Below are 115,343 nucleotides of genomic sequence, written 5' to 3'. Positions count from 1 at the left end.
GGCAATCGGTTAGAAGTGAGCTTTAACCAGTCAGAGTTCTCGATAGTTTACCAGTTCGATGCAACCTTCCCCAACTCAACAGACTCCCCGAATCGAGTATGAACGGCGGCTTGAAGACCGATCGGGCAAGGTACAGGCATTCGTCAGACAAAGTGACCGCTTTTCCACCTTCAGAGGCCTGGTATTTATTGCTGGCATCGCTGTTCTGCTGGCAGCGACGGTCTGGGGTGTACTCAGCCTGAAATGGATCGCCGCCCCGATTCTGGCATTTGTACTACTGATCATTTTACATGCCCGCTGTATCCGTCACCTGAAACGGGCACGACAGGCGGAAGCCTACTATCGAACTGCCCTGGATCGCCTGAATCACCAATGGATTGATGTCCGACCTGCGGGGGAAGAATATTACGACCCGCAGCATATGTACGCCGGCGACCTGGATCTGCTGGGACGGGGCTCCCTGTTTCAACTGATCTGCTCTGCCCGCACGAAGCTGGGTGAAGAGACACTGGCCCGCTGGTTACTGACTCCCGCAACGGCCGAGGAAATCAGGGCGCGGCAGCAGTCGGTTGAGGAGCTGCGAAACGAACTGGATTTCCGCGAAACACTCGAACTGCTGGAGGCAGAACAACACGGCGACATCGAACAGACTCATCTGTCAGACTGGGTCCGACAGCCCCTGATTCAGATTCCAGCCGGCCTGAAATGGGCCTCGATGATTACCGGCGTGTTTGCCGCACTGGCTGTCATCAGCTGGCTGCTGTCGTACTCGGGCATTGCTCCGATCTGCATTGCGATCATCATTCAGGTCTGCCTGTTATTCTGCATTGGCTCACGCATTCGCGAACTGTTGAACCAGACCGACGAAGTTCGTGACGGGCTGTCGGTGCTTGCGGATGTCCTCTCGTTGATTGAACAGCGGGAGTTTCATTCACCGCATTTGACAACGATTGTCACGGCCCTCCGGACCGATGGCGTCCCGCCTTCACGCAGTATTGCCCAGCTCAGGCGGAATATTCAGGGTTTGAATAACTGTTTTCGCAATCAGTTTTCAGCGCCGCTGAGCATTCTACTGGGAATTCCCTTCCATTACATGTTTGCCATCGAACGCTGGCTGCAACGCGTGGGTCCGCACTGCCCTGAATGGCTGGCGGCGGTCGGCGAGTTTGAAGCACTCTGCTCACTGGCCGGTTATGCCTACGAACATCCCGAAGATCCCTTTCCGGAAATCGCTGATACCGCCGATGGGCCGCGACTCGAAGGCGTTGATCTGGGGCATCCACTGATTCCCCTCGACCAGGTCGTACGCAATGATGTGACGCTCAATGCAGAACACCGCCTGCTGATGATCAGCGGCTCCAACATGTCCGGCAAAAGTACTTTGATGCGAACTGTGGGGACCAATTTCGTCCTCGCGCTGGCGGGTGCCCCCGTCCGGGCAACCCGGTTGACGGTGACTCCCATGCAGGCAGGAACAGCCATGCGGGTTCAAGATTCGCTGCAGCAGGGCGCTTCGCTGTTCTACCAGTCGGTGGCGCGACTTTCGGCGGTCGTGCACCTGGCAGACGCACCAGAGCCGGTCCTGTTTCTGCTGGATGAGATCCTGCAGGGAACCAATTCGCATGATCGTCGCATCGGTGCCCAGAGCGTGATTGAAACGCTGATCGAACGCGGGGGCATCGGCATTGTCACCACGCATGACCTGGCGCTCACCGAAATCACGAGCCTATTTGGTTCTCAGGCGAAAAACGTGCATTTTGAAGATCAGCTGATCGACGGAAAAATGACGTTTGATTATCGCATGCGTCCCGGCATTGTAGAACACAGTAACGCGTTGGAACTGATGAAGATGATGGGCATTGAACTGAAAGCACTGGATGCTGAACCGGATCCGGAATCGGCGGATCTGAAACAGTAAGCCACGCTCTCAGCCAACCATGTAGAGCGCCACCTGGAAGTAGATAATCAATCCCAGAATGTCGACCAGCGCGGTAATAAAAGGATTCGACATCAGAGCCGGGTCCATGCCCAGTTTTCGAAAGCCCATCGGCAGCATTCCCCCTGCAGAAATCCCCATCAAGACCACCAGGAACACTGCCAATCCGACGACGGATGCCTGTATCAACTGAGAAGTAAAAGCCCACGAAACCAGAAAACTGATCACTGACAGCATGCTTCCCAACAGCAGCCCGAGCTGTAATTCCTTACGCAGCAGTGCGCGGAGTTCATCGCGCTGGATATCTGATTCCAGGGCCATCGCCCGGATGATCAGCGTGGCAGATTGTGAGCCGGCATTTCCGCCGCTGGCCAGGATCAGGGGGATAAACAGAACCAGCCATTCAAACTTGTCGGAAACCCCTTCAAAATGCTCCAGCACTTTCGCCGCCAGAAAAGAGGGAACCAGCAGAAAAATCAGCCAGCCCACCCGTTTCTGAATGACCGTCTTTAAGGGTGTGGAAAGGTAGCTGTCTTCCAGAGGCTCCACCGCTGCCAGACGATAGGTGTCTTCTGTCGCTTCTTCCTGCATAATATCGATGGCATCATCGTGGGTCACAATCCCGACCAGCTGATTCTGATGATCGACGACTGGAATGGCAATAAAGTCGAAGCGGGCCATCTGCTGGGCGACGAATTCCTGGTCGTCATCGACGCGCACCGAAATCACATCGCGATTGGTAATTTCTGACAGGGGACGTGCCGGGCGGGCAAAGATCAACTCGCGCAAAGAGACAATGCCCTGCAGACGACGTCCTTCGTCGACCACGTAGATATAGGAAATAATTTCACTGTCGGGTGCCTGTTGCCGCAATCGTTCGAGCGCCTGTGAGACCGTGATATTTTCGGGCAACGACGCGTATTCGGTCGTCATAATCGCGCCGGCACTATCTTCCGGATAAGAGAGCAGTTTACGGATGTCGCTGCGTTCCGCCTGTGCCATCAGGGGCAACAGTTCTTCCACGTGCTCATCATCCATCCGCGACAGCAGGTCAACCCGGTCGTCCGGTGCCATCTCTTCAATCAATTTAGAAAGCGGGCCCCGCTCGATCACGCCGACAATTTCGATCTGTTGAGGGAGTGGCAGGAACTGAAAGATCTCGGCCTGCTTCTGGGCTTCACAACAACTGAGCACGCGCCAGACATTCTGGCTGTCGATTTCCGCCAGGATCTCCGCTGTCACTGCAGGATAGAGTGCCTCACAGAACTCCTTGATTCCTGCACTATCATTTTCATCCAACAGCACCTGAAGCTCAGGTAGCAACAATCGCCCATACATGCGGAATGCCTCGTTTGCCTGAGATAATGACCCGTTCTACAAACCGGTTTCTGGTCACACCAGGGAGAAAGCAGGAGCAACGCGCCTCTCCCGCCAATCCTGACCGGTTTCTCTGTAAAAAAACACCCTGACCGGAATCAGCGCCAGCCAGGGTGTTGATGACTTCATACAAACAACAGAACCAGATGTTGCTTGATGTTGATCACACGCAGTTTACCGTTTTGAGAACTGGAAACTCTTGCGTGCTTTCTTGAATCCGAATTTCTTGCGTTCCACCATACGGCTGTCACGAGTCAGGAAGCGACCTGCACTCAGTGTTTCGTGGAACTGGTTGTTGTAAGCTTCGAGAGCACGGGCAATACCGAGCACAATCGCACCGGTCTGACCTGTCGTTCCACCACCGGTGACCCGCACCCAGACATCGACTTTACCGAAGGTCTCGGTTGCTTTCAGTGGGGCTTCCACCATCTGACGGTCCCGTTCGACTCTCAGATAGTCATTCAGAGACTGGCCATTGATGGTCAGGCTTCCGGAACCGGCTTTGATGCGAACTCGAGCGACGGCAGTCTTACGACGACCGGTTCCCATAGCGACGCCATGTTTATCCAGTTTTCCCCGGATCACAGGCTCAGGCTTGACAACTTCGTCTTCTTCGGCTTCCGCAGGCACGCCGGAACCAAGAGTCAGTTCAGGAACCCCTGATGTAGTTGTCATCGAGTCAGCAGTGGCTTCTTCTGAAGTTGCTGTTTCAGCTTCAACCGGAGTCTGCTGTTCTGTCGTTTCGACGGTTACTTCTTCTTCTGGAGTCTCATTATCCATGACGGTTAACTACTCTTATCTTATTATTCTGAAAAGGGATAAATAGAAGTTTGTCTGCTTCTGCTCAGATTAAGGCAGCAGGTGAGCTGGCATATCCTGAGGTTGTTGTGATTGATTCTCGTGAGTCGGACCGGCATACAGTTTCAGCTTTTTCAGCATCTGGCGGCCCAGCTTGTTTTTGGGAAGCATACGACGGACGGCTTCAGAAAGAACCTGAGTCGACTGACCCCGTTCCAGTTTCTTTTCCGCAGTCACGACTTTCAGACCACTGGGGTAACCCGAATAAGTCGCGTAGCCCTTTCGCAGCATCTTCTGTGAGAAATAGGGGTGTGAGTCGTGGGCAAGTTCTTTACCGGAAAACTTTACCTTGTCACAGTTTACGACAATCACATAATCCCCGGTATCCACATGAGGCGTATAGGTTGGCTTGTGCTTTCCCATCAGAACGGTTGCAATTTTGGCGGCCAGCCGTCCCACAATCAGATTGTCTGCATCAACAACAAACCACTCAGGGTTAATAGTTTTTGCATTTGCCATAAAGGTTTTTGTAGTAGACACCGGTTATTCCTCAAACGTAAACGATATAATATTCAATACTTATGTCAATATGCACTTCAAAAGTGCATGTCATTTCATAGAGGGAATTCAGCCACACAGTCGGAAATACGCCGGTAAGATGAGCGCATACGAACCGCAAGGGAGCGGATAACAGTAACCTTTTTGATCTGTCTCTTCAACTTTGGCAGGGCGGAAAATCTGTGCTGGAACACAAAAAAGCAGAGAAAAGTGACTTTCCAGCGTACTGTGTCCCTGACAGCAGAGGTTCGCCAACCAGATTTACGGAGCGCTGGAGACGTTCGGCTTACAGGTCCCTATGCTTTCGAGGCAGGCGCCGGTTTACAGATAGGAAAGCAGCGTCAGTTGCAGGGCGGAAGAAGTCACCTGCAGATTTGCTTCAAATGCGGTCTGTCTTTGTGTGATTTCGACAAGAATCTGGGTCAGATCGGTATCAAAATCCTGAGAAATGGATTCCTGGATTTTCACTTCCTGGTCTTTGAGCCGGTTATCCGCTTCTTCCAGAACGCTCATGCGGCTGCCGATATCTCCCCGGACCCGGTTCAAACGGGCGATTTCGGTATCCAGCAAGCCACCAATACGACCAATTTCCTGATCATCACTGTTCCTCAACGCGTTCTCCAGACGGGAAAGCAGACTGATCACGCCCGTCGACTCTTTGGGATTTGGTTCATCTCCCACCAGGCCCACGAGTGGATCATTACCGGACTCGATGCCATCTATTCCCAGAGAATAGGCAATTTCGTTCGCAGGAATTTCCAGAGGGCCCGTACCGGAAGCGTCATAGACTGTCAGGCCGTTACCGGTAGTATTCAGTGTGACCTGCAGTTTAATGGGAACAAAATTTCCCTGGAGTGGCACACTGTTATCGGTTCCCGCTTCTGTGACAGCCAGTCCCAGTGCATCTGAAACAGCATTACTGGCAATACTCAAAGGCCCTGTGCCTGAGTTATCTGTAATCAGGAAGGCATTGGTATTTGGATCAATACTGGCGACCAGGTTACCCGGATCGACGGCATTGATCGAATCCAGCACATCCTGCACGGTCGCATCACCGGCCAGACTCACATTGACCACCGAACCATCACGGCGGGTAATATCCAGGGTCGTGGCTCCGACGGGAACCCCCTGCCCCAGATTGAGATCTGCCAGCGGTGTTGTTCCGTCGAAGTCTTCAAAATCATTAATACGGTCAATTACGTCCTGTACGTTTTTTGTGCCACTCAAATCCAGATTGATTGTGGTCCCGTCCCGACGAATTATCTGTAACTGTTTTCCGGTATCCACGTCGACGCCCCGCCCGTAATTCAATTCAGAAAGCGACGTACTCGCGGAAAAAGTGGCAATGCCCAGCCCGGCGGCATTCGTCCCACCATTGTTTTCACCGATGGAGAAATCAGCCCCACTGACACGACTGGAAATTGCCAGCCCGTTTCCGGCGTCATTGAAACCGAGATTCAGATTCGGATCAGCAGTTCGAATCAGATTAAAAACATCTTCGACCGTAGTGGCGGTAGAGAGATCAACGGTAAAGGTCTGCCCTCCATTATTAATGACCAGCCCTTTACCTGCTGTAGTGCCGATTCCAGTGCCCCCATTGAGCGAAGCCAGTGTGGTCTGCAACGTGATCCCGGGATCAATATCCCCCCCGTTCACCTGAGCCGCAGCAGTACTGGCAATTCCCAGATCGGTCGCCAGTGTGGAACCGGTTACATTGGAGACCGCAACAGTACCGGCGGAAGGGGTCAGCCTCAAACCATTTTCGCTGGCGGGGTCAATATCAACGGTCAGCGTGAGCGGACCGCCGGCAAAAGCATTTTCCAGAACAGTTTTGAGATCCTGGATTGTTTCGACACCGGAAAGAGACACGGTCTGAGTTTGTGGGGTTCCGTTATCCAGAGTCACCGAGATCGAACCCAGCTTTACACCACGTCCGCCATTCAAATCGGAAATGCGGGTCTGCAGAGTTAAGGCAGGATCGATGTCACTCCCAAATTCCGGCGAGCTGGCAGCAAAGGCTGAGATGCCGTCAAAGTTATTGGGGAGTAATGTCTGGGTATTAATGTAAGTCTGGATCTGGTGATCATCACCATGGTAGACCACCAGACCATTGGCACCTTCTTCAAAGGGAGCAACATTGGTCTGACTACCGGAAAAGAGGTACTGCCCGCGAAAAGTGGTATTGCCGGCGTTAATCACCTGCGTTCTGAGGGAGGCAATCTGGTCAGCCAGCGCGACACGTTCGGCGTCGGATGAAGTCGATCCCACCCCTGACAGCGAAATGGCTTTCGCCGAATTCAGTGCATCGCCGACACTGCTCAACGAAGTTTCACTCATCGCGAGTATGCTCATACTGGTGTTGATATTGGACTGATACTGCTGCTGCCGTTCAAAAGTCGACTGCAGAATAATGGTCCGCAAAGCAGCTCCTGGAGATTCACTGGCCAGCGAATACTTCTGTCCGGTAGAGACCTGTTGTTGAAGTTTAGCCAGTTCCAGCGCATTGTCATTCAGGGACACTTTCAAGCGATTCGACAACATTGTCGAAGGCAGGCGACCTGGCAGAATAGGACCAATTGTCATTTTGTATCACACCGAAAAACAGGAAACAGAAACGGAAACGCTGCGAAAAGAAACTTTCAGATGTTAAGTAGAATCGTGAATAATTCGTCAATCGTACTGACCAGCCGGGCTGCTGACTGAAAGGCTCTCTGGTAAGTCAGCACGTTGATTGTTTCTTCATCAATACTGACGCCGGAAAACTGTTCACGCTGACTCATCAGTGAATCGCGGAAAGTCTGTGCTCCTTCCGCGAGCGCGCCTTCAGACGCAGAAGACTGTGCCAGGTTAGAGACGATTTTTTCGTAGAAATTATCGAGACTGATGCCTCCCAGTGAATCGATGGGTTTTTCAGAGAAAGCCGCCAGTAACACGGCATTGCTGCCATCTGATGGACCTGCCCCCTGACCGGTTGCCAGAAACTGCTGATTCTGACTGACGACGGAATTGACATCGATATCGCTGGAATCGCCGCCGGTAAATAAGGTATTGATGCCAATCGCAGCCAGGGCGCCACTGGTATCATTTGAGAATTTGAATTCGTAATCGGCGTCGGCGCTGATGGACAGTCGGCCGTCTGTAGAAACGCTGGAATTGAGGTTCGCCAAACCATTAATAGTGGAAGCCAGGCTGTCGAGAGTGGTGTCAGAACCAATGCCATCCAGGTCCACATTAACAGTGACGGTATTGGTAATCCCCGTCGATTTATTAGTCACTTTGATCTGAAAACTGCCGTGATTTGCCTGAAACGGTAAGCCGGACAGTTCCGAATTCAGCGTTGCTGTCGAATCCAGAGCGCGGGAAGCGGATGTCACCTGTTGAAAGCCCGCGGTCCCTTCCCCGGAAGCATGGATCTTGTTGAATTCAAAAATGAGATTCGATGCATACGTATCGAGTTGATCAACGAAGCCCCCCAGGATGTCATCACGGCCTTCGATGATCCCTTTGAGTTCGCCCCCGGTTCGTGAAATATTACTCTGCGTCTGGGTAAGCAGGACTTCGTGTACGACGACGCCGCGGTCTGTATCTGTATCTAACTGCAGTTTCTGAGATGTTCCCGCCAGAACCAGGTAGTCGGAACCGGTAAACACATCGATGGCCCCGTCTGAGCGTTCGCGATAGCGGATCGGTATCAGTTCCGACAGTCGATTCAGTGCTTCATAACGTTGAGAACGCAATGCACCGGCATCACTTTGCAGTAACCCCGATGCTTCCAGTTTGGAAATCTTGGGATTCAAATCGACGATTTTATCAATCAGGTCATTGGCCTCTGACACCAGATTTTCCACATTCACCGACTGAACTTCACGCAGTTCGTTGAGGCGTAAACGGAGCGAACTGATATCGGCTGCAAATTTTTCTGCTTCATTGATTACGAATTCCCGATCGGGAATCGAACTGGGCTGATTGACGACATTATTTATCGTCGACAGAAAATTATTCAGCCCGGTGGAGAGATCTCCGTCAGTTAATTCCCGTAATTCGTTTTCCAGCTGTTTAAAGATCGTGTTGCGTTCGTCGATGGAAGAAAAGTCGGTATTCGCGGAATGGATTCGTGTCTCAAGGAACTGATCGATCTGCTGTTGAATTCCGGAGATTTCCACTCCGGTACCGGTAATCAGCGCGCCTTGTCGATAGGGGGCTGACGGATTGAGCACCAACTCTTCGCGAATATAACCCGGCGTACCCGCATTGGAAATATTCTGACCGGCGACCTGGATCCCGGTCCCGAATATTTCCAGCGACTGCTTGGCCATTGATAGGGTAGCGTTTAGTCCCATGACGGTTTTTCCGTAGCAAATGACGTGTTTTCAACACAACGGACCACTGGTATTTCTTCCAGAGAAGAATTAAGCCGATGCGTCAAAAATCACCCCCCCTGTGCTGCTTTCATTTTGACCACGTGAGTAGGTAGGCACTTTCTGGCCGGCATGGGCAATCAGTTCCAGTACCTGTGAGTAATGCTGGTAAGAACGGGTGGACACAATCCACTGGACCCAGGTTTCATGCCGCAGTTTCCTGGAGCGCTGCTGGGCTGCTTCAATTTTCGGGAAGAAGGACTCCGCTTCCGGGACATCCAGTTTCAGCAGCAGATCATGCAGTGAGTCGGCAGGTAGACCCTGCTGACCGGCGGCCTGCAGCAACTGCTGTCGCCTGAGTAGAACAAACTGCAGATTGCGTGTGAGTTCTTCTTCAATGGCACCGCATTCATCAATGAGTTTGACATCGATCTGCCTGAGCGCCTGAGATTTCTTCTGATACAGTTCCAGCAACTGGTTTTGTATGGGTTCCAGATCACGCAGGACCCCTGACAACTGGCTGAGTAACTGCCGATGCTGAGTCGGTGCAGACGCACTTTGTGCTTCATGCATAGGAGCCCCCTTTCTCCCGGTTTACATAATCCGCCCTGTGAGCGGAGATAATCGCCTATCGTTATAATCGGCATAATCGATCCAGGTCTCGCGTCTGTTTTAACGAGAATCTGTATCGCCGACTTAACGTGTTAATTTTTAAGGCGTTATACTTGCAGCTGCATCAATCGAATCCAGCGAATTCGCATTTAACTGTCGCGAAAACGAGGAAAACAGCGCGTCAGAGAAGCTGCCGCCATCCTTTTTCGCCAGGTCTTGTGAGATCTGCTGATCCAGCTGCGACTGAAACATTTCTTCCGCCTGGCCTCCATGAAAATAAGCGGGCTTCCCCTGTGCCGACCGCATTGCCTTAAACATCTGCTGGTAAAATGTTCCCGCGACGAACTCCTGGAACTTTTCTTTCAGTTCCGATGAGTTCTGGCCTGGTTGATTTAATTCAGCAGGTGCGCCGCTCGCATTGGAGAGCAGTGAGGTCTGGTTCAATGACGGTTGAATGGCGGAGAGAGAGGTCATCACTGGTAATCCCTGAAAAGTGATTTTGAAATGGAACCGGCTTCAGCTTTGATCAATGCTCATCATACTCGGCGTGCAGTTTTCCGGAGCGATGCAACTCACGAATGATGCTGATGACATCTTCCGTCGGTACACGCAGCTGGTTTAATGCTTCCACCAGTTGCTGCAGTCGTTGCGTGCTCTGTTGTCCCTGTTCACCCGTAATCGGCACAAAGCCTCCCGGTAGCCCCCCCTCTGCAGGATTTCCGACACCTACAGTTAAATTCTTATGTGAAATCACCACCGGACTGATTTCCACTTCGCCGGTGACAACAACCGTTTGTGATTTTGGATTGACAACCACCCGTGCCTGCTGATGCGGGCGATCAATGCCGACTTCCATCACGGCAGCCACAAATTCGACCGGTGATTCCATATACTGTTTGGGAATCCGGATAAACACCCGCCCCGGCCCCTGGGCAATCGCCAGTTGCCGATTCCCGGCTTCAAAACTGAATTCCGAGTTGATCACGCGTGCCACTTCGCTGGCGGTATGAAAACCGGCATGATGCCGATCGACCAGCAGTGTGATGGAACGTGTTCTGCGATCGATAAACGGCAGATCAAAGTCCCGCTCCATAACCAGGCCGTTGATAATTTTTCCCGTTGCCTGTGAAAGCTCATCTTCGAGGATGATGCCTCCTGAACAGAGACCGGCACCGATCCCGTTTCCGATTTCCGGTGTTGCCACCGGCGCGACCAGCAATCGCCCGCCTCGCAGACTTTTGGCTCCCAGCATGGAACTGACATAGCAATCCAGTTTCTGCCCTTTACGGATTCCGCTGGCAGGAATGGTTGCTTCAATCATGACCAGCGCTACATTGTTGGCAGCAGACAGATCGGCCAGATCGACCACCGGGTTATTCAAATGTTTGAGAGCCGCAGCCAGGCTGCGAATCGTGGGCAGATTTTTTCCGCCATCACCCGTGCCATCCAGGCCGACTACCAGCCCCATGCCGGTCAGTTTGATTTCTTTCATTCCATAGACGCTGCAGATATTTTCCACGCGTGTCCGCGCCTGCAGTTCGGAAACCGAACACGGCAGACAGACGAAGAACATCATCAGGCATACGACCGTTTTGAATCGTCGGGGTGGCATAGGAATATCCCGTCACAGTTCAGCAAAAAGAAAAGGTATTAAAAAGGAAAGAACCAGTCGTACAACACCACCCCCCATGGTCGTTTGGTACTCTGATACACTTTACCTCTCTGGTGTTTGACGATATCCAGATTGGCAATATTTTCACTTAACGCCGTATTATCACGGTTGACATCTTTACTGCGAATTTCACCCGTCAGGCGATATTCCCAGACATCATGATTGGTGCGGATACTTTTACGGGCTTCCAGAATCAGGTTTCCATTAGGACGGATATCGACCACGATGGCAGCGATCCGATACTGGATGCCTTCCCGGTCGGCTAACTGACCGGTACTCTGCAGACGTCCCTGCAGCTGCGTATCAATTTTCGGGCTGTTCAAAGCCGCCGGTGCCAGGTTCCCTGCAGAATCGATCCGCATGAACTCCTTAAGTTCCGCCTTGAGTGTTTCAGTTCGATTCCGGTTGAACCGGGAATCAACGGTCACGCTTGATTTTTCATCAACCATGATCGTAATAATGTCGTGGACCTTCACAACAATCGGTTCCGGTGCGGGCACATAGATCAGCGAATAATCTCTGATCAACGGTGGCTTGGGAGAATTGGTATACAGGTCTCCCTGACCAAAGGTGTTTGCCAGGGAGGATGTCAGCTCGAGTGCTTCGGTCTGAAACCCAAACTCGTTGATCTGTGCTGACGCCAGCCGGGGGACGCGTCGCTCTTTTTTTTCCGCAGGCTCCTGCGCCTGTGTTGCTCCTGCTTGTGTGGAAGTACCCTGGGAGGATCGTATTGCAGTGCTCGAATTAGCCTGCGCGGTTCCCTGCACTGTGGGTTCCTGCGCCGACACAACAGACGAACAAAACAATACGATACTTCCCAGGGAAATCGCCTCCCGTAACACTGCCAGCAGCTTCGTGCGCTGACAGATTCGCTCACTGTTTCGTGTTATATTTTTCATTTTCGAATTCCCCCTCTTCGAATCGCATACCCGCCCGCATTTTGAATGGTTCCGGACTGAGTATTACCGGCTGACGCATCAGAGGATCCCGAAATAAACTGAATCCCGGCGGTCTGCTGGACTTCATTCGCGGGTCGGTAATTCACTTCAGCCTGGTTATAGCCGGTCACGGTTGCCATCAGCCGGTCGCGGCCTTCCAGCGCGATCAAGGTGATCGGATCGCCCATACCACCGGTGCCCTGAGCCCGCATTTCACGACGAACCGAAATACCGCCGCGTCGGGCATAAACCGTCACTATCGCTCCGTCGCGGATGAGGGGCACTTCGATCAGATCCTGACTTCGCATGACATGAGACTGATACACGGTCCGCGTCAGTTCTCTGCCAATCACCAGGCGGGGATCGGTAATGCCGGTCTGATCTTTTTCCGGTCGCATCCAGACCAGATCGTCGGCGCGAACAACGGTTCCTTTGTTTAAAGTGTATTTGGCAGCCAGAATCTCGGGGATTCGTTTCAGCTGGCAGATGATGCGCAATTCGTGAGACTGGCCCTGGGCATCCAGCAGCTTCATACCGATGGCCTGCTCTGTTTCCAGAAGTTGATCCAGTCCAGCGAAGCGAAACAGGTCTGCCCGGTTGTCGAGCACCTGCTGCACGTGATCTCGAGGCAGGCGGACTTTGAGAGAAAACTGTTTTGAATTGGGATAACTGCTTCTGATCCAGTCAGTCAGTGCCTGTTGCACTTTCTGTTCTGCCTGCTGCTGATCCTGCTGCGTGGTGACCGCCTGTTGCTGTGGTTCCTGATGAACTTCCTGCGAACTGACCTGCACCTGACTGCGTCCGGTCAGTTCCAGCTGGCTTAAATCCACACCCAGAGCCTGTAACCGTCCCCGGATCTGTGAGATGGTGATGACCTGTGTCCGCCCCTGGGGAGGCGCCGGCTGCAGGATCATGCCCTGCATACGTGTGACCTGTTCCGGATCGGCGTGCAGCACATCAGCGATATCGCCCAGGCGAACAACAGACGTATTCACCCTGGCGGTTGCTTTCAGGCGCAGAATTTCTGCCTGCAGACTGTCTAAACTGCAGACACAGCAGCAGACCAGCATGGAGAAACTCAAGAACGATTTGATCCAGAAACGAAACATAAAATATCGACTTTGTAAAATTAAAGATCAGCTTTAGAAACGACGCAGGTTGGCAACGGTCTGTAAGGTCTGGTCGGCGGCCTGGACCACCTGACTGTTGAGTTCAAAGTTACGCTGGGTCTTGATCAATTCAACCAGTTCGCGAACGGGTTCCACGTTGGACTGTTCCAGAAATCCCTGTCGCAGCTGGCCGCGGCCTTCTGTACCGGGATCACCAAACTGGGAAGGACCGGAACCGGTTGTTTCCGTATACAGATTGTCTCCCTGACGCACCAGGCCCTGATTATTAATGAAGCGGGCGATCTGAATATTGCCGGCGGTCTGGATCTGGGTTGACCCCTGCTGCTGATAACTGACGACGCCGTCACCGGAGATCGTAATGTTGATCGCATCCTGGGGAATCGAAATCGTGGGCTGAAGCTGGTAACCTTTATCGGCAGACGCCATCACCAGGTTTCCATTGGCATTCAATGAAAAGTTACCGGCGCGGGTGTAAAGGTCCTGGGTCCCGTCATTGACGCGAAAAAAACCATCGCCAACGATTGCCAGATCATAGGTTCCATTGGAAGGCAGAATCGAACCCTGTTCAAAATCCCCTTCGGTACTCTGAACCCGGGTACCAATACCCAATGCAATTCCGGTCGGTGTAATATTTCCCTGATTATCCTGCACGCCTGGCAGCTTGAAATTTTCATAGAAAATATCTTCAAAGTTGGCGCGACTCTGCTTGTACGCAGTGGTGCTGGAGTTCGCCAGGTTGTTGGCAATGATATCGAGATTAAAGCTGTTTGCAGCCATTCCCGTTGCACTCGAATACAGGGCTCTTACTGCCATGGATTGTCTCCTTACTCCCTTAACCTGTCTTCTGAAAACAGGTCACCTTTCAAAAATTGTCTGCTTAACGTCGCGGCATACTTTGCAGTAAACGCCCGAGCGATTCATCCTGTAACTTAATCATATTGATATTGGATTCGAACATCCGGGACGAGGTCACCAGTTCCATCATTTCTTCTACGGAATTCGTACCGGAAGCTTCCAGAAAGCCCTGTGCAATATTCGCCGGTCCTTCCAGCGGATTCACACGTCCCTCTGTTGTGTACAAGTTCTTCCCGATCTTGACGAGTTCATCCAGAGCCCCTGGCATCACGACAGCCAGTTGTCCCAGTTTCCCCATCGGTTGATCATCGGCATCTAAGGGAGTGACCACGCCATCAGGGGTAATCGCGACATGGGATGCTTCAATCGGGACTTTGATTTCTCTACCATCGGTCGTGAGAATCGGCATGCCATGATCGGCCGTGACCAGGCGACGATCTCCGTCAATAGAAAGGGAGCCGTTGCGTGTCAGAAATGATTCTTGCGCGTTGCCAACCTGAAAGAAGCCCTGTCCTTTTAAAGCCAGATCGAACTCACTGTTGGTAGTGATCAGCGAACCGGGTTCAAAGTCAGTGGTAATCGATTCCAGTGAAATGCCACCAGAGTGATTTTCCAGATCGCCGGGCAATGGATTGAGCGCCCCCTCATGCTGATCATGGGGAGGATTCACGCGAAAGATGGGCACATCACGTTTAAATGATGTGGTATTCGCGTTCGCCATATTGTTTGAAAGCACATCAAGCCGCACCGAATTTGCTTCGGCACCTTGCGCTGAGAGGTACATGCCGTAAATCATCTGGATACCTGACTTGAACCGCTGTGGTTCCGGTAATGAAAACCGTTCCACAGCGAGAACAAAGAGTTTCGATAGACACTTCCCCCCAAATATCTATCGGATCCCTACAACAGGTATCTTTAATGTAATCGGAAAATATATTCCAATTTATCCAGCCTCCCAGGCAAAACCAGTAAAAGTCCCTGTCGCACGCCGGACGCCTGCCAGATCCTCCGACCTGGTGTAGACATCGATCCAGCAATTGAATGGCTTTTCTTCTGGAAACAGCACAAGAAACGTGAAACAGGAATACTCCTGTTTAGTGGCGGGGTAGCAGAATAGTCTTTTGAAGCGTTCAGACATGACCTGAACAGAAATCTGATCACAGATCAGCCTGCCTGACAGCCCATTAACCAGTCTGGTCGTTTACAGACCACAACCTTGCGCGGGAATACATTCAACCTCAAACTGTTGTACCAGCTTTCGAATCTCAGCTCTATTCACTGAAACATCATCAGGTGCCTCAACACCCAGTCGAACTCGATTACCCTTAACTGACAGTACTTTAATGGAGATATTATTGTTAATAATGATCTCTTCATCCTTGCGTCTTGTGAGCACTAACATCAGTGGACTCCTTTCTTATGGGATACATTCCTTTGATTAATCCAACAGGCCCTACAAACTCACGATAGTGTCAAGTACATCCTCACTTCTTGAATATTATACGCAGCAAACCTGGTTCCGGTTTGAAATAAAATCGAAATAATTAAAAAATTTATCATAACCCCTAAAGTTTTCGGTAAGAACCTGCCTTACCTCCCAAACAACATATTTTACCAGGGTTAACATTTATGTTTCACACAGGCAGGATTAGACACTTTTGAAGCAAAAAAGTGATGCACTTTGCAACAGTGTGGTAAAGTTGATATAGCAGTCTTGTCCATCCAGCTTTTATTTTGCGTTTGACGAAATCCCGTGAGTCTGGTCGATAAGGTAAACATTCATTGATTTATCAGGTCGTTTTTCTGGTCTATCATCAATCAGGAAGGAAGATTTTAACCCATGTCTGCCATTCGAAAACTGTTTCTTAGCGTCACAGTCCTGACCTGCCTGATTCCAGTGAGCAGAGGGAATGCGCAGAACGCTGGAGTTCCTGCTGCCAATCCACTGCCGGAAATCATTCCTGAATCGGCTGAAAAGAAAAAAGTTCCTCCTCTGGATGAAGTCATGCAGATCATTGAGGAATATTTTACGGATCGCAAAGGCTACAAATCAGGAGATCTGTTGACGCGCGGTCAGATCAAACCCCTGTTCCGGGAACTGCAACAGGCTGGCTGGACCGTTAAAGCGGAGAAGGAGATCCTCAAACGGCTGCACGCCGACACCGATTTTCTGGCCGCCCAACTCAGCACGCCTAAAGGGATTATTTTCATGCGGCGTATTTCCCAGATGCCGGGGGGTTATGATCGTCTCGACCACATACTGGTCATGCCTTATGGGAAGCGACGTATCCGGGAATTTATCAATTCACCCGGCGGATACACGATGATCGAATATATGACGACAACCAAGGGGGGCAAGAATCTGGGGAATTACCTTTCCAAAACCAGAACCGGAAAGGGATTCAACCAGCCTACTCCCTATATTTATACCCAGACGGAATTAACGACTGTCCTTAAACAGGCTTATGAAAAAGAAAACGCGAAATCAAAGCGGCGCCGTTAGACCAGATCACGAGTTCCAGGCTCGGTGCTTTTGAAGTCGCGTTCGATTCGATTTACTGCCCGGCAGTTCAGCCTTCCAGGCTCACACCAAAAAATGCAGCGCTCTCGGTAATATCCTGTTTGCATGATTCAATCATGGCCTCTACCTGATCTTCATCCAGATCGAAGTACGTTTGCAGAATTTCTTCTGCTTCCAGATACTCATCGGAACTGCGATTCCACACAGAACCCGCCAGCAGACTGCCCGTGCGGATTGCCATTCCCAGCGGATCACCATGCTGTCCGTCCCCATGATGCTGTTCGATCGCGGTCACCATTTCGGTAGGCAGTGCCCAGTGATCCAGCAGTCGGGACCCAAGCAAAGCGTGATCAAATCCGAAATACCGCTGTTCCCCTTTCACAAGTTGTTCTCCATGGGGATAGCTTTCATAAATCAGACTGTATTGTTCTCGTTCCACCTGTGAGAAGACCAGAATCCCGACATCCGCCAGGAGACCGGCTGTATAGGCTTCATCATTCTTCAGGCATTTATGATGATTTGCCAGATGAGACGAAATGGAAGCAATTGTCAGGGCCCGCTGCCAGTAATCGACAAAAATCCGTCCTTTGCTGCGTTTGGTCAGTGATTCCACCATGGAAAAACTGACCGTCAACATGCGGATCGCATCTTTTCCCAGGTAGGAAACCGCGTGTTTGATACTGGTGATCTGTCGGGAAACGCCATACTTGGATGAGTTCACGACCTGCAGGATTTTCGCTGCCAGTCCGGGATCATGCTCGATACATCGAACAATGTCATCGATGCGGCTTTCCGGATCTCGAGTCAGTTGCAGAATCTGTTGTGCAACTTTCGGGGCCGAGTGTAAACGATCTAAACGTTGAACAAATCGATCTGCCAGATCAACAGGGTCTGCACAATTATCAACTAACATGACCATCCTTCTTTTTGTAGTTTTCTGCGTTGCAATTTAGCCCGTTTGGGGATTCTCTTCTCTCGAAATCTATCTTTGAGAGAACGCAGACACGGTCAATAATTGAGATCCGAAAACCAGTTTATTGATTCTCAGAGTCGACTGTTCCAGAAATAACGATCGGAACTGTTATAGTACCAGTTGGATCTTGATTCTGAGAATGGTTTTCCCTCCTCAGAACATTCCCTGTTTAGCCTTAAGTCAACAGCTTGAGTCCCGATTCATGGATCTCATAGGGAACCAGCGATTCATCGACGGCACTGCCACGATGTTTGGCGACATGCAGTGCCCGGCTCATCCGGTTCCCCTCCCTGATTTTGCCCATCAGTATGATGGTATTCGCATTGGAAAGGACATCCCCGCTCTCAATCGGTCGTTGAATGAGATCATCCAGCATCACTTCATGCGTTGTCAGCAGCAGCAGACACCCGATCTGCTGAAAGTCATAACGATGCTGTTCAATCTGAGCCTGGTGACTGCGAAACTGTGCCCGGAACAGATCCCGGGCGACCCAGTCGTATTCTTTACGGAGGATCTGGTGGTAGACATATTCAAACGCATGAAACTGAAACGAATCGCTGGGACGATCGGTCGGCTCGATGCCATCGATCACTGCCCGCCGGACGCCGTGCACAAAGTTGGAATAAAAAAAGGCAATCGCTGCATCCAGTTTCTTGACGAATTCCAGTTTCCACTCTTTCCATTCATCCAGTTCCATATCGCGGCGTGTCACCCGGCGGCCACTCTGGCGAAACAGATGCTGGTAATCGGTTCGTGTCTCTGCATCCCAGATCTGATCCAGGTCAAAAGGCGCATCGACCAGCTGTTCGCGCAGCTTCCATTGAAAGAGTCGCTCGGCGTAATCACTGTGACTCTGCGAATCCCCGCGGGTGGCCATATCAAACAGCACCCCGGTCTGCCCTTCCTGCTGCAGGCCGGCCTCTGCGAACTGCAGTCCCAGCTGCGTTTTGCCGATCCCGGTAGCGCCCAGAACGACGGTCAGTTTGCCTGGCAGCAACCCGCCTGAGAGCAGTTCATCGAGTTCCGGAATTCCCGTTTTTTGTCGCAAGTCAGCCATGATGAATCTTCATTTCGCAGAGAGAACCTCCGCGCCCTTGTGGTTTTTGGTTTGTGCCAGCCGGTGAGTTGACCGGAGCTCAGACGGTAATATAGCGGTCGCGGGCCGCCACATTCCAGTGGTCGACCACTTTCCCGTCACTCACCACTGTTACGGATTTATGCAGAGCCGACGTCGGACAGACATGCCGGGGAATTGCCAGCAGTTCATCGCCGGGCTGAAAATCAGCAGCACGCTCACTGAGAACGACCAGGTGTTCTTCATTTTGCAGCACCGGTTTGGCATCGGGCAGATCGGGGAACCGGCAGCGATTTTCCATCGCAGGGTCAGAGGCAATCGCTTTATAACCCAGGTCAAAGGTGATGCGTTCCGCATCCGGGCGGCTGATCACACGCGTCAACACCAGCGCTGCGGGTGTAAATTTCAGATCGGGAAACAGCTCTCCGTAACCGACATCGTGCAGCACGCAGGTTCCCGGACAGACTTCAATATCCGGATCATCAATACCAGCGAAGATGGGGAACGAACCGGTCGCACCTGCGACAATCCGCGGGACTGGGAGTCCTTCCGTGACCAGTTGATCGCGCAGGCGACTCACGTTATTCCAGACTTCTTTGACCGCGATCTCCCGTTCATTGATATCTACCTGATGATTCTGCCCATCGTAGGCATGCAGACCCGCGGCGATTAAACCGGGCGTGTTCGCGATCATCTGGTACAGCTCGACAGCGTTTTCCCCCGGTGGTAGACCGGTGCGATTCTGTCCGGTATTCAGATCGAGCAGGACTTCAATTTCGAGCCCTGCAGCGGACATCGCTTCGCCCAGCAGTTCAATCGGGCCGGGATGATCGGCGGTCACCTGCAGCGAGACATCGGGCCAGCGTTTGCGGAATTCTACGGCACGGGCGATATTGGGGCCGACCAGGTTATAGGCCAGGCAGATATCTTTGACCCCCGTATCCGCCAGCATTTCGGCTTCGGCAAATGTCGCCGCCTTATGCTTCAGGATTCCCAGCGAAAGTTCCAGCTGGATGATCTCACGCATTTTATGTGTTTTACAATGCGGGCGCAGTCGGGAAGGGTCACCGATCAGCTCAATCATTTTTCTTAAGTTGTCCTCAAGCAGATCCTTGAAGATAATCATTCCCGGAGAAATGATCTGACTTGTATCGTCTATCTGATAGCATGCATCCATGAGCAGACCTGATCGCAGTTTTTAAAAATTAAATACCCTGAAAGAAGACATTTTCCGCCGTCTTTTCCAGGATCCATTCTTTATCCATCTCAGACAGGAAGGGCAGTCCATTCTTGACCAGACCGATGGATGCCTGATACGAATGATCGCCTTGAACCTGGTAAGGACAGTCGGTCGCCCACATCAGACGATTCGCGCCGAAGGCCTGATATACTTTCTGAATCAGCGGCAGCAGGTCGTGGTATGGCATCTTTTTTTTGCCCAATGCGTAAAAGGCGGAGACTTTGACATACACATTCGGATGTTTCGCCATCTTGCAGAGCATATCAACTTCTTTGGGATCGATTTCACCCGTAACGCCGATGCGGGCCAGGTGGTCGATGACGACCGTCGTATCACGATGCTTCTGGCACATTTTATCCAGGGCAGGCAGACCGACGGCATCCATCAGGCAGCACATGGCCATGCCTTCTTTGGCACCGGTGGTCCACATTTCTTCCATGCATTCTCCGTCCAGCCACTCATCAACTTTTTTCGACTGAGGACGAATACGAAAACCACGGACCCCTTTTTTCTTCAGGGCCAGCATTTCCGGCGTGGGGTTCTTTCCATTCTGGTCGATGACAGCCACACCCGAAAACATGCCCGGGTATTTCGCCATGCTGTCCAGCATGTAACTGTTATCAAAGCCATAGAACGACATCTGAATCAGCACAACCCGATTCACGCCAACCGGCATCATTTCAGCTTGCAGTTCTTCCGCCGTAAAGCTGGGTGGCACCATATCAGAAACCTGATAGCCCGGCGCCAGTGGATATTTTTTGACATCCGGAGTCCAGACGTGCGAGTGTGCGTCAATATATTCCATTGCATAATCCTCTGATAAAAAGGTCAGCGGGAAAAACAGCCAGAATCAGGCATCGGCTTTGGTGGTGTAAAAGTATTTGTGCACAAGTTCCTCCGGCGGGGGAGCCGTCATTTTGGTGACAACAAAACCGGAGATGAATGAGACAAACAGGCCGATAATGATCGGGTCAAAATCGAATAACTGGTAGGGTTTGAAAAAGCTGCCATTCACAAAGTAACCGGTGACATACATCGCCAGGTGCACGGAAAACCCGCCCAGCATGGCACCCATGGCGCCTGCCGCATTGACGCGTCTCCAGTATAAGCCATAAACAATCGTCGCCAGGAAACTGGCTGCCAGGCCACTGCCCACATACACAATAATATCCTGCAGGAACTGCGGTGGATTGATGGCGACAACCATCGCAGCGGTACCGACAACAAAGGTCGCCAGGTAACTTAACATCTTGATGGTTTTCTCACTGGCTTCGGGATTGATATTCCGCTGATAGACGTCGCGCACCCAGGCCGAGGAAATCAGCAGCAGGAAGCTGTCGACTGTCGACATCACGGCGGCAAATGGCGCAGCGACCAGCAGACCTGCCAGCCAGCCCATGCCGATATGTTCGGTCAGATAAACGGCCATTGCCGGCATGATCCGGTCCGAATCCCCCTCCATTCCCGGCAGCAATACGCGAGCACAACAGAAGATCACGACCAGCGGAAAATAAATCAGTGTGTAATAAATGGCGACCGTACAAATGGAACGCTGCAGCGTTTTTGTATCGCGAAAAGCCATCAGACGCACCATATTAGCGGGCTGACCGGTCCCGGAAATCGCCCACATGAAGAAGAACGAAATCGCCAGACTTAAAGGCAAAAACCCACTGTCACTACCGGGACTGGGCCCCGGCCCGACCACATAGGTGCCCTGCTGGCTGCCTTCTTCTCCGTACGCATACGATTTGAGATCGATATTGGAAACACTGACATCATCGAGAAATTTTTCACTTTCGCGACGTGCCAGGATCCGCTCAATATCATCCAGTGTGGTCAACTGCAGCACTTTGACTTCATTTACGGTAGTCTCACCCTTGGCTATTTCGTTCTCCACAGTAACACGGAATAACAAAGGCGTTTTATTATCGTCGATCGGGGTATCGGTAATCCAGGTTCCCGATTCAATCCGCATCGTTTCCGGCGCGGGTTCTGCGAGCGTTAATGTAATCCCCCCCTTGTCCGGATCCGAGATCCGGGGCGGCGTCATTTTCGCCATCAGTTTCGTGGTATTCTCCAGACCACCGGACTGTGAGATGGCTAAAGGCAGCATGATGATCACGCCAATGACCATCACGATTCCCTGCATCACATCGGTCCAGACAACCGCATGAAATCCGCCGTAAGTAGTATAGAGAATGACGGCAACACCGAAGACCAGCAGACACAGCAGGTATTCAGGGCTTTCCGATTCTGAAATATATGGGATACCGGCGACTGCCTGGGCCAGTCCGTCGGCAGTACTTTCAAAGATGGAAACCCCATCCAGCAGCGTCTGCAAAATCAGGCTGCCTGCTTTGAACTGGGCCACCAGGTTAAATGACATGAAAAACACGATCAGCGAAACCGCCATCAGACCTAATATCGGACTGTGAAAGCGGTCGCGCACCACATCGGGAACCGTGATCGAACCGGAACGGCGTGCTACCTGGTTCAGCCGCTTTCCAATCAGGCCCATCGTACAGATGGGAACCACCATGTAACTGCCGATCCAGAGTGCCAGAATCCAGCCATGCGAATAAATTTTGGAAGGAAATCCGGTAAAACTGCCGCCGGAACTACTGGTAGCGGCAAAGGTCAACGCAAATGCCCAGACCCCCAGGCCACGACTTCCCAGAAAGTACTCGCTGAGAAAGCTTTTGCTTTTAAGCAGGCGATTGGACAACGCGGCGATGACAAAAACCGCTGCCGTATAGATTAAAAATGAGACGAGTGCGGCATTCGTGCTGGACTCAGCAAACAGTGTCGACAGACTCACATTCGTTGTGGATAGAAAACTCAAGACTCATTCCCCCCGGTCGTTGCTTCATCTTCTGCATGCATCTCTGCAATTTCTTCTGCGAGATCTTCACCTTCGTGAGCTACTCCGAGGTCGTCTTCTTTCATATAGAACAGGCAGAACCAGACGGTGAACAGGTCAGCGACCAGCCAGGGGAAAGCAATCCCCCAGAACACCCAGCTGGGAATGCCCATCGTGGTTTCAATGGCTTCCGGATCGAGGCCGGACTGAAACCCGTTAATGTAACAGTAAGGGACGGACCACAATAATGCGACCACCCATAATCCCAGAATGATCCAGGCTTCACGTTTTGAGTTTAAAAAGACAGGGTCAACCTGCATTGACTCTGTGTCGTTCGATGGTGCGGTACTCATGCACGGCCCTCACTTCTAAACGAATTTCTCTAAGTTGAGCGTTAAGCGACCGATTGTACTCTCGATCATGACGAGACACAAAGGACCTCTACCCGAATGCAGAAATTTTATTAGAACTGAATTCACCGTGACACAAACGTGAACAGACTGTTATACTGTCCCGTAGATAAAACCGGTCAGTTTCACCTGTAAAACCAGCCGCGTTTTTCGTGCAACCAGAAATTCTCTTCGGGAGTGAGTTGATATGAATCTGCGTCTGTTATTTCCAGTTATCGCCTCTACCTTGTTACTGATCTGCTGCACGGGCTGTGGTTCTTCTGATGCGCCACAGCAACCGGTCGAAGAGGTCACGGTTGACTTGGGTGGCGGCGGTGTCGACCTGGGAGCCGGGGAACCACTGGAAATGGAAGACAGTACTACCGCTCCTACCGGCGCAAAGAAAAAGCCCGTTCGTCGCTTCGAACCAATTACGCTGGGCAGCAACTCGTCAAAAACAGGATCGAAAAAAGATATTCCCGATGAACAGAAATTTGACAGCGTACTCGAAGCCTTGAAACCGCTACAGATCATGCTAGGTAACTGGGGTGGGATTACCTTTAAAAAAACCGACGGTTTCAGTTCAGTGGAAACACTGGACTGGGTCTGGGACCTGCAGACCAATCCGCAGCAACCGGCGCTCGTCATGCAGGCAGACAAAAGCCGCTACTATGAAAATGCCCGTCTGACTTATCTGACTGACAAACAGATGTACCAGCTGATGATTACCAACAAAGACGGAGACAAGCGGATTTACGAAGGCGACTTCTCGGTTCCTGTTGCCAAAGTCGAGGGTGATGCCGATCCCAACATCCTGCAGACGACCTACAAACTCAGCCTGTCTCTCGTCGACCCGCCGAACGAACGAAAGCATGCCCAGATCACCTTGAATCAGCAAAACAACGATCGCTACCTGTTTGAAATCTATGATCTCCGCGGCGACAGTGTTGCCCGCGTCGATACGATCACCACGCGGCGCAAGGGAACCTCGTTCGCGAAAAGTGATTCCGATTACGGTGACAAAACCTGCGTGATATCAGGCGGCCTGGGAACGTCACAGGTGAATTACCAGGGAAAATCGTTCTGGGTCTGCTGCAGTGGTTGTCGCAAAGCATTTGACGCTGATCCGGAAAAATGGATCGCCAAACACGAAGCCAATAAGAAAAAAGCGATGAACCAGTAGTCCTGCTTTCGCTGCTGCATCTGATGACGCGCATGTCTTCAAAGTCCCCTCTGGATTGGTGCGCCACGTTTCCCGCTTGAATACTGAGCCGTTGCAGAGCTATCACGACTGCGCCGATTTTTGGTTTCCCTGCGCCGATTGAAGCCCGATCTACAAATCTGGACAGGTCACACCTGGCCACAATTGTTAAGATTGCGTTGGTGGTCCGTGAAGATCCCATTGATTTCCCATATCGCCTCTCTGGGTCCATATCAAATAATTTGAATCTCTCTACAGTCCGGTAACGCTCGTTTTTCACAGGACGTCCAGTCCCATTCTCGCCTCCGGATCCCTGCCCTTTTTTTGCTGCTCATCGAAATCAGAAATATTTCAAATTAGCCTGAGAATTTTCTCCAGCCTGCAGGGAAATATCATGCAGACCCGACAGTCCGCAGACACGTTTTCTGAACCCGAATTCTTTTACCACGAAACCTCACATGGATCGTTCTGACATATTTACGACGCCGAATCGCAGCACATTCGATTCGAAATCAGAGAAAGAGACGGACTCTGTACCGCTCCAGAAGACCGTGCAGGACGAACGGTTTATGCGACTGTACGCCAACTCGTATTCGCGAATATTCCGGTTTATTCTCACCCTGATCCCCTGTCGTAACGATGCCGATGAAATCATGCAGGAGACCAGCCTGGTCCTGTGGCGGAAGTTTGATGAATATCAGTCGGAAGGAAACTTTACCCGCTGGGCCTGTGGCATTGCCCGCTTCGAAGTCCTGCGACTGATGGAACGTAAAAAGCGCTTCGCCGCCCTGTTTGATGAACAACTCCTGAATCAGATCGCTTCCACCCGCGCCCGCTGTGAAGAACTGCTCGAAATCAGAAGAGAATTTCTCGCGCAATGTAAACGCCAGTTACCAGAGAAAGATCTCTACCTGCTGCAGCTGATTTACGAATCGGAGCATGGTGCCAAAACCGCTTCCAGCATTATGGATCAGCCTTTGAGCACGATCTATCGACACCTGGATCGCATCCGCAATACGCTGTTTCGCTGCATTGAACGAAAGATGAATGCGGAGGATGCAGAATGAAGTCTCTCCAGCGTAAACAGCGGGCACTCATTAAACTGATTTACGAAGTACAGAATGAAACCGCGAGCAGCGCCCAGCTGAAAGAACTTTCCGAACGACTGCGCGGCGATGTGGAAGCACAGAAGCTGTATGTTTTTCTGATGGACATGCACGCCGAGCTGATTCTCGAAGAAGAGTTCCTCATCCCGGAACAGTGGGACCTGTTTTCCACTCAGGCAGAGCCGGCAGTCACTGCCAGAAAACTGCCTCGCGCACGAAAGTCCCTCTCACATTATCTGCTGCTGACAGTCTGTTATGTGCTTCCCTTTACGGTGCTGGCATATTTCACCTGGTATGCCGTCCAGCCCGTACCACACACGCAGGTGGCAGTCCTCGGAGAAATGGATCATGCGATTTTCACCCAGGGAGCAGAGCAGTTGACGCCAGAGACAGATCTGTTTACCGGTCATACTTATCAACTGCAACAGGGAATCGTCCGGTTGCTGATGAATTCCGGCGTCGAAGTTGTCCTCGAAAGTCCGACGGCGTTTGAACTGCTCCACCAGAACAGTATTCGACTCTACTCAGGATCCCTGGCAGCGGAAGTCAATACTGCGGCGGTCGGCTTCGTCGTGGAAACCCCTTCACAACGTGTGGTTGACCTGGGAACCCGGTTCGGCGTACACGTGGAACAGGATGGTTCTTCAGAAACACACGTCTTTCAGGGCAAAGTGGTCTGCTCCGAAAAACAGAATCAACAGACAAAAGGGAACACCCATTTACTGACAGCCGGCCAGGCGATTCAGTTGAAAGGGGATGGCAGTCCTGCTGTCTCTCTCGAAACCGATGAAAGTCGCTTCTCACGCGCACTGCGTTTTCAGGCACAGATTGAAACCCTGGAAGGAGCGATCGAATACCGACAGGAACTACCTGTCCGACTGGGGGCCGGGGATTGCTGCAGCAGCCAGCACCTCGTTCTGTTTCAGGAACAGAAAAACCTGATTCTGCAGGAAGATGTCACCGTCTGGAAAATCCCTACTGGGGATAAAGCAGCAGACTCGCTGGAACAGAGGCAAACCATCCCTGAAGGTACGAAAGTGAACGTCTTTCTGCTGCATCTGGACGGACCACACAAGGATGCCGCAGGGAAAGATCATCCCAGGGTCGCCGTGAATGGCACGATTCATTTCCGGAACCCGGTTCTGGGAGGGCTCAAAACTGACCCGGATTTATATGACACCGACCAGAGTTTAGGTCGTCCTGATACTGAATACGACAACCAGGAATTCGGTCGCAGCGGACGCGGCATTGACCGTGGTGACAAAACCGAACTCTCTTCTTCCGGAAAACAACTGCACGTGGCCTGGAGCCAGCGTGGCGGAGGAGGAATTGGACGAGATCAGATTCGCATTCTGGTCTCGACGGAAGAGTGAAGAGAGTCCCTTTTAAATATTAACTGAAAATCGTTCCGGCTCCTGTAACCCGGAAAACAACTAACCCTGTATTTATCCCAAGTGAGATGAAAAATGAAACTCCCATCCCGTAATCGATCAAACCGCGGTTTCACATTGATTGAATTACTCGTCGTGATCGCCATCATTGCGATTCTGATTGCCCTGCTCCTGCCTGCGGTCCAGCAGGCACGAGAAGCAGCCCGCCGATCCGAATGCAAAAACAATCTGAAACAGATGGGTCTGGCCATCCACAATTACCACGACACCTACCGCATCCTGCCTCCCGGCTTTAACGTGGACCTGGTCGTCGCAAACACCTCAACCGGAAACGGCGGGCTCGGCTGGAGCGGTTCGATTCTGCCCGGACTGGACCAGGCCAACCTGTATAACACGATCGACTTCAATGCAGACTGGGGTACCGGGGCGAATGAAGACGCCTGTGCGACTTACCTCAGCGTCTATCGCTGTCCCTCTGACACGACCGTCAGTCATCGTAACCACGACGGCATCGATGCCCGCGTCCCCACATCTTATCTCGCCTGTTTTTCAGGTACCCGCAGTTCGGACAGCGAAGCCAATGTGACCGACGCTGACGGCATCTTCTTTCTGAACAGTTCCATCCGCATGCGTGACCTCACCGATGGTTCGTCCAACACAATTGGTGTCGGGGAATGTGTCAATAACTTTGATGAATTCAAAGACCACTTTTACATCGGTTCCACTTCCATCGGCGGCTGGGATGGTGCGCCTCGCGAATATTCCGAATACCTGGCCAGCACCGATGTCGCCATGAACACGACCAACGAAGTCGCATTCGGCAGCATGCATGTCGGCGGCGCCCAGTTTCTGATGATGGATGGTTCGGTCCGCTTCCTCAGCGAAAATATGAACCGTACGATTTATTCGTACCTGGGCAGTCGTGCGGACGGCGAAGTCATCGGCGACTTCTAAACGTTTCAATAAAATCATACTCCCGAGTTCACTGCAGGAGGGCTGGCGACAGTCGACCTGCATGTGATTCTTACTTCCAAAACCCAAAAGGCAAATTACGACAATGAACGTTTCAACATTAATTGACCGAGGAAATACAAACAAATTTCAATCGGGTATGGCATCACTGCTCTTCCTGGTTTTGATATTGCAGATGAGCAGCGGCTGTTCGTCTTCGCAGGATCTGGCAGCCAGTCAACCCGCTGCACAGGTGGAACAGGCAGTCTCTCAGCTCAACGAGAGTGGTGCCGAAATCGTACTTGATGAGGCAGGAGAAGTGGTCGCCGTCAAGTTGCCACAGAAAACCAACCCCGAGATCATTGCCACCCTGGCCGGCTTAAGTAAACTCAAACGAGTGGACGCATCAGAAACGGAGTTACAGGAGACAGCGTTCGACGACTTGAAGTCTGCGAATCCGAATGTAAAAATTGAATTCCCCCTGTAAGATTCATTGTTTCCCTCTGGCCGACTCAGCGATAATATTAAAACACCTCGTTATTCTTAGAAACGAATGTCCCATGAAACTTGCCGTGATTCTGAACACCATGCTTATGACTGCCGCTTCAGTACTCCCCCTGTCTGCAGAGGAACTGCCTCCCGCTGAAGAGGGCACCTTCAGCATCGCCGTCATCCCTGATACGCAACATTACCAGGGCCAGGGAACCAAACGAAAGTCACAGGCCGAAGATCCGACATCAAATCCGGTTTTCGCAGCGATTACCAATTGCATTGTCGATGAACTGGATCGACAGAAGATTGTCTTCGTCAGTCATGTGGGAGATATCGTTGATATTAACAACGACGAACAGTGGAAAGTCGCTCAACAGTGCATGGATAAGCTGCACGGCAAAGTTCCTTATGGAATCAGTGTCGGCAATCATGACATGGTGGGTAAGACCGGAAATTCTTCACTGTTTCAGAAGTACTTTCCCAAATCGCGGTTTACCGAACTTGACTGGTATGGCGGCTGTTTTGAACCTGCCAGTGGAAAACCGGAAGTCTCAGGTAACAATGCCAACAGCTTTCAACTTTTCTCCGCGGAAGGCATGGACTTCATCATTGTGCATCTGGAATGCAATGCCCCCGATAATGTCTTAGCCTGGGCCGATCAGGTGCTGGAACAGCATGCGGATCGCAGAGCGATTATCACGACTCACATGGATCTCGGACCTCTGGAACATCCCAAAGAGCCACGCGACTATTTCGATGCCCCCAAAGGCCGCATGGTCTGGAAAAAATGTCATGGCACAAATGGCAATACTTCGCAGCAGATGTGGGATAAATGTTTCAGCCAGCACAAAAACCTGTTCCTGATCTGCTGTGGCGACCAGAGCCGCACACAGGCATTACATCAGACAGTCAAAGGAAAACACGGCAACACCGTGCACGAACTGCTGTCAGATTACGGTGCAGAAGGATTCCGCCTGATGCGGTTTATCCCCGCTCAAAACAAAATTGAAGTCCGCACCTGGAATCCGGTAAAGAAACAGCTGTGTGAAAAAACGAAAATCGTGCCAGCACGCAACCAGCATCAGTTCACACTTGACTACCAGATGGCGAAATAAATCGGCGTCAATCATGTCCGGCTTTTCATTTCTCTTTCACAGACAAGGGAAATGATCACGCCGGCACAGCGGGCCGCGGGAACGTCGACCCGTATGCCGACGCACGCCAGTTTCAATCTGCTTCAGGTCCGTTCTACCCGCAAAAACACCTCTGCCGCCTGCCTTGCAAATTCCGCTTTTGGCACGGAATCGATAGCTGACATTTCCACATTGACGGCGATCCTCCGGAATCATTCGAGACCGAAACCCTCTCCTGGATTGAATATAAGAGCAGGCTTCCTCTTTCTTCTAAATTCAGATCTCAGCATTCCGCCGTAGAATCTGCTACCAAAATGCTCGGCATATGTATATAATTAAGAACATTTCTCAACGAGTTCTCACTACAGGGTGTTATGCCTAAGCCGCCAGACATAGAGACATTCCTTAATCTTTTGCGGGAGAGCCACCTGCTCTCGGTGGACGAGGTCCGCACGGTCATTGATCGGTATGAACTCGAGAACGCGGCTTCTCCGAAAGAAGCCGCCCAGCGCCTGGTGACCGCGAAAGTTTTGACGCGCTACCAGGGGGAACGTCTGCTGTCAGGTCGTACACGCGGATTTTTTATCGACCGCTATAAAATCCTTGAAGTACTCGGCTTTGGTGGCATGGGCAGCCTGTACCTGGCAGAGGATAAAGAAACGAAAGATCCGGTTGCCTTAAAGGTGCTGAATGAGAAATGCCGCAATGATGCCGGCATGATGACGCGCCTCAAACTGGAAGCGATTGCCGGTGCGCGACTGGAACATCCGCATGTCGTACGTACGATCAGTTATGAAGAAGCGGGGGCCGTCTGTTACATCGCGATGGAATTCGTCAAAGGCATCAGCCTGCTCGAACTGGTCCTGCTCAAACAGAAATCACTGCCGACGCCTCAAGTCTGTGATGTCATTTCCCAGGCGGCCCGCGGGCTGGCAGTCGCTCATCGGGGGGGAATCATTCATCGCGATCTCAAACCCGAAAACCTGATTATCGATTCAGAAGGGTACGTCAAAGTGCTCGACTTCGGTCTGGCGCTGCTCAAGGATCATCCCGAAGCCGAGTTCTCGCTGGCAATGATCTTTGGCCATGGCTGCGTGGGGACACCGGAATATATTGCCCCGGAACAGTCAAAAGATGGTCAGTCAGCCGATGCCCGCACGGACATCTACAGCCTGGGATGCACGATGTATTTCCTGCTGACCGGCAAACTCCCCTTCCCCACCGGGACCGCGGCACAGAAAATCCAGGCGCATCGCGAACAGACGCCGAAATCGATTGCTGAAATCGCTCCTAAAGTTCCCGCTGAAGTTGTCGCCATCGTCGAAAAAATGATGGCCAAGCAACCCGATGATCGCTTTCAGACAATGAAAGAGGTGTCTGCGGCCCTCGAACCGTTCGCGAAACGCACGCCCATCGAATTTCGCTTCAACAAAATCGTCTCACAGCGCGTGCAGCAGGCCAAAGCCCGCAGCGCCATTGCCCAGTCAAGTATTGTCAAACCACAACTTTCCTCGCGTATCGCGACAGCCAGCCACGTCGCGGAAATGGCAAAGAAAAAATCAGATGGCATCGAACGTTTGACGCGAGGAGAATCGGACATTTCCAAGAGCGGCATCCTGCGACATTCGGTTCCAACCGAATCCACAGACGTCATGGCGGAAAAAGCCAGCAGCGCCCTGACCGGTGTCCTGCAGCCCATCGATCTGATTGACCTGGATAACAAACAGCGGTTTCCCATCACAAAAGAACGGGTTGTGCTGGGTCGCAACGCCGGCTGCGATATCCGGCTGGACCGGCCGGGCATCTCAGGCGAACACTGCGCCTTCCATTATGAAAATACCGGCTGGATCGTGACGGACCTCAAAAGCAAAAACGGCACAGAGGTCGAAGGAAAACGCGTTCAGGAACAGATCCTCTTCCCCGGCAACACGCTCTCCCTGGCAGCGACGTACCACTTTCGCGTCGCGTCCCCCAATCAGTACGTCAAGAAGTCAAAAAGCAAACCCATGCTCATCGCCGCCTCCGTCCTGGCCGGCATCTGCCTGATCGCCGGCATCGGTTACTGGCTGCTGTCGTAGTAAATTTATGAGAAATGGGTGAGCCCGAATAAAATTCGGGCCGAGCGCAGCGAGCAGGAGGTCGCAGCTCACTCTCGCGAATGCTTTAGATAAATCCGAGTCAGAAATTTCATTCAAATCAGGTCAAGCCTGTCTTTATTTCTGATCGCGTTTTTCCAGCGTGCCTTCAATATGTTTCGCGACCTGCTGCCCCAGCATGTTGTAGCCTTTACCGTTGAAATGCACGTCTTTGGGATTTTGTGTCTCTGACAGATGCGGCAGGATGAAGGCATACAGGTCATCGATTTCCACGCCATTGTCTTTCATCACTTTAGCGGCAATCGCGTTCTTTTCTTCCAGCTTCGTTTTCATTTCCGGTCCCTCTTTCCAGTCAGCGGGGATCGGTGTGCTGCTGGCCCAGACGACGGTCGCGCCCGTTTTCTTCAGACGTTTTACAATTTCGTCCAGCCGCTGTTCATATTCGGCAGCCGGGGTGCGACGGTCGTGAATGCCGAAGTTGAAGTGAATCACATCCCACTTGCCGTCCCCCAGCCAGACATCCAGTTTCTTCAGACCGGTCGCCGTGGGACCACAGTTGGCCGGCGCGCGATGCACGTTGGCTTTGCCTTTCAATGCTTTGCGGGCGGCTTGTGTGTAGCCTCGCGAAACGGAATCCCCAATCAACAGTACGCGCGGCAGGTTCGGATCGTCGGCGACATAATCCCAGGCAGTGACGACGCCTTGCACCTTCTGTTTTTTATAGATGGGGAGATAGAAGCCACCCAGGTTTTCTTCCAGGACGGTTTCCCACGCCTGTTGTTCGGGGGAAAGTGTTGCTTTCCATTCTGCAAACTTTTTATTGATGGCCGCTGCCTGCTCGGCTTTTTTCGCAGCCGCTTCCGCAGCGTTGGTCGGTTCGGTTTTCTTGTCATTCGCAGCCAGGGGAGTTACGATGAAAACTGTCATCAGACAGACGAAATAACAGCAGCGTGTGAAAAGAACAGGTCGGCGCATTTGAGGTTTCCCGGAATCTGGTATCATTTTCTGGTAAGAACGTTCAGAATTCAGGATACCGCAGGTCCCCGCCGGAGACAATCGCAGGCCGCAGATTCTTTACCGATGACGATTCCACCCGTAAATCTCAACGACAGATAACAGATAAAGGACACAGCCGTGCCAGACAATTTTCGCTCGCAACTCAAACAAGGCAAACTGCTGATCTCCCCGTTGGTCAGCCTCTCCAACCCGGAGGTCGCCGAGATCTTCTCCGAAGTGGGATACGACTGGCTGTTCCTTGATGCGGAACACAGCACTTTATCCACAGCAGATCTGCAGGCAATTATCGGTCGCGTCGGGAATCGGCTGCCCAGTCTGGTGAGACTGCAGGCCCCTGAAGAGGTCTCGGTCAAGAAAGCGCTCGACATCGGAGCCGCCGGGATTATCGCACCGCAGGTGAATTCCGCAGAACAGGCGGCGAACATCGTGTCCTGGTCCCGCTATTCTCCCGAGGGAACCCGCGGCGTCGGTCTGGGCCGCGCCCACGGATACGGATTTGCGTTTGACGATTACCTGGCGAGAGCGAATGCAGAGACCACAGTCGTCGTTCAGGCCGAACACATTGACGCGGTCAATGCGATCGAAGACATCGCTCAAGTCCCCGGCGTCGATGCCGTTTTGATCGGCCCGTATGATCTCTCTGCCAGCCTGAAACGCATCGGCGAAATCGATCACCCCGAAGTCACCGGCGCAATCGACCATGTCACGGAAGTCTGCAAGAAAAACAACATTCCGCTTGGCATTTTCGGCGTGACCGTCGACGCCGTCAAACCCTACATCGAAAAAGGCTTCACCCTGATCACCGTCGGCGTCGACACCGTGATGCTGGGCCACGCCGCCCGCAAAATGCTGGGACAGTTAAAGTAAAATAGAACGTCCTCTTAATAATTTTCAGGAATGAATCAGATGCTTTCAAAATGTGCAGATTTATCCTTTTGTCGCTAAATATTCTTACCTTTCTCTAGTTCAGAGGTAACAATTCAAATGGAGGTAAAGATGAATCTGACTCAGGCACAATCTGAAGCCGTTTCCCGCGGTGAAATAGTTTCCATCAAAGTCGGCGAACTGGACTGCATCCTGATCCGCGAAGATCTGTTCGAGAAACTTCAGAAGATTCGCGACACAGAGGAATCCTATTCGGCAGTAATCGAAGCGCTGGATGATGAAAACCCTGATCAGTATCTAGAATATCTCAATGAGAAGTAATCTCGTTATAATCGGGTCTTCGCCGTCCCTCTGTGATTAACTGCTCCAATATTTATACCATCCGCCAACAGCATATCGCCAAAGTGATTGGATCTCTTTCCGCTACAACCATGGAGCAAATTGACCATTGTCTGAGAACTGCTTTAGAGTTGTAGAGCACAGACTTCTTCAGTAAAGCAGCAGGAATTTAATGAAGCTCTTTTTTTCGTTGATCCTTCCGCAGGAAGACGAACAGATATTGAAGGTGATCCTCAACGCGATAAAGCAGCCCTGAAAGTGTGGTACCTGGGAAAGTGATGGATTCACGTTCCCGTCCGGGGTTCCGGAAACCGCGAACTGCTGACGCTGTTAAAGTGAGACTGGCGTGCTATGATCAAGAGAACTTTATCAGAATCTGCTTTTGTTCGTTTTGAATCGAAGGTTACATCATGAATCACTTGAGACAGGTACGAGACCTGGTGAATGGTTTGGCGCTGATCGGATTGCTGCTGGTATCAATTGGATGTGAAAAAGGGCCCGATCGGCCCGTAAAAATTCCAAAGACGATCAACAATGGCCGCATCAGCGGTACTTCTGAGGTGAAAATAGACCTCTCCGATGACTCCCTGCATCTCTTCCCGACTGATACCAAGGTTACCTGGCTGAATATTTCTGATAACTCTCTTTCTGAATTATCGCCTGAAATTGGAAATCTCAAGAATCTGACCTGGTTGAATGTCTCTGACAACAGTATTCGCTATTTACCAGATGAAATCGGAAATCTCAGTCAATTGAAAGAACTGGATCTGTCGGAAAACAAACTCATGCGGCTGGATCCGGAATTTGGTCAGCTATCGAGTCTGGAAAGGCTGAACCTTTCCAGCAACTGGCTCAAAACGCTGCCTCCTGAATTTGGGATGCTGGAAAACCTGCGCGATCTCAATCTCGATTCCAATTCCATAGCCTCACTGCCTCCGGTATTCGAAAAACTCCATCAGTTAAACAGCCTCTCTATGAATGGTAATGAGATGGTTACGGTGACGGATTCCATTGGAGGCCTCAAAAAACTGCGGTATCTGTATGCCCTCAAAAACAGGATCAAAGAACTTCCGCCTCAGATCGGAAATCTGGAAAACTTAGAGACGCTCGATCTCAGAGAAAATCAGATCGAATTCCTGCCTTCTGAAATTGGAAATCTCAGGAATCTGAAGAGACTGGATTTATTTAAGAATCATCTCACTTCTCTGCCACCTGAAATCGGAAAGCTGAAAAACCTGAAGGATCTGGACCTGATGCATAACGATCTCACCTCGCTGCCAAAAGAGTTTGGGGACCTCACGGGTTTAGAGAAACTGTCGCTGCAAAACAATAATCTGACATCCATTCCCGCCTCAATCATTCGGCTTAAAAAGATCCCTGAACTTTATCTCCAAAGCAATCAACTTAGTTCACTCCCACCGGAGTTTGGCAATCACCTGTCTCTGGGAGGGCTTTTTCTGGATCAAAATCAATTTACTTCGATCCCGCCGGAAATCTGGAAACTCCAGAATCTGGAGAGGCTCTCTTTCGCTGATAACCAGATCACTGAGCTGCCTGCCGAAATCGGACGTCTCAAGAAATTGAGGTCTTTAGACCTGATTGGAAATCCGATCAAACAGCTACCACCGGAAATCAGTCAACTGACCAGTCTGAGCTCATTTTCGTTTGATGATCCGACTCTCTCTGACCTGAATCATCTGAAGCCACTTAAGAATCTGGAATACCTGAGTTTTGGTTTTCATGGAACGCTGAAAGTAGACTCCAACGAAATCAAAAAAATGTTTACAAACTGTAAAGTCAGATTCAACAAATATGAAAAATAAAACTCGTTAACGTGACCAGCGAAAGCTTTACGCCGATTCTGTATCGGGTTCCAGAAACCGCAGATGATGGGCGGCGTGGGTCGTATAAACCTTTTCCAGGGTTTCGGGATCGAGGCGGCCGAAACCGGGATGGGGGGCATAGGGTCCTGGATGAGCTTTGTAGCGGGTCACGCTTGCTGCGGATTTTTCCGCCTCAATGGCGTCATCCAGATCACCGGACGGGACAAAGATCGGAGACGTGGGAATGCCCTCGCCCAACCGATATACGCCAGTTCCAAGGAATTTCTGGACGATGTTTTTCGACTGAATGGTGATGAAGTATAGTCATAGTGATTCCCTCTCTCAACTTCGTCGCTTTCTGATTTACCAGTCAAACATCTCCTCTCCGCCAATCCGGACATGACTGGCATTGAGTTGAAAAGCGACTCCTGCAGATATCTGGCTGTTAAACAGGTCAATGCGTTCCAGATTGGAATAACGATTGAGCATTAAGAGATCGTCATCCTTTGAAACTGAGCTCAACCCCGTTATACGGAACTCTTTCAGTTGAGGGGGCTGCTTCGAAATATAATCCAGACAGTCCGCATCCAGATCACAGAATTCAAACGTGATCTGCCTTAAGGACCGGGGAAGAAATTGTACGGGGATACGCGACTTATCACGCAGAAATTGGAAATCACTCAGCTCAATTTTTTGCAGTTGAGACAATGGAGGCACGGTTAAAATTTTCCAGGGATCAACCGGATGTTGCTCTGTATCTTGACTGGCTCTGAGCGAGAGGCTGAGCAGCTCAGGCGGAAGCAGTCGATTGAGCATCTCCGGTGCCGGTCCGGGGTATGTCAGCAGTGAAAGGTGCTGCAATCTCGGGTTGGCTTTTATACGAGGCAACTCCTCTTTGCTTTTCTTGAGATCGACTCCGTTCACTGTCAATGACCGCAGGGTAGGGAGCGCCGCCAGACGCACAATCATCGCGGGTTCTATCGTACCAGATACACTATTCACCAGTTTTAACTCTGACATGGTTTTCAGCTGGTCCAACTGCTGCAATTCCGGCTCTCCCACACGCAGAACTGAGCCACCCATCGAGCAGAAAAAACGTTCCAGATAACGCTCTGAATTTATGCTCCCGAGGGTAACGCGCATATCACAGTTTAGATTCGCGAACATTTTCAGTTCGGCCAGGGAGACCATTTCCAGATCAATCTGTTTCAGTTTTGAGTCCACAGGGGGTAACGGCTGAGAGATCCTCAGATCCTCGTTCGAGCATCCCAGCACCACCACTTTTTCCAGGGACGGATGTTGCAGCAGAGCTTCGAACGAAGACGTTTCCAACTGACATTCCCGGATCGTGAGTCGTTTGAGTTGCGGCAGATGCAGCAAGCCTGCCGGATCGAAATGCACATTGCACAGCGACACTTCCTGCAGTCGATTGAGTCTGTTGAGTCGGGAAAAGTCAATTCGCGCCGGTTCGACACGAGACTGACCGGGGAAGGTAAATAACGTTGGCCCGAAAAAGGTGAATGATTCCAGACTGAGCTGCCGATTGATCTCTTCCAGATCGTCAGCAGTGAACGGGCGACTGTCCCGCGTTAACTGTAAACGCAAGTGCTTCAATTGCAGTCCGTCCAATACCGGGAACAGCTGTGATTGTAGATTCACTGCCATATCGAGCTGCAGAATGGGGCTGACCGGTGTCACGGGAAGAGAATTGCCGTCCTCAGTCAGCTGCAGAATTTCCACCGTCAACTTTTTTAAGTGAGGCAAAGTCAGGAGCCGCCGATATTCAGCGAATGCTATTGCTCCCTGATCGCTAGCTGACGATGCCTCAAACCGAATGCAGAGTTCATTCAGTTGTGTGAACTGGCTTGAAATCGCTTCAGACCCCAGAGCGTCAAAGGCCTGTGTGGTCAGCCGCAGGGACTCCAGTTCACGCAGTGCCAGCAGTTTTTCCGAAACACTTTCCTCCTTGATTCTCGCGAGATTGACGCCAATCACCCGACCATCGCGTAATTCGAAACCACTGCTGATGATCCCCCCCGTGTCTGACAGGCACCAGTCCATCTCAACCGGTGCCGGCCTCTGCTCGGAGCAGTTTGTGCTGAGGAACAGCAAGTTCGCCAGTATGATTAAGTTGTATCCGAAGCGTGGTCGTCGCATCTGCACCATAACAGGGCTTTCTACTACTCGGACCATCTGAAGCGTTGCTATCTCTCATGCAAAGATTCTGGATGCTGTTTTAATTTGAGCCACATCCATTGGGAAGCTGGTTCCTCTCCCCACAACACCAGCTTACACGAACGCCTGAATCGATTTCACCCAGAAAATTATTCTTTGCCTCCAGAATCCAGGAATATGAGGCACTGAGTGTAAGATGAGGCTATTCGATTGTCTTGAGAAATAGAACAATCGTTCTTGACTGTGTAGATCTTGCTGTTTCTGAAAAGGATCTTTCAGTAGAGCCTATTCTTCCATATGGAAAATAAGCACCGCCCCGTCTTCTCCTCCGCCGACTGCAAGTTGTTTTCCGTCTGCTGACCAGTCAAAAGTTTGAACCGCACTCAACTTGAAATCCCGCTTTTTGTTTAAATCAAACAAGTAGAAGGAGTTCTCATGACCTGCAATGAAAGCGCAAAGTGGTTGTCTACCTGGTGCAAAATGTATATCTCGAGGAGTATCTTCATATTTAAGGTTTTTTACTCGAACGGTTTGCATATTTTTACGATTCCAGATTTGGATAATCCCACTCAGAGAACCAGCAGCAATATAGGAACTATCTGGAGAAATACAAACTGTATTCAACTGACTGAAAATATTGGAAATTCGCTGGTCTTCAAAATTAATTTTCGTAATTGGAAGTGTTTTGATTTTTTCCAATGGGTCAAGTTGAAAGACATCAACTACTCCCGAGATGCTGTTCTTTACTTCGCCAGATTTATCATATTTAAATTCTCCCGAAACACCGCTAACCACGGCGTATTTTTCATCCGCAGATAGATCTAGTGCCCCCCGATAAACCATAGTTATATTATTATAGAGTTCCTGTCTCCCTTTACTGGTTTTTCTAAGAACTTGTGTTTTCTGAGAACCCGGATTCAAATACCCTTTAAATAATGTGGCATCCCAGTCAGTCACCAGAAATTGCCCATTTTGATAATATGCAACACACATGATGTATCTGGGAGCATCCAGTTTTAATACTTTTTCTGTCTCAATATTGATTTCTTCTAAAAACGAAGGAACTGAACCTGACGCCTGCACTTCATCGGTAACATCGATCAGCGCAGATTGTACACGCAGGAGAGACTTGCCATCTGGAGACAACCTCAGATCTTGAGTTGAACGGTAACGATAGGGAATCGTTCCCTGTAACTCTTTCGATTTTGAAAAGATTGTAGTCTGTTTCATTGAACGCGGATCTATCACAAACGCACCAACTTTATGAGACCAGATGAGTAACTTCGATCCTTCGGCGTCCCATTCCAGACAAGGCAGATCCCCCATTCCATCTGACAACTGGACTTTTCCAATAAGTTTTTTCTGGTCTATCTGCCAGATTGCCAGTAATCCTTCACTGTCTACAGCTGCCAGTTCGTTGCCGGATTTTGAAAAGCAGACAGCAATAACGTCGTTCAATCCCCCGTGCAAGAGAGTCTGCGGGGCTAACTCCTGTGAGGTCTGGCCGTAACTGACATGAATCAAGTTACATAGGAAACTGCCCATCAATACACAAACAGCTACGGGCAGCGAAGAAGGACACCGATCCATGCCTTAAGCCTTTCCTGGCTCATCAGTTCATGCTTCAAAAGAATATTCTCTAGTCACTACATTTAGAGTTCAGACGTAATCGTGTACAGAGCACCTACAGTTTGTAGCGCAGACCAGCGAATCTGTCAAGAACCTTTTGATTCAGAGACTTCGAAACGAGGTTCCAGAAACCGCAGGTGATGGGCGGCGTGGGTGGTATAAACCTTTTCCAGGGTTTCGGGATCGAGGCAGCCGAAACCGGGATGCGGGGCATAGGGTCCCGGATGGGCTTTATAGCGGGTCACGCTTGCTGCGAATTTTTCCGCCTCAATGGCGTCATCCAGATCACCAGACGGGACAAAGATCGGAGACGTGGGAATGCCTTGCGGGGAATCGCCTTTCAGCAGACGGGGTAATAGAATGCGGCGCATCAATGGTCGCAGCGGTGCAAACAGGGAGAGCCAGAGTGGATAGCCGTCGACACCCGGATCCTGCACCAGGGTCAGATGCCTGCAGACCTGGGCCAGATTCCACTTGCCCCGCTGCGTGTAACCGGTCTGCAACAGCGACTCAACTTCGGCGACGGCGTCTTCCAGGTGGTGAAACTGCAGCTCCCGCAGGTCGTTGATCATCTGAGTTCTCTCTGTTGTTTCGCGTGATGTTTCTATATCGAATTTTGCTGCCGACAGACGTCGTGGCTACGTTCTGTTTGTGAGTTGTAGTATACTTTTTCGAACAGGGAATACAGAAGTCATTGCATTAGATTCTTTGATTTTTTTACCACGTAAAACATGAAAACACACGAACATGCTCGCTTCGCAGGCGTGTGCGATTCTTCTTCTCTCCGGATTCTGAAAACCATGATCACCACCCGCGATGCTACCCTGGACGATCTGCCTGCGATTGTGGATATTTATAATGAGTCGATCCCCGCCGGTACCGCGACGGCGGATACGAAGCCAATTACGGTTGAGAGTCGGCTGCAGTGGTTCGCGCAGTTCTCCCCGGAGAAACGACCGATCTGGGTCGCGGAAGATGAGGCGCGCCAGATCGTGGGCTGCATCTATGTGACTTCGTTTTATGCCGGTCGGCCCGCGTATGACAAGACCGCGGAAGTCAGTCTGTACCTGTCGAACTCTCATCAGAAGCAGGGACTGGGAACGTTTCTGCTGCAGAAGATGATTGACGCCTGCCCGGCGCTCGGAATCACCACTCTGGTGGGCATGCACTTTGATCACAACGAAGGGACGCGGCATCTGAATGAAAAGTTCGGATTTGAAGTCTGCGGGCATCTGCCGGAAATCGCTGAAGTGCAGGGACAGAAACGGGGGCTGCTGATTTCGCTGTTGCGGATCCCGGCAGCAGAGTGATGCGGAATGTTCATCTCAGGTCGTCTATGGATTTCTGATAAAATCCCAATGGGAAGATTGCAACTATTCGCAGTCGTAAGGCGACCACTCCCGATGAACGTGCATGAAATGAGATATCGCCGCTGCTGGACTTCGCTGATGCAACCCGTCTTTTGTATATTTTAAACATGCCAGACTGACAAGTGCGAAACAGTGCGTGACTGGACGAAAAACTGGTTTTCCGATGCGTGAATGCGTCCCGTAAGTGTCTGACAGCGTATCGAACATGAGTGTATACAGGGAACTGTTTTTAACAAAATGGTCTGAAACAGGGAGGTTTTATGCTGATCAGATGCCTGGTTATGAAACATGTTTACTGTCGAAAATCTGTGCTACGCGCGCGACGCATAACCACGGAGTTTCGACAACGGCGCGCGTGGGTCAAGTCGAATCTGATCGCTGAACAGGCGGCAGCAGTGCTCAGTTGACTGGTTTCTCTTTCCAGAGCTTCCAGTAGTTTTTGATGCGATGGGCGAACGCTTTGGGTTTTTCTGCGAAGATACGATCCGCCAGTTTGAGTCCTGCTGACTGCAGGTCGTGTCTCTGCTGTCGAATGAGCGTCAGTAGTTGCTCAACATCGGCTGAAGTACCGAAGGTCTCGGGTTCTCCGGTGAAGACCTGTGTCATAACCGCCAGGTCGTGGTCGTCGCCGAGATAATCGTTGAGTTCATCGAGTTCCGCCTGGCGCGCGGAAAGAATCGTCGGCCAGACTGCGTTGAGCAGTCGGATATGATACAGGTGGTATTTGCTGCGTTTGCGGCATTCGTGAAACAGCTCATCGCTCGGACTCTGATGCAGCTGTGTCAATGCCTCTACGCCGCGTTGATAGTTCAGTTTCAGGCCCGCTTTGAGTACTTTGGTAGAGGCGCCTTTGATCTTCCAGTTTTCGACCAGTTGCTTTGCCTGCTGCAGCTCTGAAGAAAGCTGTTTCAGTTCCTGGTCGAGGTCGACCCATTCGTCGACGACTTTCTGTTTACGCGTTTGCAGGCGATTCTCGAACTCTGCAAACAACGCGGAATAAGCGGGGTCAGGATAACGCTCCTGCAGAGACTGCAGCGATTCCAGCAGAGATTCTGCATCGCGAATCCGCGAGAGTCGGCGGCCGGCATCGCGATACCAGACATTGACAGTGGTGTATTCATCCCCCAGACCACTACGGACGAGACGAACCAGGCCGCGCAGTTTCTTGAAGCGTTTGCGAACTTCATGGATGGCGTAATGGCGGTTCTGCTCCGGGTCCTGCAGAATCTGAATCGCCTGGCTCAACTGCTCGCCGGCAATCCGACGGACGCCTGATGCCAGCGATTCCTGTTGCTTGAACTGATAACCCATCTCTTAAATCCATATCTGAACTGGTAAGGCAGGACTGAAGTTATTTCCGCCGTCGAGGGAAACATCTGTTTGATAAAGGGGAACAGAATGTATTTTCAATTTATCATAATCGATCTGCAAATTTAACCGATATGCCCCTGTCAAGATGTCACTCTGAAGAATCAGAATCCATGATTCTCTTCTCGGACGCTGATTCAATCCAGTGCATCACGATGACGATCAGGATGCCGGAAATTGTAAAACCGCTGATCACAGGAATTACCGTGCCGTTATAACTCAGACCGATCAGAATGCCACAGGGAACAGAGATCAACGTGGAGAGGGCCCCCATGACGGCCGCTCCCACACCGGCGATATGTCCCAGCGGCTCCATCGCCATCGCATTCAGATTTCCATACATGATACCGAAACAGAAGAGGGTCACCATCATATAAGCCATCAAAGTCCATAGCGGAGGCTGACCGCCGACGGAGAGCACGTACAGAAAAAACAGGAGCGAAAGAACGGTGGAAATCCGCTTCGACCAGCGGGACAGACTCTGCATGCCAAACCGCATGACCAGCCTGCCATTGGCAAAGGAAGCACTGCCGATACAGAGTGCCAGGACAGCAAAGTAGAGCGGAAACAGCGTTCCCAGCTGATATTGTTTCTGAAAGATCTGCTGCGCCGAACTTAAGTATCCCAGAAACGCGCTGGAGATAAGCCCGAGTGAAATCGTATAGCCGATGGAAACCCGATGCGAACAGACTTCCCGGATTGCGTTTTTGATTCGAGTCAACGAAAAGGGAATGCGGCGTTCCACCGGCAGAGTTTCCGGCAACCGGGTTGCCAGCCAGACCAGGGTAATAATCCCGCAGGCTAACAGTGCTGCAAAGATGGCTCGCCAGTGCGCCACCATGAGAATCCCCTGTCCCAGCGTCGGTGCAATCGCGGGGACAAAAATAAATATCGTCATGACAAATGACATCACGCGTGCCATCTGGGGGCCTTCGTATTGATCACGGACGATGGCCACAATCACACACCGGGGGGCAGCCAGGCCCAGTCCCTGGAGAAAGCGTCCGGCCAGCATGACTTTCAGATCGGTGGAAAACAGGCAGAGCAGCCCCCCTGCGAGGAAGAGAGCAAAACCGAGATACAGGGAGGGTTTTCGCCCCGTGGTATCAGAAAGAGGACCGTAAATACCCTGTCCGAAGGCAAGTCCCAGAAACAGGAATGAAACGATTAATTGACTGTCATTCGCTTGAGAGGCTCCCAGTTCCTTACCGATTTCGGTTAAGGCCGGCAGCATGGCATCGATCGACAGCGCCACCAATGACTGCATCAATGCCATCAGAGCGACGAATTCGCGAAAACCAATCGTCACAGGTTTCTGTTGTAATTCGGGAGTCAGCAATGTACGAAAACGATCTCAGCAATAGTGATGTTAGACTGTGCCCAGTTTTACTGTCGCGTCTCCAGGGCCATTTGGCCCGAGTATCATAGATCGAGAGACGCCCTGGTTAAATACGACGCGTTCTAGAAGCGGGAGCATCAGGAGAATCATAGCGTGTCCCCTGTCGGTCGGAAACCGCGGTCCTGTTCCGTTCTGAAAATGTTCCTCTTGCCGAATTGCAGGGGAAGATTTATCTTTCGCTTTCCAAAACCTTTTTATTCAACCATTCACATAATGAGAAATACCATGGATAGTGCAGAAGGCTGGCGTTCGATTCTGGAAAACTGGCCGGCTGCGATCCCCAAAAAGGGGATTGTCGTCACCACTTACCAGGAATCAATTCCCTTTCAGAATTTCCTGATGTCGAGTTCGGTCGTGATGTTCGAACGGGACAAACCCGACTCTCTCGGGGCACGAAAAGTAATGCTTTCCTATAGTGCGATCTGTGCCATCAAACTGACTGATCCGGTAGAACTCGCCCGTTACCAGGTGATGGGATTCCAGCCGTCAACGTAGGGCTTGTCAGACTTGAAATGAAATGCTTGCAGCGATGGTCCGCACGTTCGCTGGCGTGCTCGTTTACAGACTGCGCTCCCGAACGATTACGTCACCGCCATCCAGCGCGAGAGCAGAATCGTGGGCAGCAGGAGCGCCGCGGTGAGGATGGCATACTGCGGATTGGCGGTCCAGACGAATACCAGAATCGCGTTCAGCATCACATAAGACATGAGCATGGTTTTGACGGCGATCTGAACGTTCTGCGGTACCGGATTAAGGATTGCCTGCACCAGGCGGCGATTGATGGTCAGCGCGACGACCCCCAGAGCCGCCAGAACCATCGACAGATTCGTTTCGCGCGGCCAGGGATAAGTGGCCAGCATCCAGGCGAGCGCCCCCAGACCGGAATTGATAACCAGCAGACCGCCAATTAAATGACCGCGATGACTGTCCTTCGCCTCCATGCGGGCGAACCAGGTCAGCCCCACAATAAACAGACCAAGTGCAGCAGCGATGCGTAACTGTGGTTTCACCCAGAGATTGATTTCGCGGGCGACGGCGCTTGCTCCCAGCATGACATTCAGAAAACGACAGATGCCCATCATCAGCGGAGCGAGAAACGTATTTTTCAACAGCATATCATAGCCGAGGATCGCGACGACCAGCAAGCTGGCGACGATCAGACTTTGCGTGCCAACGGTCTGGGCAGCTCCCACGCCGGCAAGCATCAGCAGGCCTCCCAGCGTCGCTGCTTTCTGAGTCGAGATGCGCCCACTGGGGATGGGACGTGAAGGTCGTTCTGCTGCATCAACCTTACGGTCGAATACATCGTTGAACACCATCCCCGAGAGATACAGGCTGGCCGAGGCGATCAGCAGTAACGCAAACGAGATGGGGGGCGAAAACGAACCATGCGTCAGCAAAAAGCCGAGAATGATATCCGACATCGCTGTAAACACAGCGGGCAGACGCATCAACTGAAAGTAGGCAAGCAGGGTTTTCATACGACCTACGATTCTTCCGCAACCGTGTCGGCCCATTGTTCCAGCTGCTGATACTGGCGTTCAAACTCGGGGGTCGTTGCCTGCATCGGGCTTTTGTAAAACGAGCTTAAATGGGTCATGACACCCGACTTGTTTCCGCGACGCCATTCGCGTTCGGTAAAGCGAACCATATCAAGCATCAAAGGAGCCGCCAGAATGGAGTCGGTCCCCTGCCAGGTAAACTGCAGGGCCATTTTGGTATCGAGGAAGCCTTTGAAATGGATGTGATCCCAGGCGGTTTTCCAGTCGCCCATGGATTCAATGTATTCGATCGAAACCAGTGTCTGTGGTTTGTAACCCAGAATTTCGGTCAGCAGGTGATCTTTGGAGACAACCTTGTTGGATTTGTTGATCGGATCATCCAGCACTTTGCCGTCCAGGTTCCCGAAGATGTTATGTCCGACCCAGCTCATGACATTCAGATTGCGATGCGCGAACATGGGAGCGAGCACACTTTTCATCAGCGTCTCACCCGTTTTGCCGTCGCGGCCGGCATGCAGCACCTGTTTTTCTTCTGCCAGTTCAATCAGCGCCGGCAGATCGGTGCCTGCGGATGGGGTGAAGTTCAGATGCGAACAGCCTGCGTTCATGGCGGCAATCGCGTATAAGGCACTGGCGGGAACCGGAGATGTCACTGCTGTCGCGAGTGACTCTTTCAGTTCTGCGAGGGTCAGTGATTTGGCAGATTCATCAACGGGAGGTTCGGTAGAAGCCAGATTGACCACAACAACGTGGGCCAGATCATGCTGCTTCTGGAATTCGCTGATATCATTGGAAAGTCGTTTCAGAGTTTCCTGCAGAGATTCGGTATCGAACTTTCTGACGGCATCCCCGGCCAGAGAGCGAATTGTATCGCCGACATGAATCAATGTACCCGGCTTGACGTTCTGATCGTAAGCTTTGAGGTCTTCTTCAACGGCCTGCAACAGTGCGGGATGAAAGACGCCGGAATTTTCACTGAAATACCGGGCGGCTTCAACAAATGAGGTGTCGCGGATTTCGTGGCCGCCGACGACAAACTGGTCCCAGCTTTTGAGATTCAGTTTTTCGAAATAGGGATTTTCTGAAACAAGACCACTGGTCCCGGTCAGTCCCTGTTTGAGTGCTGATAGTCCGACTGCGGCGGTCGTCGAGACTCCGCCCCATGCGCCGATGATCCAAATCCCGATACGTTGTTGCGTCATGATGTTGCCTGAAACTGATATTTCTGAATTCAATTGAAACGGGTGATTTTCGAAGGTGGGAGCAGGACAGATCGAAGCCTGCCTGACCTGTCGTTGTACAGACTCCCCTGCTGTTTTCTGTTGAGTATTATTTCCAGAACCGGTTTTCAGGAAGATCGCCGGTCAGGAAACATAATAAAATATGTTTATGATTATAGGTCTCTGGTGGCAGTTCACAATCAAAGAAATGATGATTGCGGAGAAGAATTTCCGCCTCTCCGTGATAAAGTCATAAAATCAAGTGTTTGCGAGGGTCTGGTCGATCCAATCCATCAAAGCTGCTTTAAAGTCTTCAATCGTGGAGAAGGCTGCTTCTTTGGTTTGATCCAGCAGGCCGGGATCTGTGACTTCGGCCTGTGCGAAATAATAAAATTTAATTTTGGGCTCGGTCCCTGAAGGTCGTACCCCCAACTGCACCGTCAGCGGCGATCCCTCGGCCCGGGCTTCCAACATCAGAACATTTCCCTTCGGTTTCGAAAAGGTCTCAGTCACCGTATTTTCGGGTAATGACCGGATTTCCAGATCCTGATAGTCCCTGACTAATGTAAATTTGAGTTTTCCCATTTTCTCGGGAGGCGTATTGCGAAAGGCTTTCATCAGTTGTTTGATCTGCTCATTTCCCGAGGAACCTTTGCAGGTTTTGGAGACCTGACCTTCCAGATGAAACCCGTGTTCACGATAAAGCTCATCCAGGCGATCCAGCAGCGTTTTGCCTTCCGCTTTGAGTTCGGCTGCCAGTTCACAGGCCCAGAGGGCAGCAATCGCCGCGTCTTTGTCGCGACAGTATTCGCCTGCCAGGTAACCCAATGATTCTTCGGTTCCGAACACAAATTTGTCCGGTCCTTCCTCGTCCATGGTCTCTGCGATGTATTTGAAACCGACGAGCAGGTTATTGATGATCCGCACATTGGCTTTACGGGCGATGGCGGCGATCAACGGAGTGGTGACAATCGTCTCGACCACAAAGTGCTGTGGCGAAAGCGTGCCGGCTGCCTGGCGTTTGCGGAGCACATAATCGGCGAGCAAGGCACCAACCTGGTTCCCTGTCAGATGAATAAATTCACCCGCACCATTTTTGACACAGACGCCCATGCGGTCGGCATCGGGATCGCTGGCGAGGATGATTTCGCCGCCGGTCTGTTTTGCCTGTTCAATCGCGGGTTGATAGACTTCCGTCCGTTCGGGGTTCGGAAGCTGGTCGGGAACATTCGGAAAATTTCCGTCCTGTGCACACTGGGGTTCATATCGCTGAATTCCGGTGAAACCTGCCTGCTGCAGCACCTGATACACGGACGCTTCTCCCACGCCATGCAGGGGTGTGAAGTACCCCGTGAGATCGCGATTGTCTGAATGACTGTGACTCACAACCGAGCTGCGATATTTAGAGGCGATGTCTTCATCAATCAACTGGATCAGGCCCTGCTCGACCGCCTGATCAAAATCGAGCAGCGGGATCTCGGTCGCCTGGTAGACTTCGTCAATAATGCCCTGATCGTGTGGCGGCAGAACCTGCCCCCCGGTCGACCAGTAGGCTTTGAAACCGTTATCGGAGGGAGGATTATGTGACGCGGTGATCATCGCACCGACGTCGCAACCACACTCGCGGACGGCGAAAGAGAGTTCCGGTGTGGAGCGGGAGGTTTTAAAGAAATAGACGGTCAAGCCGTGCCCTGCGAGCACACTGGCTGCAATGCGGGCAAAATGAGAGGAGTTGATTCGCGAATCATGGGCAATCGCCGCTTTCCCTGTTTCTTTGCCGGAAAACTTTTTACTGTAGGCAGCCAGTCCATGCGCGGATTCTGCAATCGTGCGCTCGTTGATGGTCGCGGAACCGAGTTCACTCATCAGTCCGCGTCGACCGCCGGTCCCGAAAGGAATGACTTCCCAGAAACAGGTATCGAGCTGCTGAAAGTCTTTATCCTCGATCAGTTTCAGCAGTGCAGGCTGATACGGAGCATATTGGGGTTCCGTCACCCAGCGTTTGAGATTTTCGAGAGCTGACTCTGAGAGTTTTTTCCCGGCGACAGCAGAACGAGCGAGGTCCATTGCCTGCGTGGAATCAATAGAGGGAGAAGGCTGGTTCATCCTGTAACATTTTCCGTATTCGAGAACGCGGGTTCTTATTTCGTATTGGTAACTGAAGCGGGTTTGAGTTTTATTTCTGAAAAACTCCTGACCCGGAAGAATTTTCTGTCGGAGTGTCCGTTTCTGGAATCAGGTCTGAGCAGAAACCAGACATTGGCAGTACGGGCTTTCTCTTCCCTGACAGGATAAAGCCAGAGCCAACTGAAAAAGATCACACTTTCCGGACCTCCAGTAGATTGTAGAATGAAAAACCCTGTGAGCCAACCCTCACGCGAAATCCGGTTCCAGGAGTACCCGAATCAGATGAAAAGTCGGATTACAACGAATGTATCAGCTGACCGATTCAGCCCGAACAGGCCGACACACTGAATCTTTGCCCAGAAAGGCAATTTTCGAACGTTAAGACTTTGCCAGTTTTTGGTTTCCCAACGATCAAGTCCTTGATTCCCCATCCTAACAGTGGCAGAATAGGTGAATTAAAAGGGTGTAGCACAATTCAGGTTACACCAATCTTGATTTCAGAGTCACGAGAACAGAGGAGGGAATTCTCCCAATATTGGTTTCCTGATTCTCTCGATTCCGCTCTAATGTCCTGATCCATGATGAACCTGCATGTAAAACGAAATTAAGGTAGCACTATGAAGTTTGTTGAAGGTCATACTGTTGGCGTTGACTTGGGAACCACCTATTCAGCAATTGCACAGCTTGACAGTGATGGTCAGCCCATTTCCCTGAAAAATACGGACGATCGCTCGATTACTCCTTCAGTTGTTCTGCTGGGAGAAGAGGGACGTGTCGTTGTCGGGCCTTCTTTTGAAAGAACGGCCATTGAAGACGATCCTTCCCGTATTATCGAAGCAGTCAAACGTCATATGGGAGATGACAACTTTTATGTTGTCTACCAGGAAAAGAAACTGACCGCGGAATTTCTGTCTGCCTTGATTCTGAAAAAGATGAAGCAGGATGCAGAAAAAGAAATCGGGCCGATTGCCAATGCCGTGATTACGGTTCCTTACTACTTCAACGATGTGCGTCGTAAAGCCACTCAGGATGCCGGACGGATTGCCGGGCTGAATGTGATCGATATTATCAATGAACCCACCGCGGCGACGCTGGCTTATGCCTGGAAACGGGATGAGCTGGGGAACCCGGATGCCATGCCCGATGGCGATCGAACGATTCTCGTGTACGACCTCGGTGGTGGTACCTTCGACGTCACCATTGTACGTTATTCTCCCACACAATTCCGCGTGCTTGCCACAGACGGGGATGTGATGCTGGGGGGACTCGACTGGAGTCAGCGAATCGTGGATCATGTGGCTGAACAGTTCATGAAGAAATTCGGCAGCGATCCCCGCCAGGATCCTGTCACGCTGCGAACCTGCGTGCAGGAGTGCGAAGACGCCAAACGCGAATTGAGCCACAAAGCTCAAACCCCGGTCTCCATTTACCACAAAGGCAATACTTTGACGGTGGCATTGACCCGTGGTGACTTCGAACGCATGACCGCCGACCTGTTACAGCGAACACGCGACACAACCGAGCTGGTCATGCAGCAGGCGGGTGTGGAAAAAGGACAGCTGGACGACGTCGTACTGGTCGGTGGTTCGACATTGATGCCTGTTGTCGAAGAGATGCTGAAAAAGGTGTGTGGCAGCGAACCATCCCGGACCATGAACCCCGAAGAAGCGGTCGCCCAGGGCGCTGCAATCCACGCTGCCATTCTGGAAGCCCGTGCCACCGGCGGAGAGAGCCGAATGGCACAGGCAGTCATCAAACGATTGCGGAGCGTCAGTACTGCTGATGTGAACTCACACTCGCTGGGCGTCAAAATTACTGACCCCCATGATCGCACCCGCAAAATCAACCATATCATGATTAAACGCAATACGGAAATTCCCGCGAGTGTCAGTCAGAAATTCGTGACGACTTCCGAAAACCAGCAGCGGATTCACGTGATTATCCTGGAAGGAGAAGCCAGTGACCCTGATGCCTGTTCGACGATCGGCGATTTCCGTATTCTGAATTTACCCGCCAATCTTCCCAAAGGCTCTCCTGTTGAAGTGACCTATCGCTATGATGCCAACGGTCGAATTCATGCTTCTGCTCGAGAACTGACAGGCAATAACGAGTCGGCGACCGAGATTGTCCGTGACTCTGGTCTGGACGTTGAAGGAGTGGACCGCTTTGAACTGCTGGCAAAAGACTACCTGGTTGAGTAATGTCTCAAGGATGTGTGCAGAGAATTCGTTCGAAGCTCTCTGCACACGATGATTTGAATCGCGACTGAGACCGTGTCATACTGAAACTGTTACACTTCGATTATGATCTAAGAGCAAGGAGTCCTCTGAGGTGGCAATAGACGTCTATAAGGATTGGCTGGGAATACCGGAAGGGGAGCGACCTCCACATCATTATGACTTACTCAGACTGGTCAAATTTGAGGATGATGAAGAAAAAATCAGGGCGCACTATAAAAAGCTGAATGCCCATGTGCGCAAGTATGCCTCGGGAAAATACTCTGTTGAATCACAGGAACTGCTGAACGAGCTGGCCAAAGCCATGCTCTGCCTGACCGACCCCGAGCGAAAACACGAATATGATGAAAGCCTGGGTCGTGAATTTGATGAGGATGAAGATACCGGCCCCAAATCGGTAGAACAGATCCTGGTGGAACAGGGACACATCGATAAAGACCAGGCAGCAGAACTGAAGGAATTTGCGGAAAAACGGGGACTGACTACCAGGGACGCCGCCGTCCAGATGCGGTTTGTCAATGCTGAGACAGCGACGCAGGCCATGGCTCGCTCAAAGGGAATGCCTTATATCGATCTCGAAGAAACAATTCCCGATAACGGAATTCTCCTGCAGCTTCCGCAACAGATGGCTAAGCGAAATACGATTCTCCCCCTCTTCATCGACGATGACATGCTGCTTGTCGCATGTGCAGACCAGCCGACACATGAACTGGAAGACGATCTGCGGATGCGGTACCAGGTTCCTGCCCGCTGGGTTCTGGCCATGCCACGTTCCATTAATACCGGGATCACCAAATACTACGCTGCGGCAGAAGAGCAGGACGACGAAGCGCCAGTTTCTGAAGACGCAGCCACGAACACCAAATCCCAAAAAGCTGCCAAGCCAGAGAAAAAGGCAGTAAAAAAGAAACCGCAACGGGGCGGGACACAGCTGACTGCAGAAGAATTGAAAGAGAAGAAAATGCTGGCCTTCATTTTTTGTGGCTGGACTTTCTGCGGGGCGATCCTGATCGATCAGTTCATTCTCAAGAATTATGTGTTTCCCCAGACCTGGCCGTGGCACTTCATGCTCACAACACTCGTGACACCTCTGATTGCCATCTACCTGATGACGGGAATGTGGAAGAAGTAGTATCTCCCCCGGCGATCAGTCTGCGGTGTATCTTCAGCCGGGGGTGTATCTTCAGCCGGGCCGGATTTATTCCACGTCCGGTGTTTCATTGACGGGCATTTTTTCCCGGAGCTCTGCGATCAGATGCCCCAGTTTGCGGACTTCGATTACTTCGAGTTCAAATCCGAGCCAGTCGCAGACATCACCGACTTCCGGAAGATGTTCCAGCTTTTCATGGAACATCCCCGCGACCGTTAACAGTCCATCGTCGGCGATTTCATATTCCTGCTGCAGTTTGCGGCACAGATACCGCAGTGTGGTAATCCCCTCGACATGATACACGCCTGGTGCCACTTCACGTACCGGTTCCCTGCGGAGAATTCGCTTGGCACGACTCGGTTCCGGGGAGAGCAGTGTATCGATAATATCGTCGTGAGAAACAATGCCGATCGTTTCGCCGTATTCGTCAACGACAGAAGCGAAGTGACAGTCTTCTGCCTGAAAACGAGAGTACACATCGGACAGATTCGCACACCATGGCACATGAATCACCCGCTTCGATTTCTGATTCAGCATTTTTTCCGAGAATGACGAGAGTTCTGTCAGCGAGATAATACGCTCAATTTCATCGGTTTCCGTATCCCGTTTTCTTAAGATGATGTAATCCGTGTTGGGGGTGATCCTGGTCAGGTCTTCCAACTGCACGGGCATGTTAAACGTGAGATAAGTCCCGCGGGGACGCATCGCTTCTTCGACCAGAATCTCCGACAGATCCAGAATATTATGCAGGATCTGGCGTTCATGGCGGATGACTTCTTCACTGGAGCCCGAGGCATCAACGGCACGTTCCAGGTCTTCTGAATGCAGATAGGATTCTTTCTGGATGTGTGGCCAGAAGGTGCGTCGCATCAGGCGACTGATATTCTGCAGTAACGGGATCACCGGATCCAGCAGACGGACAGAAACAGCCAGAGGCCAGCTGACCAGGATCGCAATTTTCTTGCGAAACACGATCGACAGGCTCTTAGGCAGGACTTCGCCAAACAGAATTATGGCCAGCAGACTGCCTACGGTAAACACCCCGGCTGCAGCAGTCATCCCCTGGTCGGCCAGTCGCCTGGCAATCACCCCGGCGACCGCAAAATAACTCAGGTTGATCAGCAGGTTCCAGAACAGGACTGCGGTCAGCAGGCGGTCAGCATCAGCGGCTAACGCGGCCACGATCTGCTCGCTGGGCTTGCCTTTGCTGAACTGTCGCAACTCGCTCCGCGAAAGATAGAAAATCGCCGTCTCGCTGCCCGAAAAGAACCCGGAAGCAAAAATCAAAGCGAGTAACGCCAGTGATCCTGGGAACCAAATTGCAACGGTATCTATTAATGCGATCATCATGAATCAGGAACAGCCACTCTACCCTTTATCATAAGTGGTTTTTCCCAAAGCAACATCAAATTCAGACACTGCCGGAATATACATGGAGAGAACGGGAAGTCCGTAGGCAAACAGAATGGTAACCAGAACTCCCAGGGTTCCCCCTAACAGAAACGAAGTAATAGCATAAAACGTCAGAAACGGGAGCATCCAGGCTGAGATCGCCAGAGCCCGCGAAGGATTCCGGTGTGTGAGCGCTGAATGCAGAGCCGCACTGCCCACGACAATAAAGACCAGGAAGCTCTGGAGCTGCAGGGCAAAGGAGGAGCGGGCCTGCACGAGCAGGATCATGAAAATACCAATCCCGACGAACAGGAAGAACATGGTTCCCAGGCTGGCACCAATGGCGGAACGGCTGTTGTCGTAAGTGAGCCCCATATGCAGGCCCAGGACAATCGCAAAGATCATCAGCGACAGAAATCCGATCAGGGCACACATAAAACCTTCTGTGGAAAATGCGCCATGGCTGACCAGGTAGCACAAAATCAGAACGGGAATCAGAATCAGTTCTTTACTGTTAAAGAAGATCCCTCCCAGTTTTCCCAGCACAAATTCCCTGGCAGTGATATCCGTCACCAGCAACAACTCGAGTGTTTTACTGTCTTTTTCGGTGGTAATCGAGGTGACTGCCTGCGTATTGGCCAGGACCAGGCTCAACCAGGCAATTCCGGCAAATGCCAGTCCCTGTGGTGGAATCACTCCCAGGTACAAAACGCCTTCTGCAACGGCCTCTGAAGTGACTGCTGCCCAGAGTGTAAAACCAGCCAGTAGAAAATAAGCCAGTTTGATCACAAACACTTTTCGCCCGTAAGCCTTGGTCATGATCTCACGCCAGATCACAGGATTCGACCAGATGACACGGGATTTTTCTTTGACGATTACCGTTTCTGTTTCAGCTTTGGGGGTCGCTTTATAAACTGATCGCGAAGGGTTCCAGACCCGCAGCCTGAGTACGGTAAACGCTTTCAAAGCAACTCCCAGTACAAACAGACTGATCAGGGAAGGCCAGGCACTGACGGTAATCGCATTCAGGCCTGTATTGAGAGAAAGCGGATTCAAAATCTCATAAAGTGAACGAAACGGATTCAGACCGGCAATCCAGGGATACAGACTGGAACCCGCAGGCAGCAGGTTCACAATGACTTCCACGACGCCCAGAAAAACGACCATTCCGAGCACACTGATCGCCAGTGTCTGAAATGTTTTCTCCCGCCAGAACGCCACCAGGGCAGCCCAGCTGCCCGTCGCGAACACCGTGATCAGGCACAACAGTTCCATCCAGAGTATCTGTGAGAACTCGATGCCCCCCAGCAGACGCAGAAATACACAGACAGGGATCGATGATGCCAGCAGCACATAGACGATTAACAGACTCGACTGGGTTTTCCCGCTGACCAGTTCCCGGTCTTTCAGCTCGGTCATCAGCAGCAGAATCAACGTCCCACGGTCTTTTTCCTGCGCGATACTGCCGGCAGAAAACAGGAGTGTGAAAAACAGAACCAGCAATAACTGCAGAAAGGCGATCATCTGAAAAATCAGATTTCCCAACCGGGCAAATTCACCGATGGTGGTTGTCTGGATCTGCTGGGTCCCCAGAATCGTCTGGCCGGCAGTGAAGATCAGAATGAAGACAGCCGCCACATAACCGGAACGGATCAGGTAATGCTTCAGCTGACGGGGAGAAGTCAACGCTTCCCGAATAAAAATTGGATTGTTAAACAATGCTCTCGCGCCTTTTTATTCGACAGGTGACAGCAGTCAATCAGAGACACCCTTCTCTCCAAGACCGATATGTGCAACCTGATAATCTGTTGCTTTCACTATAATGTTAGACTGTGTCCAGTTTTACTGAAACGTCTCCAGGTGCATCTGGACCGTGTATACCAGGTCCAGAGACGCCATGGTTCATGGTCATACGCTCTAGATTGTTCTCTGAATGGCAAATTCTGTCAGCTCCTCCAGAATCTGTCGCGCCGGGGAAGCAGGACAATTCTGAAGCGAGTTCCGCGCCTGTTTCGCGAACTCCCGCGCCCGGTTACCGGCATAGTCAATTGCATCACTGTTTTTGATGTACTGAATAAGTCGCTGTTTGGTGTTCGGATCGGGTTGCGAGAGAATTTCCTGAATCGTGGCACGGTCTTCCGGGCTGCATTGATCCAGCAGACGAATCAGAGGCAGAGTCAGTTTTTCTTTCTGCAGATCAGACCCCAGCGATTTCCCCATCTGTTCTTCATCACCCAGCAGGTCCAGCAGATCATCGGTAATCTGGAATGCAACGCCGAGTGCACGGCCATATTCATCCATGGCCTCTACGATGCTTTCGTCGGCACTGGCATACAGGGCCCCCAGCTGAGTGCTGATGGCGCACAGTTCAGCCGTTTTTCCGTTAATGATCTCCAGGTACTGTTCTTCAGACAGTTCGTGATTTCCCCGTTCGTATATCTGAGCCAGTTCGCCTTCACAAACCAGGTTCGTCGCCCGCCCAATCAGTCGACAGGCACGGGCATCACCCAGGCTGGCTGTCAGATGGAACGCGTGTGTGAACAGGAAGTCGCCGACCAGGACGCTGGTTTCATTATTCCAGCGGGAGTTGACCGTTGCGACATGACGGCGGATGAGGGCATCGTCCAAAACATCATCATGTACGAGTGTCGCCAGATGGATCATCTCCACGACAGAGGCCAGGACATAGTGACTCTCGTTAATCCCCCCGGTTGCCGCCGCGGACAACAGCAGCAGAATCGGACGCAGTCGTTTGCCTTGAAACCGGGTAATATGCTGCAGGACATCATGAACATAAGGATGCTTCGAGCTGACTTCGCTCAAGAAGACCCGTTCTGCCTGTTCCAGCTCACCGCCAATTAACTCTTCGACACGCGCCAGCAGGTCATGTGTCGTAAGATGGTCCCCCATTACAGCCTCACCACAATATCGAATCGTTTATCCAGTTTTCGTCTGGCGGTCGGTTATTTCACAGATACGGAACAAATGACCCGGTACCCAGCTCACTATTCGCAGCCATTGTAAGCATTCTACCTGCAGATAGGAATGCAAACAGGGGGCGGTGTTTCATTTCCGGGGTTGAAATCAGACTTTCCCGTCTTCTGGGGAAGATAATCCTGTTGGACGGTTGAATAAATCGTGTGATTCATCGGCAGACAGGGACCCGTTCAGTAGGTTTCCCGGATAAAATGGCCACTCTTTCCGCCTGATTTTTCTACAAGCCGGGTCGGACCGAGCGTCATGCCTCGATCCACGGCTTTGCACATATCATAAATTGTCAGGGCGGCGATACTGACGGCAGTCAATGCTTCCATTTCCACCCCGGTTTTGCCATCCACTTTCACCGTTGCCAGAATGCGAATTGTCGTTTCATCGGGAACTTCAAAATCCAGCTGGACACTGGTCAGGCTCAAAGGATGGCATAGAGGGATCAGGTCGGCTGTTTTTTTCGTCGCCATGATGCCTGCGATACGGGCGATTTCCAGAACGTCGCCTTTGGAAATCTGGCGATCCAGAATCAGTTTTTGTGTGTGAGGCAACATGGTCACCAGGGATTCGGCGACAGCGATGCGGGCGGTCACCGCTTTGTTCCCCACATCAACCATGCGGCTGGCGCCTTCTTCATCAAAATGGGTCAAGTCAGACATCGGAACCTCTCTGGAATCCTGGCAAACAGCGAATCAGTGCAGACACAGCCGCAACGATCAGGCAGCCTCGGAGGCATCTTCGGCAGTCGCCGACTGCTTGAAGTTCCCGTCTTCACTGATGTCGTCGAAGCGGACGGACATCCGTTTGGAGACCCCTGACTGTTCCATTGTAACGCCATATAAAACGTTTCCAACAGTCATGGATCGTTTATTATGTGTGATCATAATGAACTGCGTAGTTTCCTTGAAATCGTCGATCAGGCCGGCATAGCGTTCCACGTTGGCTTCATCCAGCGCCGCATCCACTTCGTCCAGAATACAAAACGGACTGGGACGGCTGCGGAAAATGGACATCAGCAGTGCCACAGCGGTCAGGGTTTTTTCACCACCACTTAATAAAGTCAGTCCGCGGAGTTCTTTTCCAGGGGGCCGGGCCACGATTTCAATACCACATTCCAGCACGTCATCCGGATCTTCCAGAATGATGTCCGCTTCACCGCCGCCGAACAGCTTACGGAAGATTTCCTGAAAGTGTCCACGAATAACTTCAAACGTATCATGAAACAGCCGCCGGCTCTCGGCATTAATACGACGAATGATTTCTTCCAGAGACGACTTGGCCTCGTTCAGGTCATCCAGCTGCGATTTCATATACTCGAAACGACATTCCAGCTCGTCCAGATCATTCAGGCTGTCTGAGTTGACGCTACCCATCATCTTGATTTTCCGCCTCAGGCGATTGACCTGTGCTTCAATTTCCGGGCGAATTTCCAGATACAGCTCTACATTAAAACCGGCTTCCGCAGTGGCAGCTTCTTCTTCCACCAGTTCGATTTCCACGCGTTCCGACTCGGCTACTTCTTCTGAAGGAACTTCATCCTGCTCAGCGGCGGAGTCTGACAGCTCTACATCTTGCGTTGTTTCTTCTGCAGAAGCGGACTCCTCTTCTGAAACGGATTCCGTATCGGTTTCTGATTCGTACTGCGCCTGTTCTTCCAGATGCTGCTTGAGAACAGATTCGCCCGAAGAAACAATTTCCTCCAGCGTGACCTGGTATTCCTCTTCGATCCGCTCCGCCAGAGTACTGATCTGATGATCGATATCACGGGTTTTGAATTCTTCTTCGTGCTTCTGTTCGCTCAATTCGCGACGCTCTTTACGCAGTGCCGCCTCTTCAGAGCTGAACTGCTTCTTGAGCTGCCGCTTCTCATCGCGGATTGCTGACACACTGGCAGCCGATGCGAGCAGGCCTTCCTGCATTAAATACTGTTCATCCAGCAAGGCACGCGTGTTAAGGATATGCAGCTTAATCTGGGAATTTTTTTCCAGCGACAGTTCATAACGACGATTGGATTCTTCCTGTTGCTGCTGACGCTGTTCAAATTCCAGCTTCAGCCGGTCGCAACGCTGATTCAGTCCCGCCAGTCGTTCTTCATGTGTTGCCAGTTCCAGTTTACGGGCATTCTGCTGCTCTTTGAGTTCCTGAACTTCACACTGTTTATTCAGCAGGGCGGACTCATCCTCCTGAATCAGCGCGTTCAACGACTGCAGACTGTCTTCTGTTTCCTGCTTTTCTGTTAATACGGTTTCAATTTCGGCCTGCAGTTTTTGCGCATGACGTTCCAGATCGACCAGATCACTTTTGACGGTCGACCATTCTTCATTCCACTGTTCCCGCTTCTGCTCGGCTGCAACCTTCGCCGCTTTTTCAATGGAAAGCGCCTCGGAAGCCTCCTGCATCTGTCTTTGACAGGCACTCCGTTCATCATCCACGGTGGCCAGCAGCGCATCCAGTTTTTCCAGAGCAGTTTCGTTGTCGTTCAATGTCCGATCAATGCGAATCAGATCGTTTTTGAGTTTTCGCAACTCGCTGCGGCGGGTGAAGATGGCAGATTCACCGCCGATGGCACCGACGAAGATCGACTGGTTTTCTTCAACCAGTTCTCCCTGCAGGGTGACAAAGCGACATTTTTTGCCGACTCCCTTAGACAGATTCACGGCTGTCTCCAGCGAATCCACAATCCAGGTATCCGCCAGCAGCATTTTTGCCAGCAACTGATTTTCCGGAGTCGGTTTCACCAGTTGATCGGCACGATAAATAACGCCGCGTTCCGCAGAGAGATCCAGAAGTTCCGCCTGCTGCTCCGTTGAAAATTCAGCCGGATCAGCGGCCTGACCTTCCAGTGTGAACCCCTGGATTGTCGCTGGCAGTTCTGTCTGTGAAGTCGGTCGAGTAATGAACCCCACCCGGCCAGAGATCGAATATTTCCCCTCTTTCAGAAATTCATAGAGTGGTTCAAATTCGCTGATCACCAGCAACTGAGAGCGAATACCTAACGCCACTTCCAGCAACGCCGCCTGTTCCAGATCCACGTCAAGCAGGTCTGCGACACTACCGATGATGGTATTCCAAGGCGAATATTGCGACGTCTGCGCGCGGTTCAGGATCTCCTTGACCCCGATACTGATTCCTTCCTGTCGCCGCTCCAGATCTTCCAGAACACTCTTGCGTGCCTGGTAGGCGCTACGTCTTTCCCGCAATTCGGACAGCTGTTGTGTTTTCTGATCCTGCTCACTGAGGAGTGTCTGTTGCTTTTCATCGACGTCAGACAGGTTTTGGGCAAATTCTGCGACCCGTTCGCCGGCGGAACGAAAACGTGCTTCACAGGCTTCGACGACCGCCTGCGCATCGTTGACTTTCGCCTCGAGCTGCAGTCGTTTTTCGGTTGCCTTCTCAATGGAACTGCTATAGGTTTCCAGCTGCGTCCGCATTGAGAACACGCGGTTATCCAGCGTCAGCGAAGTCTTGTTCAGCTCATGTACCTGCTGCTGCTTCCGTTGAATCTGCTCGCTGGCGGCATCAACTTCAGCAGTGACTGCAGTAATTCTGGCACGCGTCTCTTCCAGTTTCTGGCGCTGTTCCTGAAAACCGGATTCGGATTTGAGTTTTTCCTGAGTCACCGCTTCCAGGTCTTTTTGAATTTCTGACGTGCGTCTGGCCATCAGAATGCGCTGTTTTCGTAACCGGATAATTTCTGTTTCGAATTCCTGCTTCCGTTCCAGCTGATGTTCGATCGCGGTCTGATTTCCCGCAATCCCTTCGCGATGTGAAGAGAGTTTTTTCTCGACGGCTCGTAACTGGTCATCAAACTCAGAAACTTCCGCATCGATGGCAGCCAGCTTTTCTTCGTAAGTCTGGTAGTCGGCATTCAACTCTTCGATGCGCTGTTGATACTGGCCGATCCTGGCCTTCAAAGACGACTGCTGTGAAGTCAGATGCCGCCAGTCATCAGCGGCCATGCCCATCCACAGTTTACGCAACTCGGAAGAAACTTCACGGTACTTGGCCGCCTTGGAGGCCTGGCTGCGCGTGGAATTCAATTGCGCTTCGACTTCATCGACGATGTCGGTTAACCGCTGAATGTTCTGGCCGACCCGTTCGAGTTTGCGTTCCGCATCGACTTTCCGCGATTTATAGCGGCTGATTCCAGCGGCTTCTTCAAACACGACACGCCGGGTGGCGGCGTTAGCCTGCAGGATCTGATCGACGCGGCCCTGTTCGATAATGCTGTAAGCCGACGTCGCGGCTCCCGTGCCCATAAACAGGTCGCGAATATCTTTCAGACGGACCGGGTTGCGATTGAGCAGGTATTCCGAATCACCATTTTTCCAGAGTCGACGCCCGATTTGAACTTCGTCGGCATCAATATCCAGGAAGCCCTGCCGATTATTGAAGGTCAACGTCGCTTCGGCATACGCGTTGGCTTTGCGGCCCGCGGAACCGTTGAAGATCACGTCTGTCATGTCTTTGCCGCGAAGGCTCTTGGGGCTCTGGTCACCCAGAACCCACTTGATTCCATCCACGACGTTGCTCTTGCCACTTCCGTTGGGTCCGACCACGCAAGTGATGCCATCCGAAAATTCAAAGATGGTCCGGTCGGCAAAACTCTTAAAGCCGAACAGTTCCAATGATTTCAGCATCACAAAACCTTACACGGGAAAACTAACAACAGTTGCCTGACTTGCAGTGGCGATACACAATTCAGAATCAATCAAATTAACCGCTTGCTTTTATTTGTAAAAATATCGGAACCAGCTCTGGAAGGTATTCTGTTTCACGAACTTATCATCTTCATCCGTAGATTTGGGTTTTCGTGAATCAATCAGGGTCGCTTTACCTTTATCGCCTGACTCACTCGCTGATTCTATTTCAGGTTCTTCACTCTCTTCTTTCGATCTCCGGGATGCACTGGTACTGGGCGCACCTGTTGTGAAGATGTTGGGAACCATATTCTGATTACCGACCCGCGAACCCTTCTTCGGTTTCGGTTTGGACGATTTCAGATCACCCGACTTCAGAGCCAGTAGAGAATCGTCGTGAACCGGGCGGTAATACATGCGTCCGCCTTCAGGTAAGGCATCGATTTCGACCTGACCTTCGATATTGCCCTGCTGATGTGCCTGCAAAATCATTTGTGCAATATCGGGATAGCTGGCTCCCATATCCACCGCGGTACGAATCACGACAGCAATATTTTTCGAAACCAGTTTACGCTGATCGGGTTCATCCACTTCATATTTACTGACAGTCAGCTGTTCGACACCAGGCGCTCCCGTAATCAATACTTTACCGGCACGAACGGTGATCGGCACTCGGAATTCCTGTTCGGAACCAAACAGCACCACTTCCGGATGTTTACGATGTGTGACATGAATCATCGGGCCACCATTCTTCGGTCCTCCCTCTTTAGCATTCGGGTCGTGAGTTGTCACGGTCTCCAGTTCGGTCTGCAGCACGTGCAGCAGGAACTGATCGTTCATATTTTCACCACGAATAAAGGGATCGTTTTTATCCAGTGTCCACAGGGCACGGAAGGCACCGTAACGGGTTTCCGCACTGGTCATACTCATCAGTTCCCGCAAATGCAGATGTGCCTCTGGTTCATCAAGGGCCGACATGGCAGCCAGAGCGTAGACTCGGAACGCCGGTTCTTCCCGGGCTGCATCCGCCAGATCCTTGATACCGGAACCATCATCCAGGTAAGCCAATGCGACCGCCGCATGGAAGCGTACTTCCAGCAGAGGACTCTTCAAGGCGGATTTCAGAATGGGAATAGATTTTTTACCGATCGCTTCCAGTTCAATGGAAGCCCGCTCTGCTTTTTCCGGAATCATAATTTCTTCCGTGAGTTTCTGCATGCGCACCCGTTGTGCCACATCGGTTTCCCGGAAGGCGATATAGCGGACCACCTGCAGATAGCGTGAATCGTTATGCTTATAGCGTGGCTTCAGCTTGAGTACCACTTTTTTATCAGTCTTGGCTTCGGCCAGTGGTTCTTCGATCCCATATTTATCAAAGTGATGGAACCGCGTACCAATACGATTGGCAATACGCTGTGCGTTTCGAATACTCTTGAAATCATTTCGCAGGTACAGAGCCAGGTCACGATCTTCCGCGACGGAAATTCCACCTGCCAGAATGCGACCGCGACGCAGGAGTCCCGAAGTCCCTTTTTTACGATCTTCTTCCGACATGGGAGGGATCAGAATCGGCCCCTGGGCTTTCGCCAGGATGTGACCTTTCAACAGCCCGCGTCCCTGGATCATCGCCTGTTCGGCCAGATACGATTCCATCAGCCAACCCCCTTCGAGGCTGGTCGCTTCACTGTTACCGGGCAGGTAAACTTCCACATCGAAGGTTTCCCCTTTGCGGATCAATGGCGGCAGATAGGCTTTTACAATCACCAGTGCCGTTGAAGGACTGCGCAGAATCTGGTTCGGATTTTTGACATTCCGACGTCGCATCTCGCGTAATAACGCTTCCCGGTGAACCGAAGGAGGCGGGTTGCCGCCTGTTCCGTTCAGGCCCGTGACGAGCCCCACGCCCTGCAGCGCGATCAGGTTCTTACCGGTAATCTGGGTATATTCGCCGATGAATGGCGTTTCGACCTTGGTTTCAAACTTCTCAATTTCAGACGTCGTTTCGTCTTCATCCGGACTCTGCGAACGCATACTGGCCGACTTCAACCAGCTCTGCGGATTCAGATTGAGTTTCTGACAGCCCGTAAAACCGGAAGCGACAATGATCACGACGATTAATAAATTGACAGTGTTCTTCACAGTACGACCCCGTTTGTGAGAAAATAGTCTTTTCAGAATGGTTGTTTTGCCACTGAAACCGCTTCCGGACAAACGTTGATTCTCAAGCAGACAGGCATAAGTCTACAACCTGACTGGGTTCAGTCGATTTAACTGAATTGTTTCTTGAGTGATCAAACAGTGCCGGAACCGACACAGCAGAAAACCTGAAGAGAAATTGAGATTTGATTTGAGAGAGATTTGTGGAGATCGGGAGCTTATTGCAAACAGCAAACGGGGTCAATAGCGATTTTGAGCCCGTCGGCAGCCGGACTGCTGACAGGCTCAGCGCGAAAGATTGGACTCATCGGGACGAACAGTATCTGATTTGATTAACCGGATTTACGACTCAGGGAACGACTTTGATTCTGGAAACGGTATCGTATTATCCTGAAATACTTTGCCGGCAGGTTTCTTTTTCGATTTGGGAGTTTTGAACCGTGCAGGTCCAAACTGATCATCCATCGAAAACGGCTGAAACTGGTTTTGCTGTCGAGAACCGGGAATCGAGAACGGATTTGACTGAGTTGCTTTCGCTTCGGTGAAGGTCGCTGCGCCCACTGTTTTCAACTGAATGATACCCGGATCTTTAAACTGAACCTGAATTTCCGTGGCTTCAATGTTTGTATTCTTGGAACGATTGCCGCGAATCAGTTTGACCACATCCTTTTCCGTTCCTTTCAGACTCATTGAGTTCGTCCCAAAATCGAAATGGGCTTCAGCAGCAGTCGCATTGATCAGATCGGCACTGCTGATAATTTTCACATTTCCCTTCAGATCCAGCTTCAGATCAGAATGGCTGGAACAGGTTGCGTCTATCACATCCGCCGAGACACAGATTTCATCGATCTTGATTCCCGCTCTCCCCTGCAGACGAATCACGCGTTTCCCGTCCCCATGGATTTTCACATCGATTTCTTCCCCACTTAAGATCATTTGATCCAGTGGCAATGTCTGAACTTTGGCAGCAGAGACTGTTTTTTTCTCTTCCTTCAATTCCGCGATTTCTTCAGAAAACCCCGGATTCAAAATGCTGCCTGCAAAAACAAGAGATAGAACGATTGAAAAATGGTGTCGTGACATTTTATTTCTCCTTTAGGAATTAAGAGTCGTACTCGGGGGATCTTAATCTATCTCTTAAAACAGACTAGTGGAGTGTCATTTTTAAATCTTGGGTTGATAGATATCACGAGAGTGCGACAACGGAGCACGTAAACAACACCTCCCCCACCCCTCAATTTCAAGCTTGACAAAGCACTAGTTGCGCACATATGGCTTTCTGGCCTCAACACCCCAGTCATGCGAAAACAGTTTAATCTGAGCGATGGCGATTTGATTGAAGAAATCGAATTGACTTGGCTCCGTAGTTGCAACTCTGACGGTGTCTTTCCGTGTTGCCTGCCGCTCATTAATTTTGACGTTTTCGATAGGGTGAACCAGCATCGTTTGCAGATCTTTGTATCTCATAAGAATATGTGTAGCAGTGATTTCTGTAGTCTGCTGATTCTGAGTTCGAATCAATGAGACAGTCCCATGTTCTCTGCTGGTGAGGCTTAAAAACTGCCTGCCATACTCCAGGCTGGCGTTCTGTGCCGACATTCGCAGTTGATCACGCTCATTTTCAATCTTAGCGTTTCCCTTCAAATCAATCCGCAGATCGTGTTCATCTTTGTAGACAAGTTCAATCGTCTCAGCCATAAGACGCGTTTTACCACAGAGGACTCGGGCATCCCCTTTGAGACTGATCATATTTTGTTCATCCCGCGAGACCCAGATTTTCAGTTCTTCTGCCTTTAAAATAAAAGGACCAAACTCGATCGTTTTATTTTTAGCTGAAAGAGCCGCGTAGTTTTTCGGTTTATCTCTGCGGACCGGAACAGAAGTCTCAGCTAGACAAATCGAATGAATTTCTATCAGACATATCACAACAGCTAACAGTCGGATTAACATGTAGAACTCCCTTTCCAGATTTGAATTGCTATCTCTTTCAGGTGTTCTAACAAACAGTTTTCAGACCGTCCATGCCAGTTATCGCTGAAATGCTCTCTTTGGCTGATCGGAGAATATCTTTGCTGAAACAGTTTTCAAACAACGTCACTTCCGACATGATAGTATGCACATTGTTACTTGCCACCGTTTAAGAAGTTACAACATTCCTGACGTTCTTAGTCCTCGCGAGAATCATCCCATGCTTTTCTATCAAAAACATCTTGTCAAATTTACAATCGCATTCCTGATTTGCCTGACTCTCCTTCCCAGCCTGACGAAAGCGGACGGCCCTAAAGATAACATTCCGGATCAGGTTCGACGTATCCCCGGCCTGGGAGTCGAAGTTCCGGCAGCTCAACGGCAGCAGTTGGAACAGGGACTGGCTAAACTCAAAGCCTCACTGGATCAACTCAAAAAAAACAAAGACGCCCGCATCAAAGCGTTGATTCCCGATGTGGAAATCTATCATCGCGCGGTCAGGTGTGCTCTGGCATATCAGGAGTTCTTTCACGAACGGGAAATCGGAACGGGTCTGAATCTGCTGAAACAGGGACAGGAACGGGCCGACCAGCTGTTAAAAGGAGAAGCCCCCTGGACGCGTCAGACAGGACTGGTCGTGCGGGGCTATATTTCCAAAATCGATCAGACCGTGCAGCCCTACGGACTGGTCATTCCGGACAATTACACGTTTTCGGATAAGAGCGATTATCGCTGCGATCTCTGGTTTCATGGGCGCGGAGAGCGGTTGAGTGAAGTCAATTTCATTAATCAGCAGCAACGGTCCCGTGGACAGTACACGCCCGCGGATACCATCGTGCTGCATCCTTATGGCCGTTATTCCAATGCATTCAAATTTGCTGGGGAAATTGATGTGCTCGAAGCACTGGAAGCGACAAAGCAGAATTACCGCATCGACGACGATCGCGTTTCTGTCCGTGGGTTTTCCATGGGAGGCGCTGCCTGCTGGCAGTTCGCCGTACATTACGCCGACCGCTGGTTCGCCGCCAACCCGGGAGCCGGCTTCTCGGAAACGCCGCTGTTTCTCAAGGTCTTCCAGGAGGAAAAGCTGAAGCCGACCTGGTACGAAAAGAAATTATGGCAGATGTATGACTGTCCCGGCTATGCCCTTAACCTGTTTCAGTGTCCGACGGTCGCCTACAGTGGTGAAATTGACAAACAGAAGCAGGCCGCCGATGTGATGGAACTGGCGCTGGAAAAAGTGGGCATCGACATGGTGCACATTATCGGCCCCGATACCGCGCATAAAATTCACCCGGATTCCAAAATCATCATCGAGGAGAAAATGGATTCCCTGGCGCGGGTCGGCCGCCAGCGCGTGCCAGCAACCATCCATCTGGTCGCCTATACGCTGAAATACAACCGTATGGCGTGGGTCACGCTGGATGCGATGCAGGAAGAATGGAAACAGGCCCAGATTGACGCCCGGCTGCTGAGCGGGAATCGCGTTGAGGTCAAAACGGAAAACGTGACCGCCTTTACCCTGAAAATGGCAGCCGGTGAATCGCCGCTGGATATGACACAGCCAGTGACCGTGCAGGTGAACGGGATGAAGCTGGAAGCGCCCCGCCCGATGTCTGACCGATCCTGGGAAGTCTCATTTCACAAATCGGGTGACGGCTGGCAGGTGGGACCTGCCACTTACGAACCCGGACAGCTGGTGAAGAAACATAATCTGCAGGGACCGATTGACGATGCCTTTATGGATTCGTTTATTTTCGTCTCCCCTTCCGGCACGTGTGCCTCACCGACTGTTGATAAGTGGGTCAAGTCCGAGATGCAGCATGCGGTCGTGCACTGGCGTCAGCAGTTCCGCGGCGATGCCCGTGTGATGAAAGATGTAGAGATCACCGATAAAGAGATCGCGTCCAGTAACCTCGTTCTGTGGGGCGATCCCCAGAGTAACCAGCTCATTAAAAAGATTGCCGCTAAGTTACCGATTCAATGGACGGCGGATTCCATCATCGTGGGTGACAAGCAGTTCCCGGCGGATCACCATGCTCCCGTGCTGATCTTCCCGAATCCGTTGAACCCTGAAAAATACGTGGTACTCAACAGCGGATTCACGTATCGCGAATATGCTTACCTGAATAATGCCCGGCAGGTACCAATGCTGCCCGACTGGGCGATTATCGATTTGCGGACTCCTGCGGGCAGTCAATATCCGGGGAAAGTCGTCGATGCAAACTTCTTTGACGAATTCTGGCGTTTAAAATAAAGCGTTCCCTCCCGGGAATCGTGCTCGGGAATTTAAAAATACTCCATTTTGAATAGTTGACCATATTATGAAATATCTGACAAAATTACTGATCGCCGTTTTTCTTTTGGGAGTGACTGGCGTGGCAAAAGCGGAAGTCTCGTATTACAAACCTTCTTCCAAAACCGGGGCTTCACTGTGTGTTGTTGTGAGAGATGATGTCCTGGCGCATACTTCGCAAATTCTGCCTTTAAATATAAAGGGGGGGATGATTACCCCGACCGGAGCCGGCGATCAGACGGCGCTCGTATTGAAAAATCTGGATTATCTGCTGAAAAAGGTAGACTGCTCGCTGAATAAGCTGGTGAAGCTGAATATCTATGTCGCCCGTGAAGAACTGGTCGCGGAAGTGCAACAACGGCTGACACAAGAACTGGAACTGATCGCACAACCGGCGTGCACCTATGTCGTGACAAAACTGCCCGATCCCAAAGCCCTCGTAGCAATGGATGCAGTCGCGGCGACCGAGTCGTCCAGTAAGCTGACAGAAACCAAAGTATTCAACGATGCTCCCTCCGGATTTCGTGTCGCACTGTTACCTGCAGGTCGCACAGCTTATATTTCCGGCCAGGCTGTCAAAGCCGACACGGTATCGGAAGCCGCCATACTGACAATGAAAGAGCTGTTCCAGACGCTGGAATACCTGGGAGCGAAGCCAAAGAACATCGTGCACATCAAAGCCTTCATGACTCCCATGAGCCAGGCTAATGAAGTCAATGAGATGATTGACGGCATCTTCCCCGAAGAACGCAGGCCGCCGGTCACGCTGGTCGAATGGTTTTCGTCGCTGCCCATCGAAATTGAAATGATCGTCGCGATGCCTGAAGAGCCCCCCGCGTCCCGTCCTGCAGAAACGGTCACATATAAAACCCCGACCGGTATGAAAGCATCCCCTGTGTACAGCCGGGTCGCGATCGCTGAAGTCAGTGACCGGATTTATGTTTCAGGTATTACTTCGAAAGAACCAGGCGACTACTCCACCCGGATTCACAGCGTTTTCAATCAACTGAAGACGATCGTGGGTGAAGCGGGCAGCGATATGCAGCATCTGGCGAAAGCAACCTATTATGTTTCTGAGGATGGCATCAGTGGTGACTTCGGTAAGATCCGTACTGAATACTATAATCCGAAGCGACCGCCGGCTGCCTCAAAAGCAACCGTCAAAAGCGTAGGTGTGCCCAATCGGATACTGGTACTGGATATGATTGCGATACCAGCGAAATAAACGTTCGCTTCTGACAACTCCAAATAAAAAACGCCCTGCAGAAACAGGGCGTTTTTTTATGAATTGATTCGAGCCGACTTCAGGCAATGATTTCTTTCACCACGCGGTTTTCCTGCCCGTCAATCAGTGTCTGCGGTGCACCATTGCGGGTGAAGGTTAAGCGTTCGGCATCCAGACCAAACAGATGCATCAGCGTTGCGTGGTAATCACTGTGACTGACCTTATCTTTAATGGCATGATGACCGAAATCATCGGTTTCGCCGTAGGTCATGCCCCCCTTCAAACCGCCACCGGCGAGCCACATGCTGAAGCCGTAAGTGTTATGATCGCGGCCCTGCTTGGCCATACCCGCATCATTCTGAATCACAGGCAGACGCCCCATTTCTCCGCCCCAGTGAACGAGGGTTTCGTCGAGCAGACCACGCTGTTTGAGATCTTTCACCAGGCCGGCTGCGGGAACATCAACTCGTTTGCAGGCGCGAGGTAACGAAGTTCGCATGCTGGTATGATGGTCCCAGGTCTGGTTTCCGGTCATGATTTGTACAAAACGTACGCCCCGCTCAATCAGGCGACGGGAAATCAGGCAGCGTTTTCCGAATTCGGCTGAGGTGGGATCATCAATCCCGTACATGGCCTGGGTCGCTTTGGTTTCCTTGCTCAGATCCAAAGCTTCCCCAGCCGCGGTCTGCATTTTGGCTGCCAGTTCGTAACTGGCAATCCGTGCCGAAAGATCGTCTTCACCCGGATGTTGATTCAAATGACGTTGATTCAGATTACCGAGGAAGTCGAGATATTTTTCCTGCGCTTTGCCGCTCAGGTGAGGCGGGGCATTCAGATTCAGAATGCGGGGTTCCTTGGGTCGAATCACGGTTCCCTGGTAGAGTGAAGGTAACCAGCCATTGGTCCAGTTATCGACGCCGAGCACAGGTGCGCCGCCGGGATCAACCATTGCAATGTAAGCGGGCAGATTTTCCGACTCGGCCCCCAGTCCGTAGGTCAGCCAGCTTCCCAGCGTAGGACGTCCAGGCAGGATGCGGCCACTGTGCATCGCATAAATCGACTGGCCATGGTTGTTCACGCTGGTGTGCATTGATCGCATCAGGACGATATCGTCGACGACTTCAGATAAACCGGGAACGAGTTCCGACAGTTCGGTACCGCACTCTCCGTGTTTGCTGAACTTCCAGGGACTGCCCAGTACTTTCGAACTGGCCTGGGCAGCGTTATCGTACTTGATGTCGCCGGGAAATTTCTTGCCATCGTATTTCTGGAGCATCGGTTTGGGATCGAACATATCCAGATGACTGGGGCCGCCCTGCATGAACATGGAAATCATGGCTTTAGCACGGGGAGGATGGTGCGTGGGTTTGACGGTCAGGTCAAATTGCTGCTTTTCCAGCGCTGGTTGATTGAGATCTGGTCGGTTGGCAGCAGGATTGGCGAGTGCCTGTTCCTGGTTCAATAACCAGGAGAGAGCCAGCGAGCCGATGCCCATGGAACCGGATGCCAGAAAATGTCGTCTGGAATGAGGAGCTGAAATCGATTGTTGTTTCATAATTCGATACCGTAATTCTAACCGGATTCAAAATCTAATTTTCAAAAAGCCACTGGAATGTGTGGCATCAGTCGACATACAGGAAGGCGTTACTGCTGAGTAACGCCTGGCAGAATGTTGCCAGTGCGAGTTGCTCAGGAGTTTTGCCTGCAGCGTTTTTGTTATCTTTAAATTGAGGCAGTTGTGAATCAATAAAGTCGACAGACTGTTGAACTTCTTCAGCCGAGGGTTCTTTACCGAAGGTCAGAATCCAGGCCAGCTTGACCTGCTCTGCTTTGTTACCGGCTTTTTCTTTCAGCAGACGTTCTGCGAACAGTTCTGCATTTTCCACCATGAAGGCGCTGTTCATCATCAACAGTGACTGGGGCGCGACGGTAGAGGAAGAACGTTTCTCACAGTTCGGTTCCATCTTGGGTGCGTCGAACATATCGAGCACAGCCAGTGGTTTGCTGCGGCTGACCGTCACGTAAATACTGCGACGGAACTTGCGGTCATCCATCTTCAGATTTTTTTTCTGTCGCCCCGCCGAATCCACATTGGCAAGCCCCACGACGATCTGGCCAACTTCATCTTCCTTGACGGGAACCGGTTCGCCGTACAGTTCGGTTTTGAGTTTACCGGTGACCGCGATAATGGAGTCGCGGATGGTTTCGGCTTCCAGACGACGTACAGGCATATGTCCATACAACAGATTATCGGGATCGGCGACATCGTAATCGTCGGAACGTTGTGAACTCTGCATGTAGGCAGTGGAAGTCATCAGCATTTTATGCATGCGTTTGATTTTCCAGCCGTTAGTTACAAAATCGTTCGCCAGCCAGTCCAGCAATTCCAGGTGGGTTGGCGGAATCCCCAGTTTTCCGAAATCAGTGGGGGAAGCCACGATGCCTTTACCAAAGTGATGCAGCCAGAGGCGGTTGACAAACACGCGTGCCGTCAACGGATGCTGACCGTTGGTGATGTAGTTGGCATACGCCAGACGACGTCCGGTTGTCGGAATGTCTTTGTTGACCGATGGAATCTCAACCGGCTTTTTCAGGTTGGATTTAATCACGGTCAGGCCGGCGGGTTGCAGTTCATGTTTGGGTTGTTCAAAGTCTCCCCGGTTGAAGAAGAATGTTTTCGGGACTTTTCCCGGGACTTCTGTCAACACGCGGATGAATTCTTCTTTTGGCTTTTTATCTCGAATCGCTGTTGCTTTGTTACTGTATTCGGTCAGGATTTTTGTTGTTTTGAGCTCAGACAGTCGCTTGGATTCTTCTTTGAGATGCTTGATCTCGGCAGCACCTTTGGGGTCGAACTTTTCCAGATTCGAAACGGAAACGAGTAACGCCGGGAATTCGGCCAGAAGCTGTTTCTGTGCTTCCGTCCGGTTTTTGACTTCTGCTTTTTTCGCAGCCAGTGCCAGTGCTTTCTTATCAGTCGGTATTTTTTCCAGCGTTTCTTTTTCTATTTTTTCAACCAGCGTTTTGGCCAGTTCTTTGGCTTTCTGAGCGGCTTTGCCCGACTGCTCCTGCAGGGTGCGATCGTAAAGATACAGCGAACCGGCAGAGAGTCTGTTGATGCGGGGATACTCTTTGAGCATGGCCACCTGCTCTTTGCTGCGTTCCTTGCCTGAAGTTTTATAAGCAGTTCGCATCGCGTCCCGCTTGTCTTCCGGCACATCCATCAGCTCGCGTTCCAGAGTCCGGTCGATAAACTTTTTGACCAGTTCCGAGCGTTCTGCGAGAACTTTCTTTGCTTCAGCTTCCAGTTCATTGGCGACCTTGCGGTCTTCATCCGACATGATCGAAATCCGCCGGGAGACGGGAGTCCGCCAGCTTTTCCAGTCGAGGGCCGGTTCGAAGATGGCCCGGAACCGATAGTAATCATTCTGGGGAATCGGATCATATTTGTGATCGTGACACTGGGCACAGGCAATCGTCATACCCAGAATCGACGACGAAACGATATCAACCGTGTCAATAATGACCTGATTTTTAGCGACTTCTTTTTCAGCGGGGTTGCTGCCTGTTCCATCAGGGGCCATCCGGAGAAAACCGGTAGCGACCAGTTTTTCCATCTCTTCCGGGCTTAGTTTATGATAAGGCGGTTTGACCATCTCATCACCGGCCAGCTGCTCTTTCAGAAACTGATCGTAAGGTTTGTCATTATTGAAAGCCCGAATGACATAATCGCGGTAACGGAATGCCCAGGGACGCTCCTGATCTTTATTGTTGTAACCTTCGGAGTCGGCATAACCGGCGACATCCAGCCAGTGTCGGCCCCAGCGTTCGCCATAATGCGGGGAAGCCAGCAGGCGGTCAATCAGCTTTTCATAGGCGTCCGGGCTCTTGTCGTCCAGAAACTGTTTGAGTTCTTCCGGCGTAGGAGGCAAGCCAATCAGATCGTAAAAGGCACGACGGGCCAGAATCGTTTTATCCGCCTGCGAAGTAAATGTGAGATCTTTCGCTTCCAGCTTCGACAGCAGGAAAGCATCAACGGGCTGTTTGACCAGCGTGGGCTGTTTGACCTTGGGAACCGGATAATTCTTCACGGGCTGGAAGGACCAGAATGCCTGATCTTCGGGGGCCACGTAATCGGGTCCGATGGTTTCCGGTTCAGGTCGGATGTTGTGGGCGCCCTGATTGACCCATTGTTTGAGAATAGCCAGTTCTGCATCCGGCATCGGTTTGCCTTCGGGGGGCATTTCACCGGCTTCAATCCGGGCAATCAATTCACTCTGATCGCTTTTACCGGGCACGATCGCCGGGCCACTGTCGCCGCCTTTGAGCATGAACCGTTTGAGACGCAGGTCCAGGCTGCCTTCCATCTCGCCATTCTCGCCATGACAATGTAGGCAGTGAACTTTGAGGATTTTGCGCACATCGTTTTCAAACGAAAGTTTCGCAGTCTGGTCTGCAGATTCAGCCGCTGATGTTGAATTCAGACAGATAGAAGCGAAAAACAAAGACGCCAGGAAAAGTCGCCCGATCATAGAAGAAGACTCTCTTGGTAATGGTTTCAGTGAGGGCTATCCATGTTTGATGGATAGTATGTATGGAGGGCTCATCGCAGACTTTAAGATGAATAATATCTAAAAGTTGCTTATATATTATGGTATCGGTTTTAGACCGAAGTGCAAGAGAGGATTTTCAAAGGAGTTTGATTAATAAAAAAGAGTCAAACTCTCAGGATTGTCCCAGACAGAGGGGTTCTGCGCAGCCTCCACTCACTGACGACTCACTACGCAGCATAAACCATTACTATGTAAATATTTACAGACCTGACTAACCTGTCACCAGTTTTTTCATGAATTCGCCTTCGTTGAGGGTCGGACGTTCAGGGCTGCCTTTGTGGCGATATTCGAGCTTCAGGTTATTGAGCCCCAGCAGGTGATAAATGCTGGTGTGAATATCACGGACGTGCATGCGGTCCTCGACGGCGTAGAGTCCGAGTTCGTCGGTTCCGCCAATTGTCTGGCCCCCTTTGACGCCGCCTCCGGCCATCCACATGGTGAAACCAGTCGGGTTATGATCGCGGCCATCCCCTTTTTCACTCATCGGGGTCCGACCAAACTCGCCGCCCCAGACGACCAGCGTCGAATCGAGCAGGCCGCGCTGCTTGAGATCCTTCAACAGACCGGCGACACATTTATCCATCCCTTTACAGAGACTGGCGTGACGTTTTTCAATGCTTGAATGAGAATCCCACTTGCTGCCGGCTCCGTTGTAGAGTTGAACGAAGCGAACACCCCGCTCTACCATCCGGCGTGCCAGCAGGCAGTTTGTACCGTAGACCTTGGTTTCCTTCTGATCCATGCCGTACAGTTCCTGGGTCTCTTTGGTTTCCTGAGACAGGTCGACCGCTTCCGGAGCAGCGGCCTGCATGCGGAATGCGAGTTCATAAGATTCAATCCGGGCATCAAGTTCGGACTGCTGTTTGCGCGACGCGGCATGACGCTGATTCAGTTTCGCCAGCAGATCCAGTTTGCCGGCTTCCTGCGTGGGGAAAATATCTTCAGGACGATACAGATTGGAAATGGGAGTTTTACCCGTATTCAGTCGTGTGCCCTGGTAGACGGCGGGAATGAATGCGGTGCCCCAGTTACGGGGACCGTTCACGACGGTGCCGTTATTATCCTGAATGACGACAAAGGCCGGCAGACTTTCGTTTTCCGTTCCCAGCCCATACGTCACCCAGCTCCCCAGTGAAGGCCGACCGGCCAGGGGAATGCAGGTATTCATCTGGCAGACACCGCCGGCGTGATTGATACCGTTTGTCCAGCAACCCCGCAGAACTGCAATGTCATCGACACAGGTCGCGGTGTGAGGCAACCAGTCTGAAACCCAGGTGCCTGCTTCGCCGTGCTGCTTCCATTTTCGTTTGGAAGCCAGCAGTGGTGAATTGACTTCCCCCATGGCGGTAATCGGTTTTTTAAAACTTTCGGGCAGTGGCTTGCCAGCCAGTTTCTGCAGTTCCGGCTTGGGATCGAACAGATCGATATGGCTGGGGCCTCCTTCCATGAACAGGAAGATCACACTTTTCGCTGTCGCGGGAAAATGCGTCTGTTTTGAAGCCAGGGGAGAGAGGGACTTGCGGTCGGGAATGGCTGCACTCTGAGCCTGTTGTGCCATTAATGCATTCAAGGCGATCCCGCCGAATCCTGCACCGGCCTGAAAAAGGAGTTCGCGTCGATTGATATTCTGTTGAGTCTGATTGCTCATAAGATTGTCTTTCTACTCTTGCTGTCGTGAGTCACGACTGATTAATCCAGGTAGAGGAATTCGTTGGAGTTTAACAGCACATGACAGAGATCGGCCAAAGCCTGCTGACGTGCGTTACTGGCCCCCAGCGAGGTTTCCGAAGGAGGCAGAATTTTCACTGCACCCGCGACCTGGTTTTTCAACAGACTGTTCTCATCATTGAACTGCCAGAATCCGACCGTGGCCTCCGACTGCTGATCGGGCTGATTGATGAGAAGTTGCTCTGAAGTCAAAGCGGCTTCGGAAAGCCGGACATTGTCGAGGAGACCGGTCCATCTGCTGCCCGATGTTTTCTCACGTCCCCCCAGTACAAAGTTGTAATCGGGACGATAATTATCCACGACAGAATGTTTGACAGAGACAGTCTGCAGCGGTTTGTCTGAAAAGAGTTCCTTGACATAGAACGTGATTCCCTGCTCACTGGTATCCGCAATATTGATCGCCGCAGCGACATAATAGGGTTTATGCAGTTCCAGATGCAGATTGGAAGGAACGACTTCATATGTCAGTTTCCCCTGTTTATTATCGCCCACCAGTTGCAGAATCAGGTTCCGCGGTTTGTAGGCGGATTTCTGACTGGTGACACCAAACGACCAGCCCTGCTGTTTCGAGTTACCGGTCCAGTGAGCGGCAATCGTATTGACGGACGCATTCTCGTAAATGGAATCCAGTTGCACAACAGCTTCAATGGTCAGATCCACAGCAGGCAGTGATTTGGCAGGTCCCACACTCAGACTGGCAAGTTTCGAGCCTTTCCCCAGTTTGATGGCGTCGCCTGTTTTCTGGGTAATCTGCCCGATAAAGGTCTGGTTGTGACTGTCGGCTTCGGCTGCGATGCGTTTTTCCTGAGTATTGAGGAATTCTGAAAACAGCTTGATTTCAGCCGGCTCCGGTTTTTTCCCGAATGCCATCTGGTGCAGATGACTGATGAGTTCTTCTTCAGAATTGAAGGGCTCCGATTTCACATTACGGGCCATTGCACTGGCACGTTTCAGAAACCAGTCACCGTTAATCATCAGTAAGGCCTGGTTGGCTGTGGTGGTGACATCGCGCTGGGCGACACTTTTAATACCACCGGGCAGATCGAAGGCACCTAATACGGGATCCTGCACATTGCGTTTCATAATCGTATAGATACTGCGCCGTGGTTGATTTGCGCTGACCGAGGGACCCCCCAGTTTTGTATCCAGCTCCCCGGAGAGGAACAGGGCGGAATCGCGAATGTCTTCTGCATCCAGACGGCGGATATTGGCCCGCCAGTGCAGCCGGTTCGTCGGGTCTTTCAATTCAGCCTGTTGCGGTGCCGGGTGAAAGGCGGACAGACGATACGTGGATGAATTCATAATCAGACGGTGCAGGTTTTTAATACTCCAGCCATTTTCTACGAAATAAGCCGTCAGCCAGTCCAGTAATTCCGGATGACTGGGGGCCTCTCCCATATGACCGAAGTCGTTGGCGGTCGCGACCAGTCCAGTGCCGAAATGATACTGCCAGACGCGGTTGGTAATGACGCGCGTCGTCAGACGATTCTGCGGATTAACCATCCAGTTCGCCAGTGCTGTACGGCGACCTGTGGAATGCGGCGCGGTTGAAATGGGGACGATCTCCGCTTCCCCCGGTTTCAACAGAGATAAAAAGCCGGGCACAATCGGTGTATGATTGGGGTCATCGGGAATTGTGGTGATGGGCGTTGCACCTTTGGAATCGGTCACGCTCATCCCGGTGGGCAGCGGTTTGGGTTTGAGATCATCAAAGGCGGCCAGTTGTTTAAGCAGTTCCTTGTATTTTTTCCCGTTGGGTTTATCACTCTTTTTGAGTGAAGCCAGTGAGGATCTCTGCTTGATGTCTACCTGTCGGTTCACGAGGTCAGCCAGTTGATGCTCATGAGCGGTCCGTTCGGCTTCCGGTTTCTCCATGATCTCCTGGATGTCGGCGGGGAACATTTTAATCTGGCTGCGGGCTGCCCCTTCGAGTGATTTTTTTGTTACTTCATCGATCTGGGCGCGAATGTCGGCTGTTTTCTTTTCCCAGAGATCCAGTTTCTGATTGTATTCGGCAAGTTCCCGGGGAGTCACAAAGGGAGCATCGTCACGAGGCATCATCGGTGCAAAAAAGGCCTGCAGCCGGTAATAGTCCTGATGCGAAATCGGGTCAAACTTGTGATCGTGACAACGGGCGCAGCCCATGCTCATTCCCATAAATACATCGCCGGTCGCATCGGTGATGTTGTCGAGGATGTCATTCCACTGGGTGCGGGCATCACGCTGATTGTATTCGTAGAGATAATGCCTGAGGAAACCGGTTGCAGCCAGCGCTTCGGGATCTTCGGGTGCAATTTCATCACCGGCCAGTTGTTCTTTTACAAACTGTGAGTAGGGTTTGTCGCTGTTGAAAGAACGCACGACATAATCGCGATAGCGCCAGATTTCCGGACGAAACGCGTCCTGGTTGAACCCGTCTGATTCGGCATAGCGGACTACATCCAGCCAGTGCCGGGCCCATTTTTCACCGTAATGCGGACTTTCCAGGAGTTCCTCAATCAAGCGCGACCAGGCATCGGGGGAAGGATCATTTACGAAAGCGTTGATCTGTTCCACCGTAGGAGGCAGGCCGATCAGATCGTAATAGGCACGTCGTATCAGCGTGGTTCGACTGGCTTCGCCGGCAGGTTTCAGACCCTCTTTTTTCAGACGGTTAAAGATAAACGCGTCGATCGGATTTTTCGACCAGTCCTGCGCTTTGACCTCGGGAACGTCTGTCTGCTTCACGGGTTGAAATACCCAGAAGTTACGGTCTTCTTCAGTAAAGAATGTTTCCATTTTACGCTGTTTAATGACGTAATCTGCGTTTTCAGGCCAGTACGCTCCCGTATCAACCCAGCGTGTGAGTGTGGCGATTTCTTTGTCGGAGAGTTTTTCATCCGGCGGCATCTCATACGATTCGTAGTTGATCGCTTCTACCAGCAGACTTTCATGCGATTTTCCGGGAACGATCGAAGGGCCGCTCTCACCACCGGTGAGCATCGCTTTGAGCGAATCGAGGCGCAGTTCCCCTTTCTGTTTTTTATCGCCATGACATTCCAGGCAATGTTTGATCAAAAGAGGGCGGACTTCTTTCTCAAAGAAGTGCAGCTGACGTTGATCGACTTTGGAATTCGCCGGCTTTGCTTTTTCTGCTGCCACGACCAGGTTGGTCGACAGCAAAAGTAACAGACTGACTTGCAGGAATCTCATGAACCATTCCTCTTTCATTTATCGACGCTGAAAATAAAAGGGTATCTATCTTCGAATCGTATCAGATGTTATTACAAATTATTTGCGTGCAGGTTTCAAAGGGGGGAGCCCGCCGATAAAGACGGGGTCAATCATATCGCCGTCATCCTGCACATCCTGGATGAACAGGCCTTCGACAGTTTCACCTTCTGCAATACCAAGGTCAGACAGATTGATACCAGTCGCGAGAGCTTTGGCTCCCACGACATGCCAGTTACCACCATTACTTTTCGCTGTTTCCAGCTCAGAGCGGGAACTGATGCCTGACTTCCGGTTGAAAATGTGCAACCAGAATTTCTCCAGTGGTTTTGCTTCGGGCGAAGCGAGATCGATATCAAATTTTTGAATCAGGTGGGTTTTGGATTTTTCCGTGAACGGCAGTGGAGTCGCATAAAAGGCATCTCCGGTGGTTGAGTGCACAATCACCTGCAGATCGAACAGAACAATATCCGGCCCGGGACCATTGACCACCGGCTCTCGAAAGCGGATGGCCATACCCGGAGTATTGGGGTGAGCAGGGTCTTCCTCTTCATGCATGACGGGTGCCGCAGTCAGGGGCGATGTGGATCCGCCGGGATTGACCACACCGGTCAGCAGGCAACGATCATCGTCCAGCAGATGTCGGCGTAATGTCCCGGGGTTCCCATCGGTACCGGGATCGATGCCATCATTACGTGTCAGGAAGGATCTCCCTTGATAGTGGGTGAGTTCAATTCCAATCAGGTCTTCCACTTCATACTGATAGGATTTTCCACCTCTCTGTACGGTGACGCATTTCAAATCTTCCGCACGATTTTCCGGTCCCACAGTTGTTGTGTATGAAACCACTCGATCGGGTAACTGTGAAACATACTGCTTCTGATCGAAGGGGATGTCATCAACGACAACGCCGTTATTGGTCGTTAAACGCTGTGCCATGCCACGGGTTAATCGCTGTGATTTGATTTGACTGTCCGATTTGAACTTCACAGGCTGTACGTCGGTTTCACCTTCGATGACCTGCACGTCGGTATTACCCGCTTCCGAAACATTGACAGAAAACCGGGTGCCGTAATCGACGACCTGGGAGAGAGGTGTTTCGACGGTAAACCCTTCGGCACCATCGGGGGCATAGACAGAACAGGCACCGTAACGCACTGCCAGATGCTCTGGCCCCTGGCTTTCGAAGACGGCAGGTCCTGTCAGAATGACTTCGGCACCGTTAGTAAATATCAGTTGCAACTGACCGGCAGAAATTGCGTATTCCTGGCAGTTCACAATGGGGGAACCGACTTTCAGAAAGGGAGAACCTTCAGCAAACCGCACGGCTGCGGTCTGGGTGACTGCCGCTGCAGAAGGTGGTTTCGGCTGAGACTGCGGCGTATCCAGACTGATCTGTGGAGCAGCCGGAGGTGCCAGGTTGAAGGTTAGAAAGCCTGTCACCAGCACCAGGCAGGCAGCAGAAACCAGCAACCACAACGCGGTAGAGGTTTTCACAGGTTGACCCGGTGGTGCCTGCGTATAGGAGGCATTGACCAGCGGTGCCTGGATCTGAAACTCGTAATCAGATACCGGCTGCTCGTCGTGCATTCGTTCGAGATTCAGATGCAGATCAAGATAGTTAAAATATTTCAGTCGGGCATCCGCGTCGGAAGAGAGGACTTCTTCGAGTTGCTGATGCTGCTCGCTGGTGATGGTCTGGTTGCACAGCGCACCGAAGAGCTCATACAGCATTTCATTATATTTATTGTTTTGATTCATTTTCCCTCTCCTGTATAAGAGACAGTCCGTTCTATACAGTGAGTTAATTGACGACGAATCTGATTGAGCCTGTTATACAGAGTCTGTATTGCAGCTCCGGCGACTTCCGCTAAATCTTTCACAGGTATCTGATCACGATAGACCTGGTTCACCAGCTTACGGTCTTTCGCTTTCAGTTTTTGCATACACTCTTCTAACGCTGTAGCACGTACATCCAGCTTGAGTTGTGGAATCTCAGCACGTTCATCAGCCAGTTGCTGAATGACATCATCTCGAAACTGCAAACGCTTTCGCTGAGCCACACGCATGAAATTTTTGACTTCATAAAAAGCCACGCCACAAGCCCAGGAAAAAAAACTGCAGGTTTCATCGTAGTCTGCAAATTTTTTCCAGAGAATCAGACTGGTTCTCTGAAAGACATCTTCCGCATCATCCCGGTTGGGCAGCAACGAAAAGATATACGAATAGATCTGATTTCGGTGCTGCGTAAATACATGGAGAAATTTCACATGTAGTTCGTCGGGCAGGTCTGTCTGTTCCTGTTCAATGCTCATACAGATGACTTCATTCAACCGGTGGTAATATGATAAATATTCCTGACTTCAAATACAAAAACAAAGTCTCCTACTAAGGCAATCGTACACAGAATATGTGAATTACCTCTTCAATTTGCTGAATTCGACAGAGATTTCAGGATCCCTTCCTTCCTGACCAGATTTCACGATTAAATCCCCTCAAACTGACCGGAACCATATCCATAAGTATACACCAATGTGAGTTTTGATTCCAATTCCAGTTTTCCGGGAAAACAGAGGGAAATGTCTGTAGTTGCGTATCACTGCATTTTCAGAGCAACTACCGACTTGCCCGCCTGCATTCAGGCTGGCGAAGCATTTACCGCACACCCGGACACCTGATTTTTCTGAGAGACACAAGAGGTGTCAAACCGGGAATACATACCATCAGCATCGCTACAAACTGAATCACCATTTGAAACCGGTTCACCTCACAGGCTGCTCTCCCCTGAAAACAGCGCATTAAAAAAGCCCTCTTCGCTAAAAAACAAAGAGAGCTTTTTTGTAGAGAGACTGATGCCTTAGACGGCAGGCTGACCGGTGAAGTATTCGGGTTCTTTACCTTCCTGCCATTTGATGTTACAGCCGATGCTCGGCTTCTGATCTTCCGTTACAGGCGATCCCGCCAGGACAGCATCGCAGGCCGCTTTCAGATCGGCGCCGGTAATCGGTTTGTCGCTGCCTGGTCGACTGTCATCAAACTGTCCACGGTAAACGAGTTTCTGTTCCTGATCGAACAGAAAGAAATCAGGGGTGCAGGCCGCCTTGTAGGCTTTGGCGACTTCCTGTGTGCCATCGTAAAGATAGGGGAAGTGATAGCCGGCGGATTTGGCTTCTTCGACCATTTTCTCCGGGCTGTCGTCGGGATGTGTGGCTACATCATTGGAACTGATACCAACAACCGCCAGACCTTTTTCCATGTACTCATCTGCAAAGGAAGCCAATGCTTCGCGCAGATGAATGACAAACGGGCAATGGTTGCACATGAAAATGACCAGCAGTCCTTTGGAGTCACTGAAGTCGCTGAGGGAAACAGTTGACCCATCGACATTCTTCAATGAAAAGTCGGGAGCCTGTGTTCCCAGTGGAAGCATTGTGGATGCGGTTTTGACCATGATGAGATCTCCTTTTTGAACAACCAGCCCAGCAGACGTTAAGACTGGTTTGAAGTTTTTAAAGCGAATTTTTCAACCAGTGGACCGACCACCTGTCGGGGCACAAAGTCTTTGAGTTTTTCTTCTGCGACATCACCACCCAGCTGCGCGATCTGCTTGATCAGTGAGCTGGAGATATGCGTGTATTTTTCACTGGCCATCAGGAAGACCGTTTCGATTTCCGCAGCCAGAGTCCGGTTTGCCAGCGACATTGTGAATTCGGCTTCAACATCGGTTAATGTCCGCAGCCCTCTCAGCATCACGCCGCCACCACACTCCTGCACGAAATTAACGGCCAGCCCCTGAAAGCATTTGACTTCGACATTCGGAAACCTGGTCAACAGGCCTTGCAGCATCTGCTGACGTTCTTCAGGTGAAAACAGTGGGCGTTTGTCCGGATTGATCCCGATGCCGACCGTGATTTTCGAATAGATCGCCGCACCCCGTTCCACAATATCCAGATGCCCCAGCGTGGGGGGATCGAAACTGCCTACATAAATAGCATGATGTGGATTGAGCGTCTGCGACACGAAACTGCCTTTCCAGGAAAGTTGACTGTGAACCAGTTGTATTTATTGTAGCTGGAAGCGGAGTCGATCCAAACGGACAGCATCCAATTTCTGGAACGAATCGTAAGATTTGAAGTTCAAGAGTGCCCGGAATTGCAAATCACTCCCATAGCCAGTGTAATAAAGCAAGCGAAAACGAATCAGAGAACTCAGGTAATTCAAGTAATCCAGATGGAGCACATTGCCTGATAGAAAACGTTAATTGACCTGTTGACCAGAATCCTGCTACGGGAGCTTCCTGCCATGAAATATTGCCCTCTTCGCGCCGCTGTTCCACTGACCATAATCATGTTGTCGCTGCTGACAATGAAAAGTCCGCTGACCGCGGCACCACAAAAACTGTCTGATGTTTCGAAGTTACTCAAAACACCGGTCAGCAAGGAGAATCAGCAACAGGTTCTGGACTACTTCAAAAAGCGATATCAGAAAGAAAAAGATTTAACCAAAGGCAATCATAAAGCGTTGATCGAAAAGACCGACGATGGCGGCGGTTTTGCGGGCTGGTTTTTGAAAGCAAACCCGGGTGACGAAGTCATCATTTTCGCAGAGAAAGATCGTCAGTGGCCGATGGTCGAACTGGGAGACTCCGGTTATTTCGCCCGTATTGAAAAATTCCCTGATTTTTCTTCTGCCCACTACCAGTTCGGCGTCAACGGCAAACGGCTGGAGACAAGTCGCTCCAACCGATTCGGTTTTGAAAGCTACGAATGGGCTCCCGAAAGCCTTAAACAAGCTGGAGTTCCCCAGGGAAAGCTCACCCAGATGCCTGCTTTTAAGAGTACGAAACAGTACCCGGGCACAGTTCGCGACTGGTGGGTTTATGTGCCCGCCCAGTATTCCCAAACAGGCCCCCCCGCCAAACTGATCGTCTTTACCGATGGTGGCGGATACTGTCACGGCGATGGCAACGCGACGATCGTGCTGGATAACCTGATTCATGCGAAAAAGGTCCCGGTTTCCATTGCCGTCTTCATCAATCCCGGCGTGATTCCCGCAAACGGAAAAGGGAAATCGGAGATTCGCAACCGCAGCAATGAGTATGACACCTGTACGGCGCAGTATGCGACTTTCCTGGACCAGGAAATGCTGCCCGCCCTGCGTCAGCAGTACCGGATTTCCGAGAAACCGGAAGACCATCTGATCTGTGGCGCTTCTTCCGGCGGTAGTTGTGCTTTTACGGCAGCCTGGCATCGAACCGACCTGTTTCAGAAGGTGATTTCCTTTGTGGGCAGTTTCTGTGATTTCCGGGGAATCAGTGATTATCCCTCTCGCAAGAACAATACGATTCCCCTCGACCAGTTTGGCCCGTGGAAGACAGCACACGACTACCCTGGTCTGATTCGCAAAACATATCCCCCCAAACCACTTAAGGTCTTTTTACAGGATGGGGATAATGATCTGGACAATAAACTGGGTAACTGGTTTCTGAATAACGAGCGGATGGCAGCTGCCCTGGCCTACAGCGGTTATGACTACTGGTTTGTCACCGGCCATGGGATTCACAGCAGCCGCCACGGGAAAGCGGTTTTACCGGATGCGCTGGTCTGGATCTGGAATTCAGACCAGAAGTAAGTCTGAGACGCCCGCTTTCTCAGAAAGTTATTTCCGCCGAATCGAAATATTCGTTGAGAATTTTGTTTGACGAATGGGAAGCGGGCGGATAAATTTACATCGTTAAGAATTCAGTGGAGCAAAATGGAAATTGTACTCTCAAGCGAGAGGAACCTTGAGTCCACGATTTGCTTTTTTTGAAGTTCCAGCAAAGAGTTCACTGACTGAGATTTGCCATAACAGAAAATGGAGTTGTGTTCTGCCGGAAGCGGAACGATGTTTATCGCTTGTCGTTCTTGAGTTTCACGAGTCTGCTGCTTTAGAGCCACCCGCCTTGAATGCCACGACTGTCCAGCATCAACTTTCTGGCTGCAACACAAAATGTTGTCTGATGGTAATTTGCCAAGGGCGTACCCAGGGAAACGACCGTAGTTTTGACGAATTGAAACGACGATCCGATTGATTCTGGTATCGCTATCACAAGCCTGAAAACAGGCTCTATTCAAGGAGGATTTTGAATGACAGTAGAAACCTATTCGCAGAAAGCAAAACAGCTTTCCCAGAAAATTGAGCAGACCATCACATTTCGGACTGGCAGCCAGGTGCAGTCGCTTAAAGTTGATATTCTGGGTGAGATCGTGGTTCTTTCCGGGCGGACCGATTCATTTTACCACAAACAGCTGGCTACTCATGCCGCGTTGAGTGAAATCGACCAGTATGCCCTGACCAACAATATTCGTGTAGAACTATAACGGCCTTCCCCTTATTCTGCACGACGCAGAAATCTCTTAAGAGTAGACCACTGCCTGCGATTAAATCATGATGATTTGATCGCTGTGGCAAACTTCCGCAACGCTTTGACCTGTTACGAAGCACTCTCCCCATTGCCGGATTCAGATTCAGCTGTTGCCGATTTCTTACGGCTGCCGAACGAGAATTTCTTCTCTTCTCCCCGCATGATCCGCCCCAGATTGCTCCAGTGACGGATAATGATCAACAGCGGGACTGCAATACTGAAAGCCGCCAGGCTCCACTTCTGTTGTGTGAACGCGGCGGACCCCAGTTGAATGAATTGCGCCACGCCAAACGCAATCGCGGCGACGATTGAACTCAAAGCAACAATCCTTGTCAGCAGAAATGTCAATGCAAAACCGATGACCACCACCAGCGTCGACCACGGGCCCAGTACCAGAATCACACCCAGGCTGGTCGCCACGCCTTTGCCCCCCCGAAAACCCAGCCAGAGGGGAAACATATGCCCCAGGATGGTTGCGACACCACTCAAGACACGGGCATGATCAAACGCGGGAGATTCCGGGCTCACAAACAGAGGCGGAATCAGTAAGACAGGCAGCAGTCCTTTTAGCGCATCCAGCAGAAGTACCAGGACGCCCCATTTGGCCCCCAGTGTCCGAGCCACATTGGTGGCGCCGATATTGCCACTGCCCACTTTACGGATATCCGTACCAGTAAACACTTTTGCTACCAGGAGCCCAAAAGGGACAGAACCGGCCAGATAAGAGCAGGCCGCCACAAAAATCCAGAAATAATCTGCAAACATCGAGTGGACAGTTTCGTATAATAGAAGTAGAGACATGGCAGTTGATCAACGTGCTGTGATAATACCTGACTTGCGCCAGAAAATACAACAACAGGTAGCATTACCTGTTGAGACGACTTTTACGGACGAATCCTGCCGACTTGCGAGAAAGGATGGTTCTCATCAACTCAAAAGTCTAAAAGTTGGAACTTACTATTGGCCCTGTCCTTGTGAATAAATTATTCTGAAGGTCAGGGCCCCCTTCCTTGTTGTCCATTGATACGCTTTTCTTTTTTTATAAGAGCCATGGCAGAGAAAACGCTACCTATCATGACGCCGGCAGTAGATCCGTCTGATCTGGATTCGGGACTTTACCCCGCCCGCTGGTGGCATACAGAAGGTGAAAAAATCATCTGCGACCTCTGTCCGCGCGCCTGCGCGCTGTCAGAAAATGACCGTGGATTCTGTTTTGTTCGCCAGAACATCGGCGGCAAGATGGCATTGACCACGTTTGGTCGCAGTACCGGCTTCTGTGTCGATCCCATCGAGAAAAAGCCATTAAACCATTTTTATCCCGGCTCCAGTGTCCTCTCCTTCGGGACCGCAGGCTGCAACCTGGGTTGCAAGTTCTGTCAGAACTGGGATATCTCCAAATCGAGAGAAATCGAACGCTTAAGCGCCCGGGCACTGCCAGACGAAATTGCCGAAGTCGCTGCGCAACTGGGCTGCCAGAGTGTCGCGTTTACCTACAACGATCCTATCATCTGGTCAGAATACGCGATTGAAACATCCAAAGCCTGTCATGCCCGCGGAGTAAAAACCGTCGCCGTCACAGCCGGCTATATTACCGAACAGGCGCGGGCGGATTTCTTCGAACACATCGACGCTGCGAACGTCGATCTGAAAGCATTTACTGAAGAATTCTATTACCGTATCACGCTCTCGCATTTACAACCGGTCCTCGATACCCTCAAGTGGCTGAAACACGAAACGGACGTCTGGTTCGAAATTACGAATCTGGTCATTCCGCAGGCGAATGATAACGACGGCGAATTTCAACAGATGTGCGACTGGATTCTGAACGAAATCGGCCCCGATGTACCGCTGCATTTCTCGGCCTTCCATCCTGATTTCCGCATGCGGGATCGCGGGGGCACGCCGCCGGAAACACTGGTCCGTGCCCGTGAGATCGCCCTCGCCGCCGGCCTCAAATATGTTTACACTGGAAACGTGAATGATGTCGTCCGACAGAGTACCTGCTGCCCGCAATGTCAGCAGACACTCATCGAACGTAACTGGTATCAGTTAGGGAAATATGCATTACGGGGAAATCGCTGTGGCAATTGTGATACAGAAATCCCAGGCAATTTCAGTGACAAGCCGGGCAACTGGGGTCAGAAAAGACTGCCCGTTGATATCCAGTCCATCTTAAAAAACAGTCCTCTTTCGCGACCAGGCAACACCGAGCCTCAGAAAGGTCCTGCGACGATGCAGCCCAACCAGCTAACGCAAGTCATGGAACTCAGCACCGATCAGGAACAGGCACTCCTGCAGCAGGCAGCGGCTGTCGTTGCAGGTACCGTCACGCACAGCAGGCCTGTGGAGATTCCTCTGGGAGAACTGCAGGACAAAACCGTGAGCGGTGCCTTTGTCAGCCTGAAACGTCAGAGACAGTTACGGTCCTGTTGCGGCAGCTTTGGCCAGCCACTTCCACTGGGACAGGCTTTGCAGCAGGCTGCGGTTCGTGCGGCGAAGGATGATCCCCGCTTCCCCCCGGTTTCCCCCAGTGAACTGGCTCATCTTGATCTTGAAGTCTGGCTGTTGTCCGGACTGGAAACAGTTCCTGAACAGGGCGCAGACCGGATTGATGCAGTGGTCGTCGGACAGCATGGATTGCAGATTCGTGCCGATGGTCGCAGTGGATTACTGCTGCCTGGCGTGCCCCTTGATCACGGCTGGGATGCTGAAGAATTCCTGAACCAGACCTGTATCAAAGCGGGTCTCCCCCCGACTGCCTGGAAAGATTCCGGCACCACCTTATTGCGATTTCAGGGAATCTCCTGCGCTGCCAGTTTCACAGAGCTTGTCGACCTCGCTCCTGAAAAACAGGCGAAAACCATTCTGGGACCGCGCGAATTTGCCCAGTATCTGCAATACATTCAATCAACGGTCGACGCGTTACTCAAAGGCCAGGTGCCCTCCTATTATTGTGATGCGGTCTCCGATACGAATCTGCAGGGAGTCGCGCTGCTGTTATCGCGAACGGGCACAGACGAAGAACTGATTCTTTCCAAGTGGGCTCTGAAGCAGACATTTCCCATGCAGTCCACGGTGTTTTCACTCTGTCAGCAACTGGCACAGATCATTTCCAGACTGAATCTGAAATCGGGCGAATTTCAAATCAAACTGGTGCTGGCATCCGACCCGGCCATGCATGGCACTCTGACTCAAAATGATCTGCTAGACTTTGATTTTCAGCAACGCAGTCTGCTGCTCATTGACGGTCAAAAAAATGCCTGGTGTCATGATCGAGATCAGGACACTCGAAATCTGCTGGAAGCAGCGCAACAGGCCCTGAGTTGCGAACAACCGGAAACGGTTCAGGTTCTCAGCCTGGCGGTGCAGACCACTACCTCCCGTTTTCAGATTGTAAACCGCCCCCGTGCCGAACTCGGAACTGAAATCAGACCAGCGGGAGTCGCGGGGACGTTTTATCCCGCTGACCCCGCCAGAATGACCGCCCAGCTGGGGGAATTATTCCATGATCAAGTAGACGCTCAACCCTGGGCTGCAGCGATGGTGCCCCATGCGGGCTGGAAATACTCGGGCAAAATCGCAGCCCGCGTCCTGAACCGGATTCAGCTCCCGTCCACGATTATCGTCATCGGCCCCAAACACACACGCGAGGGAGTCGACTGGGCGGTCGCACCGCATCAGGCCTGGCAGTTACCCGGTGGCAACCTGAATTCCGATCGCGCGCTGGCACAAAAACTCGCGGAACAGATCCCGGGACTGGAACTGGATGCCGCCGCCCATCGCAGCGAACATGCCATTGAAGTGGAACTTCCGCTGATTCAACGCCTGGCACCGGATGCCAAAGTTATCGGTATTGTCATCGGCAGTGGCAACCTGCCACGCTGCGAAGAGTTTGCCGCGGGACTGGCGCGCGTGATTCAGGAAATGCCCGAACCGCCGCTGTTATTGATTTCCAGCGACATGAATCACTTTGCCACAGACAAGGAAAATCGTCGACTGGACGAACTGGCACTCGAGAAAATGCGGTCGCTGGACCCCGAGGGCCTGCTGGAAACGGTTCGTGAGTACCATATTTCCATGTGTGGCGTCCTGCCAGCAGTCATCGTGATGAAAACGCTGCAGAAAATGGGCAAACTAAACCAGATAGAACAAGTGGGCTATGCCACTTCAGGCGATGTGACCGGGGATTCCTCCCGGGTGGTCGGCTACGCCGGCCTGTTGATCAACTGAAGTACAAACTCCGTCAGTAACTGATGGGTTTACCGGGAATTACAGAAATTGATGGTGACCAAAACACCGGTTTTCTATTAAAATCCCGACTCTGTCGTTTTTCAAACATTAAAGTATGCGTGCCAGCGGAATCGGAGTCCCGTGATATGTCTATTGGTCGAATCTCTTTTTTAACAGTATTCGCAACCCTCATTCTGTTTTCTCATTCTTTACCGGCAGCTGATGCACCGTCGGTTGAACTCGCGTTGACGTTCAAACCGATCCAGTCCGACATCGAAATTGAAATCCCCGACAAAGCCGATTACGGCCGCTGCAAGGTTGAAGTCGAACAGGGCAAAAACAGTTCTGGCTGGATCGTCTATGGACCGAACGGACAGGTGCTCAGACGCTTTGTCGATACGAATGGTGACAACGTGGTCGATCAATGGCGGTATTTCAATCGCGGTCTGGAAGTCTACCGGGATATCGACTCCAACAATAATAATAAAGTAGATGGCTCGCGCTGGATGAATCTTGCCGGAACCCGCTGGGGCATTGACAAGAATGAAGATGGCGAGATTGATGAGTGGAATATGATTTCTGCGGAGGAAGTCACCCGCGTCGCCATGAACGCACTGGCAAAGAATGATACCAAGGCTTTTAAAACACTGATGATCACGGAAGCGGAACTGGCAGACGCCGGAATCCAGAATCCCTTCGCTGACAAAATTCGTGAATCGGTAAACAGCGCTGCGAAAGATATCACCACGATGCTTTCCAAGACCAAAATGATCACACCGGACACCATCTGGGTCCGCTTTGATGGCTCTATGCCGGGCCTGATTCCTGCAGATGACATTAAAACCAAGAAAGATCTGCACGTCTTTGAAAATGTGATGGCGATTGTCGATACCAAGGGAAAAAGTGGTCTGATCCAGTTTGGTGAACTGATTCGCGTAGGAAACGCCTGGCGATTGACACAGGTCCCATTGCCGATTGAAGGAGAATCCATCCAGGTGACCGAAGGCGGAATTCTGATGCAGCCGGTCGCCGGAACAAATACGTTACCGACGAATACCACCGTTGGTCTCTCCAAAGAGATGCAGGCACTGCTGGATGAACTGCAGAAACTGGATCAGAACGGTCCGACTCCGGACCAGGGACCACAGGCGATTGCCCGCTATAATACCGAGCGGGTCGCCATTATCGAAAAGCTGATCGCAGCTGCCAAAAATGAAGATGACCGATCCCAGTGGACCCGACAAATGGTCGACGGGCTGGCAGCCGCCGTACAGACGGTGGGCTACAAGGATGGCCTCAAACAGTTGCAGGCCATTCGCGATCAGGTTCAGAAGAAATCTCAGGATCAGGATCTGATTGCATATGTGACCTACCGCACCTTACTGGCCGATTACAGTACCCAGTTGCAGTCGACCCAAAGTGAGCAACTTCGCGATGTGCAGACCTGGTGGCTGGGACAGCTGGAAGACTTTATCAAGAAATATCCCACCTCGGACGACGCTGCGGAAGCAATGCTGCAGTTGGCAGTCACACAGGAATTCAGCGGTAAAGTAGCCGAATCCAAAAAATGGTACACCAAACTGGTCGAAAGCCATGCTGATTCCGAAGCGGGCACCCGTGGTGCGGGCGCCCTGCGACGTATGAATCTGTCAGGCACGGAACTGGAGCTAACGGGGAACTCATTGGCTGGAGGGAAAATCGATGCCAGGCAGTATCGGGGTAAAGCGCTGCTGGTGATCTTCTGGTCGAGCTGGTGTAAACCCTGTACCGAAGACCTGCCTCAGATTCAGGAGCTGTATAACAAATACCACAGCCAGGGATTTGACGTGCTGGGAATCAACCTCGATGCGACTCCCGAACTGGCAGAAGCCTACATCAAGCAGCACAAGGTTACCTGGGCTCATATCCATGAAGAAGGTGGACTGGAAAGTGCACCCGCACGCGACTTCGGCGTGATCTCGCTGCCGACCATGTTCCTCGTCGACAAGGCAGGCAAAGTGGTCAACCGCAGTGCCACCGTTGCAGACCTTAAGAAATCTCTGCCCGGTCTGCTACAGCAGCAATAGAACGTCAAGAGAGAGAGAGAACAGCGTCTCTCCCCAGTCGGCCATCATGCAGCGCAGACGCCACCAGTACGGCGTCTGCCCCCTGCTCTGCCTGAGTCTGTAGATCATCTATGCTGTGAATGCCGCCTCCGGTAATCAGTCTCAAATCGGGGTGATGGCTGCGCAGTGTGCGACAGAGCGCTTCCGTTCCGGTTCCCTGACCGGTCCCCACATTGGCCAGATCCAGCAGAATCATCTGGTTCACGCCCTGCTGCAGACTCAATTCAGCGATCTCCAGCGGATCATCGATTGCCGCATACGGATTGTCTGAGGAACTGTTACGAACAGGCTTTCCCTGTTTGAGATCCAGACTGAAGACGGTTGAGGCAGCGCCCCAGTTTTGTACCAGCTGCTTCAATTCCTGTGGCGATTCCAATGTTTCCAGCCCCGCGACAATCGTGATGCCTTTCATCTTTGATAAAGGTTGGCTGTCACCAGCAAAGTGCAATCCACAATCGAGAAGAAACGTAAAACCGGCGTCGAGCAGACACTGATACATTTGCAGATTGAGTCGTTGTTGCAGAATCGCATCCAGATCCGCAACATAAAACTCACTGAAACCAAATTCGTCTTGCAAAGCCTGCGCAATATCAAGGGGTTGACTGGAGTGGGTCAGACCACTTTGAATGGGTTGATACGTTTCACGCTGACCGGCGATACCACGCACAATGGTTTGATTCAGGATATCCAGAACCGGAATGATTTTCATGTCAGACTCTCAACAGCGTGATTCGTTAAACAGACCTGGAACCGTGTGACTCCCCTGTAGCCACGACTCTGTTTACAATAACAGTTCTTAAACTAAAAGTGGATCATCGATAGACGCCAATCCCTGTATCCAGACCGAATTGAAACAACCATGCAGATTCTCGAAGCAGACCTGACCAACCCGGAACACGCCAGCGCGCTGGTTTCGCTGTTAAACAATTATGCCTGCAGTCCCGAGGGAGGCAGCGCCGCTTTACCTACAGAGGTGCAACACAATCTGCCAGCCGCCTTACAGGCGCGCCCGGATGCGATTGTGTTATTGGCATTCGTCGACGAAACACCGGTCGGCCTGATGACCTGTATCGAAGGTTTCTCAACCTTTGCCTGTAAGCCTCTGTTGAATATCCACGACGTGTATGTTTCTGCCGACTTTCGCGGACAGGGAATCGCGGGCCAACTGTTTGCACATGCGGAAAGCATTGCGAAATCACGGGGATGCTGTAAACTCACCCTGGAAGTCCTGCAGGGAAATACGCGTGCTCAGGCCGTCTATACCCGCCTGGGATTTTCCGGCTATGAACTGACGCCTGAAATGGGGCATGCCCTGTTCTGGGAAAAGAAACTGTAACCTGCAGCGATTCCGCTTGGATGAAACACGTCTGATATGAATTACGATGTCGTCGGCCTGGGAACTGTCGTGGTAGACCATCTGGTCCTGCTGTCGCATCATCCGGTCCAGGATGCCAAAACCAATATCATCAGTGACGCCTACCAGATCGGCGGCCCGGTGCCGACAGCCCAGGTCATGTTAAGCCGCCTCGGTAAACAGTGCGCGTTTCTCGGCAGTTGGGGTGACGACCAGTACGGGCCACTGATCGCGGAAGAACTGGCTGCGGAAAATCTGGATCTCACAGGCAGCCGTCAATTGCCGGGCACCCGTTCCGGCTATGCGCAGGTCTGGATCGATGAGAGTGCCAGCACGCGTACAATCGCCTGCTATCGCCCTGAACACTGGCTGCAACCCGCTGATCTCGATGAATCAATACTGACACAGGCACATGCCGTTCACCTGGATGGCTGGCCTCAAGCCACTTGCCTGCACGCCGCACAGATTGCACAACAGGCGGGTGCCAAAGTCTGCCTGGATGCCGGCTCGCTGAAACCGGGGATGGAAGAGTTAATTCCTTACCTCAACGTCATGAACTGCCCGCGACGATTTATTACTGAATACCTCGATACCGACGACATTCAGACTGCAGGCGCGGAACTACTGCAACAGGGACCGGACCTGGTGACGATCACTGATGGCGTGAACGGTGCCTGGTTGTTTACGGAATCGAACCGGCTGCATTGCGAAGCGCTGCCCGTCCTTTCACTGGATACTACAGGTGCCGGAGATGTCTTTTCCGGCGCGCTGCTGTATGGCATTCTGGAAGACTGGCCCGTCGAACGGACTTTGAAATTTGCCTGTATCACGGCGGCTCTGAAATGCGAGCGCCTGGGCAACCGCGAGGCGTTACCCACGCTGGCGGAAATTGAAGCAGTGCTGCAGACTAAGAAGCTGCGTCTTTCACGATGGGATTGATGAGCGTTCCGATCCCGGTGATCTCAATCGAGACAATGTCACGGTCTTCCAGTGTGAATTCATCGGGGGGCACAACTCCGGTTCCCGTTAATAACATCACACCACTGGGAAAATCATTTTCTTTCCCCAGCCAGCTGATCAGGTCTTCCAGTCCGCGTGCCATCTCCGCGATGGTCGTATCGCCGCGAAATACTTCTTCCCCCTCCCGTTCAATCGTCAGGATGATCTGGGTCGCTTCCCGATCCAGAGGCTGTTCATGCAGCAGAACACAGGGTCCAAGGCCACAACATTGTCTGTAAAATTTCGCCTGAGGCAGATAGAGCGGGTTTTCCCCTTCAATATCCCGGGCCGACATATCATTGCCGACCGTGTAACCGACCAGTCGCAGATCGGGTGAAACGACCAGAGTCAGTTCGGGTTCCGGCACTGACCACTGGCTGTCAAAACGAACTCTGACAGGCTGATTTGGCCCACAGACCCGGTTGGGAGTCGCTTTGAAAAACAGCTCGGGTCGATCCGCGGTGTAGACTTGATCGTAATGTGAGGCAGCCGCCTCCGATTCTTCCATCCGCGCCACCTGGCTGCGTTTGTATGTCACTCCTGCCGCCCAGACTTCCTGGTGATCGATGGGCGCCAGGAACTCGAGCTGGTTGAAAGGGACGGGAGGCAGTTCGGTATCAATCAGAAATTTTGCCAGCCCGATCGGATCGGGGGCGTAGAGAATATCGGACAGCCGATGACAGTTTTCCACCTGTGACAGATCCAGAAGTTGAACTCCATTCGCCTCGACGATCGCGACGTGTCGTTCTCCGTTTGATAATAAAACTTTAGCGAGTTTCATCTTCATACTTCCTTCTGGTACTGGTCTAACGCGGCAAGTGTGTTTTGCATGTCTTCAGGTAATGGTGCCTCAAATTTCATCGGTTTTCCACTCTGCGGATGGAAAAATTCCAAACAATACGCATGAAGGGCCTGACGCTCGATTAAAACATCGGACTCCAATTCTGCCGCATCTGCTTCTGCCTGAATCCCGAGGCTTTTCATTTTTAAAGACTTGTGCCCGCCATAAACACGATCCGCGACAATCGAATGACCGATATGCTGCATGTGTACCCGCAGCTGATGTGTGCGTCCGGTACGAGGTTTAAGCCGGACATACGTGAAGGCCTGATAACGCTCGATGACTTCGTAGTAGGTAAACGCGTTCCGGGCATTCCCCCCTTCATCGCAGACAATCATTTTCTCCCGTGCCCGGGGGTGCACACACATGAAAGTATCGATGTAATCGGTATCAAACTCCATGCGGCCCCAGACAATGGCCCGGTACTCTTTCTGCACATCCCGTTTTTCAAACTGGGCGCTCAACTTGGCATGCACCTGGTTATCCTTGGCGACAACCATGATCCCACTCGTATTCCGATCGAGCCGATGCACGATGCCCGGACGATACTGGCCGGCAACATCACTCAATTGATCAAAGTGATACTGCAGCGCGCCCGCGAGTGTCCCGGCGTAGTTTCCCTTGCCTGGATGTACGATCATATCCGAAGGCTTATTGATGATGGCAATCCAGTCGTCTTCGTAGACGATATCGATGGGAATATCTTCGGGAGGTAGCCGATTATCGGGTAATTCCGGAAGTCGAACCGAAACACGATCATTGACACGCATCCGACGGGCCGCTTTGACCGGCAGGCCATTGACCAGGACGGCCTCCTGCTTGATCGCAGTCTGAAACAACACGCGCGTGTAATTCGGGTATAGGCGACACAGATAGTGATCAATCCGCCAGCCATGAGCGCGAGCTTCGACCGTAATTTCAATAGGTTCGCTGGAGAGTTCTGGCGGTGGTGACGAAAGTTCGTCAGACATTATGGTTTCTTTTCGGTCGCTGGTTCCGGGCTCGGCTTTTCAGCAGGTGCTTCAGTTTTCTTAGCTGGTTCCTCAGGAGCAGCCGGCTTGTCTGCAGACTTGGGTTCTGCTTTCGCTGGTGCGTCCGTTTTGGGTGTTTCTGTTTTGGGCGCGTCCGATTTTGCATCATCCGTCTGTGGTGAGTTCGTCAAAGGCTCAGGCAGCCCGGGAAGACTTGGGAGACCTGGCAGATCCGGGAGCCCGGGCAGATCTTGTTTGGCATCATTGCCTGCACCACCGGGAGTCATCCCTGGCAGAGGCATATTGAATCCAGGTTGCTGGCGATCACCGGGCTTGGGTGACTGCTCGTGGAACCATTTGTAAAAGTTCTTCGTGCCTTCCTCTTCGAGGGCGGCGACTTTTTCACCATCAACTGGTTTCACACGCTGTTCGGCCAGTTTACGGAAGATGGAATCGGGAAATTCCTGGATCAGTTTTTTGTAAAGTTCAGTGGCATTTTTCAGATCGCCGTCCGACATGGATTCTTCGGTCCGCGCCAGGCCAAACAGAGCCCGTTCCCGAATTTCGGGTCTGGTGGAAGACGAATCGAGCAGTTTCTGGAACTGTTCTTTGGCATCAGTCAAATCACGAGTACCGGCACTGCGATCAGTAAAGGAGTTTCGCACTCCCGACTGCAGGTGACTTTCGGCAGCATGGATCAGCGCCCAGTCGGCGACGTTCGTGCCGGGAAATTCATCATAGACATTTTCGAAATCTTCGGTCGAATTGGCGGCAGCCAATCGGGTCCAGGCTTCTGCTTCCTGCGAGGTCTGGCTGGTTTTCCAGGCAGAATAACCGATCACCAGCACCAGTAAGACCCCGCCGATCACCAGGGCTTTGACGCCATAGGTTTCGAGATATGGTTCTGCCTGATGTACCAGTTTCCCCAGGTCATTGGTTTGCAGTTCGTGTCTATGTTCGCTCTTCATCAGAGTCTCTCGCAGTAAATATGAAATAGTCCGAAACTCATTCTCTCACAACGAGATAAACAAGTCCATCGCGCGAGTATATTGCCCCTGAATTTATGCGTCAAGCTGATCCCCCGACTCTGGCCGGTTTCAGTGTAAAGAAATGCAGATTTTCGTTTCCCGGAGCCATCATTCGGGCCAAATCAGCCCGAAAATGCACCGACCAGACGAATCTCTGACTCCAGGTGTGTGCTCGGGGATGATTCTCACCGCAGTGTGTCCAGATTTACCGTAGTACTTTCTTCAGGCTGAAAGTGAAACAGGGATACAGGAAGAATCCCACCAGCATCACTGAGTAAATGGTAATCAAACGGAGGCCCACCAGTCCCAGATCCGTCACCAGTTCCAGGCACCAGGATCCCATCAGAAACAGCACCACCGATCCCAGCAGGCAATGCACTTTCCACATCTGGTCCGGACGATTGAGATACAGCAGAAGCTTTCGCAGAGCCAGGGCAAAGAGAATGAAACCCACATTCCCGGCCAGTTTCAGGAACAACGCCACAGGCAGGTTGAGCACTTCGGTATTAAAAAAAATGGTGCCAGAAAAAATCACTTTGGCGAAAAAACCGACAGCCGCCCCGATCAGTAACCTGCGGACACCGGCCTGCTCCGGAATCGACAGACAGAAAATCGTTCCGGCGAAGATGATCAGATTTCCCGCGAATGCCATCACCGGCAATACGTTCATGAATATTGTCTGCATCTCTGTACCAAACAGAAAATACAGTACCCCGACCGCCGCGAGAAAGACGAGCACACCGCCATAAATCACCAGTTTGAGCCCCCGCCTGGTCGACTTCAACGAATCCGGCGCATCCCGGAGCCACTCCTCACCTGAGATCGACTCTGATTCTGCTACTGCCGCTGATTCGTGATTCATGCTTCCCGGATCTCAAATTTCGTATGAATAATGCAGATAAATCGAACCATAGTGAAACAACCTGGCAATCAAATCACAAGGCTTAACCGTTGCCTGCCAGCAGGACTCCGTTTTATGGCAACTGTTTCTGCAACGATTCAAGCCGATTGAGAATGACCGTCTTTTGAGCAGGGCTAGCATCTTCTGACAGGGAGCTGGTCTTCAAAGCCTGAGAAATATCCGTTGTCTTGTCGATCCGTAACAGCAACCGGGGCACAGAAAACGTTCTTATTTCATCCATGTCCATCAGTTGCTCCTCTTCTTCCGTAAGCTCTCTGTGATTGCTCCTGAAAAGCTGGATCAGTATCGGTTGCTGATCGCTGATTTCAAGCAGTTTCACAAAATAAGAGCGATCACTGTGCTGATCTGTCTGTAGGGGCATCTGTTTCCAATGAAATATACCTGTTTCAAACTGTTTGCCGGGAACCGCCATTTGTTCCAGTGTCGGAACGGGAGGAGCGCTGGCAAATTGATTCAGTATTTCAGGTGCCGTCTGATCGGAAAAGAATGAGACGCTGCCATCGGCAAACATCAGATGCCCCCCCTTCCACTTTGGGAAGCCAAAACTCCCCGGCCCAGTACACAGTTGCTTTCCCAGAGACCGCCAGTTGAAAGGATAGGCCCATGGCTGATAATTCCCCGCCACTTCCCCTGCCACCCAGGTATGTGCGGTCCCCTTCTCCATCTGGTCGAAAGTGACACTGCTGTTACGATAGAATAGATGCGGGTTTCCCAGGTAATGAGTGAGCCCAAAACCAGTATTCGTGTAATTCGAATTGGCATCCGGATTCAGGTAGGCTGGTCGGACTGTTTCTGTCACATCAAGATTGGCGGGGCTGTCCCAGGCTGTGTGCATATTGATCCTGTTATAATCCGGGCTGGCGTCCATGTAGGGCAGATACATCGTCAACCAGCCCTGCATCGCTGTACCATCTTCACGGATGACTCCGCCGGAAGGCAGACATCGATGCGCATCTTCATAGTTGAGCACCGCCAGACCGATCTGCTTCAGGTTGTTCTTGGAGACCGACTTGCGGGCCGCTTCGCGTGTCTGGTGTACCGCCGGCAATAACAGGCCAATCACCAGGACAATCAACACCAAAACGACGCCAATCGAAATCCAGCGCTGCATGTTAATATCTCCCGCCTCCCGCATGATGATTCGGGGACCATTGAAGTTTTCACACTTCTCTCAATAACCATCATAGTGCCTGAATGAAGGAAGAAACAATCCCCCTGTCGCACTGAGCTTATTTCTGCAACTGTTTCTGCAGTGCCTGCAGTGTTTTGACATTCGCTTCCAGTTGTTCGGAAGTTGCGGCATCTACGAGAGGGGTTGCCTTGAGCGCGGCTGCAATGTCCGTGGTGGAATCGATCTCCAGTAGAAACTGTGGACCTTTCAGATAGCTCTTCGGCTGCTTCTGTTCTTCTTCTGTCAATAAAATCTGGCTGTATACATTGAGCTTGAGTAAAACGTTCGCAGAACCGCTGAGACTTGTAGCAAAATATTCATCCCGCCCCTTTGGATCGGACTGCAGATCGATGCTGTCCCAGTGAAAATCGCCTGTCTGAAACACTTTTTTTAGAACGGCAGTTTCTGCTTTCGTCGCAACGGGGGGTGCCGCATCGTAGCGCTGCAGCATTCGAGATGAAGTGGCGTCCGTGAAGAATTTGATATGCCCGTCCGCAAACAGCAGATGCCCGCCTCCCCATTCGGGGCGTCCATAGCTGGCTGGCCCCTGGCACAGCTTAGTGCCCAGCGGACGCCAGTTGAAGGGGTAACACCAGGGTTGAAAATCACCGGTCACTTCGCCTGCGAGCCAGGTAAATGAAGTGCCGTTTGCCATTTCTTCGAACGTCACGTCACTGTTACGATGCAGCAGATTCGGATTTCCCATGATTTGCGTCAGGGCAAAACCGGAATTGGAATAATGCTGTTCGACGCCGGGTATTAAAACAACGGGTAATCTCTGATCGAACACATACCGGTTCGCGGTACTCTGCCAGGACTCGTTAAAATCCAGCCAGCTGTAATAAGGACTCGCATCGAGAAACGGCATCATCATGGCGATCCAGCCCTGCATCGCTGTGTCGTCCTCGCGGATGGTTCCACCCGGCGGCAGGCAGCGATATGATTCGTGATAATTAAACAGTGCCAGGCCAATCTGCTTGAGATTATTTTTGGCAGTATTGCGGCGTGCTGCCTCTCGAGCCTGGAAGACCGCCGGCATAATTAAGCCGAACGCGAGCAGCAACATACCCAGAACCAGACTGATCGATATCCAGCGTTGCCAGGACATGAGAAATTTTCCTGAAAGAGATATGTTACACTCAAAACAGAACTTCTATTTGAGCAGACTCTCAGGCAAATTTCCAGTGGCCTTCCCATTTGTCGGTCCAGAGAAACTGAGCCGCCAGGTGACCGTTGCGGCGGAGTTGCAGCCAGTCGAGATGATCAATGCGGCAAACGATGACGGCAAAATTTTCGTACCCCAACTGCGCTTCTTCGTCATTGGGCAGACGGTCAAACAGATAGTCGGGCAGATTCGGTTCGGGGGTTTCACTTCTGGTCCCCGGCTCTGCCACCGTGATATAGCCACGTCGATGTTCGGGGCTACTCTTTTCCCAATGGGCGGCCGAGACGTCATCACTCGTATGCACGGTCGCTTCGCCGCGCAGGCGAATCTGCACGCGCGTGAGGGAATCGTAGGCCATCCATTCCATCCAGGGAGTCTGTTCGAGTTCGCTGATTTTATCGGATCGTCGATCGGTATAGCAGATCAGTTCCCGGCGTTCCGGCTGAATCTCCCGTAACACGACCGTGCGAACACGGGGGCGACCTTCAGAAGCGGTGGCCAGCGTTCCCAGTCGCCAGGCATGTGTCTCTGTTTCTATCGCGGCCTGCAGATGCCGCCAGGTCTGAGAGAGGATTGTGTTGACGTTGGCAGGGTTAAACTCAAATTCTCTTGTCATCACGGTCCAGTCTTCAAAACAGTAAGAGTCGCTCTCTTCATTCTTAACCATGCAGGCGAAGGGTCAAGTGAAAGTTTGAAAACTTCAGGGGCGATCGTGAGATAATATCTCATCTTTCGGATGATACAGGATAGCAATCGGCAGGACGACCGCCGCCAGGAACAGAAAGACATTACTCATCGGCCAGTTGAGGTCATTTAACACCATGGTAAAGTTGCCAAAAAACAACGCGGAGAGCACGATACCAATCCAGTTGATTAAATTCATCGCGCCAATCATCCGCCCCTTCAGCGATTTGGGGGGGCGTGTCTGCAGTTCCACCTGCAGTGGCACGACAAACAGTCCGGCAAAGAAACCCAGCAACGTGAGTATGCCCCGCGCGAGCCACTCGGTTGTAGTGAGGGGGATAAATGATGCCCAGAGAGAGACATCGGCTTTCGGCAGAGTTTCGCCTGCTTCGGGAGTGGCCCACCAGCCAAAGCCCGCCATCGCCGCCAGGCAGGCTACCAGTCCCCAGGCACCGATCGTCACCAGCTTGAAGTTCACCCGCTTCCGCGACGCGCGGCCCGCCACAATACAGCCGAGTGAAATTCCCACGCCCATGCAGGCCGCCATCAGACTGGTGCGACTTTCGCTGATGTGGAGTTGACCGATGCCAAAAATGTTCACCAACGGCTGAACGATGCCTCCGACGAACCAGAAGACTGAGGAAATCAGCAGCACCGATAACAGCCGGCGATCGTTTCGCAGCAGCCCGCGGGTTTCGGTATCGATGCCCAGAGCCGAGCTGCTGAAAGGCAAGCCGGGATGGGCCACGGGGGTTCGACGAACCCAGAACGAGGCGATGGTGCCGATGACCGCGATGCCGATACAGAAATAACTGGTCTTCCAGAGTTGATCGGGATAGGCCTGTTTAACGAAACCCGCCGACGCCATTCCAAAAATAATGGCGATGAAGGTCGTCATCTGAATGATGCCGTTGGCCTGAGGCAGATCATCATCGCGGAGCATTTCAGGGAGAATACCATATTTCGCGGGGCCAAAAATCGCGCTCTGTGTGCTGAGTAATCCCAGTACAATCAGCAGCGGCAATAATTGACCCGTGAAAAAAGCGGCCATTGCCAGCAGCGCAATGATGATTTCGGCAACCTTGCAGGCAATAACAATCGTTCGCTTGGTATGCCGGTCCGCATACCAGCCCCCCAGTCCGGAGAAAAACACAAACGGCAGTGCAAACACAGCGAGCGCGGTCCCCTGCTGATCATCGGTATTCAACTGGAGCGCCTGCTGCGCACAAAACAGCAACACCAGTTGCTTGTACAGATTGTCGTTGAAGGCACCCCAGAATTGAGTGACTGTCATGCCCCAGAATGAAGAATCCTGATACAGGGGAGGTAGCTCTTCTGTCTTCAATTCCGTTTCAGACACCACTTACAATCCTTGCAGAGGGGCAATAAAGCTGGAGAAGCTCCCGGGGAAGTCGCTCGCTGATTTGTAAAACATGACACAGGTGAAATCGAGCTAAACCATAGTGGTTGATGGGAATTCTGACAATGTTGATTGATTCAAACTGCCGAATATGAACCGAATTTCATCAGAGCGTCATATCTTGTTTTTGTACCGGCGGCTATTCAACCGTATCGGCTGCTTCCGGCAGGGGAGTCGGGGATAGCTGTGCGTTCCGAATCCGGACCACCGTCAATTCATCAGAACGGCGTTTGCGGGCGAGTTGAATCACCAGCGACTGACTGCTGGTTTCTCCGTAAATCCAGAGTTCGTTGATTTTCCCTCCCGAGATGCTGCGGCCGATCTGGGTGGGCGCCCCCAGTACTTTTTTCACCTGATCCCGGTTCATGCCTGCCACCACGGTCCCGTTTCGAATTGCCTTGCGGATCGGGTCATCCCGAAATTCTTTGACTTCTTCCGGGTTGAGCCACTGATCTTTCTGCAACATGAATCCCAGTCTTGCCAGCAGAAGGGATGCTTCCGCTGATTTAGGATTCAGCTCCCAGGCGCGCAACAGAACTTTTGCGGCGGCCTGTTTATCATCGGTCAGTTCTATCAGATCACGGGCGAGCCGCACGCGACCGTCTGCATCGTTGGGGTCCAGTTTTTTACGGCGGGACTCAATCCAGTTCACCAGCGTCTGCTTTGCTTTGTCTTTTTTTCCCCGCCTCTGAAATTCCTGTGACAGATCGAGTACATACTGACGCGGCAACTCGGCGACACGGTTGAAATCAAAATCAAGCTGCATGTTCTGATATTGCTGAACCAGTTCTGTCCGTTCGGGAAGTTCTTTGGCAATGGCAGCTGCTATTTCAAAACCATTGCTCCCCCCCTTCGCCAGATTTTTCAGAATCCTGTCGAGCACAATCTCTGCATAAAACCAGCGCATTAACCGGTTTTGTTTTGCCTCGTCTGACTGCTGAAAGATTTCGAGCTGATTCTTGAGGTACTGCTCTCGTTCCTGGGGATTGTCTTTGTCTTGCGGCGTTTTCGCGGTCGGGAAGAATTTCAAAATCTGACTGAGCAACGGTTTCTCATCCGCCTGGGGCTGTTTCTGCAGTTCTTTCCATTCGAGTACCAGTGCCTCGTGCTGCAGTTCGCGGGAGAGTTGTGGATTCAGCTTGTATTCCTGAACACGATCGGCCAGTTTGAACAGTGTTTCCGGCTGTTTGACGATCAGCTGATTGTACTCCGCTTTCACTCCCTTGCGATAAGCGTCCTGTGCCTTTTGTTTCAATTCGTCATCGTTATAAAATTCTGCCCGGTTGCTGGCCCAGTCTCCCAGGGAATACCATTCGCGCGGATCGGTCAGATCAATTTTGGATTCTTCCGTGACGAAATACTCCATGTCGTCCGGCATTTTTTTCAGGCCAGTAATTTTGAACAGAATGCGACCATTCTCTCGCGCCAGCTGCCCGGTGATTTCCACATTTTGCACGGAGTTATCCAGCTTCGGAGTCTTGCCGGCATAATAAAAAGGGATCGGGCAGTTGCGAAATCGCAGGGACAGCGAATTGAAAGTGGAGATCCTGCCTTCCAGCGTCTGGGGGACTCCAAGCAGCTTATCCCATTTTTCGCGCTGGCTGACAAAATTCTGAATGCTGCGGTCGGCGGCACGGGAAACAGTCTGAAGGCCGAGCACCGCCAGCAACAGGATCAGGCATCGCAGGTATGTTTCTGATTTTTTCATTCTGTCAGTCCCAGAAATCGGGATTGTTGATTTAATAGCTTTTCGATCTGTTCGCGATTCTGAAACTCGTCGAACTCAATGCCGAGCAGTTTGTAAAGTTTCAGATGCGACCAGAGAAAAGCGGTTTTGCCATTCAGCTCGATAATTCCGGTATCAGGGCGACTGGCATCCTGTTGAAAGTCGACAATCTGAGCCGCAAATATGACGGGTTGCCCCTGATGAGATTCCAGATACTCTTCAAACGCCGGTTCAGTCAACTCCAGATACAGCGTGTATTCATCCAGCAGCACAGGCAGATTCAGGCGATACCGGGATTGTTCTGTTTCCTCCAGAGACTCGACAGGCAGGAGTGTTGCTTCAAAGATGATCCAGGTATCTGCATAACGCACCTCGAACAGCGTTTTCCAGCTGTCGACTCCCGACTGTTTGATTTGAACGACTGCTTCTTCCGCGATTTCGAACAGCGGCGAAACCGCCTGGGTGTTCATCGCCAGCAGTTCGCGAGATGTCTGGCGGATTTCGTTGGCCGCGGGATCGGTACGCCCCAGAACAGTCAGCGCCTGGAAAGCTTCCTGATAGGCGTCGTTGGCGGCGATCAGATCTTCCTGTTCCAGCATTTGATTCCCGGTCTGTGTGGCCGCTTTGAGTGCGTCGCTGGCCTGTTCCATTTTGCGACTGTTCAGGATTCCGTACCCGGTCAGCCCTACAATCAGAATGATTCCCGCCAGGATACCCCGGAATGGTGTAATCAGACGGGTCCGGGGTGCCGGCAGTTCAAACGGGGAGACTTCTGCTCTGGTCTCGGTCGCCGAATTCGCTTCCGCAGGTTTCCGGGCCTCCTGCTTCGCTTTACGTTTCTCTCGTAAGCGGGTCACAAATGCCGAATTCAATATGAAATCGGAAAGCTGCTGCTGTTTCGGTAACTGCTTCTTCTTTTTGCGCGCTTTGGGGGCAGGATATGTATTCCGCGGGAGGATGAAATAGGCTTCATTGCATTGCTGACAGGCATGTCGATAGGGGCCTTTCCGCCGGTAGCCCGACAGGCTGACGCCACAGACGCAAACGATTTCGTAGGGCTCGGGAATGTCCTCCTCGCGTCGTTTATTTTTCGAAGGGATTTTCAGCCAGTCAGCCATAAAAACGATACCGCTTTTGCACGAGGTAAGGTATTGCCCGAAGCGAATTTACCCTGAATTTGAGATTGGAAAATGACTCCCCCTATTATAGGCATCCCGACTGCAGATGTCACAGGTCTCTCCACTGGAGAGGCAAGGGATGAGAAATATTGTCTGAAATTCATCGTATTTTCAGAAATAACAGCAGACATTTGACCGCTACAACCGGTATTTCCGTGTCCAGTCACCCGACAGTTTTATTTAAGAGAATTCCCTCCTTTTGTGCAGGACCCAAAGTTTGACCGACCCGGTTTTCCAAGGTATATGCCAGTAGAAATACTATGTTTCTTTTTTGAATCATCGACGTTGATTTCACGCGATACTGGTCAGTACGGATCCGTTCCGCCTCTATTCAAAAATCAAATGACGCGATTTTCTGGAGTATCAGGATGTTAACAACATCATCCCCGCATGCGCAGATCACTCAGAACACTGGGAAGCCCTCTCTCCAGATTTCTCTGCAGCCATTAACTCATCAACTGCCTCCGCTGAAACTGACGACCGGTGAATACACTGTCGGCTCGGCTGCGACCTGTGCGGTTCAGATTCAGGTTCCGGGCGTTGCCGCAGAACATTGCCGGATTATTGTGGGTGAATGTGATGTCATTCTGAAAGCCATCGATCCCCGTATCTGGTCCAACGATCGACCAGTCCGCCAGCTCAGACTGACTGCAGGAACCAGATTTTTTATCGGCCCGATTGAATACCAGGTGGAGTCCGTTGAACCGTTCTCTGCTTCAGAAACCATTCCAGAGTCCCAACCCGCGACCGGTTCCACCAGCAGCCAGCAGATTGAAATCCCTGCCGAACTGATGGAAATCGCAAACTTTCAAAGTGCGCTGCAGGAACGACAGAAACTGATCAAACAGATTGAAACAGAACAACAGGAGCTGCAGAAGGAAATGCAGTTGCAGGAAGCCGAACTGGCACAATGGCAGCAGCAACTGATGGCAGAGAAACAGCAGGCGGCCCAGAACCCTCCACAGCCTCAATTTGATGCTTCCTCCCGGTCTTTTGACGAATCCATTCTGGAACTGGATCAGAAACTGCAGCAACTGGACCTGCTCAAAGGAGAGATCACACAGGAACAGGCAGAACTGCTTTCGCATCAGGATCAGGTTTATCAACAACAGCAGCAACTGACCCACCTGGAAAACGCACTGTTATCAAAACAGGAAGCACTGTCTGACGAATCAAGACTGCTGGCCCATGGGTGGCTGGATCTGGAAGCACAGCAAAACGCAACGCGGACAGAACTGGAAACGGAACAGGCACATCTGGAAGCAGCAATTCAACAACAGGAACAGCAGCTCCATTCTACAGAACAGGTAGAGCAGGCCTGCCTGGCACAGGAACAGCAGTTGCAGGAAGAACAGAGCCGCCTGTCCGAACGCGAAGCCAATCTGGAAACAGAACAGCAACGACTGCAGACGTTGAAACAGGAACTGGACAGACAGCAACAGTCACTCGATGCGGAACAACAGACACTGGCCGCGCAACGCGAACAGCAGACAGAACTGGAACGACAGCAGCAACAACTTCAGCAGGATCTGGAGCAGCTGGCAGTCAATCGCCAGCAGTTGGAAGAACAGCAGACCGAACTTCAGCATCAACAGAATACGCTGTCTGAAGAGCAGGCGAAAACACAGGAACTCCAGACAGAATTAGAGCAGAAGAGCGAGGCTCTGACAGAACTGGAAGCCGAAATTTCGAAACGTCAGAACAGCATTTCGGAACAACAGGAACAGCTGGAGCAGTTACAGGCCGAACTGACTTCCCGAACCACCGCGCTCGAATCAGAACAGCAGAAATTACAGGATGAACGCGAAACACTGAGCCAGCAGGTTACCGAGTTTGAAGAACAGAAGATTCTTTTCGAGAATGCACAATCCGAGTGGGATAATGCACGACAGACTCTGGAACAGGATCAGGATGAACTGAAAGCAGCTCGACGGAAGCTGGATCAACAACAGGCTGATCTGGAACAGTTACAGACAGAACTTGAACTTCAGAAGCAGGATCTGGAAAAACGGGAACAGCTGCTTGCTGAACAGGAAACACAGCTGGAAACAAAACAGTCAGACTTGAGCAGCGCTGCAGAAGCTGTGGCATCGCAGGAATCACTCGAAGAAGTGAACCGGGAACGTGAACAGCTCGCATGTGACCGGGTGCAGCTGACGACCGAACAGGATAGATTGAAACTCTCTCAGTCCGAGTTACAGGATCAGCAGCAGAAACTGCAGGAAGAACTGCTTACTTTTGCAGAGCGGGAAAGCCAGTTCGCTTCACAGCAGGAAGAACTCAAGTCCTTACAGGACGCGCTTGCAGAACAGAAACAGGAATGGGAACAGGAACAGGCGGCGTTCCAGGAATCACTGGCTGAGTTCGAACAGGCGCGTGAGCAGCTGGAAACAGAACAGGTTGATTTCTCGAAATTGAAAACGGATCTCGAAGAGGAACGTTTAACCTGCGAACGACAGCAGGAAGAAGTAACAGCCCGCGAGCAGGAAATCAAAACACGCGAAGCAGAACTGACAGCCAGGGAACAACAAGTCAACGAACTCCAGGCAGAACTGCAGTCGCAAGCAACTCCCAGTGAACCGTCAGAAGAAGAGCAAGACTCCACTGCTGCCAGGCAGTTAGAACTTCAACAGCAACAGGAAGAACTGGAACTACAGCGAACCGAACTGGAAGAATTACAGTCAGAACTGAAACAGCGGGAAGAACAATTATCAAAGCGGGAAGAAGAACTGCTTACACAACAGACAGAAGCTTCTGACACGCAGGCCGCTTTGGAAGACCTGGCTCATGAAAAAGAAAAACTGGCCCTGGATCATGACCAGCTGAGCATTGATCGTGAGGAGATAGCCCGCCAGCGGGAACAGCTGAAATCGAACCAGGTTCAATTTGAAAAGGACCGGGGAGAACTGGAAGACCGTGAACGAATTTTAGAGATTCGTGAGCAGCAGCTCGCCGAGAAGGAAAGTCTGCTGGCCGAAGTTGGTTTGACATCTCCTGACAACCCTTCCGCGCCTGATGGCCTTTCCACAACAGAAGACTCATCAGCGTGTCAGACTCTACCTGAAGAGAGCAAAACAGAAGCCCCTTTCACTTCCGGTACAGAAACTGAAACGCCGGCAACCGGGTCACTGCTGCAGTCATTTATTAATGATTATGCGGAGTCCGAACTCGAAACAGAAACCGAAGCAGAACCGGCAGTTCCTCTAAAAACAACCAGCCTGCTGGATCTTTTCAATGAGAAAAATGACGCCACTGCAGGGGAAGCTGCTCCCGCGTACCAGGCGGATTCGTTTCTACCCGAGGAGCAGTTTCAGTCTGCTCAAACAGAAAGTGAACCAACACAGGATGAACTGGACAACGCAGAAGATTCCAACTCGATTGCCGCCTATATGGAACAGCTGCTGGCACGCTCCCGTGGAAAATCCGAGTCGACACAGTCTGCCAAGCCCAATTCCGCAGCGGGACACACCAGTCAGAAACCCGCAACGAAGACCAGTTCTACTTTACAACCTCAAGTGGCCAGTTCGTCGGACAGCGCCGCGCTGAATTCCAGCGTCTCCATGGAAGAAAAACTGGCAACCCTCAAACAGGCACCTGCGCATCAGCAGGATAAAGATGCCGTCCGCAACGCCATGAATTCCTTCCGGGATGTCGCCAATTATTCTGCCCGCATGGCAATCGCCCGGCATTCACTCAAACATCAGAAAACAGATCTGATCTTTAAAGGAATCTTGAGCGGGCTCTGTGTTCTGTTCTCTCTCATCATCTTCGGAGAAGCATTCTGGGGATCCAACAGCCTGGGCATCTTCAAGTGGGCCGCGCTGGCTGTCACGATTGCATCGACAGCCCAGTTTCTGCGAGGCTGGAATGAAGCACGCGGTTTACTCTCATGTAAAATCCCTGAAGAAGCAGAACAGCCAGCAGCAGTAACGGTACCGACTCCCCCGACTGCGAACTTGCCGGAACAACAGAAATTTACTCTGGACGCCTTGAATGAAGAGGTGGATTCACTTTCTGAACAGTGGGAACAGTTGTCAGCCGAGGAGGAACAGTTACAATCTCTGAAAGAAGATCTGTTTAAGAAACCAGGATACAAATCACAGACAGACGAACCTGATCAGTCTCAGGCTCCAGATTCGGAAATGGATCAAGACCCATAAACACAACACCGCCTGCTCAAGCTAACAGGAGACGTATTAGAAACATGTTGATTTTCTGGTGCGTCTCTTTTTTATTAGCCGCTTACCTGCTGATTCTCGGCATCAACTGGGTATCGAAACCTGTGACTCAACCGGGCGCCGTTGAGGGCAGACTCGCTCCCTGCCCTGATTCTCCCAACTGTGTCTGCTCACAGGACCAGAGCGAACTGCATCAGATTGCCCCGCTGCACTTCACGGGAACGGTGGCTGAAGCGCGCCAGCGTCTGCTGGATGTGCTCAAACAGCAGCAGGGATGCCTGATTGTGACCCAGGAGGGTGATTATCTGAGGGCTGAATTTCGCTCCTTTCTCTTCGGTTTCGTGGACGATGTTGAGTTTCTGTTTGATTCCCGTCAGAATGTGATCCAGGTCCGCTCTGCATCCCGTATCGGCCATTCGGATCTGGGTGTGAACCGGAAACGAATCGAAACCATTCGCTCAATATTCTCTCGCGAAGATCATTCAGCTTCTGACCAATGAATCAGTCCCACTCCGACTATCTGCCCACCGCAACCATAGAAACGCTGCAGCAACGCAGCCAGCTGCTGCGCGCCATTCGGACCTTCTTTGAATCCCGTGGATACTGGGAAGTCGAAACCCCCCTGCTCTCCCGCGATACCGTGGTTGATGCCTATATCGATCCGTTCCTTACTCACTGGCATGCAGCGGAGGGCACAACTGACAATCCGGGAGAACCACGATATCTGCAGACATCGCCGGAATTCGCCATGAAACGCTTACTGGCGGCTGGCGCAGATCAGATCTATCAGATCACACACGCCTTCCGACAGGCAGAACGGGGAGAACGCCACAACCCGGAATTTGCCATGCTGGAATGGTATCGGCGGGGCGAAACGCACCACGATCAGATGACGTTCGTTGAAGCACTTGTGCGGGACGTCTACGCTGAAGCTGCTACCGTAACCGATTCAAATCGGCACAGCGAACTTCCCGACCAACCATTTACGCGATACGCCTACGAAGACGCATTTCTCCAGTTTGCAGGCCTCTCGGCACTGAATGCGACGGCTGAAGAGTTCCGGCAGACCGCAGAACAACATTCGATTTCTGTTCCAGCAGATTTTGATACCACTGACTGCCTGAGCTGGCAGAACCTGCTGCTGGTGGAACTGATCGAACCGGCGCTCGGCGAGAAAGGGGCCGTCTTCATCTACGATTATCCCGCCTCTCAGGCCGCCCTGGCGCGCATCAGACAGGAAGACGGTTCAGCAGGAGTGGCAGAGCGTTTTGAGCTCTACCTGCAGGGCGTAGAGATCTGTAACGGCTATCATGAATTAACGGATGCGGCTGAACTGCGGACGCGGATCAGACAGCAGTCTGATATACGAAAACGGGAGAAACGCCCCGCGTTGCCTGCAGAAAGCTATCTTCTGCAGGCGATGGAAGCTGGGTTACCCGCATGTGCAGGCACGGCGCTGGGTTTGGACCGCTTGTTTATGCTCGCTTTAGGAAAGCAGACTCTTCAGGAAGTGATTGCTTTCCCTGTAGAACGTGCCTGATTCAGAAGCGCCTACCATTCGCCGGTCATACGCTCGCCATCGTTGCGAACACAGAGCTGACGGAAAAGATTTCGATCGATATTTGTTGCCATTGATTTGGCGGACCCATCACAGAGCGCAAAGTGAACCAAATCACCGTGCCAGGAACCAAAGGTCATATGGTACGGAGCACCAGTTTGACCGCTACGCTCGGGAACGCCGTCAAAATTCTGACCACTGTGGAAGTCAGTCCCTCCAGTGCTGGTCACAAACCCTGATACCGCGCTATGGCTGTCCGCCCAGAAACCAAACGCCGATTCACCAAACATCAAGGTATTCGTCATTCCATCACCGATGTCGCGTTCACTCACGGCACTATTACCATTATATACGCCACCCTGGAAAATCGCTGAATAAGGAGCTTCACTTTCAAATCCTTCCAGAGTTCCGCCGACGCCTCGATACGTCGCATACCCCAAACCGCGGGGACGATTAGCAGGCAGCGATGCGCTGGGACAGACATAACTCTCAATGGCAACGGTACTCGCGTTTTTGCTGTCATCCGAAAATTTGTCGGTCTGGTAATTGATGTTAACCGTGGTCTGATCCATTTGAGGCAGCAATAATGCCTGCCAGCCCCAATAGGGAGAGAGTTCCCATTCCGTGAGTTTATATTTCTGCATCTGACTTTGTTGTGATTGACGCACATCAAACAGCACCATTTCGGAAAAGGCGACATTTGCATTGTCGTAATTTCCTATCAGAGCCCCCATATCATCATAGAGTTTGCTATTAATCCAACCTGAAGGATAGCAGCGGTGAGCCCCTTCGTAGTTTTGTGCGGCAAGAGCCAGCTGTTTCAGGTTATTGATGCACTGAGTCCGACGGGCACTTTCGCGTGCTTTTTGAATCGCAGGCAGCAGCATCGCCGCCAGCAGCGCGATAATAGCCATCACCACCAATAGCTCGATCAGAGTAAATCCACGACGGGATGAGTGCTTGGAATCTGGTACGAAGTTGCGCATCGATAACTCCCTGAATGTGAATGTCGCTACCCCAGCCTGATGCTTGATTGACGGGATTGGGCTTTTAAATTCGTTAACGAAAGGACCTGACTCTATTGATATTTTCCACACTGGCAGCGTGGAAGTCAATTATGAATCGACTTTTCTACCGGTAGTTTTGTCCAGAACCTCTAAGCAAATTATTGTAAACCAAGATTCGGCTAAACGCAAACAATGCCGGGACTTCAGCCTGTTTTTGACTGAACCGGCATCTCCCACGGCTCGCCTGATTCGGACTATGACTCTCGTTATAACGGACTTTGAGCCAACGTTGCTACTGCGCTCTTTCAGTCAGTAGCAACGGAGTCAGGGCGTACCACTTGATCCTGTTTCTTACGTGATTTGTCTGTTTTTTAATGGAGTTTTTTCTGAAAACCACATCGATCCCCGCTTCAGACGGCATCAATGACCTTATTTGAACCTGCCAACAGTGCCGAGTCCATATCTGAATGACTGCGATCTGCTCCGCGTGGAAATCTGATAAGTCAGAGTACGGCCTGTGAATGACTCAATAATTTTAATCCTCTCTGACACCGGTCTACGTTCACTTGAGCACCCCCGGCATTCATCGCTTTCCTCTTCGCCCGCAACACAGACGGGATCTGATCATGACGCTTTTCCAATTCCTGGTGTTATTTGTCCTGTATTACCTGATCTACAACGTCCGCAGGAACAACCAGCGCATCCGCAAACTGAAGCAGGATGTAGCGCAGCTGCAGGAAAAGCTCAAGACAGAGGATGGCTGAAGAAGGATTCGGTCTTGTCTGACAGTCGCCGACGCTGCCACCAGCGCAACCCCGGCTCAAGAATGAGTAACAAAATACACTGACCCCCATACAGCCACACGTACATCAATGCCTCCGTTGATGCATACCCGGAATTTTGCGGAGGATTTCGATAGCGGAAGATCAGAAAGAAGCCTTCCATCACCAGCGCCAGAATGAGTAATCGCAGCAGTAGTGAAGGTCGAACCAAAGTCTGTTTCCTGCTCCAGAACAGCAGCGCCAGGTTCCCTGCCACTACGGGCAGGCAAATGGGGGTGGAGCTCATAATGAACACAGGCCCTGCCAACATTGATGTAAAAGCAATTGGTACAATTGATGTTGCGATAACCGCCGCTACCAGAAAAACAAGGTAAGGCATCCGGGGGATGGTTGCCAGGCGCTGACAGCCCGTCTGAACCAAACGGTTTCCCATTTGATACCACCGGACAAACGTCGGTATGCGCTCTGCAAGTTTCATCGGTATCCTTTACTGTTCCTGCAGTTGGTTCATCAATCAGTGTTTCCGTTGTCTCTGCATACCTGTCAGAGCAGGCACACTTTCATAAAAAACCACATGAGCGCCAACAGACCGAAATTGATCGGGAAGGCACGGAAGAAAAACGGCGGAGAAACCCGATCCCGGACACTGCGGAAGATCAGTGCGAGCGTATCGATCAGGCCCACTGCCGAAATGAAGAGCGTGGCAAAATAACAGAAAACGAGTAGCCCAAGTAAATTCCCATCCATGCATCCGCCTGTGTAAGACGCAATCTCCCAATGGCAATAAGGTATAAACAGAACCGAGTACAGCAGTACGCTCCAGTAGATCACGGTCCGCGTCTTGGAAAAGTGGGATATCATTAAAGTGCCGCTCCAGTAACGGTTTTCGAGAAAAAACGGTTCGCTGGAGATTCAGGCGGAAAGCAGAAAGAAACATCACGGAGAAATAACCGAAATTTGGCCGTTCCGTTAATAAAACCGTGTCTTGCCGGGCTGGGCCACGGGCGCAATGCTCAACGGACCGAACGTGTATTCCTTTGGCGTCAGGTCTTCTTTGGAATTCCAGGCTTCGTCCCAGGTCACATTTTTTCCCGTGTAAGAGGCCATGCGTCCCATGATGGCCATCAGCGAACTTTTCGCAGCGTACTCACCATTGCAGAGGGGCGTATCGGTTCGAATACTGTTAAACAGGGCCGCGTGTTCCTGCACGTAGGGCAGATCCTGGGTTCCGTTTCTGTTGCGACCGCGGGCCCGGCTGTACCGCCAGGTTTCTGCACCGCTGAGCGTATTCCGATTCAAGTCGGCGGTTCCCTTTTCGCCGAAGACCAGTTGAGACGTATCGATGTCGGTGCCATCCTGCTGGCGACAGAAGGCAAAACAGCGTTGTCCGCCGCTGTATTCATAACAGATGGCATGATGATCAAAGATGTGACCGTACAGTGGATCGGTACGCGACTGACGGCCCCCGAGACCGAAACATTGGACGGGATATTCATTCTGCATGACCCAGGACATCAGGTCGAGCCCATGCACGTGCTGCTCCACCAGCTGTCCCCCCGAGAGCCAGCTGAAGTAGTACCAGTTGCGCAGCTGCCATTCCATGTCACTCCATTCAGACTTGCGGGGATGTGACCAGAGGCCATTGATATTGTAGTTGGTCTGCAGGGTCACGATCTTACCGAGTTGACCGTCATGAATACGGTTGACCGTTTCCTGCATGGCTTTACTGTAGCGGAGCATCAAGCCGGACATGATCGACAGTCGTTTCTGTCGCGCCAGGCGACAGGTTTCCATCACAGACCGCACGCCGGGTGCATCGACCGCCACCGGTTTTTCAGCGAAGACATGTTTGCCGGCTGCGATTGCCTGTTTCAGATGGGCAGGGCGAAAATGCGGAGGCGTGGTCAGCAGCACCACATCGACGTCGGTCTTTAATAACTTTTCACAGGCATCGAAGCCGACGAATTCCTGACTCGGATCAACGGCGTACTGGTTGCCGATCGTTTTTTTAATCCGATCCGCACTCGCTTTGAGTTTGTCAGCAAAGACATCGGCCAGCGCCACGAGTTGTGTATTCGGGTCCGCCTGCATCGCATTGACCGCGGCACCGGAACCACGGGAACCACAGCCAATCAGCCCCACGCGCAGTGTATCAGCCTTGTTTCCAGCACCAGCCCAGACCGCAGGCGCCACAGCCAGCCCCGCCGCAGTCGCTGTACCCGCCTGGTGGAGAAATGTCCTGCGCGAAACAGATTTGTCTTCGTTGGGGGAAAGATCCTCGGTGTGATCGCTCATTGGAATCGTCTCCGGAATTCATGCTGGTAACAGATTATCACTGCTATTCAGCATGACAGAGTGCAGGCGGGATGTCTAGAACAAGGACGAATTCAGCGGGCAGAGGGAGCGTGTAGTGAATCAGAAAAGCTGACCGACGCGACGGATTATGTAGAAAACAACGTTTGATTTTCAAGTTCGAGGACAAACGCCGGTCCGGTTTCTTCTGGGTGCCAGCCTTGCTGTTGCGCCTGTTTGACAATCGTTCGTATGTGCCTTGGTGTGATGACAGGATAATCTTTACTGGTTTTGACACCCGGTTCAGAAATATCCAGCCAGAAATCACGCGTTATCAGACCACGGACTTCCAGCCGCGAGCCGCCCGACTCTCTTTGTACGGTCACATTCAGGCGAAAATTTCTGTCATCGTCCGGGCTCATTGCAGAAACTTTGTAGCGGAAGGTTTCTTCTTCGATCATGATTCGGCGGCTGTTCTTGCGGTTTAACGCCATGTTTGCGATTTCCCGGAAACCTGATTCTGAATTTGCTTACCTGTCGCGATTTCTGTATTCTCTTTTGTACACAATTCGAATCCCGTATTAAACACCATTTCTGACAGTCAAATCTCATGCCCGAGTATTTTTATACGGCGACAGACACGACCGGCAAACGCAGGACAGAATGTATTCAGGCCGCTTCGGCGCAAGAGGCTCTGCAGCAGCTGGAGAAGAATGAGTATCAGGAGATTGTGCTGCATACCGATGATGTTTCGGCTGCTACTTCGGATATGATGACCCGAAAAGTGTCGGTCAATGATGATCTGACCGCGGCCGACTATGTGGCACTTCGCACGATAGGCGACTTCGGTTTTTTTCTTTACCTGACGAAAAAACTGTATTGGCAGATACGCTGGTATCTTCTGGTGGGTGGCCTGTTGAACCTGTTCGTCATCCTCACTGCGACTGATTTTCAGCGCGAATATGCGAACATCGGCCATAGCATATTTCTGTTCTTTGTGTTACTTCCTCCCGGTATTTCCTTATTTATCACTCTGTTCTCACCATCCCGTCAATTCAATCAGATACAGGAAGACTTTTACTGGGGGAGATGGAACGAGGTACTGCAGCGGCTCCCCAAAGCCCGTAAGCATTTACCACCGATTGAAGCGATGGGGCGGGAAGCAGCTTGCCTGGCGGGGCTGGGCAGACTGGACGAAGCTTTGAA

The 115,343-nt window shown here is 51.5% G+C and carries 91 protein-coding genes and 2 pseudogenes (1 of these 93 only partly in view); 31 read left to right on the top strand and 62 right to left on the bottom strand.

The window, feature by feature from the left end; genetic code table 11:
• Window positions 1-58: 58 nt before the first annotated feature.
• On the top strand, window positions 59-1,918 hold the full coding sequence (locus tag GmarT_RS04005) for a MutS-related protein (protein ID WP_002644209.1): 1,860 nt from the start codon (window positions 59-61) through the stop codon (window positions 1,916-1,918).
• A gap of 9 nt (window positions 1,919-1,927) precedes the next feature.
• On the opposite strand, the gene mgtE is transcribed toward GmarT_RS04005, so the two are convergent.
• The 13 genes from mgtE to csrA all read right to left on the bottom strand — a co-directional run bounded on the left by mgtE (window position 1,928) and on the right by csrA (window position 15,636).
• On the bottom strand, window positions 1,928-3,274 hold the full coding sequence (gene mgtE / locus GmarT_RS04000; protein WP_002644210.1) for a magnesium transporter: 1,347 nt from the start codon (window positions 3,272-3,274) through the stop codon (window positions 1,928-1,930).
• A 213-nt stretch (window positions 3,275-3,487) separates the two neighbouring features.
• Entirely contained in the window at window positions 3,488-3,862 is a 375-nt protein-coding gene (gene rpsI / locus GmarT_RS03995) for a 30S ribosomal protein S9 (protein WP_063825416.1), read from the bottom strand.
• Between the two features lie 300 nt (window positions 3,863-4,162).
• Entirely contained in the window at window positions 4,163-4,630 is a 468-nt protein-coding gene (gene rplM / locus GmarT_RS03990) for a 50S ribosomal protein L13 (RefSeq protein WP_002644212.1), read from the bottom strand.
• Between the two features lie 360 nt (window positions 4,631-4,990).
• Entirely contained in the window at window positions 4,991-7,252 is a 2,262-nt protein-coding gene (gene flgL, locus GmarT_RS03985; RefSeq protein ID WP_002644213.1) for a flagellar hook-associated protein FlgL, read from the bottom strand.
• 56 nt (window positions 7,253-7,308) lie between these two features.
• Window positions 7,309-9,009 (bottom strand): flagellar hook-associated protein FlgK, encoded by a 1,701-nt coding sequence (gene flgK / locus GmarT_RS03980; RefSeq protein WP_149302437.1) that lies wholly within the window; start codon window positions 9,007-9,009, stop codon window positions 7,309-7,311.
• 69 nt (window positions 9,010-9,078) lie between these two features.
• Window positions 9,079-9,600, bottom strand: coding sequence for a hypothetical protein (locus GmarT_RS03975; protein WP_002644215.1), 522 nt, complete (start codon window positions 9,598-9,600; stop codon window positions 9,079-9,081).
• A gap of 138 nt (window positions 9,601-9,738) precedes the next feature.
• Window positions 9,739-10,113 carry a rod-binding protein gene (locus GmarT_RS03970; RefSeq protein ID WP_002644216.1) on the bottom strand — a complete coding sequence of 125 codons (375 nt, stop codon included), beginning with the start codon at window positions 10,111-10,113 and terminating at the stop codon, window positions 9,739-9,741.
• Between the two features lie 52 nt (window positions 10,114-10,165).
• Window positions 10,166-11,251, bottom strand: a complete 1,086-nt coding sequence (locus tag GmarT_RS03965; RefSeq protein ID WP_002644217.1) for a flagellar basal body P-ring protein FlgI — start codon at window positions 11,249-11,251, stop codon at window positions 10,166-10,168.
• A gap of 38 nt (window positions 11,252-11,289) precedes the next feature.
• Window positions 11,290-12,210, bottom strand: coding sequence for a flagellar basal body L-ring protein FlgH (locus tag GmarT_RS03960; RefSeq protein WP_002644218.1), 921 nt, complete (start codon window positions 12,208-12,210; stop codon window positions 11,290-11,292).
• Complete coding sequence (gene flgA, locus GmarT_RS03955; protein WP_187782337.1) at window positions 12,207-13,331, bottom strand: flagellar basal body P-ring formation chaperone FlgA; 1,125 nt, start codon at window positions 13,329-13,331, stop codon at window positions 12,207-12,209. The genes GmarT_RS03960 and flgA overlap by 4 nt, the downstream gene beginning before the upstream one ends.
• A 60-nt stretch (window positions 13,332-13,391) precedes the next feature.
• Entirely contained in the window at window positions 13,392-14,192 is an 801-nt protein-coding gene (gene flgG / locus GmarT_RS03950; RefSeq protein ID WP_002644220.1) for a flagellar basal-body rod protein FlgG, read from the bottom strand.
• Between the two features lie 64 nt (window positions 14,193-14,256).
• On the bottom strand, window positions 14,257-15,030 hold the full coding sequence (locus GmarT_RS03945; protein ID WP_044236337.1) for a flagellar hook-basal body protein: 774 nt from the start codon (window positions 15,028-15,030) through the stop codon (window positions 14,257-14,259).
• Window positions 15,031-15,435: 405 nt separating this feature from the next.
• Entirely contained in the window at window positions 15,436-15,636 is a 201-nt protein-coding gene (gene csrA, locus GmarT_RS03940) for a carbon storage regulator CsrA (protein ID WP_002644223.1), read from the bottom strand.
• A 438-nt stretch (window positions 15,637-16,074) separates the two neighbouring features.
• Here csrA and GmarT_RS03935 point away from each other — a divergent pair, with 438 nt between their 5' ends.
• Window positions 16,075-16,737: a hypothetical protein gene (locus tag GmarT_RS03935; protein ID WP_002644224.1), complete on the top strand. Its 663-nt coding sequence runs from the start codon at window positions 16,075-16,077 to the stop codon at window positions 16,735-16,737.
• Between the two features lie 67 nt (window positions 16,738-16,804).
• Here GmarT_RS03935 and GmarT_RS03930 read toward each other — a convergent pair whose 3' ends face one another.
• The 6 genes from GmarT_RS03930 to GmarT_RS03905 all read right to left on the bottom strand — a co-directional run bounded on the left by GmarT_RS03930 (window position 16,805) and on the right by GmarT_RS03905 (window position 23,256).
• A complete protein-coding gene (locus GmarT_RS03930) occupies window positions 16,805-17,668 on the bottom strand; it encodes an HDOD domain-containing protein (RefSeq protein ID WP_157158899.1) in 864 nt (287 codons plus the stop codon).
• A 235-nt stretch (window positions 17,669-17,903) separates the two neighbouring features.
• Window positions 17,904-18,785, bottom strand: coding sequence for an RAD55 family ATPase (locus GmarT_RS03925; RefSeq protein WP_002644226.1), 882 nt, complete (start codon window positions 18,783-18,785; stop codon window positions 17,904-17,906).
• Window positions 18,786-18,864: 79 nt separating this feature from the next.
• A complete protein-coding gene (locus GmarT_RS03920; protein WP_002644227.1) occupies window positions 18,865-19,980 on the bottom strand; it encodes a D-TA family PLP-dependent enzyme in 1,116 nt (371 codons plus the stop codon).
• A gap of 28 nt (window positions 19,981-20,008) precedes the next feature.
• A complete protein-coding gene (locus GmarT_RS03915; RefSeq protein WP_002644228.1) occupies window positions 20,009-20,848 on the bottom strand; it encodes an amidohydrolase family protein in 840 nt (279 codons plus the stop codon).
• Window positions 20,849-20,893: 45 nt separating this feature from the next.
• Window positions 20,894-22,885 (bottom strand): sodium:solute symporter family transporter, encoded by a 1,992-nt coding sequence (locus tag GmarT_RS03910; RefSeq protein WP_002644229.1) that lies wholly within the window; start codon window positions 22,883-22,885, stop codon window positions 20,894-20,896.
• Window positions 22,882-23,256, bottom strand: a complete 375-nt coding sequence (locus tag GmarT_RS03905) for a hypothetical protein (protein ID WP_002644230.1) — start codon at window positions 23,254-23,256, stop codon at window positions 22,882-22,884. Before GmarT_RS03905 ends, GmarT_RS03910 begins: the two co-directional genes overlap by 4 nt.
• A 244-nt stretch (window positions 23,257-23,500) precedes the next feature.
• On the opposite strand from GmarT_RS03905, the gene GmarT_RS03900 reads away from it, so the two are divergent.
• From GmarT_RS03900 to GmarT_RS03870, 7 genes are all read left to right on the top strand, one after another.
• On the top strand, window positions 23,501-24,475 hold the full coding sequence (locus tag GmarT_RS03900; protein ID WP_002644231.1) for a hypothetical protein: 975 nt from the start codon (window positions 23,501-23,503) through the stop codon (window positions 24,473-24,475).
• A gap of 476 nt (window positions 24,476-24,951) precedes the next feature.
• Entirely contained in the window at window positions 24,952-25,560 is a 609-nt protein-coding gene (locus GmarT_RS03895; RefSeq protein ID WP_002644233.1) for a sigma-70 family RNA polymerase sigma factor, read from the top strand.
• Window positions 25,557-26,972, top strand: coding sequence for a FecR domain-containing protein (locus tag GmarT_RS03890; protein ID WP_002644234.1), 1,416 nt, complete (start codon window positions 25,557-25,559; stop codon window positions 26,970-26,972). Before GmarT_RS03895 ends, GmarT_RS03890 begins: the two co-directional genes overlap by 4 nt.
• 93 nt (window positions 26,973-27,065) lie before the next feature.
• On the top strand, window positions 27,066-27,944 hold the full coding sequence (locus tag GmarT_RS03885) for a DUF1559 domain-containing protein (protein ID WP_002644235.1): 879 nt from the start codon (window positions 27,066-27,068) through the stop codon (window positions 27,942-27,944).
• Window positions 27,945-28,047: 103 nt separating this feature from the next.
• On the top strand, window positions 28,048-28,428 hold the full coding sequence (locus GmarT_RS03880; protein WP_002644236.1) for a hypothetical protein: 381 nt from the start codon (window positions 28,048-28,050) through the stop codon (window positions 28,426-28,428).
• 73 nt (window positions 28,429-28,501) lie between these two features.
• Window positions 28,502-29,548: a metallophosphoesterase family protein gene (locus GmarT_RS03875; protein ID WP_002644237.1), complete on the top strand. Its 1,047-nt coding sequence runs from the start codon at window positions 28,502-28,504 to the stop codon at window positions 29,546-29,548.
• Between the two features lie 392 nt (window positions 29,549-29,940).
• Window positions 29,941-31,644, top strand: a complete 1,704-nt coding sequence (locus GmarT_RS03870; protein ID WP_081459382.1) for an FHA domain-containing serine/threonine-protein kinase — start codon at window positions 29,941-29,943, stop codon at window positions 31,642-31,644.
• A gap of 135 nt (window positions 31,645-31,779) precedes the next feature.
• On the opposite strand, the gene GmarT_RS03865 is transcribed toward GmarT_RS03870, so the two are convergent.
• The gene (locus tag GmarT_RS03865; RefSeq protein ID WP_149302436.1) at window positions 31,780-32,637 is read right to left on the bottom strand and encodes an SGNH/GDSL hydrolase family protein; all 858 of its coding nucleotides are present in this window, start codon (window positions 32,635-32,637) and stop codon (window positions 31,780-31,782) included.
• A 159-nt stretch (window positions 32,638-32,796) separates the two neighbouring features.
• On the opposite strand from GmarT_RS03865, the gene GmarT_RS03860 reads away from it, so the two are divergent.
• The 4 genes and pseudogenes from GmarT_RS03860 to GmarT_RS03845 all read left to right on the top strand — a co-directional run bounded on the left by GmarT_RS03860 (window position 32,797) and on the right by GmarT_RS03845 (window position 35,726).
• The gene (locus GmarT_RS03860; protein ID WP_002644240.1) at window positions 32,797-33,546 is read left to right on the top strand and encodes an HpcH/HpaI aldolase family protein; all 750 of its coding nucleotides are present in this window, start codon (window positions 32,797-32,799) and stop codon (window positions 33,544-33,546) included.
• Window positions 33,547-33,675: 129 nt separating this feature from the next.
• The gene (locus GmarT_RS03855; RefSeq protein WP_044236340.1) at window positions 33,676-33,885 is read left to right on the top strand and encodes a hypothetical protein; all 210 of its coding nucleotides are present in this window, start codon (window positions 33,676-33,678) and stop codon (window positions 33,883-33,885) included.
• Between the two features lie 26 nt (window positions 33,886-33,911).
• Window positions 33,912-34,040 (top strand): annotated as a pseudogene (locus GmarT_RS30315) (type II toxin-antitoxin system PemK/MazF family toxin); the annotation flags it as partial.
• 273 nt (window positions 34,041-34,313) lie between these two features.
• Window positions 34,314-35,726 (top strand): leucine-rich repeat domain-containing protein, encoded by a 1,413-nt coding sequence (locus GmarT_RS03845; RefSeq protein ID WP_002644243.1) that lies wholly within the window; start codon window positions 34,314-34,316, stop codon window positions 35,724-35,726.
• A gap of 27 nt (window positions 35,727-35,753) precedes the next feature.
• Here the strand turns inward: GmarT_RS03845 and GmarT_RS03840 are convergent, their stop codons facing one another.
• The 4 genes from GmarT_RS03840 to GmarT_RS03825 form a co-directional block, all read right to left on the bottom strand.
• Window positions 35,754-35,984 carry a DUF1569 domain-containing protein gene (locus GmarT_RS03840; protein ID WP_002644244.1) on the bottom strand — a complete coding sequence of 77 codons (231 nt, stop codon included), beginning with the start codon at window positions 35,982-35,984 and terminating at the stop codon, window positions 35,754-35,756.
• Window positions 35,985-36,089: 105 nt separating this feature from the next.
• A complete protein-coding gene (locus GmarT_RS03835) occupies window positions 36,090-37,883 on the bottom strand; it encodes a hypothetical protein (RefSeq protein WP_149302434.1) in 1,794 nt (597 codons plus the stop codon).
• Window positions 37,884-38,186: 303 nt separating this feature from the next.
• Complete coding sequence (locus tag GmarT_RS03830) at window positions 38,187-39,491, bottom strand: WD40 repeat domain-containing protein (protein WP_002644246.1); 1,305 nt, start codon at window positions 39,489-39,491, stop codon at window positions 38,187-38,189.
• Between the two features lie 125 nt (window positions 39,492-39,616).
• A complete protein-coding gene (locus GmarT_RS03825; protein WP_002644247.1) occupies window positions 39,617-40,102 on the bottom strand; it encodes a DUF1569 domain-containing protein in 486 nt (161 codons plus the stop codon).
• Between the two features lie 159 nt (window positions 40,103-40,261).
• Here GmarT_RS03825 and GmarT_RS03820 point away from each other — a divergent pair, with 159 nt between their 5' ends.
• Window positions 40,262-40,840, top strand: a complete 579-nt coding sequence (locus GmarT_RS03820) for a GNAT family N-acetyltransferase (protein ID WP_002644248.1) — start codon at window positions 40,262-40,264, stop codon at window positions 40,838-40,840.
• Between the two features lie 459 nt (window positions 40,841-41,299).
• On the opposite strand, the gene GmarT_RS03815 is transcribed toward GmarT_RS03820, so the two are convergent.
• Window positions 41,300-42,211, bottom strand: a complete 912-nt coding sequence (locus GmarT_RS03815; RefSeq protein ID WP_002644250.1) for a CHAD domain-containing protein — start codon at window positions 42,209-42,211, stop codon at window positions 41,300-41,302.
• Window positions 42,212-42,359: 148 nt separating this feature from the next.
• On the bottom strand, window positions 42,360-43,607 hold the full coding sequence (locus tag GmarT_RS03810) for a multidrug effflux MFS transporter (RefSeq protein WP_002644251.1): 1,248 nt from the start codon (window positions 43,605-43,607) through the stop codon (window positions 42,360-42,362).
• Window positions 43,608-43,892: 285 nt separating this feature from the next.
• Here GmarT_RS03810 and GmarT_RS03805 point away from each other — a divergent pair, with 285 nt between their 5' ends.
• Window positions 43,893-44,162, top strand: coding sequence for a hypothetical protein (locus tag GmarT_RS03805; RefSeq protein ID WP_002644252.1), 270 nt, complete (start codon window positions 43,893-43,895; stop codon window positions 44,160-44,162).
• Window positions 44,163-44,248: 86 nt separating this feature from the next.
• Here the strand turns inward: GmarT_RS03805 and GmarT_RS03800 are convergent, their stop codons facing one another.
• From GmarT_RS03800 to GmarT_RS03790, 3 genes are all read right to left on the bottom strand, one after another.
• The gene (locus tag GmarT_RS03800; RefSeq protein WP_002644253.1) at window positions 44,249-45,148 is read right to left on the bottom strand and encodes a UbiA family prenyltransferase; all 900 of its coding nucleotides are present in this window, start codon (window positions 45,146-45,148) and stop codon (window positions 44,249-44,251) included.
• Window positions 45,149-45,153: 5 nt separating this feature from the next.
• On the bottom strand, window positions 45,154-46,371 hold the full coding sequence (locus GmarT_RS03795; protein ID WP_002644254.1) for an inositol-3-phosphate synthase: 1,218 nt from the start codon (window positions 46,369-46,371) through the stop codon (window positions 45,154-45,156).
• Window positions 46,372-46,647: 276 nt separating this feature from the next.
• Window positions 46,648-48,495, bottom strand: a complete 1,848-nt coding sequence (locus GmarT_RS03790) for a phospho-sugar mutase (protein ID WP_002644256.1) — start codon at window positions 48,493-48,495, stop codon at window positions 46,648-46,650.
• Between the two features lie 638 nt (window positions 48,496-49,133).
• On the opposite strand from GmarT_RS03790, the gene GmarT_RS03785 reads away from it, so the two are divergent.
• A complete protein-coding gene (locus GmarT_RS03785; protein WP_002644259.1) occupies window positions 49,134-50,717 on the top strand; it encodes an Hsp70 family protein in 1,584 nt (527 codons plus the stop codon).
• 130 nt (window positions 50,718-50,847) lie between these two features.
• Window positions 50,848-51,885, top strand: a complete 1,038-nt coding sequence (locus tag GmarT_RS03780) for a GspE/PulE/PilB domain-containing protein (RefSeq protein WP_002644260.1) — start codon at window positions 50,848-50,850, stop codon at window positions 51,883-51,885.
• Window positions 51,886-51,951: 66 nt separating this feature from the next.
• Here GmarT_RS03780 and GmarT_RS03775 read toward each other — a convergent pair whose 3' ends face one another.
• The 8 genes from GmarT_RS03775 to GmarT_RS03740 form a co-directional block, all read right to left on the bottom strand.
• The gene (locus GmarT_RS03775; protein ID WP_002644261.1) at window positions 51,952-53,253 is read right to left on the bottom strand and encodes a CNNM domain-containing protein; all 1,302 of its coding nucleotides are present in this window, start codon (window positions 53,251-53,253) and stop codon (window positions 51,952-51,954) included.
• Between the two features lie 18 nt (window positions 53,254-53,271).
• Entirely contained in the window at window positions 53,272-55,014 is a 1,743-nt protein-coding gene (locus GmarT_RS03770) for an ABC transporter permease (RefSeq protein ID WP_002644262.1), read from the bottom strand.
• Between the two features lie 198 nt (window positions 55,015-55,212).
• Window positions 55,213-56,205, bottom strand: a complete 993-nt coding sequence (locus GmarT_RS03765; RefSeq protein ID WP_002644263.1) for a polyprenyl synthetase family protein — start codon at window positions 56,203-56,205, stop codon at window positions 55,213-55,215.
• 257 nt (window positions 56,206-56,462) lie between these two features.
• Window positions 56,463-56,942, bottom strand: a complete 480-nt coding sequence (gene moaC / locus GmarT_RS03760; RefSeq protein ID WP_002644264.1) for a cyclic pyranopterin monophosphate synthase MoaC — start codon at window positions 56,940-56,942, stop codon at window positions 56,463-56,465.
• Window positions 56,943-56,999: 57 nt separating this feature from the next.
• Entirely contained in the window at window positions 57,000-60,923 is a 3,924-nt protein-coding gene (gene smc, locus GmarT_RS03755) for a chromosome segregation protein SMC (protein ID WP_002644266.1), read from the bottom strand.
• A 90-nt stretch (window positions 60,924-61,013) separates the two neighbouring features.
• The gene (locus tag GmarT_RS03750; protein WP_149302433.1) at window positions 61,014-63,062 is read right to left on the bottom strand and encodes a flagellar basal body P-ring protein FlgI; all 2,049 of its coding nucleotides are present in this window, start codon (window positions 63,060-63,062) and stop codon (window positions 61,014-61,016) included.
• A gap of 360 nt (window positions 63,063-63,422) precedes the next feature.
• Window positions 63,423-64,163 carry a hypothetical protein gene (locus tag GmarT_RS03745; RefSeq protein ID WP_002644268.1) on the bottom strand — a complete coding sequence of 247 codons (741 nt, stop codon included), beginning with the start codon at window positions 64,161-64,163 and terminating at the stop codon, window positions 63,423-63,425.
• A 174-nt stretch (window positions 64,164-64,337) separates the two neighbouring features.
• Window positions 64,338-65,030 carry a hypothetical protein gene (locus GmarT_RS03740; protein ID WP_002644269.1) on the bottom strand — a complete coding sequence of 231 codons (693 nt, stop codon included), beginning with the start codon at window positions 65,028-65,030 and terminating at the stop codon, window positions 64,338-64,340.
• Window positions 65,031-65,268: 238 nt separating this feature from the next.
• On the opposite strand from GmarT_RS03740, the gene GmarT_RS03735 reads away from it, so the two are divergent.
• Window positions 65,269-67,305 (top strand): prolyl oligopeptidase family serine peptidase, encoded by a 2,037-nt coding sequence (locus tag GmarT_RS03735; RefSeq protein WP_002644270.1) that lies wholly within the window; start codon window positions 65,269-65,271, stop codon window positions 67,303-67,305.
• Window positions 67,306-67,372: 67 nt separating this feature from the next.
• Window positions 67,373-68,569, top strand: a complete 1,197-nt coding sequence (locus GmarT_RS03730) for a RidA family protein (RefSeq protein WP_002644271.1) — start codon at window positions 67,373-67,375, stop codon at window positions 68,567-68,569.
• Between the two features lie 79 nt (window positions 68,570-68,648).
• Here GmarT_RS03730 and GmarT_RS03725 read toward each other — a convergent pair whose 3' ends face one another.
• The 8 genes from GmarT_RS03725 to coaD form a co-directional block, all read right to left on the bottom strand.
• Window positions 68,649-70,124, bottom strand: a complete 1,476-nt coding sequence (locus GmarT_RS03725; RefSeq protein ID WP_002644272.1) for a DUF1501 domain-containing protein — start codon at window positions 70,122-70,124, stop codon at window positions 68,649-68,651.
• A 67-nt stretch (window positions 70,125-70,191) separates the two neighbouring features.
• Window positions 70,192-73,101 carry a PSD1 and planctomycete cytochrome C domain-containing protein gene (locus GmarT_RS03720; protein ID WP_002644273.1) on the bottom strand — a complete coding sequence of 970 codons (2,910 nt, stop codon included), beginning with the start codon at window positions 73,099-73,101 and terminating at the stop codon, window positions 70,192-70,194.
• A 292-nt stretch (window positions 73,102-73,393) separates the two neighbouring features.
• Entirely contained in the window at window positions 73,394-74,830 is a 1,437-nt protein-coding gene (locus GmarT_RS03715) for a DUF1501 domain-containing protein (RefSeq protein WP_002644274.1), read from the bottom strand.
• A 41-nt stretch (window positions 74,831-74,871) separates the two neighbouring features.
• Window positions 74,872-78,102: a DUF1549 domain-containing protein gene (locus GmarT_RS03710; protein ID WP_002644275.1), complete on the bottom strand. Its 3,231-nt coding sequence runs from the start codon at window positions 78,100-78,102 to the stop codon at window positions 74,872-74,874.
• A 78-nt stretch (window positions 78,103-78,180) separates the two neighbouring features.
• Window positions 78,181-79,881 carry a FecR family protein gene (locus GmarT_RS03705; RefSeq protein WP_002644276.1) on the bottom strand — a complete coding sequence of 567 codons (1,701 nt, stop codon included), beginning with the start codon at window positions 79,879-79,881 and terminating at the stop codon, window positions 78,181-78,183.
• Window positions 79,878-80,435: a sigma-70 family RNA polymerase sigma factor gene (locus tag GmarT_RS03700; RefSeq protein WP_002644277.1), complete on the bottom strand. Its 558-nt coding sequence runs from the start codon at window positions 80,433-80,435 to the stop codon at window positions 79,878-79,880. Before GmarT_RS03700 ends, GmarT_RS03705 begins: the two co-directional genes overlap by 4 nt.
• Before the next feature lie 542 nt (window positions 80,436-80,977).
• A complete protein-coding gene (locus tag GmarT_RS03695) occupies window positions 80,978-81,571 on the bottom strand; it encodes a thioredoxin family protein (RefSeq protein ID WP_002644278.1) in 594 nt (197 codons plus the stop codon).
• A 38-nt stretch (window positions 81,572-81,609) separates the two neighbouring features.
• Window positions 81,610-82,140 (bottom strand): pantetheine-phosphate adenylyltransferase, encoded by a 531-nt coding sequence (gene coaD, locus GmarT_RS03690; RefSeq protein WP_002644279.1) that lies wholly within the window; start codon window positions 82,138-82,140, stop codon window positions 81,610-81,612.
• A gap of 282 nt (window positions 82,141-82,422) precedes the next feature.
• On the opposite strand from coaD, the gene GmarT_RS03685 reads away from it, so the two are divergent.
• Window positions 82,423-83,751 (top strand): alpha/beta hydrolase, encoded by a 1,329-nt coding sequence (locus GmarT_RS03685; protein ID WP_052301207.1) that lies wholly within the window; start codon window positions 82,423-82,425, stop codon window positions 83,749-83,751.
• A 497-nt stretch (window positions 83,752-84,248) separates the two neighbouring features.
• On the top strand, window positions 84,249-84,482 hold the full coding sequence (locus GmarT_RS03680) for a BON domain-containing protein (protein WP_002644281.1): 234 nt from the start codon (window positions 84,249-84,251) through the stop codon (window positions 84,480-84,482).
• A 113-nt stretch (window positions 84,483-84,595) separates the two neighbouring features.
• Here GmarT_RS03680 and plsY read toward each other — a convergent pair whose 3' ends face one another.
• Window positions 84,596-85,291, bottom strand: a complete 696-nt coding sequence (gene plsY, locus GmarT_RS03675) for a glycerol-3-phosphate 1-O-acyltransferase PlsY (protein ID WP_002644282.1) — start codon at window positions 85,289-85,291, stop codon at window positions 84,596-84,598.
• Window positions 85,292-85,600: 309 nt separating this feature from the next.
• Between plsY and amrS the strand changes: the two are divergent.
• The 3 genes and pseudogenes from amrS to GmarT_RS03665 form a co-directional block, all read left to right on the top strand.
• A pseudogene (amrS, locus tag GmarT_RS30310) lies at window positions 85,601-86,689 on the top strand (AmmeMemoRadiSam system radical SAM enzyme); the annotation flags it as partial.
• A 69-nt stretch (window positions 86,690-86,758) separates the two neighbouring features.
• A complete protein-coding gene (gene amrB / locus GmarT_RS30305; RefSeq protein ID WP_369010743.1) occupies window positions 86,759-88,756 on the top strand; it encodes an AmmeMemoRadiSam system protein B in 1,998 nt (665 codons plus the stop codon).
• Window positions 88,757-88,902: 146 nt separating this feature from the next.
• Window positions 88,903-90,822: a redoxin domain-containing protein gene (locus GmarT_RS03665; protein ID WP_157158900.1), complete on the top strand. Its 1,920-nt coding sequence runs from the start codon at window positions 88,903-88,905 to the stop codon at window positions 90,820-90,822.
• Window positions 90,823-90,826: 4 nt separating this feature from the next.
• Here GmarT_RS03665 and GmarT_RS03660 read toward each other — a convergent pair whose 3' ends face one another.
• The gene (locus GmarT_RS03660; protein WP_002644285.1) at window positions 90,827-91,570 is read right to left on the bottom strand and encodes a HisA/HisF-related TIM barrel protein; all 744 of its coding nucleotides are present in this window, start codon (window positions 91,568-91,570) and stop codon (window positions 90,827-90,829) included.
• A gap of 150 nt (window positions 91,571-91,720) precedes the next feature.
• Here GmarT_RS03660 and GmarT_RS03655 point away from each other — a divergent pair, with 150 nt between their 5' ends.
• Together GmarT_RS03655 and GmarT_RS03650 are read left to right on the top strand one after the other, a co-directional pair.
• Window positions 91,721-92,197 carry a GNAT family N-acetyltransferase gene (locus GmarT_RS03655; protein ID WP_002644286.1) on the top strand — a complete coding sequence of 159 codons (477 nt, stop codon included), beginning with the start codon at window positions 91,721-91,723 and terminating at the stop codon, window positions 92,195-92,197.
• 36 nt (window positions 92,198-92,233) lie between these two features.
• Complete coding sequence (locus tag GmarT_RS03650) at window positions 92,234-93,154, top strand: carbohydrate kinase family protein (RefSeq protein WP_002644287.1); 921 nt, start codon at window positions 92,234-92,236, stop codon at window positions 93,152-93,154.
• On the opposite strand, the gene GmarT_RS03645 is transcribed toward GmarT_RS03650, so the two are convergent.
• The 10 genes from GmarT_RS03645 to GmarT_RS03600 form a co-directional block, all read right to left on the bottom strand.
• A complete protein-coding gene (locus tag GmarT_RS03645; protein ID WP_044236474.1) occupies window positions 93,123-93,995 on the bottom strand; it encodes a fumarylacetoacetate hydrolase family protein in 873 nt (290 codons plus the stop codon). The genes GmarT_RS03650 and GmarT_RS03645 overlap by 32 nt on opposite strands.
• Before the next feature lie 2 nt (window positions 93,996-93,997).
• A complete protein-coding gene (locus GmarT_RS03640) occupies window positions 93,998-95,026 on the bottom strand; it encodes an RluA family pseudouridine synthase (protein WP_002644289.1) in 1,029 nt (342 codons plus the stop codon).
• On the bottom strand, window positions 95,026-95,994 hold the full coding sequence (locus GmarT_RS03635) for a tetratricopeptide repeat protein (RefSeq protein ID WP_002644290.1): 969 nt from the start codon (window positions 95,992-95,994) through the stop codon (window positions 95,026-95,028). The genes GmarT_RS03640 and GmarT_RS03635 overlap by 1 nt, the downstream gene beginning before the upstream one ends.
• Before the next feature lie 265 nt (window positions 95,995-96,259).
• Window positions 96,260-96,916 carry a hypothetical protein gene (locus GmarT_RS03630; RefSeq protein ID WP_002644292.1) on the bottom strand — a complete coding sequence of 219 codons (657 nt, stop codon included), beginning with the start codon at window positions 96,914-96,916 and terminating at the stop codon, window positions 96,260-96,262.
• Window positions 96,917-97,028: 112 nt separating this feature from the next.
• Window positions 97,029-98,087, bottom strand: a complete 1,059-nt coding sequence (locus GmarT_RS03625) for a DUF1559 family PulG-like putative transporter (RefSeq protein WP_157158901.1) — start codon at window positions 98,085-98,087, stop codon at window positions 97,029-97,031.
• 118 nt (window positions 98,088-98,205) lie between these two features.
• Window positions 98,206-99,255 (bottom strand): DUF1559 family PulG-like putative transporter, encoded by a 1,050-nt coding sequence (locus GmarT_RS03620; RefSeq protein ID WP_002644294.1) that lies wholly within the window; start codon window positions 99,253-99,255, stop codon window positions 98,206-98,208.
• 61 nt (window positions 99,256-99,316) lie between these two features.
• Window positions 99,317-99,928 carry a pyridoxamine 5'-phosphate oxidase family protein gene (locus GmarT_RS03615; RefSeq protein WP_157158902.1) on the bottom strand — a complete coding sequence of 204 codons (612 nt, stop codon included), beginning with the start codon at window positions 99,926-99,928 and terminating at the stop codon, window positions 99,317-99,319.
• An 84-nt stretch (window positions 99,929-100,012) separates the two neighbouring features.
• Window positions 100,013-101,356 carry an MFS transporter gene (locus GmarT_RS03610; RefSeq protein ID WP_002644296.1) on the bottom strand — a complete coding sequence of 448 codons (1,344 nt, stop codon included), beginning with the start codon at window positions 101,354-101,356 and terminating at the stop codon, window positions 100,013-100,015.
• A 199-nt stretch (window positions 101,357-101,555) separates the two neighbouring features.
• Window positions 101,556-103,124 carry a hypothetical protein gene (locus tag GmarT_RS03605; RefSeq protein ID WP_002644297.1) on the bottom strand — a complete coding sequence of 523 codons (1,569 nt, stop codon included), beginning with the start codon at window positions 103,122-103,124 and terminating at the stop codon, window positions 101,556-101,558.
• Window positions 103,121-104,260, bottom strand: coding sequence for a hypothetical protein (locus GmarT_RS03600; RefSeq protein ID WP_002644298.1), 1,140 nt, complete (start codon window positions 104,258-104,260; stop codon window positions 103,121-103,123). The genes GmarT_RS03605 and GmarT_RS03600 overlap by 4 nt, the downstream gene beginning before the upstream one ends.
• 428 nt (window positions 104,261-104,688) lie before the next feature.
• Here GmarT_RS03600 and GmarT_RS03595 point away from each other — a divergent pair, with 428 nt between their 5' ends.
• The 3 genes from GmarT_RS03595 to epmA are packed head-to-tail and all read left to right on the top strand — an operon-like array spanning window position 104,689 to window position 110,038.
• Window positions 104,689-108,480 (top strand): FHA domain-containing protein, encoded by a 3,792-nt coding sequence (locus GmarT_RS03595; RefSeq protein WP_002644300.1) that lies wholly within the window; start codon window positions 104,689-104,691, stop codon window positions 108,478-108,480.
• A gap of 44 nt (window positions 108,481-108,524) precedes the next feature.
• Window positions 108,525-108,998, top strand: a complete 474-nt coding sequence (locus GmarT_RS03590; protein WP_002644301.1) for a DUF1499 domain-containing protein — start codon at window positions 108,525-108,527, stop codon at window positions 108,996-108,998.
• Window positions 108,995-110,038: an EF-P lysine aminoacylase EpmA gene (epmA, locus tag GmarT_RS03585; protein ID WP_002644302.1), complete on the top strand. Its 1,044-nt coding sequence runs from the start codon at window positions 108,995-108,997 to the stop codon at window positions 110,036-110,038. Before GmarT_RS03590 ends, epmA begins: the two co-directional genes overlap by 4 nt.
• Before the next feature lie 11 nt (window positions 110,039-110,049).
• Here epmA and GmarT_RS03580 read toward each other — a convergent pair whose 3' ends face one another.
• Window positions 110,050-111,042 carry a DUF1559 family PulG-like putative transporter gene (locus tag GmarT_RS03580; protein ID WP_052301208.1) on the bottom strand — a complete coding sequence of 331 codons (993 nt, stop codon included), beginning with the start codon at window positions 111,040-111,042 and terminating at the stop codon, window positions 110,050-110,052.
• Between the two features lie 647 nt (window positions 111,043-111,689).
• On the opposite strand from GmarT_RS03580, the gene GmarT_RS29360 reads away from it, so the two are divergent.
• Window positions 111,690-111,827, top strand: coding sequence for a hypothetical protein (locus GmarT_RS29360; protein WP_002644303.1), 138 nt, complete (start codon window positions 111,690-111,692; stop codon window positions 111,825-111,827).
• Here the strand turns inward: GmarT_RS29360 and GmarT_RS03575 are convergent.
• From GmarT_RS03575 to GmarT_RS03560, 4 genes are all read right to left on the bottom strand, one after another.
• On the bottom strand, window positions 111,808-112,278 hold the full coding sequence (locus tag GmarT_RS03575; RefSeq protein WP_149302432.1) for a hypothetical protein: 471 nt from the start codon (window positions 112,276-112,278) through the stop codon (window positions 111,808-111,810). The genes GmarT_RS29360 and GmarT_RS03575 overlap by 20 nt on opposite strands.
• Before the next feature lie 110 nt (window positions 112,279-112,388).
• Window positions 112,389-112,592: a hypothetical protein gene (locus GmarT_RS03570; protein WP_002644306.1), complete on the bottom strand. Its 204-nt coding sequence runs from the start codon at window positions 112,590-112,592 to the stop codon at window positions 112,389-112,391.
• A gap of 222 nt (window positions 112,593-112,814) precedes the next feature.
• Window positions 112,815-114,140: a Gfo/Idh/MocA family protein gene (locus GmarT_RS03565; protein WP_002644307.1), complete on the bottom strand. Its 1,326-nt coding sequence runs from the start codon at window positions 114,138-114,140 to the stop codon at window positions 112,815-112,817.
• A gap of 146 nt (window positions 114,141-114,286) precedes the next feature.
• A complete protein-coding gene (locus GmarT_RS03560; RefSeq protein WP_002644308.1) occupies window positions 114,287-114,631 on the bottom strand; it encodes a hypothetical protein in 345 nt (114 codons plus the stop codon).
• A gap of 116 nt (window positions 114,632-114,747) precedes the next feature.
• On the opposite strand from GmarT_RS03560, the gene GmarT_RS03555 reads away from it, so the two are divergent.
• Window positions 114,748-115,343: the 5' portion of a tetratricopeptide repeat protein gene (locus tag GmarT_RS03555; RefSeq protein ID WP_002644309.1), read on the top strand. Its footprint extends 541 nt past the window's final position; 596 of the gene's 1,137 nt are visible here — the first part of the coding sequence; it begins with the start codon at window positions 114,748-114,750; its stop codon lies off the right edge, out of view.

The organism is Gimesia maris, assembly GCF_008298035.1.
In the GTDB taxonomy this organism is placed as follows: domain Bacteria; phylum Planctomycetota; class Planctomycetia; order Planctomycetales; family Planctomycetaceae; genus Gimesia; species Gimesia maris.
The sequence above is the reverse complement of the archived record's forward strand: the minus strand, read 5'-3'. Positions and strand labels throughout refer to the sequence as shown.

What these genes read in the sequence shown, in the direction of transcription:
- GmarT_RS04005 (WP_002644209.1), top strand. Translation starts at nt 59, where the DNA reads ATGCAACCTTCCCCAACTCAACAGACTCCCCGAATCGAGTATGAACGG.
- mgtE (WP_002644210.1), bottom strand. Translation starts at nt 3,274, where the DNA reads ATGTATGGGCGATTGTTGCTACCTGAGCTTCAGGTGCTGTTGGATGAA.
- rpsI (WP_063825416.1), bottom strand. Translation starts at nt 3,862, where the DNA reads ATGGGAACCGGTCGTCGTAAGACTGCCGTCGCTCGAGTTCGCATCAAA.
- rplM (WP_002644212.1), bottom strand. Translation starts at nt 4,630, where the DNA reads ATGGCAAATGCAAAAACTATTAACCCTGAGTGGTTTGTTGTTGATGCA.
- flgL (WP_002644213.1), bottom strand. Translation starts at nt 7,252, where the DNA reads ATGACAATTGGTCCTATTCTGCCAGGTCGCCTGCCTTCGACAATGTTG.
- flgK (WP_149302437.1), bottom strand. Translation starts at nt 9,009, where the DNA reads ATGGGACTAAACGCTACCCTATCAATGGCCAAGCAGTCGCTGGAAATA.
- GmarT_RS03975 (WP_002644215.1), bottom strand. Translation starts at nt 9,600, where the DNA reads ATGCATGAAGCACAAAGTGCGTCTGCACCGACTCAGCATCGGCAGTTA.
- GmarT_RS03970 (WP_002644216.1), bottom strand. Translation starts at nt 10,113, where the DNA reads ATGACCTCTCTCTCCGCCATTCAACCGTCATTGAACCAGACCTCACTG.
- GmarT_RS03965 (WP_002644217.1), bottom strand. Translation starts at nt 11,251, where the DNA reads ATGCCACCCCGACGATTCAAAACGGTCGTATGCCTGATGATGTTCTTC.
- GmarT_RS03960 (WP_002644218.1), bottom strand. Translation starts at nt 12,210, where the DNA reads ATGAAAAATATAACACGAAACAGTGAGCGAATCTGTCAGCGCACGAAG.
- flgG (WP_002644220.1), bottom strand. Translation starts at nt 14,192, where the DNA reads ATGGCAGTAAGAGCCCTGTATTCGAGTGCAACGGGAATGGCTGCAAAC.
- GmarT_RS03945 (WP_044236337.1), bottom strand. Translation starts at nt 15,030, where the DNA reads ATGATTTACGGCATGTACCTCTCAGCGCAAGGTGCCGAAGCAAATTCG.
- csrA (WP_002644223.1), bottom strand. Translation starts at nt 15,636, where the DNA reads ATGTTAGTGCTCACAAGACGCAAGGATGAAGAGATCATTATTAACAAT.
- GmarT_RS03935 (WP_002644224.1), top strand. Translation starts at nt 16,075, where the DNA reads ATGTCTGCCATTCGAAAACTGTTTCTTAGCGTCACAGTCCTGACCTGC.
- GmarT_RS03930 (WP_157158899.1), bottom strand. Translation starts at nt 17,668, where the DNA reads ATGTTAGTTGATAATTGTGCAGACCCTGTTGATCTGGCAGATCGATTT.
- GmarT_RS03925 (WP_002644226.1), bottom strand. Translation starts at nt 18,785, where the DNA reads ATGGCTGACTTGCGACAAAAAACGGGAATTCCGGAACTCGATGAACTG.
- GmarT_RS03920 (WP_002644227.1), bottom strand. Translation starts at nt 19,980, where the DNA reads ATGGATGCATGCTATCAGATAGACGATACAAGTCAGATCATTTCTCCG.
- GmarT_RS03915 (WP_002644228.1), bottom strand. Translation starts at nt 20,848, where the DNA reads ATGGAATATATTGACGCACACTCGCACGTCTGGACTCCGGATGTCAAA.
- GmarT_RS03905 (WP_002644230.1), bottom strand. Translation starts at nt 23,256, where the DNA reads ATGAGTACCGCACCATCGAACGACACAGAGTCAATGCAGGTTGACCCT.
- GmarT_RS03900 (WP_002644231.1), top strand. Translation starts at nt 23,501, where the DNA reads ATGAATCTGCGTCTGTTATTTCCAGTTATCGCCTCTACCTTGTTACTG.
- GmarT_RS03895 (WP_002644233.1), top strand. Translation starts at nt 24,952, where the DNA reads ATGGATCGTTCTGACATATTTACGACGCCGAATCGCAGCACATTCGAT.
- GmarT_RS03890 (WP_002644234.1), top strand. Translation starts at nt 25,557, where the DNA reads ATGAAGTCTCTCCAGCGTAAACAGCGGGCACTCATTAAACTGATTTAC.
- GmarT_RS03885 (WP_002644235.1), top strand. Translation starts at nt 27,066, where the DNA reads ATGAAACTCCCATCCCGTAATCGATCAAACCGCGGTTTCACATTGATT.
- GmarT_RS03880 (WP_002644236.1), top strand. Translation starts at nt 28,048, where the DNA reads ATGAACGTTTCAACATTAATTGACCGAGGAAATACAAACAAATTTCAA.
- GmarT_RS03875 (WP_002644237.1), top strand. Translation starts at nt 28,502, where the DNA reads ATGAAACTTGCCGTGATTCTGAACACCATGCTTATGACTGCCGCTTCA.
- GmarT_RS03870 (WP_081459382.1), top strand. Translation starts at nt 29,941, where the DNA reads ATGCCTAAGCCGCCAGACATAGAGACATTCCTTAATCTTTTGCGGGAG.
- GmarT_RS03865 (WP_149302436.1), bottom strand. Translation starts at nt 32,637, where the DNA reads ATGCGCCGACCTGTTCTTTTCACACGCTGCTGTTATTTCGTCTGTCTG.
- GmarT_RS03855 (WP_044236340.1), top strand. Translation starts at nt 33,676, where the DNA reads ATGAATCTGACTCAGGCACAATCTGAAGCCGTTTCCCGCGGTGAAATA.
- GmarT_RS03845 (WP_002644243.1), top strand. Translation starts at nt 34,314, where the DNA reads ATGAATCACTTGAGACAGGTACGAGACCTGGTGAATGGTTTGGCGCTG.
- GmarT_RS03835 (WP_149302434.1), bottom strand. Translation starts at nt 37,883, where the DNA reads ATGCGACGACCACGCTTCGGATACAACTTAATCATACTGGCGAACTTG.
- GmarT_RS03830 (WP_002644246.1), bottom strand. Translation starts at nt 39,491, where the DNA reads ATGGATCGGTGTCCTTCTTCGCTGCCCGTAGCTGTTTGTGTATTGATG.
- GmarT_RS03825 (WP_002644247.1), bottom strand. Translation starts at nt 40,102, where the DNA reads ATGATCAACGACCTGCGGGAGCTGCAGTTTCACCACCTGGAAGACGCC.
- GmarT_RS03820 (WP_002644248.1), top strand. Translation starts at nt 40,262, where the DNA reads ATGAAAACACACGAACATGCTCGCTTCGCAGGCGTGTGCGATTCTTCT.
- GmarT_RS03815 (WP_002644250.1), bottom strand. Translation starts at nt 42,211, where the DNA reads ATGGGTTATCAGTTCAAGCAACAGGAATCGCTGGCATCAGGCGTCCGT.
- GmarT_RS03805 (WP_002644252.1), top strand. Translation starts at nt 43,893, where the DNA reads ATGGATAGTGCAGAAGGCTGGCGTTCGATTCTGGAAAACTGGCCGGCT.
- GmarT_RS03800 (WP_002644253.1), bottom strand. Translation starts at nt 45,148, where the DNA reads ATGAAAACCCTGCTTGCCTACTTTCAGTTGATGCGTCTGCCCGCTGTG.
- GmarT_RS03795 (WP_002644254.1), bottom strand. Translation starts at nt 46,371, where the DNA reads ATGACGCAACAACGTATCGGGATTTGGATCATCGGCGCATGGGGCGGA.
- GmarT_RS03790 (WP_002644256.1), bottom strand. Translation starts at nt 48,495, where the DNA reads ATGAACCAGCCTTCTCCCTCTATTGATTCCACGCAGGCAATGGACCTC.
- GmarT_RS03785 (WP_002644259.1), top strand. Translation starts at nt 49,134, where the DNA reads ATGAAGTTTGTTGAAGGTCATACTGTTGGCGTTGACTTGGGAACCACC.
- GmarT_RS03775 (WP_002644261.1), bottom strand. Translation starts at nt 53,253, where the DNA reads ATGATGATCGCATTAATAGATACCGTTGCAATTTGGTTCCCAGGATCA.
- GmarT_RS03765 (WP_002644263.1), bottom strand. Translation starts at nt 56,205, where the DNA reads ATGGGGGACCATCTTACGACACATGACCTGCTGGCGCGTGTCGAAGAG.
- moaC (WP_002644264.1), bottom strand. Translation starts at nt 56,942, where the DNA reads ATGTCTGACTTGACCCATTTTGATGAAGAAGGCGCCAGCCGCATGGTT.
- smc (WP_002644266.1), bottom strand. Translation starts at nt 60,923, where the DNA reads ATGCTGAAATCATTGGAACTGTTCGGCTTTAAGAGTTTTGCCGACCGG.
- GmarT_RS03745 (WP_002644268.1), bottom strand. Translation starts at nt 64,163, where the DNA reads ATGTCACGACACCATTTTTCAATCGTTCTATCTCTTGTTTTTGCAGGC.
- GmarT_RS03740 (WP_002644269.1), bottom strand. Translation starts at nt 65,030, where the DNA reads ATGTTAATCCGACTGTTAGCTGTTGTGATATGTCTGATAGAAATTCAT.
- GmarT_RS03735 (WP_002644270.1), top strand. Translation starts at nt 65,269, where the DNA reads ATGCTTTTCTATCAAAAACATCTTGTCAAATTTACAATCGCATTCCTG.
- GmarT_RS03730 (WP_002644271.1), top strand. Translation starts at nt 67,373, where the DNA reads ATGAAATATCTGACAAAATTACTGATCGCCGTTTTTCTTTTGGGAGTG.
- GmarT_RS03725 (WP_002644272.1), bottom strand. Translation starts at nt 70,124, where the DNA reads ATGAAACAACAATCGATTTCAGCTCCTCATTCCAGACGACATTTTCTG.
- GmarT_RS03720 (WP_002644273.1), bottom strand. Translation starts at nt 73,101, where the DNA reads ATGATCGGGCGACTTTTCCTGGCGTCTTTGTTTTTCGCTTCTATCTGT.
- GmarT_RS03715 (WP_002644274.1), bottom strand. Translation starts at nt 74,830, where the DNA reads ATGAGCAATCAGACTCAACAGAATATCAATCGACGCGAACTCCTTTTT.
- GmarT_RS03710 (WP_002644275.1), bottom strand. Translation starts at nt 78,102, where the DNA reads ATGAGATTCCTGCAAGTCAGTCTGTTACTTTTGCTGTCGACCAACCTG.
- GmarT_RS03705 (WP_002644276.1), bottom strand. Translation starts at nt 79,881, where the DNA reads ATGAATCAAAACAATAAATATAATGAAATGCTGTATGAGCTCTTCGGT.
- GmarT_RS03700 (WP_002644277.1), bottom strand. Translation starts at nt 80,435, where the DNA reads ATGAGCATTGAACAGGAACAGACAGACCTGCCCGACGAACTACATGTG.
- GmarT_RS03695 (WP_002644278.1), bottom strand. Translation starts at nt 81,571, where the DNA reads ATGGTCAAAACCGCATCCACAATGCTTCCACTGGGAACACAGGCTCCC.
- GmarT_RS03685 (WP_052301207.1), top strand. Translation starts at nt 82,423, where the DNA reads ATGAAATATTGCCCTCTTCGCGCCGCTGTTCCACTGACCATAATCATG.
- GmarT_RS03680 (WP_002644281.1), top strand. Translation starts at nt 84,249, where the DNA reads ATGACAGTAGAAACCTATTCGCAGAAAGCAAAACAGCTTTCCCAGAAA.
- plsY (WP_002644282.1), bottom strand. Translation starts at nt 85,291, where the DNA reads ATGTTTGCAGATTATTTCTGGATTTTTGTGGCGGCCTGCTCTTATCTG.
- amrB (WP_369010743.1), top strand. Translation starts at nt 86,759, where the DNA reads ATGCAGCCCAACCAGCTAACGCAAGTCATGGAACTCAGCACCGATCAG.
- GmarT_RS03665 (WP_157158900.1), top strand. Translation starts at nt 88,903, where the DNA reads ATGTCTATTGGTCGAATCTCTTTTTTAACAGTATTCGCAACCCTCATT.
- GmarT_RS03660 (WP_002644285.1), bottom strand. Translation starts at nt 91,570, where the DNA reads ATGAAAATCATTCCGGTTCTGGATATCCTGAATCAAACCATTGTGCGT.
- GmarT_RS03655 (WP_002644286.1), top strand. Translation starts at nt 91,721, where the DNA reads ATGCAGATTCTCGAAGCAGACCTGACCAACCCGGAACACGCCAGCGCG.
- GmarT_RS03650 (WP_002644287.1), top strand. Translation starts at nt 92,234, where the DNA reads ATGAATTACGATGTCGTCGGCCTGGGAACTGTCGTGGTAGACCATCTG.
- GmarT_RS03645 (WP_044236474.1), bottom strand. Translation starts at nt 93,995, where the DNA reads ATGAAACTCGCTAAAGTTTTATTATCAAACGGAGAACGACACGTCGCG.
- GmarT_RS03640 (WP_002644289.1), bottom strand. Translation starts at nt 95,026, where the DNA reads ATGTCTGACGAACTTTCGTCACCACCGCCAGAACTCTCCAGCGAACCT.
- GmarT_RS03635 (WP_002644290.1), bottom strand. Translation starts at nt 95,994, where the DNA reads ATGAAGAGCGAACATAGACACGAACTGCAAACCAATGACCTGGGGAAA.
- GmarT_RS03630 (WP_002644292.1), bottom strand. Translation starts at nt 96,916, where the DNA reads ATGAATCACGAATCAGCGGCAGTAGCAGAATCAGAGTCGATCTCAGGT.
- GmarT_RS03625 (WP_157158901.1), bottom strand. Translation starts at nt 98,087, where the DNA reads ATGCAGCGCTGGATTTCGATTGGCGTCGTTTTGGTGTTGATTGTCCTG.
- GmarT_RS03620 (WP_002644294.1), bottom strand. Translation starts at nt 99,255, where the DNA reads ATGTCCTGGCAACGCTGGATATCGATCAGTCTGGTTCTGGGTATGTTG.
- GmarT_RS03615 (WP_157158902.1), bottom strand. Translation starts at nt 99,928, where the DNA reads ATGACAAGAGAATTTGAGTTTAACCCTGCCAACGTCAACACAATCCTC.
- GmarT_RS03605 (WP_002644297.1), bottom strand. Translation starts at nt 103,124, where the DNA reads ATGAAAAAATCAGAAACATACCTGCGATGCCTGATCCTGTTGCTGGCG.
- GmarT_RS03600 (WP_002644298.1), bottom strand. Translation starts at nt 104,260, where the DNA reads ATGGCTGACTGGCTGAAAATCCCTTCGAAAAATAAACGACGCGAGGAG.
- GmarT_RS03595 (WP_002644300.1), top strand. Translation starts at nt 104,689, where the DNA reads ATGTTAACAACATCATCCCCGCATGCGCAGATCACTCAGAACACTGGG.
- GmarT_RS03590 (WP_002644301.1), top strand. Translation starts at nt 108,525, where the DNA reads ATGTTGATTTTCTGGTGCGTCTCTTTTTTATTAGCCGCTTACCTGCTG.
- epmA (WP_002644302.1), top strand. Translation starts at nt 108,995, where the DNA reads ATGAATCAGTCCCACTCCGACTATCTGCCCACCGCAACCATAGAAACG.
- GmarT_RS03580 (WP_052301208.1), bottom strand. Translation starts at nt 111,042, where the DNA reads ATGCGCAACTTCGTACCAGATTCCAAGCACTCATCCCGTCGTGGATTT.
- GmarT_RS29360 (WP_002644303.1), top strand. Translation starts at nt 111,690, where the DNA reads ATGACGCTTTTCCAATTCCTGGTGTTATTTGTCCTGTATTACCTGATC.
- GmarT_RS03575 (WP_149302432.1), bottom strand. Translation starts at nt 112,278, where the DNA reads ATGGGAAACCGTTTGGTTCAGACGGGCTGTCAGCGCCTGGCAACCATC.
- GmarT_RS03570 (WP_002644306.1), bottom strand. Translation starts at nt 112,592, where the DNA reads ATGGATGGGAATTTACTTGGGCTACTCGTTTTCTGTTATTTTGCCACG.
- GmarT_RS03565 (WP_002644307.1), bottom strand. Translation starts at nt 114,140, where the DNA reads ATGAGCGATCACACCGAGGATCTTTCCCCCAACGAAGACAAATCTGTT.
- GmarT_RS03560 (WP_002644308.1), bottom strand. Translation starts at nt 114,631, where the DNA reads ATGGCGTTAAACCGCAAGAACAGCCGCCGAATCATGATCGAAGAAGAA.